At 65.4% G+C, this 112,436-nt stretch carries 103 protein-coding genes, 1 tRNA gene, 1 other RNA gene and 1 pseudogene (2 of these 106 running past the window's edge); 60 read left to right on the forward strand and 46 right to left on the reverse strand.

The genetic code is table 11. The features are described 5' to 3' along the window. Positions 1-310, forward strand: the 3' portion of a protein-coding gene (locus AC3FNH_RS05520) for an Hpt domain-containing protein (RefSeq protein WP_488719325.1). The gene continues 5,567 nt to the left of window position 1, outside the view; 310 of the gene's 5,877 nt are visible here — the last part of the coding sequence; the start codon falls outside the window, past its left edge; it ends in the stop codon at positions 308-310. A 130-nt stretch (positions 311-440) separates the two neighbouring features. On the opposite strand, the gene AC3FNH_RS05525 is transcribed toward AC3FNH_RS05520, so the two are convergent. From AC3FNH_RS05525 to AC3FNH_RS05545, 5 genes are all read right to left on the reverse strand, one after another. After that, positions 441-941 (reverse strand): hypothetical protein, encoded by a 501-nt coding sequence (locus tag AC3FNH_RS05525; RefSeq protein ID WP_276099719.1) that lies wholly within the window; start codon positions 939-941, stop codon positions 441-443. Between the two features lie 402 nt (positions 942-1,343). Continuing rightward, positions 1,344-2,654, reverse strand: a complete 1,311-nt coding sequence (locus tag AC3FNH_RS05530; RefSeq protein ID WP_276099720.1) for an MFS transporter — start codon at positions 2,652-2,654, stop codon at positions 1,344-1,346. 89 nt (positions 2,655-2,743) lie between these two features. Next, positions 2,744-3,502 carry an SDR family oxidoreductase gene (locus AC3FNH_RS05535; protein WP_488719326.1) on the reverse strand — a complete coding sequence of 253 codons (759 nt, stop codon included), beginning with the start codon at positions 3,500-3,502 and terminating at the stop codon, positions 2,744-2,746. Between the two features lie 46 nt (positions 3,503-3,548). After that, a complete protein-coding gene (locus AC3FNH_RS05540; RefSeq protein ID WP_276099722.1) occupies positions 3,549-3,791 on the reverse strand; it encodes a hypothetical protein in 243 nt (80 codons plus the stop codon). Then, on the reverse strand, positions 3,784-5,220 hold the full coding sequence (locus AC3FNH_RS05545) for an aldehyde dehydrogenase family protein (RefSeq protein WP_276099723.1): 1,437 nt from the start codon (positions 5,218-5,220) through the stop codon (positions 3,784-3,786). The genes AC3FNH_RS05540 and AC3FNH_RS05545 overlap by 8 nt, the downstream gene beginning before the upstream one ends. Before the next feature lie 193 nt (positions 5,221-5,413). Between AC3FNH_RS05545 and ppa the strand changes: the two genes are divergently transcribed. Together ppa and AC3FNH_RS05555 are read left to right on the forward strand one after the other, a co-directional pair. Next, positions 5,414-5,941, forward strand: a complete 528-nt coding sequence (gene ppa / locus AC3FNH_RS05550; protein WP_276099724.1) for an inorganic diphosphatase — start codon at positions 5,414-5,416, stop codon at positions 5,939-5,941. Positions 5,942-6,139: 198 nt separating this feature from the next. Continuing rightward, the gene (locus AC3FNH_RS05555; RefSeq protein WP_488719415.1) at positions 6,140-6,685 is read left to right on the forward strand and encodes a cytochrome b; all 546 of its coding nucleotides are present in this window, start codon (positions 6,140-6,142) and stop codon (positions 6,683-6,685) included. Between the two features lie 4 nt (positions 6,686-6,689). Here the strand turns inward: AC3FNH_RS05555 and AC3FNH_RS05560 are convergent, their stop codons facing one another. Further along, positions 6,690-7,955, reverse strand: coding sequence for a GNAT family N-acetyltransferase (locus AC3FNH_RS05560; RefSeq protein WP_488719327.1), 1,266 nt, complete (start codon positions 7,953-7,955; stop codon positions 6,690-6,692). A 202-nt stretch (positions 7,956-8,157) separates the two neighbouring features. Here AC3FNH_RS05560 and AC3FNH_RS05565 point away from each other — a divergent pair, with 202 nt between their 5' ends. Then, a complete protein-coding gene (locus AC3FNH_RS05565) occupies positions 8,158-10,206 on the forward strand; it encodes an NAD(+) synthase (protein WP_488719328.1) in 2,049 nt (682 codons plus the stop codon). A gap of 12 nt (positions 10,207-10,218) precedes the next feature. On the opposite strand, the gene AC3FNH_RS05570 is transcribed toward AC3FNH_RS05565, so the two are convergent. Genes AC3FNH_RS05570 through AC3FNH_RS05580 form a run of 3 tightly spaced genes read right to left on the reverse strand, consistent with a single transcriptional unit; the run spans position 10,219 to position 11,846 of the window. After that, a complete protein-coding gene (locus AC3FNH_RS05570) occupies positions 10,219-10,476 on the reverse strand; it encodes a hypothetical protein (protein ID WP_488719329.1) in 258 nt (85 codons plus the stop codon). A gap of 18 nt (positions 10,477-10,494) precedes the next feature. Next, positions 10,495-10,821, reverse strand: coding sequence for a DMT family transporter (locus AC3FNH_RS05575; protein ID WP_488719330.1), 327 nt, complete (start codon positions 10,819-10,821; stop codon positions 10,495-10,497). A gap of 35 nt (positions 10,822-10,856) precedes the next feature. Beyond that, positions 10,857-11,846 (reverse strand): SLAC1 anion channel family protein, encoded by a 990-nt coding sequence (locus AC3FNH_RS05580; protein WP_488719331.1) that lies wholly within the window; start codon positions 11,844-11,846, stop codon positions 10,857-10,859. Positions 11,847-12,092: 246 nt separating this feature from the next. Here AC3FNH_RS05580 and AC3FNH_RS05585 point away from each other — a divergent pair, with 246 nt between their 5' ends. The 3 genes from AC3FNH_RS05585 to glnK all read left to right on the forward strand — a co-directional run bounded on the left by AC3FNH_RS05585 (position 12,093) and on the right by glnK (position 14,151). Further along, entirely contained in the window at positions 12,093-12,569 is a 477-nt protein-coding gene (locus tag AC3FNH_RS05585) for a hypothetical protein (protein WP_488719332.1), read from the forward strand. 5 nt (positions 12,570-12,574) lie between these two features. After that, positions 12,575-13,534 carry a GlxA family transcriptional regulator gene (locus AC3FNH_RS05590; RefSeq protein ID WP_488719333.1) on the forward strand — a complete coding sequence of 320 codons (960 nt, stop codon included), beginning with the start codon at positions 12,575-12,577 and terminating at the stop codon, positions 13,532-13,534. Positions 13,535-13,812: 278 nt separating this feature from the next. Next, positions 13,813-14,151 (forward strand): P-II family nitrogen regulator, encoded by a 339-nt coding sequence (gene glnK / locus AC3FNH_RS05595; protein WP_039011353.1) that lies wholly within the window; start codon positions 13,813-13,815, stop codon positions 14,149-14,151. A gap of 28 nt (positions 14,152-14,179) precedes the next feature. Here glnK and AC3FNH_RS05600 read toward each other — a convergent pair whose 3' ends face one another. The 3 genes from AC3FNH_RS05600 to trxB form a co-directional block, all read right to left on the reverse strand. Continuing rightward, on the reverse strand, positions 14,180-14,821 hold the full coding sequence (locus tag AC3FNH_RS05600; RefSeq protein WP_488719334.1) for a trimeric intracellular cation channel family protein: 642 nt from the start codon (positions 14,819-14,821) through the stop codon (positions 14,180-14,182). Then, positions 14,821-15,495, reverse strand: a complete 675-nt coding sequence (locus tag AC3FNH_RS05605; protein ID WP_488719335.1) for a Smr/MutS family protein — start codon at positions 15,493-15,495, stop codon at positions 14,821-14,823. The genes AC3FNH_RS05600 and AC3FNH_RS05605 overlap by 1 nt, the downstream gene beginning before the upstream one ends. A gap of 77 nt (positions 15,496-15,572) precedes the next feature. Next, on the reverse strand, positions 15,573-16,538 hold the full coding sequence (gene trxB, locus AC3FNH_RS05610) for a thioredoxin-disulfide reductase (protein ID WP_488719336.1): 966 nt from the start codon (positions 16,536-16,538) through the stop codon (positions 15,573-15,575). 166 nt (positions 16,539-16,704) lie between these two features. On the opposite strand from trxB, the gene AC3FNH_RS05615 reads away from it, so the two are divergent. The 4 genes from AC3FNH_RS05615 (at position 16,705) to AC3FNH_RS05630 (ending at position 20,640) form a co-directional block, all read left to right on the forward strand. After that, positions 16,705-19,029 carry a DNA translocase FtsK gene (locus AC3FNH_RS05615; RefSeq protein ID WP_488719337.1) on the forward strand — a complete coding sequence of 775 codons (2,325 nt, stop codon included), beginning with the start codon at positions 16,705-16,707 and terminating at the stop codon, positions 19,027-19,029. A 141-nt stretch (positions 19,030-19,170) separates the two neighbouring features. Then, the gene (gene lolA / locus AC3FNH_RS05620; RefSeq protein WP_276099731.1) at positions 19,171-19,809 is read left to right on the forward strand and encodes an outer membrane lipoprotein chaperone LolA; all 639 of its coding nucleotides are present in this window, start codon (positions 19,171-19,173) and stop codon (positions 19,807-19,809) included. Between the two features lie 8 nt (positions 19,810-19,817). Continuing rightward, entirely contained in the window at positions 19,818-20,207 is a 390-nt protein-coding gene (locus AC3FNH_RS05625; protein ID WP_488719338.1) for a hypothetical protein, read from the forward strand. A 40-nt stretch (positions 20,208-20,247) separates the two neighbouring features. Further along, positions 20,248-20,640 (forward strand): hypothetical protein, encoded by a 393-nt coding sequence (locus tag AC3FNH_RS05630; protein ID WP_488719339.1) that lies wholly within the window; start codon positions 20,248-20,250, stop codon positions 20,638-20,640. A 34-nt stretch (positions 20,641-20,674) separates the two neighbouring features. On the opposite strand, the gene AC3FNH_RS05635 is transcribed toward AC3FNH_RS05630, so the two are convergent. Beyond that, a complete protein-coding gene (locus AC3FNH_RS05635; protein ID WP_488719340.1) occupies positions 20,675-21,319 on the reverse strand; it encodes a hypothetical protein in 645 nt (214 codons plus the stop codon). Between the two features lie 368 nt (positions 21,320-21,687). Between AC3FNH_RS05635 and AC3FNH_RS05640 the strand changes: the two genes are divergently transcribed. The 5 genes and pseudogenes from AC3FNH_RS05640 to AC3FNH_RS05660 all read left to right on the forward strand — a co-directional run. Next, positions 21,688-23,028, forward strand: a complete 1,341-nt coding sequence (locus AC3FNH_RS05640; protein WP_488719341.1) for a replication-associated recombination protein A — start codon at positions 21,688-21,690, stop codon at positions 23,026-23,028. A gap of 101 nt (positions 23,029-23,129) precedes the next feature. Further along, the gene (gene serS, locus AC3FNH_RS05645; RefSeq protein WP_488719342.1) at positions 23,130-24,446 is read left to right on the forward strand and encodes a serine--tRNA ligase; all 1,317 of its coding nucleotides are present in this window, start codon (positions 23,130-23,132) and stop codon (positions 24,444-24,446) included. Positions 24,447-24,527: 81 nt separating this feature from the next. Beyond that, positions 24,528-24,617: transfer RNA gene (locus AC3FNH_RS05650), tRNA-Ser, on the forward strand. A gap of 140 nt (positions 24,618-24,757) precedes the next feature. Beyond that, positions 24,758-25,630 carry a DUF1653 domain-containing protein gene (locus tag AC3FNH_RS05655; RefSeq protein WP_488719343.1) on the forward strand — a complete coding sequence of 291 codons (873 nt, stop codon included), beginning with the start codon at positions 24,758-24,760 and terminating at the stop codon, positions 25,628-25,630. 418 nt (positions 25,631-26,048) lie between these two features. Then, a pseudogene (locus AC3FNH_RS05660) lies at positions 26,049-26,462 on the forward strand (phosphatase PAP2 family protein); the annotation flags it as partial. A gap of 163 nt (positions 26,463-26,625) precedes the next feature. Here the strand turns inward: AC3FNH_RS05660 and paeA are convergent. Beyond that, positions 26,626-27,957, reverse strand: a complete 1,332-nt coding sequence (paeA, locus tag AC3FNH_RS05665; protein WP_488719344.1) for a polyamine export protein PaeA — start codon at positions 27,955-27,957, stop codon at positions 26,626-26,628. Between the two features lie 61 nt (positions 27,958-28,018). Then, positions 28,019-28,993 carry a LysR family transcriptional regulator gene (locus AC3FNH_RS05670; protein ID WP_488719345.1) on the reverse strand — a complete coding sequence of 325 codons (975 nt, stop codon included), beginning with the start codon at positions 28,991-28,993 and terminating at the stop codon, positions 28,019-28,021. A gap of 124 nt (positions 28,994-29,117) precedes the next feature. Here AC3FNH_RS05670 and AC3FNH_RS05675 point away from each other — a divergent pair, with 124 nt between their 5' ends. From AC3FNH_RS05675 to AC3FNH_RS05690, 4 genes are all read left to right on the forward strand, one after another. Continuing rightward, positions 29,118-30,398, forward strand: coding sequence for a D-amino acid dehydrogenase (locus AC3FNH_RS05675; RefSeq protein ID WP_488719346.1), 1,281 nt, complete (start codon positions 29,118-29,120; stop codon positions 30,396-30,398). Between the two features lie 80 nt (positions 30,399-30,478). Continuing rightward, positions 30,479-31,405: a glutamate/aspartate ABC transporter substrate-binding protein gene (locus AC3FNH_RS05680; protein ID WP_488719347.1), complete on the forward strand. Its 927-nt coding sequence runs from the start codon at positions 30,479-30,481 to the stop codon at positions 31,403-31,405. A gap of 157 nt (positions 31,406-31,562) precedes the next feature. Further along, complete coding sequence (locus AC3FNH_RS05685; RefSeq protein WP_488719348.1) at positions 31,563-32,375, forward strand: transporter substrate-binding domain-containing protein; 813 nt, start codon at positions 31,563-31,565, stop codon at positions 32,373-32,375. A gap of 107 nt (positions 32,376-32,482) precedes the next feature. Next, positions 32,483-33,142: an amino acid ABC transporter permease gene (locus tag AC3FNH_RS05690; protein WP_276099742.1), complete on the forward strand. Its 660-nt coding sequence runs from the start codon at positions 32,483-32,485 to the stop codon at positions 33,140-33,142. A gap of 71 nt (positions 33,143-33,213) precedes the next feature. On the opposite strand, the gene cphA (AC3FNH_RS05695) is transcribed toward AC3FNH_RS05690, so the two are convergent. Both cphA (AC3FNH_RS05695) and cphA (AC3FNH_RS05700) read right to left on the reverse strand, forming a co-directional pair. After that, positions 33,214-35,784: a cyanophycin synthetase gene (gene cphA / locus AC3FNH_RS05695; protein ID WP_488719349.1), complete on the reverse strand. Its 2,571-nt coding sequence runs from the start codon at positions 35,782-35,784 to the stop codon at positions 33,214-33,216. Positions 35,785-35,813: 29 nt separating this feature from the next. After that, positions 35,814-38,450: a cyanophycin synthetase gene (cphA, locus tag AC3FNH_RS05700; RefSeq protein ID WP_488719350.1), complete on the reverse strand. Its 2,637-nt coding sequence runs from the start codon at positions 38,448-38,450 to the stop codon at positions 35,814-35,816. Positions 38,451-38,690: 240 nt separating this feature from the next. Here cphA (AC3FNH_RS05700) and AC3FNH_RS05705 point away from each other — a divergent pair, with 240 nt between their 5' ends. Next, positions 38,691-40,985: a cyanophycin metabolism-associated ABC transporter gene (locus AC3FNH_RS05705; protein ID WP_276099745.1), complete on the forward strand. Its 2,295-nt coding sequence runs from the start codon at positions 38,691-38,693 to the stop codon at positions 40,983-40,985. After that, positions 40,978-41,481, forward strand: coding sequence for a cyanophycin metabolism-associated DUF1854 family protein (locus tag AC3FNH_RS05710; protein WP_488719351.1), 504 nt, complete (start codon positions 40,978-40,980; stop codon positions 41,479-41,481). The genes AC3FNH_RS05705 and AC3FNH_RS05710 overlap by 8 nt, the downstream gene beginning before the upstream one ends. Before the next feature lie 25 nt (positions 41,482-41,506). On the opposite strand, the gene AC3FNH_RS05715 is transcribed toward AC3FNH_RS05710, so the two are convergent. The 5 genes from AC3FNH_RS05715 to ompA form a co-directional block, all read right to left on the reverse strand. Beyond that, positions 41,507-41,908: a hypothetical protein gene (locus tag AC3FNH_RS05715; RefSeq protein ID WP_276099747.1), complete on the reverse strand. Its 402-nt coding sequence runs from the start codon at positions 41,906-41,908 to the stop codon at positions 41,507-41,509. Positions 41,909-42,051: 143 nt separating this feature from the next. Beyond that, positions 42,052-42,411, reverse strand: a transfer-messenger RNA (tmRNA) gene (gene ssrA, locus AC3FNH_RS05720). 79 nt (positions 42,412-42,490) lie between these two features. Continuing rightward, a complete protein-coding gene (gene gph, locus AC3FNH_RS05725; RefSeq protein WP_276099748.1) occupies positions 42,491-43,156 on the reverse strand; it encodes a phosphoglycolate phosphatase in 666 nt (221 codons plus the stop codon). Further along, positions 43,153-43,902, reverse strand: a complete 750-nt coding sequence (gene ubiG, locus AC3FNH_RS05730) for a bifunctional 2-polyprenyl-6-hydroxyphenol methylase/3-demethylubiquinol 3-O-methyltransferase UbiG (RefSeq protein ID WP_488719352.1) — start codon at positions 43,900-43,902, stop codon at positions 43,153-43,155. The genes gph and ubiG overlap by 4 nt, the downstream gene beginning before the upstream one ends. A 121-nt stretch (positions 43,903-44,023) precedes the next feature. Beyond that, positions 44,024-44,680: an outer membrane protein OmpA gene (gene ompA / locus AC3FNH_RS05735; RefSeq protein ID WP_211947270.1), complete on the reverse strand. Its 657-nt coding sequence runs from the start codon at positions 44,678-44,680 to the stop codon at positions 44,024-44,026. A gap of 437 nt (positions 44,681-45,117) precedes the next feature. Between ompA and gyrA the strand changes: the two genes are divergently transcribed. The 7 genes from gyrA to aroA all read left to right on the forward strand — a co-directional run bounded on the left by gyrA (position 45,118) and on the right by aroA (position 54,409). Then, positions 45,118-47,775 (forward strand): DNA gyrase subunit A, encoded by a 2,658-nt coding sequence (gyrA, locus tag AC3FNH_RS05740; RefSeq protein ID WP_276099750.1) that lies wholly within the window; start codon positions 45,118-45,120, stop codon positions 47,773-47,775. Positions 47,776-47,858: 83 nt separating this feature from the next. After that, positions 47,859-48,422 (forward strand): DUF2059 domain-containing protein, encoded by a 564-nt coding sequence (locus tag AC3FNH_RS05745; RefSeq protein ID WP_276099751.1) that lies wholly within the window; start codon positions 47,859-47,861, stop codon positions 48,420-48,422. A gap of 116 nt (positions 48,423-48,538) precedes the next feature. Then, the gene (gene serC, locus AC3FNH_RS05750; RefSeq protein ID WP_488719353.1) at positions 48,539-49,690 is read left to right on the forward strand and encodes a 3-phosphoserine/phosphohydroxythreonine transaminase; all 1,152 of its coding nucleotides are present in this window, start codon (positions 48,539-48,541) and stop codon (positions 49,688-49,690) included. A gap of 93 nt (positions 49,691-49,783) precedes the next feature. Further along, complete coding sequence (gene pheA / locus AC3FNH_RS05755) at positions 49,784-50,932, forward strand: prephenate dehydratase (protein WP_276099753.1); 1,149 nt, start codon at positions 49,784-49,786, stop codon at positions 50,930-50,932. Positions 50,933-50,971: 39 nt separating this feature from the next. Then, positions 50,972-52,102, forward strand: coding sequence for a histidinol-phosphate transaminase (gene hisC, locus AC3FNH_RS05760; protein ID WP_488719354.1), 1,131 nt, complete (start codon positions 50,972-50,974; stop codon positions 52,100-52,102). A 67-nt stretch (positions 52,103-52,169) separates the two neighbouring features. Further along, a complete protein-coding gene (locus AC3FNH_RS05765; RefSeq protein ID WP_488719355.1) occupies positions 52,170-53,066 on the forward strand; it encodes a prephenate dehydrogenase in 897 nt (298 codons plus the stop codon). Positions 53,067-53,104: 38 nt separating this feature from the next. Beyond that, positions 53,105-54,409, forward strand: coding sequence for a 3-phosphoshikimate 1-carboxyvinyltransferase (aroA, locus tag AC3FNH_RS05770; protein ID WP_488719356.1), 1,305 nt, complete (start codon positions 53,105-53,107; stop codon positions 54,407-54,409). On the opposite strand, the gene AC3FNH_RS05775 is transcribed toward aroA, so the two are convergent. Further along, positions 54,399-54,611: a DUF2061 domain-containing protein gene (locus tag AC3FNH_RS05775; protein ID WP_276099757.1), complete on the reverse strand. Its 213-nt coding sequence runs from the start codon at positions 54,609-54,611 to the stop codon at positions 54,399-54,401. The two genes, aroA and AC3FNH_RS05775, sit on opposite strands and share 11 nt — an antisense overlap. 132 nt (positions 54,612-54,743) lie before the next feature. Between AC3FNH_RS05775 and cmk the strand changes: the two genes are divergently transcribed. From cmk to cysM, 11 genes are all read left to right on the forward strand, one after another. Beyond that, positions 54,744-55,409, forward strand: coding sequence for a (d)CMP kinase (gene cmk / locus AC3FNH_RS05780; protein ID WP_488719357.1), 666 nt, complete (start codon positions 54,744-54,746; stop codon positions 55,407-55,409). A gap of 157 nt (positions 55,410-55,566) precedes the next feature. Beyond that, positions 55,567-57,261, forward strand: coding sequence for a 30S ribosomal protein S1 (gene rpsA, locus AC3FNH_RS05785; protein WP_224077984.1), 1,695 nt, complete (start codon positions 55,567-55,569; stop codon positions 57,259-57,261). A gap of 30 nt (positions 57,262-57,291) precedes the next feature. Further along, positions 57,292-57,705: an integration host factor subunit beta gene (locus AC3FNH_RS05790; RefSeq protein ID WP_276099759.1), complete on the forward strand. Its 414-nt coding sequence runs from the start codon at positions 57,292-57,294 to the stop codon at positions 57,703-57,705. Positions 57,706-57,899: 194 nt separating this feature from the next. Further along, positions 57,900-58,220, forward strand: a complete 321-nt coding sequence (locus tag AC3FNH_RS05795) for a lipopolysaccharide assembly protein LapA domain-containing protein (RefSeq protein WP_276099760.1) — start codon at positions 57,900-57,902, stop codon at positions 58,218-58,220. Between the two features lie 3 nt (positions 58,221-58,223). After that, on the forward strand, positions 58,224-59,450 hold the full coding sequence (lapB, locus tag AC3FNH_RS05800) for a lipopolysaccharide assembly protein LapB (RefSeq protein ID WP_488719358.1): 1,227 nt from the start codon (positions 58,224-58,226) through the stop codon (positions 59,448-59,450). A gap of 36 nt (positions 59,451-59,486) precedes the next feature. Further along, positions 59,487-60,860 (forward strand): UDP-glucose dehydrogenase family protein, encoded by a 1,374-nt coding sequence (locus AC3FNH_RS05805; RefSeq protein WP_276099762.1) that lies wholly within the window; start codon positions 59,487-59,489, stop codon positions 60,858-60,860. Positions 60,861-60,911: 51 nt separating this feature from the next. Further along, positions 60,912-61,859 carry a D-glycero-beta-D-manno-heptose-7-phosphate kinase gene (rfaE1, locus tag AC3FNH_RS05810; RefSeq protein ID WP_276099763.1) on the forward strand — a complete coding sequence of 316 codons (948 nt, stop codon included), beginning with the start codon at positions 60,912-60,914 and terminating at the stop codon, positions 61,857-61,859. Positions 61,860-61,907: 48 nt separating this feature from the next. Next, positions 61,908-62,903, forward strand: coding sequence for an ADP-glyceromanno-heptose 6-epimerase (gene rfaD, locus AC3FNH_RS05815; RefSeq protein ID WP_488719359.1), 996 nt, complete (start codon positions 61,908-61,910; stop codon positions 62,901-62,903). A gap of 152 nt (positions 62,904-63,055) precedes the next feature. Next, positions 63,056-63,391: a ComEA family DNA-binding protein gene (locus AC3FNH_RS05820; RefSeq protein ID WP_488719360.1), complete on the forward strand. Its 336-nt coding sequence runs from the start codon at positions 63,056-63,058 to the stop codon at positions 63,389-63,391. A 272-nt stretch (positions 63,392-63,663) separates the two neighbouring features. Next, positions 63,664-64,962 (forward strand): solute carrier family 23 protein, encoded by a 1,299-nt coding sequence (locus AC3FNH_RS05825; RefSeq protein WP_488719416.1) that lies wholly within the window; start codon positions 63,664-63,666, stop codon positions 64,960-64,962. A gap of 96 nt (positions 64,963-65,058) precedes the next feature. Then, positions 65,059-65,961: a cysteine synthase CysM gene (cysM, locus tag AC3FNH_RS05830; protein WP_276099767.1), complete on the forward strand. Its 903-nt coding sequence runs from the start codon at positions 65,059-65,061 to the stop codon at positions 65,959-65,961. 84 nt (positions 65,962-66,045) lie between these two features. Here cysM and AC3FNH_RS05835 read toward each other — a convergent pair whose 3' ends face one another. From AC3FNH_RS05835 to mltB, 4 genes are all read right to left on the reverse strand, one after another. Then, the gene (locus tag AC3FNH_RS05835; RefSeq protein ID WP_488719361.1) at positions 66,046-67,077 is read right to left on the reverse strand and encodes a glycosyltransferase family 9 protein; all 1,032 of its coding nucleotides are present in this window, start codon (positions 67,075-67,077) and stop codon (positions 66,046-66,048) included. A 44-nt stretch (positions 67,078-67,121) separates the two neighbouring features. After that, positions 67,122-68,117 carry a glycosyltransferase family 8 protein gene (locus AC3FNH_RS05840; RefSeq protein WP_276099769.1) on the reverse strand — a complete coding sequence of 332 codons (996 nt, stop codon included), beginning with the start codon at positions 68,115-68,117 and terminating at the stop codon, positions 67,122-67,124. Continuing rightward, positions 68,114-69,223 carry a glycosyltransferase family 9 protein gene (locus AC3FNH_RS05845; protein WP_488719362.1) on the reverse strand — a complete coding sequence of 370 codons (1,110 nt, stop codon included), beginning with the start codon at positions 69,221-69,223 and terminating at the stop codon, positions 68,114-68,116. Before AC3FNH_RS05845 ends, AC3FNH_RS05840 begins: the two co-directional genes overlap by 4 nt. Before the next feature lie 164 nt (positions 69,224-69,387). Next, the gene (mltB, locus tag AC3FNH_RS05850) at positions 69,388-70,494 is read right to left on the reverse strand and encodes a lytic murein transglycosylase B (RefSeq protein ID WP_276099771.1); all 1,107 of its coding nucleotides are present in this window, start codon (positions 70,492-70,494) and stop codon (positions 69,388-69,390) included. 147 nt (positions 70,495-70,641) lie between these two features. Here mltB and AC3FNH_RS05855 point away from each other — a divergent pair, with 147 nt between their 5' ends. The 8 genes from AC3FNH_RS05855 (at position 70,642) to AC3FNH_RS05890 (ending at position 78,907) form a co-directional block, all read left to right on the forward strand. Then, complete coding sequence (locus AC3FNH_RS05855) at positions 70,642-71,565, forward strand: histone deacetylase family protein (RefSeq protein ID WP_488719363.1); 924 nt, start codon at positions 70,642-70,644, stop codon at positions 71,563-71,565. A 14-nt stretch (positions 71,566-71,579) separates the two neighbouring features. Further along, complete coding sequence (locus tag AC3FNH_RS05860; protein ID WP_488719364.1) at positions 71,580-72,383, forward strand: enoyl-CoA hydratase; 804 nt, start codon at positions 71,580-71,582, stop codon at positions 72,381-72,383. A gap of 165 nt (positions 72,384-72,548) precedes the next feature. Further along, positions 72,549-73,583, forward strand: coding sequence for a methionine ABC transporter ATP-binding protein (locus AC3FNH_RS05865; RefSeq protein WP_276099774.1), 1,035 nt, complete (start codon positions 72,549-72,551; stop codon positions 73,581-73,583). Continuing rightward, positions 73,573-74,226 carry a methionine ABC transporter permease gene (locus AC3FNH_RS05870; protein WP_276099775.1) on the forward strand — a complete coding sequence of 218 codons (654 nt, stop codon included), beginning with the start codon at positions 73,573-73,575 and terminating at the stop codon, positions 74,224-74,226. Before AC3FNH_RS05865 ends, AC3FNH_RS05870 begins: the two co-directional genes overlap by 11 nt. Before the next feature lie 84 nt (positions 74,227-74,310). Continuing rightward, a complete protein-coding gene (locus AC3FNH_RS05875; RefSeq protein ID WP_276099776.1) occupies positions 74,311-75,108 on the forward strand; it encodes a MetQ/NlpA family ABC transporter substrate-binding protein in 798 nt (265 codons plus the stop codon). A gap of 208 nt (positions 75,109-75,316) precedes the next feature. Next, positions 75,317-76,066: an electron transfer flavoprotein subunit beta/FixA family protein gene (locus AC3FNH_RS05880; protein WP_488719365.1), complete on the forward strand. Its 750-nt coding sequence runs from the start codon at positions 75,317-75,319 to the stop codon at positions 76,064-76,066. An 18-nt stretch (positions 76,067-76,084) separates the two neighbouring features. Next, a complete protein-coding gene (locus AC3FNH_RS05885) occupies positions 76,085-77,020 on the forward strand; it encodes an electron transfer flavoprotein subunit alpha/FixB family protein (protein ID WP_276099777.1) in 936 nt (311 codons plus the stop codon). A 102-nt stretch (positions 77,021-77,122) separates the two neighbouring features. Continuing rightward, complete coding sequence (locus AC3FNH_RS05890; RefSeq protein WP_488719366.1) at positions 77,123-78,907, forward strand: acyl-CoA dehydrogenase; 1,785 nt, start codon at positions 77,123-77,125, stop codon at positions 78,905-78,907. A 76-nt stretch (positions 78,908-78,983) separates the two neighbouring features. On the opposite strand, the gene AC3FNH_RS05895 is transcribed toward AC3FNH_RS05890, so the two are convergent. Next, on the reverse strand, positions 78,984-80,288 hold the full coding sequence (locus AC3FNH_RS05895; RefSeq protein WP_276099778.1) for a D-amino acid dehydrogenase: 1,305 nt from the start codon (positions 80,286-80,288) through the stop codon (positions 78,984-78,986). A 110-nt stretch (positions 80,289-80,398) separates the two neighbouring features. Here AC3FNH_RS05895 and AC3FNH_RS05900 point away from each other — a divergent pair, with 110 nt between their 5' ends. Beyond that, on the forward strand, positions 80,399-80,902 hold the full coding sequence (locus AC3FNH_RS05900; protein WP_276099779.1) for an Lrp/AsnC ligand binding domain-containing protein: 504 nt from the start codon (positions 80,399-80,401) through the stop codon (positions 80,900-80,902). Between the two features lie 2 nt (positions 80,903-80,904). Further along, positions 80,905-82,167, forward strand: coding sequence for a PA0069 family radical SAM protein (locus AC3FNH_RS05905; protein WP_276099780.1), 1,263 nt, complete (start codon positions 80,905-80,907; stop codon positions 82,165-82,167). A 338-nt stretch (positions 82,168-82,505) separates the two neighbouring features. Here AC3FNH_RS05905 and AC3FNH_RS05910 read toward each other — a convergent pair whose 3' ends face one another. From AC3FNH_RS05910 to AC3FNH_RS05925, 4 genes are all read right to left on the reverse strand, one after another. Then, the gene (locus AC3FNH_RS05910) at positions 82,506-83,408 is read right to left on the reverse strand and encodes a LysR family transcriptional regulator (protein ID WP_488719367.1); all 903 of its coding nucleotides are present in this window, start codon (positions 83,406-83,408) and stop codon (positions 82,506-82,508) included. Between the two features lie 44 nt (positions 83,409-83,452). Then, positions 83,453-83,947 carry a TM2 domain-containing protein gene (locus tag AC3FNH_RS05915; RefSeq protein ID WP_276099782.1) on the reverse strand — a complete coding sequence of 165 codons (495 nt, stop codon included), beginning with the start codon at positions 83,945-83,947 and terminating at the stop codon, positions 83,453-83,455. Between the two features lie 528 nt (positions 83,948-84,475). Further along, the gene (locus AC3FNH_RS05920; protein WP_488719368.1) at positions 84,476-84,871 is read right to left on the reverse strand and encodes a hypothetical protein; all 396 of its coding nucleotides are present in this window, start codon (positions 84,869-84,871) and stop codon (positions 84,476-84,478) included. Between the two features lie 143 nt (positions 84,872-85,014). Next, positions 85,015-86,139 carry a PQQ-dependent sugar dehydrogenase gene (locus AC3FNH_RS05925; RefSeq protein WP_488719369.1) on the reverse strand — a complete coding sequence of 375 codons (1,125 nt, stop codon included), beginning with the start codon at positions 86,137-86,139 and terminating at the stop codon, positions 85,015-85,017. Between the two features lie 142 nt (positions 86,140-86,281). Between AC3FNH_RS05925 and rpsP the strand changes: the two genes are divergently transcribed. The 5 genes from rpsP (at position 86,282) to AC3FNH_RS05950 (ending at position 89,352) form a co-directional block, all read left to right on the forward strand. Then, positions 86,282-86,536, forward strand: a complete 255-nt coding sequence (rpsP, locus tag AC3FNH_RS05930; protein WP_276099785.1) for a 30S ribosomal protein S16 — start codon at positions 86,282-86,284, stop codon at positions 86,534-86,536. A gap of 48 nt (positions 86,537-86,584) precedes the next feature. Further along, a complete protein-coding gene (gene rimM / locus AC3FNH_RS05935) occupies positions 86,585-87,250 on the forward strand; it encodes a ribosome maturation factor RimM (protein WP_488719370.1) in 666 nt (221 codons plus the stop codon). Between the two features lie 41 nt (positions 87,251-87,291). After that, on the forward strand, positions 87,292-88,074 hold the full coding sequence (gene trmD, locus AC3FNH_RS05940) for a tRNA (guanosine(37)-N1)-methyltransferase TrmD (RefSeq protein ID WP_276099787.1): 783 nt from the start codon (positions 87,292-87,294) through the stop codon (positions 88,072-88,074). A 75-nt stretch (positions 88,075-88,149) separates the two neighbouring features. Beyond that, on the forward strand, positions 88,150-88,533 hold the full coding sequence (rplS, locus tag AC3FNH_RS05945; RefSeq protein ID WP_211947310.1) for a 50S ribosomal protein L19: 384 nt from the start codon (positions 88,150-88,152) through the stop codon (positions 88,531-88,533). 138 nt (positions 88,534-88,671) lie between these two features. Beyond that, the gene (locus AC3FNH_RS05950; RefSeq protein WP_276099788.1) at positions 88,672-89,352 is read left to right on the forward strand and encodes a CoA pyrophosphatase; all 681 of its coding nucleotides are present in this window, start codon (positions 88,672-88,674) and stop codon (positions 89,350-89,352) included. 12 nt (positions 89,353-89,364) lie between these two features. On the opposite strand, the gene AC3FNH_RS05955 is transcribed toward AC3FNH_RS05950, so the two are convergent. After that, positions 89,365-90,213 (reverse strand): sulfurtransferase, encoded by an 849-nt coding sequence (locus tag AC3FNH_RS05955; RefSeq protein WP_488719371.1) that lies wholly within the window; start codon positions 90,211-90,213, stop codon positions 89,365-89,367. 182 nt (positions 90,214-90,395) lie between these two features. Here AC3FNH_RS05955 and dnaE point away from each other — a divergent pair, with 182 nt between their 5' ends. From dnaE to AC3FNH_RS05970, 3 genes are all read left to right on the forward strand, one after another. Continuing rightward, complete coding sequence (gene dnaE, locus AC3FNH_RS05960) at positions 90,396-93,914, forward strand: DNA polymerase III subunit alpha (protein ID WP_488719372.1); 3,519 nt, start codon at positions 90,396-90,398, stop codon at positions 93,912-93,914. Positions 93,915-94,193: 279 nt separating this feature from the next. After that, a complete protein-coding gene (gene msbA, locus AC3FNH_RS05965; RefSeq protein ID WP_276100661.1) occupies positions 94,194-95,903 on the forward strand; it encodes a lipid A export permease/ATP-binding protein MsbA in 1,710 nt (569 codons plus the stop codon). A 72-nt stretch (positions 95,904-95,975) separates the two neighbouring features. Further along, positions 95,976-96,566: a peroxidase-related enzyme gene (locus AC3FNH_RS05970; RefSeq protein ID WP_488719373.1), complete on the forward strand. Its 591-nt coding sequence runs from the start codon at positions 95,976-95,978 to the stop codon at positions 96,564-96,566. A gap of 28 nt (positions 96,567-96,594) precedes the next feature. Here AC3FNH_RS05970 and AC3FNH_RS05975 read toward each other — a convergent pair whose 3' ends face one another. Beyond that, positions 96,595-97,104, reverse strand: coding sequence for a hypothetical protein (locus AC3FNH_RS05975; protein WP_276099792.1), 510 nt, complete (start codon positions 97,102-97,104; stop codon positions 96,595-96,597). Positions 97,105-97,423: 319 nt separating this feature from the next. Here AC3FNH_RS05975 and alr point away from each other — a divergent pair, with 319 nt between their 5' ends. Beyond that, the gene (alr, locus tag AC3FNH_RS05980; protein WP_276099794.1) at positions 97,424-98,524 is read left to right on the forward strand and encodes an alanine racemase; all 1,101 of its coding nucleotides are present in this window, start codon (positions 97,424-97,426) and stop codon (positions 98,522-98,524) included. Positions 98,525-98,568: 44 nt separating this feature from the next. Here the strand turns inward: alr and rng are convergent, their stop codons facing one another. The 8 genes from rng to AC3FNH_RS06020 all read right to left on the reverse strand — a co-directional run bounded on the left by rng (position 98,569) and on the right by AC3FNH_RS06020 (position 105,985). Then, entirely contained in the window at positions 98,569-100,029 is a 1,461-nt protein-coding gene (gene rng, locus AC3FNH_RS05985; RefSeq protein WP_276099795.1) for a ribonuclease G, read from the reverse strand. Between the two features lie 74 nt (positions 100,030-100,103). Beyond that, positions 100,104-100,706 carry a Maf family protein gene (locus AC3FNH_RS05990; protein WP_488719374.1) on the reverse strand — a complete coding sequence of 201 codons (603 nt, stop codon included), beginning with the start codon at positions 100,704-100,706 and terminating at the stop codon, positions 100,104-100,106. Between the two features lie 83 nt (positions 100,707-100,789). Then, positions 100,790-101,269, reverse strand: a complete 480-nt coding sequence (rlmH, locus tag AC3FNH_RS05995; protein ID WP_011298676.1) for a 23S rRNA (pseudouridine(1915)-N(3))-methyltransferase RlmH — start codon at positions 101,267-101,269, stop codon at positions 100,790-100,792. 45 nt (positions 101,270-101,314) lie between these two features. Beyond that, positions 101,315-102,040 carry a ribosome silencing factor gene (gene rsfS, locus AC3FNH_RS06000; protein WP_488719375.1) on the reverse strand — a complete coding sequence of 242 codons (726 nt, stop codon included), beginning with the start codon at positions 102,038-102,040 and terminating at the stop codon, positions 101,315-101,317. Positions 102,041-102,083: 43 nt separating this feature from the next. Next, complete coding sequence (locus tag AC3FNH_RS06005; protein ID WP_276099798.1) at positions 102,084-102,803, reverse strand: nicotinate-nucleotide adenylyltransferase; 720 nt, start codon at positions 102,801-102,803, stop codon at positions 102,084-102,086. 10 nt (positions 102,804-102,813) lie between these two features. Next, positions 102,814-103,725 carry an oxygen-dependent coproporphyrinogen oxidase gene (gene hemF, locus AC3FNH_RS06010; RefSeq protein WP_488719376.1) on the reverse strand — a complete coding sequence of 304 codons (912 nt, stop codon included), beginning with the start codon at positions 103,723-103,725 and terminating at the stop codon, positions 102,814-102,816. 186 nt (positions 103,726-103,911) lie between these two features. Next, complete coding sequence (purD, locus tag AC3FNH_RS06015; protein ID WP_488719377.1) at positions 103,912-105,180, reverse strand: phosphoribosylamine--glycine ligase; 1,269 nt, start codon at positions 105,178-105,180, stop codon at positions 103,912-103,914. Between the two features lie 79 nt (positions 105,181-105,259). After that, positions 105,260-105,985: a YebC/PmpR family DNA-binding transcriptional regulator gene (locus AC3FNH_RS06020; protein ID WP_276099801.1), complete on the reverse strand. Its 726-nt coding sequence runs from the start codon at positions 105,983-105,985 to the stop codon at positions 105,260-105,262. A 220-nt stretch (positions 105,986-106,205) separates the two neighbouring features. Between AC3FNH_RS06020 and AC3FNH_RS06025 the strand changes: the two genes are divergently transcribed. Further along, on the forward strand, positions 106,206-107,732 hold the full coding sequence (locus tag AC3FNH_RS06025; RefSeq protein WP_488719378.1) for a helicase HerA-like C-terminal domain-containing protein: 1,527 nt from the start codon (positions 106,206-106,208) through the stop codon (positions 107,730-107,732). A gap of 7 nt (positions 107,733-107,739) precedes the next feature. Here AC3FNH_RS06025 and AC3FNH_RS06030 read toward each other — a convergent pair whose 3' ends face one another. From AC3FNH_RS06030 to AC3FNH_RS06045, 4 genes are all read right to left on the reverse strand, one after another. Continuing rightward, positions 107,740-107,922, reverse strand: coding sequence for a DUF3149 domain-containing protein (locus AC3FNH_RS06030; protein WP_488719379.1), 183 nt, complete (start codon positions 107,920-107,922; stop codon positions 107,740-107,742). 148 nt (positions 107,923-108,070) lie between these two features. Next, complete coding sequence (gene upp / locus AC3FNH_RS06035; RefSeq protein WP_276099804.1) at positions 108,071-108,721, reverse strand: uracil phosphoribosyltransferase; 651 nt, start codon at positions 108,719-108,721, stop codon at positions 108,071-108,073. A 169-nt stretch (positions 108,722-108,890) separates the two neighbouring features. Continuing rightward, on the reverse strand, positions 108,891-110,291 hold the full coding sequence (locus AC3FNH_RS06040; RefSeq protein WP_488719380.1) for an MFS transporter: 1,401 nt from the start codon (positions 110,289-110,291) through the stop codon (positions 108,891-108,893). A gap of 562 nt (positions 110,292-110,853) precedes the next feature. Further along, positions 110,854-112,436 carry the 3' portion of a cytochrome c gene (locus tag AC3FNH_RS06045; protein ID WP_488719381.1) on the reverse strand. 1,354 nt of this gene lie beyond the right edge of the window, so 1,583 of the gene's 2,937 nt are visible here — the last part of the coding sequence; its start codon lies beyond the right edge, outside the window; the stop codon is at positions 110,854-110,856.

Consider the following 112,436-nt stretch of genomic DNA (forward strand, 5'->3'; position numbering starts at 1 on the left):
CAAGCAGCTCCAGGATGTGATGCCGGACGCCATGCTGGTCGACATCGAGATGCCGCACATGGACGGCTTCGACCTGACCCGGAACGTACGTTCCGACAGCCGCACGACCCACATGCCACTGGTGATGATCACGTCGCGCACGGCGGAGAAGCATCGCCGTTACGCGCAGGAGATCGGCGTGGACGTGTACCTCGGCAAGCCCTACAACGAGGACGAACTGCTCGGCACGTTGCAGCGGCTGATTGGCGCACGGGCCGCCCGGGCGGCGGGTTCCGTCGCGCAGATGCTCGGGGATCAACCGGCGCCCTGACGCGGTTTGCGAAGGACCGGGAAAGCAGAGTGGGCCGCCATGGGGCGGCCCACCTTCTTTCCGAACATCGTTGAGCGAACTGGCGTGGTGACGCGCGATCACGCGCGATCACGCGCGGCCACGTGGTCAGTTACCAGCGCATCTGCGCATTGTGCGTACCCGTGCTGACCACCTGCGTCTTGGTCCGGCCCTCATACGTGGCCCGCACGTTGTAGCTGCCTGCCGGTGCGCGCAGCAGGCACTTCGGGCCGTCCGCCACGAAGTTCGCGACTTCGCGACCATTGCGCGTCAGCGTCACGTTGACGTCGGACAGGTATTCGCCGCGCGGGCCCTGGGTGAAGAGCAGCCCCATGTTGTAGTCGCCGGACTGCGCGGACAGTGCGCGCTGTTCATCCGTAGCAACGCCGCCGCAGATGTAGGTCACCGACCCGGACTTGCGCTGCACCATCGCATCGCGCGGTGGCGGTGGCGGAGGTACGGCCAGCGGCGGGGAGGGCGCCGCCAGCGGGGGCGACGGTGCTGCCGGAGCCGTGTTAATCGGCGCCGGTGTCGGCGCAGGCGCCGCAGCCGGCGGTGCCGCCGTGGTGGGCGGCAGCGGCGGCGTGCCAGGCGCCGGCGGAGTGGGTGTCATGGGCGCGGCCGCGGCATCCGCCGGGGCCGTGTAAGTCTGGGCTTGTCCCGCAGCAGGCACGAACGCAAGCATTGCCACTGCGCATGCGCCCGTGAAAAGGGCCAGTCGCAGTGCCCTTGCGCGCCGTCCTCGCGTGTCTTGCAGGTGGATGGGGCGCGAGCTTTGCAAAGATAGTTGCCGCATCTTGGCCTCCTTGACGAAAGAGGGAAGGACAGTGCCGCCAGCGCCCCTTACGGGCCAGGCGGATGTCGCTTCCATGCTAAGGGAGCAATGCCTGGGCGCACTGCCGGTCAGGCTCCTACATGCTTGTCGGAGGAGGGCGCCTTGCGGGAGGCGGGTGGCGCGCGGGCCACCCGGGATGTGCACGCCGCGGCAGTCCGGGGCGTGCGAAGGACGGAAGGATTACGTCTTGCGGCTGACCAGCCTGGCCGGGACCGACAACGTCAGTGCAGCACCCACCACCAGGCAGGCGGCGAGCAGGTACATGCCGGAATCGGTGCTGTGGGTCAGGTCCTTGAGCCAGCCGACCGCATACGGGCTCAGGAAGCCAGCGAGGTTGCCGAGCGAGTTGATCAGCGCGATGCCGGCAGCCGCGCCGGTGCCGGCCAGGAAGGCCGTGGGCAGGCTCCAGAACAGCGGCAGCGTGGTCAGGATGCCGATGGTGGCCAGCGTGAGCGCCACCATGGCCAGCGCAGTGCTGTCATGCCATTGCACCGAGAGCACCAGGCCCAGTGCGCCGAGCGCGGCCGGGATCGCAATGTGCCAGCGGCGCTCGCCCGAACGGTCCGCGCTGAACGCGACCAGCACCATGCCGATCACGGCGCAGCCATACGGAATCGCAGTCAGCAGGCCGATGTCGAGCGCGCCCTTGACGCCGGTCTGCTTGATGATGGTCGGCAGCCAGAAGCTCACGCCATACAGGCCCATCACGAAGCAGAAGTAGATCGCGCTCATCAACCATACGCGCGGGCTTGAAAACACGGTGCGGATGGGCGGGTCTTCCTTGTGCGCGTCCTCGCTGGCGATATTGCGCTCGAGCAGCGCCTTCTCTTCGGCGGTGAGCCACCTGGCGTGCGCGATGCGGTCGTCGAGGTAGGCCAGCACCATCAGGCCGACCAGGATCGACGGGATGCCTTCAAGCAGGAACATCCACTGCCAGCCGGACCAGCCGTTGTGGCCGTCGAAGGCCTGCATCGCCCAGCCCGACAGCGGGCCGCCGATGACGCCCGACAGCGCGATGGCGGTCATGAAGAACGTGGTGGTGCGTCCGCGCCGGTTGGCCGGGTACCAGTAGGTCAGGTACAGGATGATGCCGGGGAAGAAGCCGGCCTCCGCGATGCCGAGCAGGAAGCGCAGCACGTAGAACATGGTCGGCGTGGTGACGAACATCATCGCCGCGGAAATGGCGCCCCACGTGATCATGATGCGGGCGATCCAGATGCGTGCGCCGACCTTGTGCAGGATCACGTTGCTCGGCACTTCGAACAGGAAGTAGCCGATGAAGAAGATGCCCGCGCCGAGGCCGTAGATGGTCTCGCTGAATTTCAGGTCGCTGAGCATCTGCAGCTTGGCAAAGCCCACGTTGACGCGGTCCAGGTAGGCCACTACGTAGCACAGCAGCAGGAAAGGCACCAGGCGCCAGCTCACCTTGCGGTAAGTGGCGTCTTCAAACTCGGCGTCGCCGACGCCGGGGTTCACTGCAGTCGTTGTCATGCTGTCTCCTCGGGATGTTTGCGCTTCTCTGACGCTTCTATGACGCTTCGGTGTTGCAGCTACGGCTATTGCGGGAACGGAGGGCGCGACTATACGCAGCGGCCGCCGTCCACTTCGATGCAGGTGCCCGTGATGAACGCGGCTTCGTCGCTGGCCAGGTACAGGCAGGCATTGGCGACATCGGGCGGGGTCGACATGCGTCCCATCGGGATGGTGGCGAGGAACTTCGCGCGGTTCTCGGGCGTGTCGGGCATGCCCATGAACTCTTCGAGCAGGCCGGTGGCCCCGATCACGGGATTCACGCAGTTGACGCGGATATTGTCCTGACCGAGCTCCGCCGCCATGGCCTTGCTCGCGGTGATGACGGCGCCCTTGCTGCCGTTGTACCAGACCAGGCCCGGGCGCGGCCGGATGCCGGCGGTCGATGCGATGTTGACGAACACGCCGCCGCCACGCTGGCGGAAATGCGGGATGAAGGCGCGCGCCGACCAGAAGATGCTCTTGACGTTGACCGCATAGACGCGGTCGAACTCGTCCTCGGTGATCTCCAGGATCGGCTTGTTGCGGTGGGTGGTGCCGGCGTTGTTGACGACGATGTGCACGTCGCCGAAGGCGGCCAGCGCGGCATCGCGCATGGCCTGCGTGTCGCTTTCGCGCGAGACGTCGGCGCGCACCGCACGCGCCTGGCCGCCGGCTGCGCGGATCGCGGCGGCCACGCGCTCGGCGGCGTCTTCGCGCAGGTCGGCCACCATGACACGGGCGCCTTCGCGCGCGAACGTATGCGCGATGCCTTCGCCAAAGCCGGACCCGCCGCCGGTTACCACCGCTACCTTGTCTGCCAGTCTCATCGCTTGTCTCCTTGGGTTTGTTATGTCGTGCGAGGCGTCCGGCCGCTCAGTGCGCGAATGGCCCGCGCCCGCGCAAGGCGTTGGCCACCATCATCACGGCCAGCAGGAACGGCAGCGCCACATAGAGGCACCAGTGCACGCGGTCGCCCACGGTGTCGCCCCACTTGCGCTTGAAGACCTGCAGGCGCGGCATGCCGGACGGATTGGTCGCGCGTTTGTTCTTCACATGCCAGGCCATCCAGAAAAAGAAGATGGCAAAGGCAATCGACAGAAAATTGATGTTACCCATGTTGAATGGCAATGGTTTTCAGGGTGGTAAAGGCGTAGAGGGCCTCGAAGCCCTTCTCGCGGCCGTAGCCGGACTGGCCGGTGCCGCCGAAGGGCAGCTCCACGCCGCCGCCGGCACCGTAGTTGTTGATAAAGACCTGGCCGGCGCGCAGCTTGCGCGCGAGGCGAAGCTGCCGGCCGCCGTCACGCGTCCACAATCCCGCCACCAGTCCGTAAGGCGTACCGTTGGCCAGCGCCACGGCTTCGGCTTCGGTGTCGAACGGCATCGCGGCCAGCAGCGGGCCGAAAACCTCCTCCTGCGCGAGCCGGTGCGCGGGCGGAACGTCGCGGAACAGCATCGGCACCTGGTAATAGCCGGACTCCGGCGCATCCGCGACGATCTGGCCCTGCGCCATGACCGCGATGCCGGCGTGCTGTGCGTCGGAGACGAAGTCCCACACGCGCTGCTGCTGCTTGCGGCTGATCAGAGGGCCGCATTCCAGGTCCAGTTCGGAGGGGCCGACACGCAGCGACTCGAATACCGAGGCGAGCCGGTCCAGCAGCGCATTGTAAAGCTGGCGTTCCACCAGCACGCGGCTGCCCGCCGAGCAGGTCTGGCCGGCGTTCTGCACGATGCCGTTGACGATCACGGGCACGAGCGCGTCCACATCGGCATCGGCAAAGACGACCTGCGGAGACTTGCCGCCCAGTTCCAGCGTGACCGGCACGTGGTTCTCGGCGGCGAGCTGGGCCACCTGCTTGCCGGTCTGCGGCGAGCCGGTGAACGAGATGTGATTGATGCCCGGGTGGCGGGCCAGCGCGGCGCCGGCCTCATGGCCATAGCCGGTGACGATATTGAGCGCACCTTCGGGCAGGCCGGCTTCGGCGGCGATCTCGGCCACGCGCAGCAGCGACAGGCAGGCGTCCTCGGCCGGCTTGACCACGCAGGCGTTGCCGGTTGCCAGCGCCGCGCCGACGCTGCGGCCGAAGATCTGCAGCGGGTAGTTCCACGGGATGATGTGGCCGGTGACGCCGTGCGGCTCGCGCAGCGTGAGCACCGTGTAGCCCGGGTTGTATGGAATGGTCTGGCCGTGCAGCTTGTCGACGGCACCGGCATAGAACTCGAAATAGCGGGCCACGGCGCGGGCATCGGCGCGGGCCTGGCGCGCCGGCTTGCCGGTGTCGCGCGCCTCGAGCGCCGCCAGCTCTTCTTCGTGGGCGATCAGCGCCAGTGCCACGCGGTTGAGCAGCCGAACGCGCTCGGCCGGCGCCATGGCGCCCCAGGCGCCGTCGGCGGCTTGCCGCGCGGCGTGCACGGCAACGTTGATATCGGTGGCGTTGCCGCGCGCGATCTCGGCAAACGGTTCGCCATTGGACGGGTCGAACACTTTGATGCGCAGGCCGTTGTCGGGCGCGATCAGGCGGTTGGCAACGAAATGCTGGGCGTGCATGAGGGTCTCCGGGAGGCTCCGCGGGGTTCTTGTTTCGGAGGCGTGGCTCGGAATTCAGCGTTGGCTGAAGAATGCGCCATTATCGCGCAGCCCGGGCGGCGTGCAAGGCACGGTCTTTGTCAGCCTCGGGTCAGGGGCGAGCCGTTATAATGCCCGCCATCCATAAACACACCGCAGGCATCTGGAGAATCGCATGAGTTTCAATCTCGTCTCCCCGGGCAAGGACATTCCCAACGATTTCAACGTCATCATCGAGATTTCCGCCCAGAGCGATCCGGTGAAGTACGAGGCTGACAAGGAAACCGGCCTGCTGTTCGTGGACCGCTTTATCGGCACCGGCATGCGCTATCCGGCCAATTACGGCTTCATTCCGCAGACGCTGTCGGGCGACGGCGACCCGGTGGATGTGCTGGTGCTCAGCCCGTTCCCGATCCTGGCCGGCGCGGTCGTGCGCTGCCGTGCACTCGGCATGCTGAAGATGACGGACGAGTCGGGCGTGGATGCGAAGCTGGTCGCCGTGCCGGTGGACAAGCTTTCGCCGGCCACCGCCTTCATGAAGGGCCTGTCGGACGTGCCGCAGAACCTGCTCGACCAGATCAAGCACTTCTTTGAGAACTACAAGGCACTGGAAGCCGGCAAGTGGGTCAAGGTGGAAGGCTGGGCCGGCATCGAGGAAGCCCACAAGGAAATCACCGACGGCGTCGCGAACTACAAGAAGTAATTGCGGTCGCCTGGCAATTTATGTGCCGTTCTCGTGCAAAGCTGAACGGCTGCTGAACGAACCCCGCCACGGCGGGGTTTTTTGTTGCGTAAAACATGACCATCGGCAAGCCACCCGCGAGCGCGCCGGGTTACGCTATCGGTGTCCCCTACCACTACAGGAGTTCCTGTGAACCGCCTTCAGAGCGTGTCAGGTGCCATGCCGTTTCCCGGCACTGCGCGCCGTTACGATGGCCTGGCCATCTTCTTCCACTGGACAGTGTTCCTGCTGATCGCCGTGGCCTATGCGGCCATCGAACTGAAGGGCTTTGCCGGCAAGGGCACGCCGGCCCGCTCGCTGGCCATGGCCGCGCATGAGTGGGCCGGAGCGTTGGTCCTGGTGCTGGCCGTGCCGCGCCTGCTGCGGCGCCTGGTGCGCGGCGCGCCGCCGGCCGAGCCGGGCCCGCGCTGGATGCAGCACGCGGGCGAGGCGATGCACTGGGTGCTGTACCTGTTCATCCTGGCCCAGCCGATCCTGGGCCTGCTCGCGCTCAATGCCGGCGGCCATGTGATGGCGCTGCCCACGCTCGGACTCGAGATTCCGGCGCTGGTCGGGCCGGACGAGGCGCTGAAGAACCAGGTCAAGGAGATCCATGAAACGCTGGGCACGGCGTTCTACCTCGTGATCGGCCTGCACGCGATCGCGGCGCTGTTCCACCACTACATGCTGGGCGACAACACCTTGCGCCGCATGTGGCGGCGCTGAGCCGTCAGTCCCGCTGGGCGAACGGCGTACGCTCGTTCAGTTCGTCCAGGTAGGCATCGATGCCTTCGCGTTCGCGTGCGAGGAAGCGCTCCACCGCGTCCGCGAAGGCCGGGTGCGCCAGCCAGTGCGCCGAGCGCGTCGGCACGGGCAGGAAGCCGCGGGCCATCTTGTGCTCGCCCTGCGCGCCGCCTTCGAAGGTGCCGATGCCGTGGCGGATGCAGAATTCCAGCGGCTGGTAGTAGGCAGTCTCGAAGTGCAGGCACGGGTGGTACTCGAGCGCGCCCCAGTAGCGTCCGTACAGCGTGCTGATCCCCGGCGTGTCGTCGTAGACGAGCAGCGAACTGGCGATCGGCGCTCCCGCGCGTTCGGCAATCACCAGCAGCAGGTGCTGAGGCATGGCCGCACCGATGCGCCGGAAGAAGTCCAGGTTCAGGTAGGGCGTGGAGTGGTGCTCGCGGTAGGTCTGGCGGTAGCAACGGTTGAAGAAGCGCCAGGCGTCGTCGTCGATCTGCGCGCCGCGCAGGTGGCGGAACGTGATGCCGGCTTCGGCCACGCGGCGCCGCTCGGCGCGGATGTTCTTGCGTTTCTTCTGCGATAGCGTGGCAAGGAAATCGTCGAAGCCGGCGTAGCCCGCATTGGTCCAGTGGAACTGCACGCCATGCCGCATCATCATGCCGGCCTGTTCCATCAGGTCAGCCTCGGCATCGTTGGGGAACAGGATGTGCAGCGACGACATGCCGCTTTCCGCGGCCAGTGCCAGGGCAAGCTGCAGCAGCAGACGGCGCGCGTCGGTGCTTTCGGCCAGCAGCCTTGCGCCGCGCACGGGCGAGAACGGGATCGCCGAGAGCCACTTGGGGTAGTACTCCAGGCCGTGGCGGGCATAGGCATCGGCCCAGGCCCAGTCGAACACGTACTCGCCATAGGAATGGGCTTTCGCGTACAGCGGCATGGCGCCGGCGAGCCGTTCCGGCCGTCCGTTGGCGGCGGGTGCCCACAGGGTGAGGTAGCGCGGGCTCCAGCCGGTGTCGGGGCAAGCGCTGCCGCTGGCGTGCAGCGCATCCAGGAAGGCGTGGCGCAGGAACGGGGTGGCGTCGGGGTCGCTGGCGACCAGGGCATCCCAGGTATCGGCCGCGATTTCCGCAAGGTCCGAGACGATCTCCGTCCGGTAGTCCTGCACGCCACCGGCTTCGAGCGGTTCCGCCGCTTGCCGTGGGTCGGGCCTGTCGAACGGATTGCCCGGATTGCCCGGATTGCAAGATTCCGACTGCATGGCACCTGGTTCCGTATCTCCTACGATCGGGCCGAGTCTACCGGAAACCACCGATGGCCGCTCCCGCCTCAGCGACAGCGTGCGCCGCGTCGTAAAATGGCGCGTGGCCGTCACGAGTGCGGCCGCCAGAACCTCCTATGCCGCCGGCTGCAGGCCTGCCGCGCTGCAGACCGGCAACCAAGGCCGGCAACCAAGGCCCGATATGAAGAATCCGTTTTTCAACCTGTATTCCCACGGCTTTGCGCGCGTGGCGGTGGGCGTGCCGGTCTGCCGCGTGGCCGACCCGGCCTTCAACGCCGCCGAGACCATCGCCCTGGCCACGCAGGCGGCCAGGCAGGGCGCCGTGCTGGTGGCGTTTCCGGAGCTCGGCATCTCGGCCTATACCTGCGATGACCTGTTCCACCAGCGGGCCCTGCTGGATGCCTGCGAAGCGGCGCTGGGCACGATCGTCGAGGCCTCGCGCAAGCTGTCGGCGGCGCTGATCGTGGGCATGCCACTGCGCGTGGAGCACCAGCTTTTCAACTGCGCGGTGGTGGTGGCGCGGGGTCGCGTGCTTGGGGTGGTGCCCAAGTCCTACCTGCCGAACTACTGGGAGTTCTACGAGGCGCGCCAGTTCAGCGAAGCCGATAACGCGGCCACGGACTCCGTCCGCCTGCTCGGCCAGGACGTGCCGTTCGGCGCCGGGCTGCTGTTCGAGGTCGAGGACATTCCGTACTTCCGCTTCCATGCGGAGATCTGCGAAGACGTGTGGGTGCCGATCCCGCCGTCGTCGTTTGCCGCGCTGGCCGGTGCTACGGTGCTGGTCAACCTGTCGGCGTCGAATATCGTGATCGGCAAGGCGGGCTACCGGCACCAACTCGTGTCGCAGCAATCGGCGCGTTGCCTGGCCGCTTATCTCTATACCTCCGCCGGCAAGGGCGAGTCGTCCACCGATCTCGCCTGGGATGGCCAGGCGCTGATCTGCGAGAACGGCGAACTGCTGGCCGAATCGGAGCGCTTTGCCGACACCTCGCACCTGCTGTTCGCCGACGTGGACGTCGAGCGCCTGTCGCGCGAGCGCATGCACCAGGTGACCTTCGGCCACTCCGTGCGCCGGCACAAAGCCGAGGTGGACAAATTCCGCGTGGTCCGCTTCCCGCTCGACGTGCCGCTGGACAAGGCGCTGCCGCTCGAGCGCAAGGTCGCGCGTTTCCCGTACGTGCCGGCCGATCCGCGCCAGCGCGACGAGCGCTGCCACGAGGTCTACAACATCCAGGTGCAGGCGCTGGTGCAGCGGCTGTCGGCGAGCAAGATCTCGAAGGTGGTCATCGGCGTGTCGGGCGGGCTCGATTCCACCCACGCGCTGCTGGTGTGCGCCAAGGCGATGGACCGCCTGGGTCTGCCGCGCTCGAACATCCTGGCCTACACCATGCCGGGCTTTGCCACCAGCGACCGCACGCTGCGCCAGGCGCGCCAGCTCATGGAGCTGGTGGGGTGCACGGCGCGCGAGATCGATATCCGCCCGAGCTGCCTGGCAATGCTGAAGGACCTGGACCATCCGTATGCACGCGGCGAGAAGGTCTATGACGTGACCTTCGAGAACGTGCAGGCTGGCGAGCGCACCAACCACCTGTTCCGGCTGGCCAACCACAACGGCGCGATCGTGATCGGCACCGGCGACCTCAGCGAACTGGCGCTCGGCTGGTGTACGTACGGCGTGGGCGACCATATGTCGCACTACAACGTGAACGCCAGCGTGCCCAAGACGCTGATCTCGCACCTGGTGCGCTGGGTGGCGGAAACCGGGCAGGTCGGTGAAGGCGGCTCGGACGTGCTGATCAACGTGCTGGATACGGACATCAGCCCCGAACTGGTGCCCGGCGATTCGAACCACGGACCCGAGCAGAAGACCGAGAGCACCATCGGCCCGTACGAGTTGCAGGACTTCAACCTCTACTACACGCTGCGCTTCGGCTTTACCCCGTCGAAGATCGCCTTCCTGGCGCTGCATGCCTGGGGCGACCGCGAGCACGGCACCTGGCCCAACGGGCCACACGTGGCGCGCAACCAGTACGGCCTGCCGGAGATCAAGCGCAACCTGGCGATCTTCCTGGACCGGTTCTTCCGCACGAGCCAGTTCAAGCGCTCCTGCATCCCGAACGCGCCCAAGGTGGGCTCGGGCGGCTCGCTATCGCCGCGCGGCGACTGGCGCGCGCCGAGCGACTCGGAATCGGTGGTGTGGCTGAAGGACCTGGAGAAGGTGCCTGACTGAGGCACCTGTCGGCTAGGCGGCCGACGGTGTTTCGAAGCTGCCAGCGAGCAGGTCCTTGCGGAAAGCCATGAGCCAGTCGGCGGTTTCATCGAGCGGGTAGGCCTGCTGCCTGCCGCTGGCGAGGCAGTCGACCACGGCATATCCGTAGATGCCGGCCGGGTCGGCCGGCTGCCGTTCGCGGCCAGTCAGGCGGAAGTCCGCGGTGGTCCCCTCATGGCTGCGCACCAGGGCCTGGAACAGCACGCGTTCAGCGGTTTCGATCAGTGGCATGGGACGTTGTTGGCTGTGTCACGATGCGTCCGCCGAAGCCAGCTTCAGCCCGATCACGCCGCACAGGATCAGCGCGACGCAGCCGATGCGGGCCGGCGATGCCGGCTCCCCCAGCAACGCCATCCCAAGTACGGCGGTTCCCGCCGCGCCGATACCGGTCCAGACCGCGTAGGCCGTCCCCACCGGCAAGGCCCGCAGGGCGAGCGTGAGCAGCATGATGCTGCTGAGCCCGGTGAGCACGGCAAACAGGCTCGGCCACAGCCGGCTGAAGCCGGCGGACCATTTCATGCCAAAGGCAAAGGCAATTTCCAGCACGCCGGCGCAGGCCAGCAGGATCCAGGACATCTTGGCAAAGGCTCGGGTTTGAAGAGATGCCACCGTCAGCCGACCAGCAGGCGGTGCGTGAACAGGCGATGCAGCGTGCGGACAAACAGCACGGCAATGGCAATGGTCAGCAGCGCAAGGATTACCGCCGCGACGACGTGGAGCGCGCCGGTATCCGCATGGTGCGCATACTTCAGCGCGGCGTTGGACAGCGCGGCCATCGGGAAGCTGATGGCCCACCACGAAGCGGCGAACGGCACCGAGCGGCGGAACACCTTGGCCGCAAGCACCACGAACAGGAACAGGCCGAAGTAGAACAGCATGGCAGCGAACATGTCGACGTGCTGCGTAATGTTCACGTAGGCCAGGAAGCCGACCTCGAACGGCGCGATCAGGATGATCAGCGAAGGCACCATGCCGGCCGGCAGCGGATCATGGTGGACCAGGCGCGAGAAGATCATCGCGAAGAACACCAGCGCCATCACGGCACCGACCGCCACCGCGAACAGGTTCAGCTCGGGCGCCCAGGACATCGGCATGGTGCCGCCGGCCACGGCGATATCGAGCGTCGCCACGCCGGGAATCAGCCAGGCCGGTCCGACATGCGCCGGGTCGCCCTTGCCGCGGAACAGGCGGCTCGCGATCACGTAGGTCAGTGCGATGGTAAGCACCGAACCGATGGTCCACACGACCTGGCCGAGCGTCTCGCTGTAGACGCCGACGATCGACGACAGCAGCAGGATGGCGATGGTGATAGTGCCGAAGAAGTTGCCGGCGATCGGATGGTTGAACTCGGCCTTGACGGCGGCCGGGTACAGGCGCCATTTGGCAAGGTACCCGATCGCCAGCGCCACGAATGTGATCATGGCCACCACGCCGACGATTTCGGCAATGGCCGGGCTCGTGCCAAATACCTTGCTCGCGCCACGCCATGCCAGCGACAGGCCCGACAGGCCCATGACGGCGCCGAACAGGTTGACCGGGAGATGCTGGACCGAACTGCGCTGGAGGGGCGCCGCGGCGGCGGGATTGGCTGCAATAGTCATGGTGCTTCGTCTGCCTCTTTGGGTTGCCGAGCACGTCGCATCGGCGGTGGAACGGCCCCGGACCGCGTTCCGGGATGGAGCAGGGCCCTGGTGGAATGCATTATGGGAAAACCTTGGGTTGGCTTGAAGCAGACTATTACGTCAATTTACGCCAATCCGTGCCCGCTCTCGGCCAATGGCGTTTTCGCGGTCGGCACGACGGCCTAGACTGCGCCCCGTTTCCGTTGAATGTATTCAGGACGCACCATGAAAATCAGGCAATCTAGTGGAGCCGGGATCACCTGGTTGGCGCTGTGCTGTGCGGGCCTTTCCGCGTGCATCCAGGCTCCTATCCAGCGATACGAGGGTAGCCACGCGCTGCGTGACGGCCGGGGCGGCGGGCGGGAAACCGTGGATGGCATCGACATCTGGACGCGCGGCGAACCCGCCGGCGCGTACGAAGTCCTTGCTTACACCACTGTCGAAAGCCCGGAAGGCTGGATTGGCGGCCGCATCTTGCTTTCCCGCGTGGCCGAGCGCGTGCGCGCGGCCGGTGGCGATGCGGCAGTGCTTGGTGCCGAGCGCAGCCGCGTCGACGGCACGCCGCTGGACCGCGGCCGGGCCATGCTGGAGGGGCGGCGCATTGTAGAGATCACGATCGTGCGCTATCGGTCCGGCGTCACCGGCTTACAAGGACGGTGGCCGAAATTGACTAAACTGACGCAAGCCGACACTGCCGCCTGATCGTCATGAAGATTGCCGTACTTGCGTTTCCCGGAGTCCAGATGCTGGATCTCGCCGGTCCCCTCGACGTTTTCCACGAAGGCGCGCGCCAGGCAGGGCAACCCGGAGCCTATGCGTTCGAGATCGTGTCGCCGGTGCCGGGCGTGCTGCGCGCCTCCAATGGCATGACCATTACGCCCGACACGACGCTCGAGACCAGCAGTCCGGATATCGACACCCTGCTGATCGCCGGCAGCCCGCAGGTCAGCCTGTTCGAGAACGATGGCGCCATCGGAGCGTGGTTGAAGCGCTATGCAAAGACGGTACGGCGGCTCGGGTCCGTGTGTTCGGGGGCCATGCTGCTGGCCCATGCCGGCCTGCTGGACGGGCGCAGCGCGACCACGCACTGGAATTCCACCGAGCGCCTGTCCAGGCAGTTTCCGCAAATCAAGGTGCAGCCGGACCGGATCTACGTGAAGGACGGCAGCCTGTACACGTCGGCGGGCGTCACGGCCGGCCTGGACCTGGCACTGGCCATGGTGGAGGAAGATTTCGGGCGCACCGTGGCGCTGAAAGTCGCGCGCGAGTTCGTGATGTTCCTGAAGCGGCCCGGTGGCCAGTCGCAGTTCAGCGCGCACCTTGCCGCGCAGAGCGCGGAAAAGAGCGCGATCCGGGATGTGCAGAACTGGGTGGTGGAGAATCTCGCGGAGCGCCTCGCGGTCGAGAACCTGGCCGAACGGGCCGGCATGAGCACGCGCAACTTCGCACGGATCTTCAAGCAGGAGTGCCAGGTCACGCCGGCGGACTTCGTCGAAGGCGCGCGTATCGATGCCGCCAGGCGCCTGCTCGAAGAGACCCGCAATCCGCTCAAGCGCGTCGCGGCGCTGACCGGGTTCAACGACCCGAACAGCCTGCGGCGCGCGTTTATCCGGCGGCTGGGCGTGTCACCAGCCGACTACCGGCGCCGCTTTCGCGCCACCGCATAGCTGCAGTTTTCCACAGGCAGTCCACAGTCGATCCACAGGTGATCCACAGCTTTTGCCACGGGTTCATCACAAGGTTGCCCACAAGGTTATCCACAAGCATGGGGCGTATAAGGCAGCCGCGTCATGCGCGCGCCAGCGCACCCTGCGCATGAATTGAACGGCGCGCGCCGTCGATAGACCGCGTCAATGGCTGGTAAAATGCCAAGCGAACCACGCCCTCTGCGCGCCCGCTGCGCGCCGATGGCGCGCTACCCAACGACTAAAACAAGGGGCCAGTCATGAAGCAGATTACCGCCATCATCAAACCGTTCAAACTCGACGAAGTGCGCGAATCGCTCGCGGATGTCGGCGTGACGGGGCTGACGGTGACCGAAGTGAAGGGATTTGGCCGTCAGAAGGGGCACACCGAGCTGTATCGCGGTGCCGAGTATGTGGTCGATTTCCTGCCGAAGATCAAGATCGAGGTCGTCGTCGCCGAGAACCAGCTCGATACCGTGCTGGACGCCATCGTCAAGGCCGCGCACACCGGCAAGATCGGCGACGGCAAGATCTTCGTGACGGAGATCGAGCGCGTGATCCGCATCCGTACCGGCGAGCAGGACGAAGCCGCGGTCTGATGCGTGCGCCGGGCGGCGCCGCCAGGCGTCAGCTCGGCAGTTTCCAGCCGTAGCGCACGGACACCAGCCGCATCGCGATGATGCTCAGTGCGCCGGCAAGCAGCGCGGCTTCCTGATCCACCTGCAGCCAGGTCAGTCCCATATAGACCCAGCAGCCCACGAACGAACACGTCGCGTAGGGCGAGCGGTCGCGCAGGATCATCGGGACTTCGTTGCATAGCACGTCCCGCACCACCCCGCCGAACACGGCCGAGATGATGCCCATCATGACCGCCACGGTCGGTGTCATCTGCGCCACCAGCGCCAGCGAGGCGCCCGTCACCGAGAACAGCCCCAGGCCGATCGCATCCGCCACGATCATGGCGCGCTCCGACGCCACGCGGCTGACCACGCGCAGGACGAGCGACGCACCGATCGACATCGCGAAGATCAGCAGCACATAGCCTTCGTGCTCGACCCAGTAAAAGGGCCGGCGGTCCAGCAGCACGTCGCGCACGGTGCCGCCGCCGAACGCGGTGGCGAACGCGACCACGAAGGTGCCCACCACGTCCAGGCGCTGCTTGCGCGCGTCGACCACACCCGATACGGCAAAGGAAAGCATGCCGATCACCTCCATGACATGGAGGATCAGGGGCAGGCGCCCCATCAGCAATTCCAGTGGCAGGTGCATCAGGCGCGGGGCTGGCGCAACAGGACCATCACCGCGCCGGCGCCGCCCAGCGCCTCGCGGGCCTGGACAAAGGCGATCACTTCCTCTTTCTGCACCAGCCAGCTGCGGACCTTGCCTTTGAGTACCGGGACCTTGTCGGGCGAGCCGATGCCCTTGCCGTGGATCACGCGCACGCAGCGCACGCCGTTGCGCACCGAGCGGCGCAGGAATTCCGACAGCGCTTCGCGTGCTTCTTCGGTGCGCAGGCCGTGCAGGTCGACCTTGTCCTGCGGCACCCATTCGCCGCGGCGCAGCTTGCGAATCACGTCCATGCCGATGCCGGGCCGGCGGAAGGACAAGGTCTCGTCCGTTTCCAACAGCATATCGACGTCGTATTCGTCGGACAGCGAAGCTTCCAGCACGGCCTTGTCATTGCGCTGCGTCTGCACCGGAATCGGGGCGGGGCGGGGATTCGGGAGGGCGGCGTGGTTGCGCTCGCGCAACTGGCTGACCTGGCCCACGCTGCTGCGAAAGACGTCGGCCTCTTCGCGCGCGCGTTGCGCGGCCTGCTCGGCGGCGAGCCGTTCGGCTTCGCGGCGCTCGGTGTCGGCCTTGAGGGTGTCGCGCAGTCCGGCCAGGTCATTCAGGCCGAAGCGCTTGGTCGGACGGTCGGGTTTGCTGGCACCGTGCGTCATGGAAAATTCTCCGGGGGCTCGGCGCAATTATATCGATCGGGGACGGGCCCGGCCGGTCGGCCGGGCCGCAGGGGGGCTTACTTCAGGGCTTCGACGAAGCGCTGGGCGTCCAGCGCGGCCATGCAGCCCGTGCCGGCGCTGGTGATGGCCTGGCGGTAGACGTGGTCCTGCACGTCGCCGGCGGCGAACACGCCCGGAATGCTGGTGGCGGTGGCATCGCCGGCCAGGCCGGACTTGGTCACAAGGTAGCCGTTCTGCATGGCCAGCTGGCCGACGAACAGGTCGGTATTGGGCTTGTGGCCGATCGCGATGAACACGCCGGCCAGCTTGATGTCTTCAGCCTGGCCCGACTTGGTGCCGCGGATGCGGATGCCGGTCACGCCCGAATCATCGCCCAGGACTTCGTCCAGCACGCTGTCGTAGCGGATTTCGACGCGGCCTTCCTTCACACGCTGCAGCAGGCGGTCGACCAGGATCGGCTCCGCGCGGAAGCCGTCGCGGCGGTGGATCACGGTGACCTTGCTGGCGATATGGGACAGGTAGAGCGCCTCTTCCACGGCGGTATTGCCGCCGCCGACCACGGCCACTTCCTGGTTCTTGTAGAAGAAGCCGTCGCAGGTGGCGCAGGCGGACACGCCGCGGCCCATGAACGATTCCTCGGACGGCAGGCCCAGGTATTGCGCCGAGGCGCCGGTGGCGATGATCAGCGCATCGCAGGTGTACTCGCCGGCGTCTCCGATCAGGCGGAACGGACGGGCCGGGTTGCCGTTTTCGTCGACGAGCTTGGCGGTGTGGATGTGATCGAAGATGATTTCGGTCTTGAATTCTTCCGCATGGGCCAGCAGGCGCTGCATCAGCTCCGGACCCTGCACGCCCTTGGCATCGCCGGGCCAGTTCTCGACATCCGTGGTGGTCATCAGCTGGCCGCCTTGCGCCAGGCCGGTGATCAGCACCGGCTCCAGGTTGGCGCGAGCCGCGTAGACAGCGGCGGTGTAGCCGGCGGGACCGGATCCGAGAATCAGCACTTTTGCGTGTTTTGCCATGATGCGTTCCTGTGGCGGTGCGCCTTGCTGCGCACCGGCATTGCTCGAAACCGACATTATAAGAGGAGCGGCATTTGCCCACTGTTGCAAATTCCAATGGCGGCGATAGGGCCCGGCCACGCTAAAATGGCCGCCACCATCACCTGCAAGTGAACCAGACCAAGGCATGGCCAGAGCAACCACCACCACCCGGACGGACCCGTCGGCGCTGCCTTCGCGCATCGGCAAACTGCTTGGCGAAGTACGCTGGTTCCTGTTGCTGGCCGTCACGCTGGGCTTCCTGTGCGTGCTGGCCAGCTACAGCAAGACCGACCCCGGCTGGTCGCACGCCAACCAGGTGGCAGACATCCACAACCTCGGCGGCCGCGTGGGCGCCTGGGTCTCGGACGTGCTGTTCTTCATCTTCGGCTTCTCGGCCTACTGGTGGGCGGTGCTGCTGGTGCGCCGCTGCTGGCGCGGCTGGCGCACGCTGACCGCGGAACTGCCCGAGCGCGAGGAGCATCGCCAGGGCGTGACGGTGAGCTGGATCGGCTTCGCGCTGACGCTGTTTTCCAGCATGGGCCTGGAGGCCATCCGCATGTATCCGCTGCGGGCCGCGCTGCCGCGCGCGCCGGGCGGCGTGCTGGGCGACCTGCTCGGCGGCTGGATGCAGACTGCGCTGGGCTTCACCGGCGCCACGCTGCTGTTGCTGCTGATGTTGGCGATCGGCCTGTCGCTGTTTTTCCATTTCTCGTGGCTGTCGGTGGCCGAGCATATCGGCGGCTTTGTCGAGAACCTGTTCCTTGGCTTCAAGGCCCGGCGCGAGAGCAAGCAGGACCGCATCATCGGCGAAGCCGCCAAGGTCGAGCGCACCGAAACCGTGGAAGTGCAGCGCGTGCGCATCGAGGAGGCGACGCCGGTGCAGATCGTGCGCCCGCAGGCGGTGCCAAAGCACGAGCGCGTCGAACGCGAGAAGCAGCAGCCGCTGTTTGCGGATATCCAGGATTCGGACCTGCCGCCGCTGTCGCTGCTCGACCCGATCCCGCCGCATCAGGAAACCGTCAGCGCCGAAACTTTGGAATTCACCTCGCGCCTGATCGAGAAGAAGCTCAAGGACTTCGGCGTCGAGGTCAAAGTGGTGGCGGCCTACCCGGGCCCCGTGATCACGCGCTACGAGATCGAGCCCGCCACCGGCGTGAAGGGCAGCCAGGTGGTCAACCTGGCGCGCGACCTCGCGCGTTCGCTGTCGCTGGTGTCGATCCGCGTGGTCGAGACCATCCCGGGCAAGAACTACATGGGGCTGGAGCTGCCGAACCCGAAGCGCCAGACCGTGCGGCTGTCGGAAATCCTGGGTTCGCAGGTCTACAACGAAAGCGCTTCCAGCCTGACCATGGCGCTCGGCAAGGACATCGCCGGCAAGCCGATGGTGGCCGACCTGGCCAAGATGCCGCACTGCATGGTGGCCGGCACCACGGGCTCGGGCAAGTCGGTCGGGATCAACGCCATGATCCTGTCGCTGCTCTACAAGGCCAAGCCGGACAGCGTGCGCCTGATCCTGATCGACCCGAAGATGCTTGAAATGAGCGTCTACGAAGGCATTCCGCACCTGCTGTGCCCGGTCGTGACCGATATGCGCCAGGCCGGCAACGCGCTGAACTGGGCGGTCGGCGAGATGGAGCGGCGCTACAAGCTGATGAGCAAGCTCGGCGTGCGCAACCTGGCCGGCTACAACAAGAAGATCGACGAAGCCGCGGCGAAGGAAGAAAAGATCCCGAACCCGTTCAGCCTGACGCCGGACGCGCCCGAGCCGCTCGAGAAGCTGCCGACCATCGTGATCGTCATCGACGAGCTGGCCGACCTGATGATGGTGGTGGGCAAGAAGGTCGAGGAGCTGATCGCGCGGATCGCGCAGAAGGCGCGCGCCGCCGGGCTGCACCTGGTGCTGGCCACGCAGCGTCCGTCGGTCGACGTGATCACGGGCCTGATCAAGGCCAACGTGCCGACGCGTATCGCCTTCCAGGTCAGCAGCAAGATCGACTCGCGTACCATCCTTGACCAGCAGGGCGCGGAAGCGCTGCTCGGCATGGGTGACATGCTCTACCTGGCCCCGGGCACCGGCCTGCCGGTGCGCGTTCACGGGGCCTTTGTCTCCGATGACGAAGTGCACCGTGTGGTCGAAAAGCTCAAGGAAGGCGGCGAGGCCAACTATATCGAGGGCATCCTCGAAGGCGGCCTGACGGAAGGCGACAGCGGTACCGATGGCTTTGGCGGCGGTGCCGGCATCGGTGGTGGCGGTGGCGAAGCCGATCCGCTCTATGACCAGGCCGTGGAAGTCGTGCTGAAGAACCGGCGCGCATCGATCTCACTGGTGCAGCGCCACCTGCGCATCGGCTACAACCGCGCCGCGCGTCTGCTCGAGGATATGGAAAAGGCCGGGCTGGTATCGGCCATGTCCGGCAATGGCAACCGGGACATCCTGGCGCAACCCGGCGCGGCCCGGGAAGATGACTGAGCGCCGCATCGGTAACATGTGGTTACCCGGCAGGTGGCGCCGGAAGGAATCCGGGGCCGCTCACACGCTCTAACCATCAGGTTGCACCGCCGCGCCATGCAGACTGGCGTGGCGCCTTTTCCCTCAGCAAGGATCTGATACATGCGAAAACGCGTTCTCGTGTCGGCCTGTGCCGCGTTGGCCGTCTTTGCCGCGCACATGCCCGCGGCCCTGGCCGCCGCCACCGACCAGCTCCAAAGCTTCGTTACCGGCGTGAAGAGCGCCAAGGGCGAATTCACGCAGCGCCAGGTCAGGGGGCAGGGCGACAGCCTCAAGGTCACCGGCACGTCGAGCGGCAGTTTTGTGTTCGCACGCCCCGGGAAATTCACGTGGCGTTACGCCAAGCCCTATGAGCAGTTGCTGCAGGCCGACGGCCAGACGCTCTACATCTACGACAAGGACCTGAACCAGGTTACCGAGCGCAAGCTCGACGGCGCGCTGGGTTCCAGCCCGGCGGCCATCCTGTTCGGCAGCAACGACTTCGAGAAGAACTTCACGGTGAAGAACGGTCCCACGCGGGACGGCGTGGAGTGGCTGGAGATGACGCCGAAGTCGAAGGACACGCAGTTCGAGCGCATCGGCATCGGCTTCAAGGGCGGTAATCTCGAGGCAATGGAATTGCGCGACGCCTTTGGCAATACCACGCTGCTGACATTCTCCGCGATGCAGAAGAACCCGCCATTGCCGGCGGATGCGTTCCGGTTCACGGTGCCCAAGGGCGCCGACGTGATGAAGCAATGAGGCGCGCCATGTCTGCACTGAAACCAGTGTTTTGCGCCCTGGCGGTCGTACTCGGCCTGTCCGCCTGCGCAACGGCGGGAGGCGGCAAGTTCGATGTCGATTCCTTCCTGCGCGGATCCGACACGGCGCTGCCGGAAGTGCTCGGCAACCCGGCCTTCCTGTCCGCGACGCGCATTCCCGCGAACGAGTGCGCGGTCATGCTGCAATCGGCCAGCACCGGCGTGCTGGAAGACCTGCCGCCCAGCAGCAGTGCGCGCGGTCCGGCCTGGGTGCTGCATCGCGCCGATTCGCTGGCGCAGGTCTGGCTCGTCACCAGCGAAGCCGGCGGCGAACGGACCTGTCATGGCCCGTTGCCCGCCGACGCCATGAAGACCCTGGTCGACCGGGCCAAGGGCTGATCAGAGCGGCGCGAAGCTTCACTGGACCAAGGAACAGAACATGCTCTCCATGCTTCGTCGACATGCACTGCACACACTAGCCTTTGCAGCGGCGCTTGGCGCCGGGTGCGCGGCGCCGTCCGCGCCACCCGCCGGAGCTACCGGCTCCACCAGCTCCACCAGCCCGACTCAGGGGCCCGCCCAGGGTCCCACCCGGAGCCCGACCGGCCCGCAGGGCGCACTTGGCACGCCGGAGGGTTGCCAGGCCGACAAGCTCGGAGACGACAGCCTGGTCGGCAAGACCGAGGCCGAGGCCACTGCGATGCTGCAAGGCTGCGCCTGGCGGCTGGGTGAGCGCGATGGCCAGCAGTATCCGGGCACCATGGACTACAACCCGCAACGCCGTACCCTGGGCATTACGTCCGGCAAGGTGGCGTGGGTGCGCCGCGGCTAGTTGTCGGGCGGGAAGCTGCCGGGCCGCGCGGGCTTCAGAGCAGGAAGCGCTTGTTGCCGGTCACCGCGGTCGGCTCGACCTTGCGGAAGGTTAGCTTCACGCTGCTGTCGAGCCGCCGACCGGCCTGTTTGCGTCGCAATGCACGCAGCACCAGGCCTTTGTGCCCGACCGTGCCTTCAGCGTAGGGCTGGCCATTGCCGATGTCCAAGGCCCCGGCGGCCAGCGCGGCATTGCGTACGGCCGCGCTCTTTTCCAGCAGCTTGTCGAGTGCCATGCGCGCGCGTACCTGCGTCATCAGTGCCGCGTCGGACGGATTGGCGCGGGCGCGATCGGCGTCCCGAGGCAATTGCACCTTGCCGGCCAGCCGCCGCAGGGCGGCGCGCAGCTCGGCGCCATCCATCTTGTTGTCCTGGACGATCCAGACCGCGTCATGACGGATCAGCGGTTCCGTGTCGGCCATCCTGCGCAGCAGCGCGGCCGGCAGGCCCGGGGCGCCCAGCTGGTGCGAGCGGCGGATGGCGTTGACCGTGATGCGCCGGATCTGCGGGTTGTCATGATCGGCCAGATCGACGAGCACACGCTGCGCGGCGTCGGCAGAGTCGATCATTTCGGCCAGTTGGCCGGCCAGGGAAACCTCTTCCACGCTGCTGAGCCTGCCCTTGCCGACAAGCCGTTTCATCTTGAAGACCAGAAAGTGATACTTCAGCATAATTCCCCAGGCGATCTTGTAGCCGCGTGGCGGATGGCTACATCCGGCCGGCCTTGCCCGCAGCTTTGTCTGTTGTCTCCGCTCGATGAATGCATCCCGTGGCGACGCGAGGTGATCACTGCCATGAAATGAATCCGGAGCCGGCCCAGGCCCGGATATCGGCAGCCAACGGCCTGGACTTGAGGGAAATCAGGGTTCGGCCCCCTGGCGGATGGTTGGCAACAGCCACCGCCGCGCGGCGCTGACGAGACAATGGTCTACACTGTCACGTTCCCCGGCGCCGCTGGCGCCAACCACGCCGATGCCTTGCAGCTGGCGATTTCCGAGGCCTGAATACCGTGGCGGACACGCTGTTTTCCGATTCTTCCGACCGTTCCCGGCAACCGCTCGCCGAGCGCCTGCGTCCACGCAATATCGACGAGGTGATCGGCCAGCAGCACCTGCTCGGGCCGGGCAAGCCGCTACGCGTCGCGTTCGCGTCCGGCGAACCGCATTCGATGATCCTGTGGGGGCCGCCCGGTGTGGGCAAGACCACGCTCGCGCGGCTGATGGCCGATGCCTTCGACGCGGAGTTCATTGCTTTGTCGGCCGTGCTGTCCGGCGTGAAGGACATCCGCGAGGCAGTGGAGCGCGCCGAGCAGTTCCGCGCGCACGGGCGCCGCACGCTGGTGTTCGTCGATGAGGTACACCGCTTCAACAAGAGCCAGCAGGATGCGTTCCTGCCGCACGTGGAAAGCGGGCTGTTCACGTTCATCGGCGCGACTACGGAGAATCCGTCGTTCGAGGTCAATGGCGCGTTGCTGTCGCGCGCGGCCGTGTATGTGCTCAAGAGCCTCGACGATGCCGAGCTGACACAGCTCGCGCAGCGCGCCAGCGAAGAACTGGGCGGCATCACCTGGCAGGATGAGGCCCTGAAGCTCATCGTGGCCTCCGCCGACGGCGATGGCCGCAAGCTGCTGAACAATATCGAGATCGTGGTCAGGGCGGCCCGCAATGCCGGCACAACGGAGATCGATACCACGCTGCTCGGCAGCGCGCTGTCGGAGAACCTGCGCCGCTTCGACAAGGGCGGCGATGCGTTCTATGACCAGATCAGCGCGCTGCACAAGTCGGTGCGCGGCTCGGACCCCGACGCCGCTCTGTACTGGTTCTGCCGCATGATCGACGGCGGCGCCGATCCGCGCTACCTGGCGCGGCGTATCGTGCGCATGGCGTGGGAGGATATCGGCCTGGCCGATCCGCGCGCCGCACGCATCACCCTGGATGCCGCCGAAACGTATGAGCGCCTGGGTTCGCCCGAAGGCGAGCTGGCGCTCGGCCAGGCGCTGATCTACCTGGCCGTGGCGCCCAAGTCGAACGCCGGCTACAACGCTTACAACGCGGCACGTGCGTTCGTGTCCAAGGACAAGTCGCGCCCGGTGCCCGTGCACCTGCGCAACGCGCCCACGCGGCTGATGAAGGAACTGGGCTACGGCCACGCCTACCGTTATGCGCACGACGAACCCGAAGCCTATGCGGCGGGCGAGCACTATTTCCCCGACGACCTGAAGGCGCAGGGCTGGTACCAGCCTGTGCCGCGCGGCCTGGAAGGCAAGATTGCGGAGAAGCTGCGCCACCTGCGCGAACTCGACGACGCCTGGCACCGCGAGCACCGCGGCAAGGGCAAAAACGGGGAATGAGGCGGCAAGCGCGCACAGTTCCGAGGCGGCGGAGCGCGCGGGTGAAGTAAAATGGCGGGTCCGCCGGCATGTCGCCGGCCCCGCACTTCCCACACCGCAACATGCTCGACATCCAGCTGTTCCGCAAAGACATCGACGCCGTGGCGCAACGCCTTGCCACGCGCGGCTTCCAACTCGACGTAGCGGCCTTCCAGGCGCTCGAAAGCGAGCGCAAGCAACTGCAGACCCAGACCGAGGAACTGCAGGCCCGCCGCAACAGCCTGTCCAAGCAGATCGGCATGCTCAAGGGCAAGGGCGAAGACGCCTCGGCCGTGATGGCGGAAGTGGGCGGCATCGGCGACACGCTCAAGGCCTCCGCCGCGCGCCTCGAGGAAATCCAGGCCCAGCTGTCGGACCTCATGCTGTCGATTCCGAACCTGCCGCATGAAAGCGTGCCGGTCGGCAAGGACGAGACCCAGAACGTCGAGGTGCGCCGCGTCGGCGAGCCGCGCCGGTTCGATTTCGAGGTGCGCGATCACGTCGACGTCGGCGAGAAGCTCGGCCTCGATTTCGATACCGCGGCCAAGGTGACGGGCTCGCGCTTCTCGATGCTGCGCGGCGGCGTGGCGCGCATGCACCGCGCGCTGGTGCAGCTGATGCTGGACACGCACACGCAGGAACACGGCTACACCGAGATGTACGTGCCGTACATCGTCAATGCCGCGTCGATGCGCGGCACCGGCCAGTTGCCCAAGTTCGAGGAAGACCTGTTCAAGGTGCCGCGCCATGTCGGCAGCGCGGGTGACGACAACCCGGGCGAGCGCACCGAGAATTTCTACCTGATCCCGACCGCCGAAGTGCCGCTGACCAACATCGTGCGCGATGCCATCGTCGCGGGCGACAAGCTGCCGCTGCGCTTCGTCGCGCATACGCCTTGCTTCCGCTCGGAAGCGGGCTCATACGGAAAGGACACGCGCGGCATGATCCGCCAGCACCAGTTCGACAAGGTCGAGCTCGTGCACATGGTGCCGGCCGAGCAGTCGTTCGATGCGCTGGAGCAGCTGGTCGGCCACGCCGAGGCGATCCTGAAGAAGCTCGAACTGCCATTCCGCACCATCGTGCTGTGCACGGGCGACATGGGCTTCGGCAGCACCAAGACCTATGACCTCGAAGTGTGGATCCCGGCGCAGAACACATACCGCGAGATCAGTTCGTGCTCGAACATGGGCGACTTCCAGGCCCGCCGCATGCAGGCGCGCTATCGCGTGGGGCAGGGCAAGCCGGAACTGGTGCACACGCTGAACGGCTCGGGCCTGGCCGTTGGCCGCACGCTGGTCGCCATCCTCGAGAACTATCAGAACGCCGATGGCTCCGTCACCGTCCCGGCCGCGCTGCAGCCGTACATGGGTGGCACCACGCGACTGGAACCTGAACTGTAAAAAAACTGCACGCCAGCCTCTTGCGCTGGCTGGCTGAACCTGTCTATAATGTTGGTTTCGCTGCACGGCGACCAAGTTACCGGAGAGGTGGCAGAGTGGTCGAATGTACCTGACTCGAAATCAGGCGTACCGGCGACGGTACCGTGGGTTCGAATCCCACCCTCTCCGCCAATACAAGAAGCTGCCGACTGTTTCGACCACCGGCAGACAAGAAGACTGTAGTAAAACTCAGACCGACTCTTGCGCAAGCAAGCGTCGGTTTTGTTTTTTGTGCGCCGGTTTGTTACGTGCCGGACTTCCGAGGGCAGCCGATGACATCCACTCCCGCCGAACCGCCGCGCTTCCAGGGCGATCCCGACGAACTGCCTCGCGATGCCGGCCTGGTTCCCGGCATGCCGTACCGGCACTACAAGGGTGGCGCCTATGCCGTGGTCGGCGTGGGCCGGTTCGAGGCCGACCTGTCGCCGGTGGTGGTCTATCAAGCGATGCGTGATCGTTCCCTGCTGTGGGTGCGTACCGCGGAGGTCTTCACCGAGCCCGTGGCCACCACGCAAGGCACGGTACCGCGCTTTGCGCCGGACTGGCCGGCTGCGCTGGCCTGCCTCGATTTCCTGCCGCGCAAGGCAGTCCTCGAAGTGCTGGCGCAGTATGACGCGCCATACCGGCACTATCACGATCGCCGCCATGTGCTCGAGATGTTCGAACAGGCACAGGTGCGGGGCGTGGCGCTGAATCCTGCCCAGGCGCTGGCGGTGCTGTTCCATGACGCCGTGTATGTCCCCGGCTGCGAACACAACGAGGCCGCGTCCGCCGCGCTGATCCCGACCATGGCGCCGGGCGTCGATGCCGCCACCATCGCGCTTGCCGCGCAGATCGTGCTGGATACGCGCACGCACGAGGCCACGGTCGCTGACTCGGCGCTGGTGCTCGATCTGGACCTTTATCGGCTCGCCGTGCCAGCGGCAGACTTCGACGCATACAGCCTTGCCGTCTTCGAAGAGAACCGTGCGTTGCTGGCGGCGCAAACCGGGCTTGCGGACGAGCCGCTGATGCAGGCCTTCCGCGAACGCCGCGCTACCTTCCTGTCCACGCTCGCGCAGCGTCCGCGGCTATTCGGCACCGACGCCTTCGCCGACTGCGAGGCACCGGCGCGCGCCAACATTGCGCGCGTTGCCGGCGGCTGAATACATGCACGAGGCAAGTGCGGCCATGGTGATGCCCGCCAACGCGCTGGGCGTGCTGGCGCTGTTCGCGCTGGCGGCCGTGCTTCTGTTCTGGCTGATTCCGCTGTTGCTCATCATCCTTCGGCCGTTGGTGAGCCGGCTCGATGCGTGGCGTGCCGCAGGCGTGGCGGCATTGTCCAGGCGCACCGCCGACGCGGGTGGCCGCCCGTCGCGGCTGGGTGCCATGACGCTGCGCATGCTGGAGCGCGATGCAGCCGAGTTGCTGCTCGTTGCCGCCGCAGGCGCGATCCTGCTGGCCTGCGGCGGCGCGCTGCTCTGGCTGGTCGATGGGATTGCAGAAGGGCACGGTATCGTCGCGCTGGACCATGCGGTATTCGGCCAGCTGCGCGCGGCGCGGCAAGACTGGCTCGATGTCGCCATGATTGCCGTCACCGAGCTGGGCGGCGCTCGAATCTCGGTAGCGGTGGGCGTCGTGGTCTTCGCCTGGCTGGCGTGGCGGCGCGCGTGGGCCGCCGCGGCGTACTGGGCCATCGCTCTGCTCGGTGCGCGCGCCTGCGTGATGGCGCTCAAGTTCGGCTTGCAGCGCCATCGTCCGGCCAGCATCTACAGCGGACTGGAGTCCTACTCGTTCCCGAGCGGCCATGCCACCAGCAGCATGGTTACCTATGGCTTTCTCGCCTTGCTGGTCTGCCTGCGCCAGCCATGGCGCGTGCGCGTGCCGGTGCTCGCGCTGACAACCGTTGCGGTGACGGCGATCGGCCTGTCGCGACTGTACCTGGGCATGCACTGGTTCTCCGACGTGGCGGCCGGATTTGCACTGGGTCTTGCGTGGATCACCTTGCTCGGTACGGCCTATGTCATGCTGCACGTTCCCGCGCGGCTACCGGCGTGGCAGCTGGGCGCGATCGCCGCGGCTACGGTCGTGGCGGCTGCCGGTTATCTGATTGCATTTCGACTGCCGGACAGGATCGGGCAGTACCGGCGGGCGGGCGCGCTCAGCGACCCGGTTGCGGCGCCTGTTCCTCCGGCGCTTCCGTTGTCCCGACCGGCAGGCGCGACACCAGAAGCTGATCGATCTTGTGATGGTCGATGTCCAGCACCTCAAAGCGGAAGCCCGCCACGGTGATCGATTCCGACTTCTTCGGAATGCGCTTGAGCGCGTAGATCACCAGCCCGGCCACCGTATCGACGTAGTCTTCACCGGGCAGCGAGTCGATCTCCAGCGCCTTCTTCAGGTCGACCAGCGGCGTGAGTCCATCCACCAGCCACGAGCTGTCGTCGCGCCGCACGATCTGCTCGTCTTCGCTCGAATAGAGGATGTCCCCCATCAGGGCGCCGACGATATCGTCGAGCGTGACGATGCCGACCACGATGCCGTACTCGTTCATCACCACGGCAAAGTTCTCGTGCATTTCGCGAAAGCGCGTCAGCGCTTCGGACAATGTCAGCGTGTCGGGAATCACCAGCACGTTCTTGTCGTGGTGCTTGCCGATATTGCCGATCACCGTCGCGCTCTCGTCGGCCAGCAGCAATTGCAGGATGTCCTTGGAGGCGATGTAGCCCTGCACGTCGTCGAGATCGTGGCCGCATACCGGATACTGCGCGTGCGGCTGGTTGACGAGCTTGCGCCGCACGCTGTCGGCGGTCTCGTCCAGGCTCAGGTAGACCACGTCGTCGCGCGGCGTCATGATCGCCGTGACGTTCTTGGAGTCCAGTTCGAACACGTTCTCGATCAGGTGGATCTCATGCTTGAGCAGCACGCCGGCTTCGGCGCCGGCGTCGACCATGGCGGCGATATCCTCGGTGGTGATCTGCTCGACGGTCTTGGTCGGCAGGCCAAACAGCCGCAGGGTCGCATCGGCCGCGGCGTTGAACACGAAGACCAGCGGCTTGAGCACGCGCAGCAACGTCAGGATGGGATCGATCACCGCGAGCGCGCATGCCTCGGGAAAGGACATGGCGATGCGCTTGGGGATCAGGTCGGCAAACTGGATGAACAGCAGTGTGACGATCAGGAACGAGCCGATGTTCGCGACGCGCTGCGCGATGCCGGCGTCCATATAGGGTGACAGCCCCGCGAATACCAGGTCCGAGACATGTTTTTCACCGAGGATACCGGCCAGGATCGCGACACTGTTCACGCCGATCTGCACGATCGTGAAGAAGTTTCCGGGCTCTTCCTTGAGCAGCAGCACCTTGGTGGCGCGGCGGTCGCCGCGTTCGGACAGGGTCTGCAGCTTGGTGCGGCGGGCGGCGGTCAGCGCGATCTCGGAAATCGAGAAGAAGGCACTGATCAGGATCAGGAGGAGCAGGGTCAGTACGAACATGGCTGGATGCAGGCGCCGTTCGGGCGCCTTGATGATGGTGCAGGCCGCGCGAGGCTGTCAATCAATCGCGCCCCCGGGCGGTGGCAGCCATAGTGGCGTCGAAGCTGGCAACGGGAGTTTCGAGCCGCTCGGGCAGGGTGGCGGCGAGAGCCGCGGCGGCCTGCGCGAACTGCGCGCGCATGTCGTCCACCAGGCTTGACGCGGCGCGGTGGCTCGCGCGCAGCAACTGTATTTCGAACGGCAGGGCAGGCTGCACGGCATGAAGCGAGACGCGGCCGGGGCTGGTGCTAAGCGCCGTGTACTGGTCCAGCAGGGCCATGCCCAGGCCGGCTTCCACCAGCGACAGTGCCAGCGAGTAGGTCTGGACTTCCAGCGTGGAGCGCGGCTCCAGCGCATGCCGCGCCAGCGTCTGGCGCACCAGCAGGCCGAGCGAACTGTTGTCGTCATAGCCGATGAAGGGCCGCTCCATCAGCTTGCGCATGGGCACCACCTGGCGCCGGCCGCCGGCGGGCAAGGGCTGGCCGCGCGGTACCGCAAGCAGCATATGCCCGGCAGCCACCGGCTCGGAGGTGATGGCTTCATGGCGCGGCGGCGAAAAAGCGAAACCCAGGTCGATCTGGTTGGCGAGCAGCGCGTCGACGATCTCGTCGGTATGGTGGGTCAGCACCTGCACCTGGGTGTCGGGGTAGCGCGCGCAGAAGCCGCGCACCGCCGGCACCAGCAGCGGGCCGGCCAGGCTTGGCGTGGCGGCCACGCGCAGGCGCCCGGCGCCCTTGTGACGCAGGCTTTCCGATACGCGCCGCACGCGCTCGATCTCGCCATATAGCCTTTCGACATCGCCGTACAGCGCGGTGGCCTCGGGCGTGGCCTGCAGGCGGCCGCGCACGCGTTCGAACAGCCGGAAGCCGAGCGAGGCCTCGGCATGCTGCAGCACGCGCGTGACCACGGGCTGCGAGACGTGGAGCAGGCGCGCGGCCTCGCTGACCGTACCGGTCAGCATGATGGCGCGGAAGACTTCGATCTGGCGCAATCGCATGGTGGCAATGCTGGTGCGTGGCGGCCTATAGCCTGAAGACATATTCTGGCACGTATTGGCATTGGGCAAGCCGCGTGCGCTCGATTACGCTGCTGCCATCGGATCGGAAGCGAGAAGGATGGCAATGCGGGTAGTGATCGTGGGCGCCGGTGTGGTCGGTATGACCAGCGCCTGGCGCCTGGCACGGGATGGCCACGAAGTGACCGTGCTCGAGCGGCATGACGGCCCCGGCGAGGAAACCAGCTTCGCCAACGGCGGCCAGCTCAGCTACAGCTACGTGGCGCCGCTGGCCGGGCCGGGCGTGATGGGCAAGGTGCCGGGCTGGCTCCTGCGCCACGATTCGCCCATGCGCTTCCGGCCCGTGGCGGACCCGGCGCAGTGGCGCTGGCTGGCCGCGTTCATGCGCGCATGCAACGCCGCCACCAGCGAGGCCACCACGCGCAAGCTGCTGCGCCTGGCGTTCTACTCGCGCGACCTGATGCAGGCGTTCGTGGCCAGCGAAGGCGGCAAGGCCGGAGCGGGGACGGACTTCGATTTTGCGCGGCGCGGCAAACTGATTGTGCACCGCGATGGCGCCGCGTTCGAGTCGGCGCGGCGCCTGCTTGACTATCAGGCCAGCCTGGGCTGCGAGCAGCAGGCGCTGGACCGGGAGGCTTGCGTGGCGCTGGAGCCCGCGCTGCAGGGCATCCGCAACGAGATTGCCGGCGCGATCTATACGCCGAGCGAGGAAGTGGGCGACTGCCACCGCTTCTGCCTGTCGCTGGCACGGTTGCTGCAGCAGCGGCCCGGCGTGTCGATGCGCTTCGGTACCATCGTGCAGGGATTGGTGCGGGAAGGGGATCGCATTGCCGGTGTGCAAACGGCTTCCGGAGTGGTGCCGGCCGATGCCGTGGTGGTGGCCGGCGGCATCGGCAGCGTGCCGCTGCTGCGCCCGCTGGACGTGCGTCCGATGCTGTGGCCGCTGAAGGGATATAGCATTACCGTGCCGCTGTCGGGCAGCGCGCGCGCACCGCATATCAGCATCACGGATTTCGCCAACAAGATCGTCTATGCGCGCATCGGCAATACGCTGCGCGTTGCCGGCATGGCCGACCTGGTGCGCGGAGGCGCGCGTATCGATCCGGAGCGCGTCGGCACGCTGGTGTCGCAGACGCGTGCACTGTTTGACGGTATCGTGCCCGATATCCCGCTGGCGCAGCTGCAGCCCTGGGCGGGACTGCGGCCTGCCACGCCGGACGGCTTGCCGATGGTCGGTCCATCGCGGGTGCGCGGCCTGTGGCTCAATCTCGGGCATGGCGCGCTGGGCTTCACGCTTGCCATGGGCAGCGCGGGCCTGCTGGCCGACCGGCTCGCCGGCCGCACGCCAGCCGTCAACGCAGAGGAATTTTCCGCCGCGCGCGCATAGCCGCACGGCAGCGTCTTGCAGTACGTGGTTCCGACGAAATGCCTCGATCAACAAGCACCCTCAACAGAAGGAGCGCCAACATGAAGCAATCGCACACTTGCCGCAACCGGGTTCCCTTGCACCTGCTCGCAGCCGTCGCCCTCAGCCTGGTCAGCACATTCGCCGCGACGTCGGCCTGTGCCGCCGATGGCGATACGCTGCGCAAGATCAAGGAGAGCGGGGTGATCTCGCTCGGCTACCGCGAGTCGTCGATCCCGTTCTCGTACACCGACGGCAAGGAGGTGATGGGCTACTCGCACGAGATCCTGCTGCAGATCGTCGACAAGGTGAAGAGCGATCTCAAGATGCCGAACCTGCAGGTCAGGCTCACGCCGATTACCTCGCAGAACCGCATTCCGCTGGTACAGAACGGCACCATCGACATCGAGTGCGGCAGCACCACCAACAACCTTGAACGGCAGAAGCAGGTGGCGTTCTCGAACAGCCTGTTCGTGTACGGCATCAAGATGCTGACGAAGAAGGATTCGGGCGTGAAGGAGTTCAGCGACCTCAAGGACCGCAATGTGGTTACCACTGCCGGCACCACCGGCGAGCGTCTGCTGGTCAAGATGAACGGCGAGAAGGCCATGAACATGAACCTGATCAGCACCAAGGATCACGGCCAGTCGTTCCTGATCCTGGAAAGCGGCCGTGCCGCGGCCTTTGTCATGGACGAGCCGCTGCTGTACGGCGAACGCACCAAGGCCAAGAGCGCGGGAGACTGGGTCGTGGTGGGCGCGCCATTGCAGACCGAGAACTACGCCTGCATGTTCCGCAAGGACGACCCGTCGTTCAAGAAACTGGCCGACGGCGTGGTGGCCGACCTGATGACCAGCGGCCGGGCCGAGAAGCTGTACAACAAGTGGTTCATGTCGCCGATCCCGCCGCGCGGCATCAACATGAATTACCCGCTGTCCGCCGACATGAAGGCGCTGTTTGCCGCGCCGAACGACAAGGCATTCCAGTAAGAGGTGCGCTGGCGGTTATATAGCCATGATGAATCGTTATTTCTAAATCGATAGTGTTTGCGGTAGTGTTGAGGCCGATATAGGCTCATAGCAGCACAAGCGGCCGGCAGGTCTTCATGAGAGACCGCCGGCCATTCCGCATCCCACTGGAGAACATATGCGCTCGATTCGTCATGGCTGGCTCAAATCCCTGCTGGCTGCCTCGCTGATTGCCGGCGCTGCCGGCCTGACTGGCACCGCGGCCAGCGCCGCGGACCTGCTCGATAGCGTCAAGCAGGCCGGCGTGCTGAAGGTTGGCCTGGAAGGCACCTATCCGCCGTTCGGCTTCCGCGGTCCCAAGAACGAGCTCGATGGCTTTGACGTGGATGTGGCGCGTGCCGTCGCCGCCAAGCTCGGGGTGAAGCCGGAATTTGTCACGACCGAATGGAGCGGCATCATTGCCGGCCTGCAGGCGGGCAAGTTCGATGTGATCGTCAACCAGGTCTCGGTGACGCCGCAGCGCAAGCAGGTGCTGGACTTCTCCACGCCCTACGTCTATTCCGCCGCCCAGCTCATCCAGCGCAAGGATGACAAGCGCGAGTTCAAGTCGCTGGAAGAACTGAAGGGCCACAAGCTTGGCGTGAGCCTGGGCAGCAACTACAACGATCTGGCCAAGTCGGTGCCGGGCATCGACGTCAAGACCTATCCCGGCGCGCCCGAGTATCTGCGCGACCTGGCCGCGCAGCGCGTCGATGCCGCGCTCAATGACCGGCTGATGGTGAACTACCTGATCAAGACCGCCAACCTGCCGCTGCGCCCCGGCGCGGTGGTGCCGGGCGCCAATGCCGAAGTTGCCATTCCGTTCCGCAAGGACAACCCGAAGTTCGCCCAGGCCATCGACCATGCGCTGGACGACCTGCGCAAGGACGGCACGCTGACCAAGCTGTCGGTGAAGTGGTTTGGCTCGGACGTGACCAAGCCCGGCAAGTAAGCAGCTTCTGCCTGTAACCCGTACCCCGCCCGGCCGAAGGCCGCGCGGGGTTTGCGCACATCCCGGCAGGCCGCTACGATGCGTGCATTTCCTTCTGCCTCCCCCAAATGTCCGCTCTCCAGCTCGTATCCGATTCCTTGCCCGTGCTGCTGCAGGGCACGCTGCTGACCATCAAGTTCGCACTGTGGTCGATGGCCTTCGGGCTGGTGCTGGGCACGGTGGTGGCGCTGATGGGCATCAGCCACAGCGCCTTCCTCAAGGGCATCGCGCGTGGGTACGTCAGCATCATGCGCGGTACGCCGCTGCTGGTGCAGATCTTTGTCGTCTACTACGGCTTGCCGGGCGTCGGCATCGCGCTGGAGCCGACGCCCGCCGGCGTGCTGACGCTTAGCCTCAATGTGGGGGCTTATCTTTCGGAGAGCATGCGCGGCGCGATTCTCGGCATCTCGCGTGGCCAGTGGCTGGCCGCGTACAGCCTTGGCCTGACGCCCGGGCAGACGCTGCGCTATGTGGTGGGACCGCAGGCGCTGCGCCTGGCGGTGCCGAGTCTTTCCAACAGCCTGATCAGCCTGATCAAGGACACCTCGCTGGTGTCGGTCATTACCGTGACGGAGTTGCTGCGCACGGCGCAGGAGGTCATCGCGGCCACATACCAGCCATTGCCGCTATACCTTTCGGTGGCGGCGATCTACTGGGTGCTCAGCACCGGGCTTTCGGGGCTGCAGCATATGCTGGAGCGCCGCTTGTCGTTGCCGGGGCGACACTGAGCACCGATTCGGCAAACAAAAAGGGCCAGCCCATTCGGGCTGGCCCTTCTTCGCATGACTGAGCCGCCTGCTTAACCCTGCGCGACGCGGCTGGCAATGTGCGCCAGCGCTTCATCGACCTGATCCACCAGGATCAGGCACAGTTCACCAGCCTGCAGCCGCGACAGCGAGGTGTCGATGGCCAGGAACTCGCCACGGATCTCGTCGATCTTGCTGGCGCGCGTGGCGCCTTGCAGGCCCTCGCGCAGCAGGGCGAGCACTTCGCCGTCCGCGCGGCCACGCTGGCACTGGTCCTGGTACAGGATGACCTCGTCGAAGACCCCGCCAAGGATCTGGGTCTGCTTGCGGATATCGTCGTCGCGGCGATCGCCGGCGCCGCTGATCACCACCATGCGGCGCGTGGCCGGCATGGTCTGCACGGCATTGCATAGCGCCTGGATGGCGTCCGGGTTGTGGCCGTAGTCGGCAATCAGCGTGGCGCCCTTGTAGTCGAACACGTTGAAGCGGCCCGGGGCCGTCTGCGCATCGTTGACGAAGGTCGCCAGGCCGCGGCGAACGATGCTCCAGTCGATGCCGAGCGCCCAAGCCGCGGCGATCGACGACATGGCGTTCTCCACCTGGAAGCCGATCGTGCCGTTGCGCGTCAGCGGGATCTCGGCCAGCGCGAAGCGCACCTCGGTGTCGCCTTCGGAGGCAACGATGTGGTCGCCGTCGACGAATACCACGCGCTTGCCCTGCGCACGGTGCGTGGCCATGGCCGGCTGGCCCGGATCATGCGCGAAGAACGTCACCGAGCCCGGGCAGGCGTCGGCCATGGGAACCACCATCGGGTCCGCGGCGTTGAGTACGGCCATGCCGTGCGGCGCCACGTTCTGCACGATTACGCTCTTGAGCACGGCCAGGTCTTCCACCGTGCTGATGTAGGACAGGCCCAGGTGGTCGCCTTCGCCGACGTTGGTCACCACGGCCACATCGCAGCGGTCGAAGGCCAGGCCTTCACGCAGCAGGCCGCCGCGCGCAGTCTCGAACACGGCAGCGTCCACGTCCGGGTGCAGCAGCACGTTGCGCGCGCTGCGCGGGCCGCTGCAGTCGCCGGTGTCGATGCGTTCGCCACGGATATACACGCCGTCGGTGCCGGTCATGCCCATGCGCAGGCCGCTGGTGGCCATGATGTGGGTGATCAGGCGGACCGTGGTGGTCTTGCCGTTGGTGCCCGACACCGCCACCACCGGAATGCGGCCATCGTCGCCGTCGGCGAACATGGTCGATACGATGGCTTCGCCAACCGCGCGGCCCTTGCCGTACGAAGGCTGCAGGTGCATGCGCAGGCCCGGCGCGGCGTTGACTTCGACGATGCCGCCAGCCTGTTCCTCGAACGGCTTGAGCACGGTCTCGCACACGGCATCCACGCCGGCGATGTCCAGGCCGACCATCTGCGCGGCGGCCACGGCGCGCGCGGCGATGTCCGGATGGACGTCGTCGGTCACGTCGGTCGCGCTGCCGCCGGTCGACAGGTTGGCGTTGTTGCGCAGGACCACGCGCGTGCCCTTGGGCGGCACGGACTCCGCCGTCAGGCCCTGCTTGGCCAGCACGGCCAGGGCAATGTCGTCAAAGCGGATCTTGGTCAGCGAGGTCGCATGGCCTTCGCCGCGGCGCGGGTCGCGGTTCACTTCCTCGACCAGCTGGCGCACGGTATGCGAGCCATCGCCGATGACTTGCGGCGGATCGCGGCGTGCCGCCGCGACCAGATGCTTGCCGACCACCAGCAGGCGGAAGTCGTGACCCGGAATATAGCGCTCGACGATCACGTCCGAGCTGATGTCCGAAGCGACTTCATAGGCCGTCATCACTTCTTCGCGCGTGCGGATGCGCACGGCCACGCCCTTGCCCTGGTTGCCGTCGCGCGGCTTCACCACCACGGGGGCGTCGATCTCCTGCGCGGCTTCCCAGGCTTGCTCGGCGCTGCGCACCGAGCGGCCGAGCGGTACCGGCACGCCGGCGGCATGGAGCAGGCTCTTGGTCAGTTCCTTGTCCTGCGCGATCGATTCGGCCACGGCGCTGGTGGCGCTGGTTTCGGCGGCCTGGATGCGGCGCTGCTTGCTGCCCCAGCCAAACTGCACCATCGAACCCTGCGTCAGGCGGCGGTACGGAATGCCGCGCGCCACGGCGGCGTAGACGATGGAGCCCGTGCTCGGCCCGAGGCGCACGTCTTCATCGAGTTCGCGCAGGCTGTGCAGCGCGTCGTCCAGGTCGAACGGCGCGTCGTCGCGTGCGGCCAGGCACAGCGCCTGCGCCAGCTCGAACGCCAGGCGGCCGACTTCTTCCTCGCTGTACTGCACGATCACCTGGTAGGTGCCGGGCTCGACGGTCTGCGCCGTGCGGCTGAACGTGACCGGGCAGCCGGCCGCGGCCTGCAGGCGCAGCGTGGCGCCTTCCAGCACGTGCGCGAGCGACAGCTCGCCAGCTTCCTCGTCCGGATGCAGCGGCCCAATATCGGGAAAGCGCGCGCGCAGGCGGTCTTCAAAGCCGGGCAAGGCGGCAACCATGTCCGATGGTTCCGGGCAGGCCACGATCGCCTCGATGGCGGTGTGGCGGCACCACAGGTTCGGGCCGCGCAGGGCCCGGATGCGAGAGACTTCCATAGATCTGGTATCCGTTCTTCTTCGGGCCGTCAGGCGCGGCGCGGGGGCTGGCCCATCCACTGGTGCACGCGGTCGACGGTGGCGGCGGTGGCGCTTTCGTCGCACTGCAGGACCAGCAGGTCGCCGGCCACCAACTGGCCGAGCGCGGTCTCGATGGCGTCGCGGCGCGTGCCTTCGTCGATGATCTTGGTGACGCGGCGTCCCTCGTAGAGCCCTTGCTTGAGCAGGGCGCGGGCTTCTGCGTCGGGCAGCGCGCGCTTGACGCTCCGGTCTTCGCACAGGAACACGCGGTCGAAGGTGGCGCCCAGGACCTTGCCTTGGCGGACCATGTCTTCGTCGCGGCGCTGCACGCCAGCGCCGTAGACGATCATGCGGCGTTCGGCCGGGAAGCGGTCCAGCGCGGCGGCCAGGGCCTCCAGCGCAGGGGCGTTGTGCGCATCGTCCACGACCACGATGGCGCCGTTGCGCTCGAACAGCGTGAAGCGGCCCGGCACGTCGACCTGGCCCACGTCGAAGGTCACGATGCCGGCGCGGATCAGGTCATTGGAGATACCCAGCGCCCAACCCGTGGCGACGGCCGCCAGCACGTTTTCCACCTGGAACGAGACGCGGCCGGCATAGGTCAGCGGAATGGCAGCCACATCGGCCAGCGGCGTTTCGCTGTTGCCGGTGGCCAGAACCACCTTGCCGTCGCGCACGAACACGGCGCGCTTGCCGTTGGCACGATGCGCGACGATGGCCGGCAGTTCGGCCGTCAGGCCGAAGAAGATCACGTCGCCGTCCGACAGCTCGGCCATTTCCACCACGCGTTCGTCGCGCGCGTTGAGCACGGCGGCGCCGTTCTTGAGCACCACGTCCACCTGGGTGCGCAGTACGTTGAACATGCGGTCCTCGTCTTCGACGTAGTAGTCGCCCATGTGGTCGGGCGCATCGAAGTTGGTGACCACGCCGACCTGGCAGCGGTCATAGACCAGGCCTTCGGAGAGGATGGAGCCGCTGTCGTTCTCGAACACGGCGGCTTCCACCGCGCGGTTCATCAGGATGCGATGGCCCGCGTCCCAGTTGGCGCGGTCGCCGGCCTGCACCAGGCGGCGGTCCAGGAACAGGCCGTCGCTGCAGGCGAGACCGGTGTGCTTGCCCGACAGCTGCAGCAGGCGGGCGACCAGCTTGGCCACCACGGTCTTGCCGTTGGTGCCGGTAATGCCGACCACCGGGATGCGGCCGGGGTTGGTGTCGTCGGCCTCGGGGAAGAGGTGGTCGACGATGGCGCGGCCCACGGGGCGCGGCGTGCCTTCCGCCGGCTTGAGGTGCATGAGCAGGCCAGGGCCTGCATTGACTTCCACGATGGCACCGCGTTGCTCGGACAGCGGGCGCGAGATGTCCTCGGCCACCAGGTCCACGCCTGCGATATCCAGGCCGACCACGCGCGCGGCCAGCGCTGCATGCGCGGCCACGCTGGGGTGCACGCGGTCCGTGACATCGAATGCCACGTTGCCGGTGCGCTGGATCAGCACGGTCCTGCCTTCGGCGGGTACCGAGGTGCCATCCATGCCCTGGCGCTTGAGCTCCAGGCGCGCGGCGGAGTCCAGCCGGACGCGGTTCAGCGGATGGTCTTCGGTGGTGCCGCGGCGCGGATCCGAATTGATCTGCAGCTCGATCAGTTCCTCGATGGTGGACTTGCCGTCGCCGACCACGCTGGCGGTCTCGCCCATCGCGGCGGCGACCATGCGGCCGCCCACGACCAGCAGGCGGTGCTCGTTGCCGGGGATGAAGCGCTCGACGATCACGCCGTTGCCTTCCTCGATGGCCACCGCGTAGGCGGTCTCGACTTCCTCGCGCGTCACCAGGTTGGTGAAGACGCCGCGGCCATGGTTGCCGTCGTACGGCTTGACCACCACCGGCACGCCGATGTCCTCGGCGGCTTCCCAGGCATCTTCCGGCGACTCGACCATGCGGCCTTCCGGCACCGGCACGCCGCACGATTCCAGCAGGCTCTTGGTCAGGTCCTTGTCGCGCGAGATGCTTTCGGCGATGGCGCTGGTGCGGTCGGTCTCGGCCGTCCAGATGCGGCGCTGGCGCGCACCGTAGCCAAGCTGCACCAGGTTGCCGTCGGACAGGCGGATGGATGGGATGTCGCGGTCGTCGGCGGCATCGACGATGCAGGCCGTGCTCGGGCCCAGGCAGTGCTCATCGACCAGGCGGCGCAGGTTGTCGACGGCGGCGGGCACGTCGAAGGGGCGGTCCTCGATCGCGGCCATGACCAGGTCGCGTGCGCTGAACAGGGCGGCGCGCGTGACTTCTTCGTGCCAGGCGCGCACGATCACCTTGTAGACGCCGCGGATCGGGGTCTCGCGGGCCTTGCCAAATCCGCCGGGCATGCCAGCCAGGTTCTGCAGCTCAAGCGTCACGTGTTCCAGGATGTGGCCCGGCCAAGTGCCTTCCTTGAGGCGCTGCAGGAAGCCGCCGCGCTCGCCAATGCTGCAGCGATGCTCGATCAGCGTGGGCAGCCATGCCGACAGGCGTTCGTAAAACCCCGGAATCGTGTTGGAGGGAAAATCCTCCAGCTCCCCGATATCGACCCACGCCTCCAGCACGGGCCGATATGTCCACATATTCGGGCCGCGCAGCGACATGACATCGAAAATCTCAATGTCCTTCTTTTTCATTGATTTAGCTTGAGGCAATGGGCGGAACCGCCCGAGAAATGAAGCCTAACCTTTCAATAACGTTACAGCATACGTCAGGTTGACTTCTTTAGCTGACATCCGATTGTGCAATGCATCAGGGCACCCGCTGGTTTGCGTTATGTATACTTGCGGGCAAAATCGCGGGCCGCCAGTGTGCGGCCATTCTAAATTGTTTCAAGTTATGTCCGTTTCCGCTGGACGCTGCAAGGCGCGCCGACAATGACCCAATCCTCCCTGCCCGTCTCTCAAAGCCGCGTCCCGGACGAGCCCTGGCGGGCTGCAGCCGGTGCGGTGCTCCGCCCCGGCGAGACCATCCTGGCCGGGCTGGAACTCGACCTCGACGCGAGGCTGCATTTTACCCAAGGGTGGCTGGTTGTGACGGACCAGCGGCTTCTGGCCAGTGCTCCCGGTGAAAAAAGTGTGCGGGAATGGGCCATCGAGCCTGGCCTGCGCCTGTCGCACACCGACCATGCGGGCGTCGGGACGCTCGAACTAGGCAGTGCCACGGCGCGCCTGGCGAGCTGGCACTACACGCTTGGTTACAATCCTGCTGCGCTGCGGCTCGTCGATCAGTTCGAGGCGCGTCGCGATGCGCCTGTTGCCGGTGCACCACAGGGTGCCGGCGAAGTGCTGTGCCCCATCTGCAAGGCCCCGCTGCCGCCCGGCGAGGAGCAGTGCCCGCAATGCAGCCGCGAGGTGGAGACCCCGCCGTCGACGTGGGCGCTGCTGCGCCTGTGGCGCTTTGCGCGCCCGTACCGCTGGGAACTGCTGGCAGGCTTCCTCCTGACGCTGCTGTCCACGGCGGCTACGCTGGTGCCGCCGTACCTGACCATGCCGCTGATGGACAAGGTGCTGATCCCGTTCCAGAACGGGGTGCCGATCGACTATGGCCTCGTGCGCCTGTACCTGGCGGGACTGCTGGGCGCGGCGCTGGTGGCGTGGAGCCTGGGCTGGGCGCGCACCTACCTGCTGGCGCGCGTGTCCGAGCGCATCGGCGCGGACCTGCGCACCACCACCTACGAACACCTGCTGAAGCTGTCGCTGGAATATTTCGGCGGCAAGCGCACGGGCGACCTGATGGCGCGCATCGGCTCGGAGAGCGATCGCATCTGCGTCTTCCTGTCGCTGCACTTGCTGGACTTTGCCACCGACGTGCTGATGATCGTGATGACGGCGGTGATCCTGGTGTCGATCAACCCCTGGCTCGCGCTCGTGACGCTGGTGCCACTGCCGTTCATAGCATGGATGATCCACCTGGTGCGCGACCGGTTGCGCCACGGCTTCGAGAAGATCGACCGGATCTGGTCGGAGATCACCAATGTGCTGGCCGACACCATTCCCGGTATCCGCGTGGTCAAGGCCTTCGCGCAGGAAAAGCGTGAAGTGGCCCGTTTCCGCGAAGCCAACAAGCACAACCTCGCGATCAACGATCGCGTGAATGCGGTGTGGTCGCTGTTCACGCCGACCGTGACGCTGCTCACGGAAATCGGCCTGCTGGTGGTGTGGGTGTTCGGTATCTGGCAGGTGTCGCACAGCGCCATCACGGTCGGTGTGCTGGTGGCCTTCCTGACCTATATCAGCCGCTTCTATACGCGGCTCGATTCGATGAGCCGGATTGTGTCGGTCACGCAGAAGGCGGCGGCCGGCGCCAAGCGCATCTTCGATATTCTCGACCACGTCTCGAGCGTGCCCGAGCCTGTGCGCCCGGCGAAGCTGGAGAAGGTCGAGGGCGCCATCGAGATGCGCGACCTTGGTTTCCGCTATGGCAACCGCGCGGTGATCCGCGGCCTGGACCTGTCGATCGCGCCGGGCGAGATGATCGGGCTGGTCGGGCACAGCGGCTCGGGCAAGAGTACGCTGGTCAACCTGATCTGCCGCTTCTATGACGTGTCCGAAGGTGCGATCCGCGTCGATGGTATCGACATCCGTTCGTTGCCGGTTTCGGAGTACCGCCGCCATATCGGCCTGGTGCTGCAGGAGCCGTTCCTGTTCTTCGGCACCATCGCCGAGAACATCGCATACGGCAAGCCTGGCGCGACGCGCGAGGAGATTGTCGCGGCCGCGCGCGCCGCGCATGCGCACGAATTCATCCTGCGGCTGCCGCACGGCTACGACTCGCTCGTCGGCGAGCGGGGCCAGGCGCTGTCCGGCGGCGAGCGCCAGCGCATCTCGATTGCGCGCGCGCTGCTGATCAATCCGCGCATCCTGATCATGGACGAGGCCACGTCGTCGGTGGATACGCAGACCGAAAAGGAAATCCAGAAGGCGCTCGATAACCTGGTCCAGGGGCGCACCACGATCGCCATCGCGCATCGTCTGTCCACGCTGCGCAAGGCCGATCGCCTGGTGGTGATGGACCGCGGACAGATTGTCGAAGTGGGTGGCCACGACGAGTTGCTCGCGCGCGAAGGGGCCTACTACAAGCTGTACCAGGCACAGGCCCGCAACGTCGATACCGAGGACGAGCCGGCCGACGAGGATGCCCTGCTAGGCACGGAGACCGCCAATGCTTAATGATGCCAACCTTATCGCTGGCGAAATTCCCGATACGGAATTCACGCTGACCCGCAACGCTTTCGGCAAGCTGGTGCTGACGCTTGGCAACGGCACGGCGCACGAGGGCGTGGTACCGGTGCGCGCCTTCCCGATCGGCGCGCCCGATGACGGCATCGGCATGATGAGCACGGACGGCCGCGAGCTGGCCTGGGTTCCGCGGCTCGATGGGCTCTCGGGACCGCAGCGTGCCCTGGTGGAAGAAGAGCTGGCCGCGCGCGAATTCATGCCGGAGATCCAGCGCATCGTCAGCGTCTCCACGTTCGCTACGCCGAGCGAGTGGACCGTGCAGACCGACCGCGGACAGACCACGCTGGTGCTGCGCGGCGAGGAAGATATCCGCCGCCTGGCCGGCAGCACGCTGCTGATTTCAGACAGCCATGGCATCCACTACCTGATCCGCGACCTGATGGCGCTGGATCGTCACAGCCGCAAGATACTCGATCGCTTCCTCTGAGCTTGCGCTGTCAGGAACTGCTGCATCAATGCAGCAGTTCCTCGCCGTCCTCGTCGTCGTACTGGTCGTCGTGCATCAGCGGGGTATCCGCGACCATGTCGAAGACGGTCGAGTGGTAGTGAATGCTGAACCAGTCGCGGAACATTTCCAGCGACAGTTGCGCTGGCCACAGCGACTCGTCGAACCACTCGGCGAGCATGAACTCGAAGAAGCCACGCCAGCGTTTTTCCACCCAATGCCTGGCATTGTCGGTCGTGTCCGCCAGTTCCTCGGGCAGCAGGAAAACGCTTTGGTCTTCCCGTATATGTTCCAGCGTCAGGTTTGGGACAGGCTCCGGATCGACGGCCTGGATCCAGTCCAGAAACGGCTGCTCCGGAACGATCGCCACCAGGGCGCGGTTGATAGTGAAGCGGGGATAGTCGGACATGGCAAGGCTACAGGGCAGACTGCAGGACGGTATTGTAGACGCCGGAATGGGTGGCAGCGGCGACGCCCACGTGGCGTGGGGCGGACGGCCTCCCATAAGGCCAAGAAAAAACCCAGCCGGCAAAGGCTGGGTTTCGGAAATACTGGTGGAGCCGGCGGGAATCGAACCCGCGTCCGCAAGCCCTCCACAGAGAGTTCTACATACTTAGTTCTGTCATTTGATTTAACCGCCGCATCGCGGACGAACACGCTCTACGATGGCGAGTCACTTGGTTTTCGTCCCTGCAGTCGTGACACCGACGGGGCTTATCTGACGTAAATGACCTCGCTGGTTCTTGCGAACCCTAGCCCGTCAGCGAGCCAGTGCGAGGACGGCGGCCCTTAGGCTGCCAGTGCGTAACGTTCGTCGTTAGCAGTTATTACATTCCCATTGATTAACGAGGTGACGGGTCCTCGGTATGCCCTCCACTGCTTCGCAACCCACGTCGAAACCAGGTCGGCCCCAGTGATGAGAAGAACGGATTGTACTCGGTTTGGACGGAAGTTGCCGCGCCGGGTTCCGTTTTTGCTTGCGAACTCCGGATCAGGCCGGGATGAGAAGCGGAATCAACTCGGCCGGATGCCGCACCAGGTAGTCGGCGCCCCAGGTTTCCGGCGGCTCGCCTTCGCCGCAGTACCCGTAGGCAGCGGTGATGGTGAGCATGCCTGCGGCTTTGCCTGCCTGGATGTCGCGTAAGTCGTCGCCCACATACACGCATCGTTGCGGCGCCACGCCGCTCAGTTCGGCGGCATGCAGCAGCGGGGCGGGATGAGGTTTGGCATGGGGCGTCGTGTCACCGCTGACAACGGCGGAGGCCCTTGGCGCGAGCCCGATGGCAGCCACGAGCGGCACCGTGAATCGCGCAATCTTGTTGGTGACGATGCCCCAGCGGATGCCGGCGGCCTCCAGCGATTCCAGCACGTCAGACATGCCGTCGAACAGACGCGTATGCACGGCAATGTCGGCTTCGTAGTAATCGAGAAACAGGTCGCGCAGAGCGGGGAAGTCAGGGTCGTCGGGTTGCTTGCCGAACGCTGCGCCGAGCAGTCCGCGCGCGCCGTGCGATGCAACCGGCCGCAGCTTTTCGTAGGCGACCGGCGAACGTCCATGCTCGACCACCAGGCGATTGGCCGCGGCGGCCAGGTCTGGTGCGGTATCGGCCAGCGTGCCGTCCAGATCGAAAAATACAGCGTCGATCCCCGCCGTCATTCGACCACCCGGCGGAAGGCCATCATGTAGTTCACGTCCGTGTCGCGGCCCAGCGAATAAACCTGGGAGAGCGGGTTGTAGCTCATGCCGCATACCTCGATGAGGTCCAGTCCGGCATTGCGGGCAAAGCGCGCGAGTTCGGAAGGCGTGATGAACTTTTCATAGTCGTGCGTACCGCGCGGCAGCATCTGCAAAATGTACTCGGCGCCGACGATGGCCATCAGGTAGGCCTTCAGGTTGCGATTGATGGTGGACACGAAGACATAGCCGCCGGGACGAACCAGGGTGGCGCAGGCCTGGACGATGGACGCGGGGTCGGGCACATGTTCGAGCATTTCCATGCAAGTCACGACATCAACGCTGCCCGGTTCGCGAGCGGCCAGCGCTTCAGCGGCGATCTCCTCGTAGGTGATCGCAACACCGGATTCCAGACTGTGCAGGTCGGCCACGCGCAAGGCCTTGCTTGACAGGTCAATGCCGCGCACCTGGGCGCCTAGCCGGGCCATGCTCTCGGACAGGATGCCGCCGCCACAGCCGATGTCGACTACTTTCTTGCCGGCCAGCCCGGCAATGCCGTCAATCCAGCCCAGGCGCAACGGGTTCAAGTCATGCAGTGGCTTGAACTCGCTGTTCGGATCCCACCAGCGGTGAGCCAGCTCGCTGAATTTATCGATTTCCTTGGGATCGGCGTTCCGGCCGGCGGAGTTGCCCGCGGAGGGCGGCAAGGCTTGCGTAGGCGACGTCATGGTGTGCGGAGCCGGCGATGGGCAATGTGCCTGAGCCGGCGGATGGGAAGGGGGTCTGGCCAACTGTACCAAAAAAAAAGCCCAGCTTGCGCTGGGCTTTTCTGCATCGGAAAGGATCCGATTAACGTGCGCTGCGGGTGCCGACCACTTCGACTTCCACGCGACGGTTCGGCTGCTGGCAGGCGATCTGTGCCTTGCGGGTGCCCTTGCACGACTTCGCATCGACCTTCAGCTGACGCTTGCCCTTGCCTTCGGTGTACACGCGGTTGGCTTCAACGCCCTTGCTCACCAGGTAAGCCTTGACCGATTCAGCACGACGGATCGACAGGCGATCGTTGTACTTGTCCGAACCGAACGAGTCGGTGTGGCCAACGGCGATGATGACTTCCAGGGTGATGCCTTGCAGCTTCGACACCAGATCGTCCAGCTTCGCCTTGCCTTCCGGCTTCAGGACGGCCTTGTCGAAGTCGAACAGGGTGTCAGCTGCGAAAGTGACCTTCTCGCTGGAGACGACCGGCGGAGCAACCGGTGCCGGTGCCGGTGCCGGAGCAGCGGCCGGGGCCAGGGCGCCGTCGCACAGGGCGTTGGCGGTAGCCGGGGTCCAGGAGCTGTCGCGCCAGCAGAGCTCGTTCGTGCCATTCTTCCACACGTACTCGCTCGTACCGTTGCCCCAGTTGTCATTCACGGCCTTCTTTTCATAGGGGACGGACTGGGCTTGAGCGGATGCAGCCATTACTGCGGTAGCTGCAACGAGCGCGAGCTTGGCAAATTTTTTCATATTTCTCCTCTCAGGATGAGATCACCGCAGGGTTACTGCGAGCAAATGGACGAAAACAAGTCATACATTCTTCGGAGTATAACATTCTCGATGTGGTGTATGCTCCACTTCGAACAATGTCTGGCTCTTCGCTGGGGAATTGTGCCACAAGGCTCGTTTCCTAAGAAGTAAATATATTCGATTCAATCAATGGGTTTTGGGGCCTGTGGTGTTTGTGCAACATGGTCCTTGAATTACCCGCAAAGCCTTGTGGCATCAGGCTTTGCGGGTTTCGATCCAAGCGCGGCGGAGGGCCGAACGGGCCCGGGGGAGGGGGGCGGAGGCGGGTCCGCGCGCATGTTAGAATGGCACGTTGGCCAGCCGCCGGATGCCTCGCGCATAGGGGCGGAAAACCTGGGCCTACTTTCGCTTAAACCCGCCGCATAAACCACGCCGCAATGGATCCATTCGCAAAAGAAACCCTTCCGGTCTCCCTCGAAGAGGAAATGCGCCGCTCGTATCTGGATTACGCAATGAGCGTGATCGTGGGCCGGGCGCTTCCCGATGTACGAGATGGCTTGAAGCCGGTGCACAGGCGCGTGCTCTATGCGATGCATGAGCTCAACAACGACTGGAACCGGGCCTACAAGAAATCGGCCCGTATCGTCGGTGATGTGATTGGTAAGTATCACCCGCACGGCGACACTGCTGTATACGATACGATCGTCCGCATGGCGCAGGATTTCTCGCTGCGCTACATGCTGGTCGACGGCCAGGGGAATTTCGGTTCGGTGGATGGGGATAACGCAGCAGCAATGCGTTATACAGAAATCCGCCTCTCGAAAATCGCCCACGAGATGCTGCACGACATCGACAAGGAAACTGTCGATTTCGATCCGAACTATGACGGTTCGGAAAAAGAGCCCGCTATTCTCCCGGCGCGAATTCCGAATCTGCTTATCAATGGTTCGTCGGGTATTGCGGTCGGCATGGCCACCAATATCCCGCCGCATAACCTGAATGAAATCGTCGACGGCTGTCTTCACCTGCTGCGCAATCCGCAGGCTACGATAGATGAGCTGATTGAATTGATTCCCGCGCCCGATTTCCCGACTGCCGGCATTATCTACGGCATCCAGGGCGTGCGCGAAGGCTACCGTACGGGGCGCGGCCGCGTCGTCATGCGTGCCCGCACGCACTTCGAGGACATCGATCGTGGTCAGCGCCAGGCCATCATCGTCGACGAGCTGCCGTACCAGGTGAATAAGCGCACGCTGCTCGAGCGGATCGCCGAACTGGTCACCGACAAGAAGGTCGAGGGCATTTCGGACATCCGCGACGAGTCGGACAAGTCCGGCATGCGTGTGGTGATCGAACTCAAGCGCAACGAAGTGCCCGAGGTCGTCCTCAACAACCTATATAAGAACACCCAGCTCCAGGACACCTTCGGCATGAACATGGTGGCCCTGGTCGATCGCCAGCCGCGCTTGCTGAACCTGAAGCAGATGCTGGAGTACTTCCTGGCGCACCGCCGGGAAGTGGTCACCCGGCGCACGGTGTTCGAGCTGCGCAAGGCGCGCGAGCGCGGCCATGTGCTGGAAGGTCTTGCGGTCGCCCTGGCCAATATCGACGAGTTCATCGCCATCATCAAGGCGGCGCCGACGCCACCGATTGCGAAACAGGAATTGATGACGAAGTCCTGGGATTCCGGGCTCGTCCGCGAGATGCTGGCGCGTGCAGAAACCGATACTCCGGGTGGCCGGGCATCGTATCGTCCGGACGGCTTGCCGGCCGTGTTCGGCATGCAGGCCGACGGTCTGTACCGGCTCTCGGACTCGCAGGCGCAGGAAATTCTGCAAATGCGGCTGCAACGCCTCACCGGTCTGGAGCAGGACAAGATCGTCCAGGAATACCGCGAAGTGATGGCGATCATCGCTGATCTGCTTGATATCCTGGCGCGCCCGGAACGCATTACCACCATCATCTCCGACGAACTGACTGCCATCCGCGCAGAATTCGGCGATGAGCGCCGCTCACAGATCGAGCTGAACGCGACTGAACTGGATACCGAGGACCTGATCACCCCGCAAGACATGGTGGTCACGCTGTCCCACAGTGGCTATATGAAGAGCCAGCCGATCTCCGAGTATCGCGCGCAGAAGCGCGGCGGACGTGGCAAGCAGGCGACGGCCACCAAGGAAGACGACTGGATCGACACGCTGTTCGTTGCCAATACCCACGACTACATCCTGTGCTTCTCGAACCGGGGCCGTCTGTATTGGCTGAAGGTCTATGAGGTGCCGCAGGGGTCACGCAACTCGCGCGGCCGGCCGATCGTCAATATGTTCCCGCTGTCTGATGGCGAGAAGATCAACGTCATCCTGCCGGTGCGCCAGTTCGATGCAGAGCACTTCATCTTCATGGCCACGGCCCGTGGCACGGTCAAGAAGACAGCGCTGACGGAGTTCTCCAATCCGCGCAAGGCCGGCATCATCGCCGTGGATCTGGATGAGGGTGATTACCTCATCGGTGCGGCGGTCACGGACGGCCAGCACGACGTGATGCTGTTCTCGGACGCCGGCAAGGCCGTGCGTTTCGACGAGAACGATGTGCGCCCGATGGGCCGTCAGGCGCGCGGCGTGCGCGGCATGAACCTCGACGACGGGCAGGCGGTGATCGCCATGCTCGTGGCCCCGGCCGAAACCGCCGAGACCGCCGAGCAGGCCGAAGCGGCTTCGCCTGGCAGCGTGCTGACCGCCACGGAGAACGGCTACGGCAAGCGCACCCCCATCGCCGAGTACACTCGACACGGGCGCGGCACCAAGGGCATGATTGCGATCCAAACGAGCGAGCGCAATGGCCGTGTGGTAGCTGCTGCACTTGTTTCGCCCGAAGATGAAATCATGCTGATCACTACGGGTGGAGTTCTGATCCGTACGCGTGTGGCCGAGATCCGTGAAATGGGGCGTGCCACGCAGGGCGTCACGCTGATCAACGTCGACGAAGGTACCAAGCTCTCGGGCCTGCAGCGCATCGTGGAAAGCGATGCCGATAACGGTTCCGGCTCGGAAGAGGCGGAAGAGGCCGACGACGCTGATACCGATGCCAATTCGTAAGTTGTTGCAACAATAGGACACCGGCCGGAACTCGCCAGGCGGCGGGCCGGACTAAAACGGACATATTTTCCAGGGAGTCATTAATGCTCAAGACCTATCGACGTATCGCTGTTCTGGCTGCTTTCGTTCCGACGTTTATGGTGGCGCAACATGCCCATGCCCAGGACGCGGACAAGACGGCAGCCATCAAGGAACTGCTTTCCGTCATGCAGGCCGACCAGGCTGTGAAGGGCCAGGCCGACAACTGGCAGCAAGGCGCCAAGCAGGAAGCTCCGCTTGTGCTGGAACAGGTACTGGTCGAGAACAAGACGCTGAGCGACAAGCAGAAGCAGGCCGCCGTCGAGAAGCTGAAGAAGAACGGCGCGGTGCAGCGCATGGTGGATGGCGCCGGTACGGCGTTCAACACCGACGGCTTCCGCAAGGACGCCATCCAGGCTCACTATGACGCCTTCGGCAAGTACTACAGCACCCAGGAAATCAAGGACCTGACCACGTTCCTGAAGTCGCCGACCGGCCAGAAGTTCATGGCCAACCAAGGCAAGGCGACCCAGGAGATCTGGGGTTCGATGATGCAGAAGTATGGTCCGCAAGTCGGCAAGTCGATGCGCGATGCCGCCGAAAAGGAAATCTCGGCTGCCGCGAAGTAATCGCTGGGCGGGCAGGGCGCTGGTCCGGCGCCCGCCCCGCATCGCCCAACGGGATGCGGGTTTGAGGGATAATGGCTGCTTGGGTTACACCGGCAGCCATTTTTCTTTTCCAGTCCATGAACGATCCACAGACTCCTGCTCTCGCTGGCATGCAGCGCGCATTGGCCGAACGTGTCTTCAACTTCTCGCCCGGTCCGGCGGCACTGCCTGCCGAAGTGCTGCAACAGGCTGCCGAGGAAATGCTGTCATGGCACGGGAAGGGCATGTCGGTCATGGAAATGAGCCATCGCAGCAAGGAGTTCGAAGGGATTCTGGCGGAAGCCGTGGCGGACCTGCGCGAACTGCTGCACATCCCCAAGAACTTCCGCATCCTGTTCCTGCAAGGCGGCGCCATCGGCGAGAACGCGATCGTGCCGCTGAACTTGATGCGTCTGCGCGATGCAGAGCGCCCGAAGGCGGATTTCGTGGTGACCGGGGCGTGGTCGGTCAAGACCGAACAGGAAACCCGGCGCTATGGCGAAGTCAATATTGCCGCATCGAGCGCTGACAGGAAGTTCACCAATATTCCCCCAGTAGCCGGCTGGAAGCTGTCAGATGACGCGGCTTACGTGCACCTCTGTACCAATGAAACCATCGGTGGCGTGGAGTTTCACGAAATTCCAGACATTGGGCAGGAGCAGGGGCGCATCGTGGTGGCGGACGCATCGAGCCACATCCTCTCGCGCCCGGTCGACTGGTCGCGCGTGCAGGTCATGTATGGCGGCGCGCAGAAGAATATCGGCCCCGCCGGCGTGACCATCGTGATCGTGCGCGAGGACTTGCTTGGCCACGCCCATCCGCTATGCCCGTCGGCATTCAACTGGCGCCTGGTGGCGGAGCATGACTCCATGTACAACACGCCGCCGACCTACGCCATCTACATTGCGGGCCTCGTGTTCAAGTGGCTCAAGCGTCAGGGCGGCGTGCCGGCCATTGAACAGCGCAATATTGCCAAGGCAAAGGCGTTGTACGATTTCCTCGACCAGAGCGATTTTTATCGCAACGAGATCGATCCGCATTGCCGTTCGCGCATGAACGTGCCGTTCTTCCTCGCTGACGAAAGCCGCAACGAGGCATTCCTGCAGCAGGCCCGCGCCAACGGTCTGCTGCAGCTCAAGGGCCACAAGTCCGTGGGCGGCATGCGCGCCAGCATCTACAACGCGATGCCGATCGAAGGCGTATATGCGCTGATCGACTTCATGCGCGAGTTCGAACGCGCCGCTGCCTGACGGCGCCGCGTCGGCCCGCCGCGCGCCAGACGCACGCGGCATCGTTTCATTCTCAGGCCCTCCTGCGCGGAGCGGCCCAACGGGTTCCTGCAAATGACAAGCGAAGACAACAACACCGCGCGCGAGGAGACGCAGCAGAACGGTGCTTCCCCGAGCGAGGCGGAGCGCGCCCTCGGCGCTGAACTGGCCCCCCTGCGCGAGCAGATCGATAAGGTGGACCGCGAACTGCTGGCCATGCTGAACCGGCGCGCGCAGCTTGCACTCGATGTCGGCGAAGTGAAGAAGAAGTACGGTGCCCCGGTGTTTCGCCCGGAGCGCGAGCTGCAGGTGATTCGCAAGGTGCAGGCCGCCAATCCGGGGCCGCTGCTAGGCGAGAGCGTTGCGTCGATCTGGCGTGAGGTGATGTCGGCCTGCCGTGGACTGGAAAAGCCGCTCGAAATTGCTTTCCTCGGTCCGGCTGGCACATTCTCCGAACAGGCCCTCTACGCCCACTTTGGCCATGAAGTGAGCGGGGTGCCATGCCCTAGCATCGACGAGGTGTTCCGTGCCGTGGAGGCGGGAACCGTCGAGTACGGCGTGGTTCCGGTGGAGAACTCGACCGAGGGCGCGGTGTCGCGCACGCTTGACCTGTTCCTGCAGACCTCGCTGAAGATCAGCGGCGAGATTGCGCTGAAGGTGCACCATAACCTGATGGCCTCGTCGCCTGACATGAAGGGCGTCAAGGTGGTGCGCGCGCATGCGCAGGCGCTGGCGCAGTGCCAGCACTGGCTGACCGCGAACTATCCGCACCTGGAGCGGCAGGCCGTATCGAGCAATGCCGAGGCCGCGCGCATGGCGAGCGAAGACCCGACGGTCGCGGCCATTGCCGGTGAATCGGCGGCCAATCGCTATCACCTGCATATCATTCGCCCGCATATCCAGGACGATCCGCACAACCGCACGCGTTTTGCCGTGATCGGCCGGTACGAGACCGAGCCGTCGGGCAGCGACCAGACCTCGATGATCCTGTCGGTGCCAAACAAGGCGGGCGCGGTCTACCAGTTGCTGGCCCCGCTGGCAGAGAACGGCGTGTCGATGTGCCGCTTCGAGTCGCGCCCGGCGCGCAGCGGCGCCTGGGAGTACTACTTCTATGTCGATGTCGAAGGCCACCAGCATGAGCCCGCGGTCGCGCGTGCGATCGAGACGCTGCGGCGCAATGCCGCCTACCTGAAGGTGCTGGGGTCGTACCCGTCCAGCAAGTAAGAGCAAGCGTACGCACGGATACGACGGCAAGGAGACGAGATGGCAGAGCAAGGCAAGCAGGGCGGCAAGGTACTGTTCGGCCCGGATTACGTCAGGGCAATCTCGCCCTACGTGGCGGGCAAGCCGATTTCCGAGGTCGTGCGCGAGTTCGGTCTCGAGGAGGCAAGCATCGTCAAGCTCGCGTCGAACGAGAACCCGCTGGGCATGCCGGAGTCCGCCAGGCACGCGGTGGCCGCGGCGATTGCCGAACTGGGGCGCTATCCCGACTCGAACGGCTTTGAACTGAAGGCGGCGCTTGCGGCAAAGCTCGGTGTACCGCAGGACTGGCTCACGCTGGGCAACGGCAGCAACGACATCCTTGAACTGGCCGCGCATGCGCTGGTCACGCCGGGGCAGTCGGTGGTGTACGCCGAATACTCGTTTGCGGTCTATGCCCTGGCAACCCAGGAAATCGGCGCGCGTGCGATCGAGGTGAAGGCTCGCGACTATGGCCATGACCTCGACGCGATGGCCGCCGCGATCGCGCCCGATACCCGCCTGGTATTCATCGCCAACCCGAACAATCCGACCGGGACTTTCGCGCCCGCGGCGGCACTGGAGGCGTTCCTGGCCAAGGTGCCCGCTCACGTGGCCGTGGTGCTGGACGAGGCGTACAACGAATACCTCGACGACGACCAGCAATATGACTCGGTGGCGTGGGTGCGCCGCTATCCGAACCTGCTGGTGTCGCGCACCTTCTCCAAGGCATACGGGCTGGCAGGCCTGCGCATCGGCTATGCCGTGGCGCAGCCGGAGCTGACCGATCTGCTGAACCGTGTTCGCCAGCCGTTTAATGTCAACAGCGCGGCGCAGGCCGCGGCTGTCGCCGCGCTTGGCGACACGGCGTTCCTGCAGCGCAGTGCCGAGCTGAACCGCGCGGGCAAGGCTCAGCTCATCGACGCCTTCTCACGCCTCGGGCTCGAGTCGGTACCATCGTCCGGCAACTTCGTGCTGGTCCGCGTTGGCGATGACGATGACGCCGGTGCACGCGTCAACCTGGCGCTGCTCAGGCAGGGCGTGATTGTCCGCCCCGTGGGCAACTACGGCTTGCCGCGCTGGCTGCGTGTCACGATCGGCTTGCCCGACGAGAATGCCGCGTTCATCGCGGCACTGGAATGCGCGCTCAAGTGAGCCGCGCGAACACCATGCATCCCTGTTTTCGAATTCCCAGTATTGCCCGCCCCCGAGGGCTGAGATTGTGAGCGCTCTGCATTTTTCCCGTATTGTGATTGTCGGTGTCGGCCTGATTGGCGGTTCGCTCGCGCTCGCGCTCAAGCGCGCGGGCGTAGTCGGCACGGTGGTTGGCGTGGGCCGGTCGCCGGCATCGCTGCAGAAGGCGCTTGACCTTGGTGTCATCGACGAAGCCGCTTCGCTGGAAGACGCCGTGCGCGACGCCAGCCTGGTCGTGCTGTGCGCGCCGGTGGCACAGAATTTCGCGCTGCTGCATGCGCTGGAGCCGCACCTGGGGCCGGGCACCATCGTGACGGATGCCGGCAGCACCAAGTCCGACGTGATCATGGCGGCCAAGACGGCGCTTGGCGACAAGGTGGCCCAGTTCGTTCCGGCCCACCCGATCGCGGGCCGCGAACTCAATGGCGTCGAGGCTGCGCTGGCCGACCTCTATGTCGGCAAGAAGACCGTGCTGTGCCCGCTGCAGGAGAACTCGCGTGCCGACGTGGCCGCGGTGCGCGCGATGTGGGAAAGCGCCGGTGCCGAGTGCCACGTCATGTCCGCCGTGCAGCACGATGCGGTGTTCGCCGCGGTCAGCCATTTGCCGCACGTGCTGTCCTACGCGCTGGTTGCGCAGGTCGGCAACGCCGAGGACGCGGCGCTCAAGCTTGCCTTCGCCGGTGGCGGCTTCCGTGACTTCACGCGCATTGCGGCATCGTCGCCGGAAATGTGGCGCGATATCTGTGTCGCCAACCGCGAGGCGCTGCTGCGCGAACTGAACACCTACCAGTCGGTGCTGGCGCACCTCAGGACGCAGATCGAGAAGAGCGACGGCGCTGCGCTGGAGCGCATTTTTTCGCGTGCGAGCAAGACCCGCCTGCAATGGGGCGCGGACCGAGCGGCCGCGGCCAATACTGAACCCTGAATTGGCGCGGCCGTGAGCCGCGCCCTAGTGTGAATACCATGGAACACCTGACGCTTGCCCCCCTTACCCGCGCCGCGGGCACGGTCCGTCTGCCTGGCTCGAAGAGCATCTCCAACCGCGTGCTGTTGCTGGCCGCGCTGGCCGGCGGCGAGACGCGCGTGCGCGACCTGCTCGACTCCGACGACACCCGCGTCATGCTGCAGGCGCTGAAAACGCTCGGCGTGACGTGGCGCCAGGAAAGTGGCGACTATATCGTCACCGGCTCGGGCGGCAATTTTCCGGTCAAGGCGGCGGAACTGTTCATGGGCAACGCGGGCACCGCGATCCGTCCGCTGACTGCTGCGCTCGCGCTGCAGGGCGGCGACTACAAGCTGTCGGGCGTGCCGCGCATGCATGAGCGGCCCATCGGAGACCTCGTCGATGGCCTGCGCCAGGTCGGCGCGGACATCGGCTACCTCGGTAATGAAGGCTATCCGCCCTTGCATATCCGTCCCGCGCAGATCCGCATCGACGCGCCGATCCGCGTGCGCGGCGACGTGTCGAGCCAGTTCCTGACGGCGTTGCTGATGACCTTGCCCATGGCGCAGGCGGCCAGCGGCAGGATCGAGATCGAAGTGGTCGGCGAGCTGATCTCCAAGCCGTATATCGAGATCACGCTCAACCTGCTCGCGCGCTTTGGCATCGATGTGGAACGGCAAGGTTGGGAGCGGTTCATCGTGCCGGCCGGGGCGGTCTACCGGTCGCCGGGCGAGATCTTTGTCGAGGGCGATGCTTCGTCGGCGTCCTATTTCCTCGCGGCCGGTGCTATCGGCGGTGGTCCGGTGCGCGTGGAGGGCGTGGGCATGGCGAGCATCCAGGGGGATGTGCGCTTTGCCGAGGCGCTCAACCGGATGGGCGCCAATGTGATGGCCGGCGACAACTGGATCGAGGTGCGCGGCACCGAACGCGATGACGGACGGCTGCACGGCATCGAACTCGATTGCAACCATATTCCCGATGCCGCCATGACGCTCGCGGTGGCCGCGCTGTTCGCCGAAGGCACGACGACGCTGACCAATATTGCCAGCTGGCGCGTCAAGGAAACCGACCGTATCTCGGCGATGGCGACCGAGTTGCGCAAGCTCGGTGCGCAGGTGGAGGAGGGGGCGGACTACCTCAAGGTGGCGCCGCCCGCGCAGTGGCAGACGCCGGCCGATGGCATTGGCACCTATGATGACCATCGCATGGCGATGTGTTTCTCTCTGGCCGCGTTCGGTCCGCTGCCGATCCGGATCAATGACCCGGCCTGCGTGGCCAAGACGTTCCCGGACTACTTCACGGTGTTTGGCGGCATTACGAGCTGAGCGCCGCGCCGTCCGCCTGCGCTGGTGCATGCCGGCGCTCCCGTTGGTCCCAGTAGCGATCGAAGAAGTAGTGCGCCACAGTATTGATGGCGGGCTCGATGAATGTGACCGCGCCGCTGACAGCCAGGCTGCCGGTCAGCGCGTAGGTCACGCTGAAGGCGATGCCGAGGTGCAGGATGCCGAACGTCAGGGTCTTGGCCATGGTAGATTGCCTCGCAAACAAATCAGGGAAGTAACGGGAAGGGGCTGGATGCAGCGTCGCAGGTTGATGAATCAAATGATAATGATTCTCAATTGAATTTCAAATCAAAGTTTTCTGTCGGCATCATCAGCAATGACTATCGTTCACGTCATCACTATTGACGGTCCAACCGCCTCCGGTAAAGGCACTGTGGCGCACAAGGTGGCCGATGCGGTCGGCTACCACCTGCTCGACAGCGGTGCGCTATACCGCCTGGTGGCGCTTGCGAGCGACCGCGAGGGCGTGGATATCGCCGATGTCGATGCCCTTGCAAGAACCGCGTCGCGCCTCGATGTGAAGTTCGGCCCGGACCGGGTCTGGATGTCCGGCGAGGAAGTGAGCCTCGCGATCCGCGCCGAAGCCATCGGCAACCGTGCCTCGGCCATCGCCGTGCACCAGCCGGTACGTGATGCGCTGACCAAGCTGCAGCGCGATTTCCGCAAGCTGCCCGGCCTGGTCGCGGACGGCCGCGATATGGGCACGGTGATCTTCCCTGACGCCCAGCTCAAGGTATTCCTGACGGCAAGTGTTGAGGCGCGCGCTCGCAGGCGCTATAAACAATTGATTGATAAGGGAATTTCTGCTAATATTGAAGACCTTTTGCGTGACCTTGAGGCGCGCGACGCGCGGGATCGAAACCGTGCCGCCGCGCCGCTGCGTCCCGCCGAGGATGCGAACCTGCTCGATACCTCCGACATGACGGTGGATCAGGCAGTGGCGCAGGTGCTGGAGTGGTTCGCCGCTGTGCGCAAATACTGACTTCGTCAGGCGTATCGAAGCGGCGGGCGCTGCCCGCACCAAGGTGTCGGCCCGCCCAGAGGCATGGCCGGCAGTGTTTAACCTGACCCCGCTGCACATGGCAGACTGAGCGCGATGGTCGCGCCGGCCGGTGTACCGCGGATGGAACCTTACGTTTATGTCCGACCTGCAAACCAACGAATCCTTTGCCGCACTGTTCGAGGAATCGATCGCCCGCTCCAATATGAAGGCTGGCGAAGTGATCTCCGCTGAAGTCGTGCGCATCGACCACAACTTCGTGGTCGTCAATGCCGGCCTCAAGTCCGAGGCATTTGTGCCGGTGGAGGAGTTCCTGAACGACCAGGGCGAACTCGAAGTGCAGGCCGGCGACTACGTCTCCGTGGCCATCGATGCACTCGAGAACGGCTATGGCGACACCATTCTTTCCCGCGACAAGGCCAAGCGCCTGGCATCGTGGCTGAACCTCGAGAAGGCGCTGGAAGACGGCGAAATCATCTCGGGTACCGTGACCGGCAAGGTCAAGGGCGGCCTGACGGTCATGGTCAACGGCATCCGCGCGTTCCTGCCGGGCTCGCTGGTTGACGTGCGTCCGATCAAGGACACCACCCCGTACGAAGGCAAGACCCTGGAATTCAAGGTCATCAAGCTGGACCGCAAGCGCAACAACGTTGTGCTGTCGCGCCGCGCCGTGGTCGAAGCCACGCTGGGCGAAGAGCGCCAGAAGCTGATGGAAACCCTGAAGGAAGGCGCCATCGTCAACGGTATCGTCAAGAACATCACCGACTACGGTGCGTTCGTTGACCTGGGCGGCATCGACGGCCTGCTGCACATCACCGACCTGGCCTGGCGCCGTGTCCGCCACCCGAGCGAAGTGCTGTCGGTTGGCCAGGAAATCACCGCCAAGATCCTCAAGTTCGACCAAGAGAAGAACCGCGTCTCGCTGGGCGTGAAGCAGCTGGGCGAAGATCCGTGGGTCGGCATCTCGCGCCGCTACCCGCAAGGCACCCGCCTGTTCGGCAAGGTGACCAACCTGACCGACTACGGCGCGTTCGTCGAGATCGAAGCCGGCATCGAAGGCCTGGTGCACGTGTCCGAAATGGACTGGACGAACAAGAACGTGGCTCCGTCGAAGGTTGTTCAGCTGGGCGACGAAGTGGAAGTCATGGTCCTGGATATCGACGAAGACAAGCGTCGTATCAGCCTGGGCATGAAGCAGTGCAAGGCCAATCCGTGGGACGATTTCTCGCGCAACCACAAGAAGGGCGACAAGCTGAGCGGCCAGATCAAGTCGATCACCGACTTCGGCGTGTTCATCGGCCTGCCTGGCGGCATCGACGGCCTGGTGCACCTGTCCGACCTGTCGTGGCAAGAGACCGGCGAAGAAGCCGTGCGCAAGTACAAGAAGGGCGACGAAGTCGAAGCCGTGGTCCTGGGCATCGACGTCGACAAGGAGCGCATCTCGCTGGGCATCAAGCAGCTGTCGGGCGATCCGTTCAACAACTTCATCTCGGCCAACGACAAGGGCTCGATCGTTACCGGCACCATCAAGGCCGTTGACGCCAAGGGCGCCGTGGTCCAGCTGGCCGACGACGTGGAAGGCTACCTGCGTGCATCGGAAATCTCCGCTGACCGCGTGGAAGATGCCCGCAACGTGCTGAAGGAAGGCGAGCAGATCACCGCCCTGGTGGTGAACGTCGACCGCAAGTCGCGCAACATCAACCTGTCGATCAAGGCCAAGGACAGCGCCGAGCAGCAGGAAGCGATGCAGAAGTTCCAGGCCGACACCAGCACCGCTGGCACGACCAACCTGGGCGCTCTGCTGAAGGCCAAGCTCGGCCAGGACAACCAGTAATCGCAGGCCCTGACGCCCGCGCGAACGCCCATGACCAAGTCGGAGCTCGTCGAAAAACTGGCTGCCCGCTTTCCGCAGTTGCTGCTGCGGGACGCGGACATCTCGGTGAAAACGATACTCGACGCGATGTCCGATGCGCTGGCCGATGGCCATCGCATCGAAATTCGCGGATTCGGCAGTTTTGGTCTGAACCGGCGTCCGCCGCGCGTTGGGCGCAACCCCAAGTCCGGCGAGCGAGTGCTGGTGCCCGAGAAACGGGTGCCGCACTTCAAGGCGGGCAAGGAGTTGCGCGAACGGGTGGACCGGAGCCTGACGCCGCCTCCGGGCGCTGGAGGTAACGGACACCTGACCGGTACGCCGTCCGGCAAAGGCCCCCAGGGCGCTGCGCCGGGCAGTTCGACGGTGCTGCATGAGGGAAGCGGGCTGAATCTCGCCCGCTCCTGATGCCGACCGGCAGCCGGCACTGTGTTGTCGTGAATGGAAAAAGGCGCTCCGCTCGGGGCGCTTTTTTCATTTGGGGTATTGGTGCGGGCTTGCCGTTTTCGTTTGCTGGAAGTGATTCCGCTACAATGCCGGGGTCTGCCGCACGCCAGCGATGCGCATGTGCGCTCCCGCAACGCCACGCCTGCCCTTACCGCATGAAACTCGTCGCCTGGATTATCCGCATCGTCCTGTTTGCGCTGCTGTTCGTGCTGGCGCTGCGCAATACCGCGGACGCTTCGCTGCAGCTTTTCTTTGACGCCGTCTGGCGCGCACCACTGATCCTGATCCTCTTCGTGGCCTTTGTCCTGGGCGCAATTGCGGCCCTGGCTGCGATTGCACCAGGCCTGATGCGCCAGCGCATGGAGGTGGCACGGCTGCGCCGTGCGCTCGGCGATGCCGGCCGCCAGCCGACATCTGCCGACACGGAACGTGACGGCAAGAGCGCTCCTTACAACGTAGTTGGCCCGAAAGTCTGATCCATGATGTTTGAAACCTGGTGGCTGCTGGCGCTGCCACTTGTCTTTGGCCTCGGATGGATGGCGGCGCGCATGGATGTGCGCCAGCTCATCAGCGAGCAGGGCGCCTTGCCGCGCTCGTATTTCAAGGGCCTCAATTTCCTGCTCAATGAACAGCCGGACCAGGCCATCGATGCGTTCGTCGAAGTGGCCAGGCTGGATCCCGAGACGACCGAGCTCCACTTCGCGCTGGGCGCGCTGTTCCGACGCCGCGGCGAAACCGAGCGTGCCATTCGCGTACACCAGAACCTGGCCACGCGCCCGGACCTGCCGGAGCCCGAGCGCGAGCATGCGCTGTATGAGCTGGGGCAGGACTTCCTGCGCGCCGGCCTGCTCGACCGGGCCGAAGAATCGTTGCGCCGGCTGATGTCCGGCCCGTACGCGGCCTCGGCCAAGCGCGTGCTGCTCGAGCTTTACGAGGTGGAGAAGGAGTGGCAGAAGGCCATCGATGCCGCACGCGAACTGCAGGCGCTCGACAAGACGGACCATCGTCTGCAGATTGCCCAGTTCTGTTGCGAACTCGCGCAGGATGCGCTGCAACGCAAGCGCCCGGAAGATGCCGTCAAGTGGTTGCGCCAGGCCATGGAAGAGAATCCCGCCAATGTTCGCGCACCGATCCTCCTCGGCGACGTGGCCGCCGCCGCTGGCGATGCCCGTGCCGCGCTTGGCCACTGGCTGGCCATCGAGCGACAGGATGCCTCCTTTCTTCCGCTGGTGGCCGAGCGCGTGGTGAAAGCCTATGCCGGGCTCGGTGAGCAAGGTGCCGCGCTCGACTGGCTGCGCGGCCTGCTGAAGGGCAGTCTCGCGCCCGAGCTGCTCGATGTCGCATTCAAGACCGAGCTGGAGCAGAACGGACCTGAAGCAGCGACACGGCTCATGCGCGAGCAACTGCGCCGCCAGCCGACGCTGCTTGCGCTGACCAAGTATTTCGAGGCCCAGGCTGCCGACATGGCGCCTGCCGCCGCAGTCGCCGGCAACGGCGGCGAAGGCCTGGCCGTCGACGAGTCCGCTGACAGCGACAAGGCAAAGGAAATTACAGCGATCCGTGATCTGCTGCAGTTGCGTACGCGCAACCTGGCCCGCTACACCTGCCGCGAATGCGGCTTTCGCGCGCGGCTTTTCTACTGGCAGTGTCCCGGCTGCAACCGCTGGGAGACCTATGCGCCCCGGCGCTCGGAAGCGCTAGGCTGACCGGGCCACCGTGCGAATCTATTTCATGTACATGCTATGAAAGTCACCATTATTGGCAGTGGCTATGTTGGCCTTGTCACCGGCGCGTGCCTGGCCGAGCTCGGCAACGATGTGTTCTGCCTCGACGTCGACGAAAAGAAGATTGCCTTGCTCAACGCCGGCGGCGTGCCGATCTACGAGCCAGGCTTGCAGGAGATCATCCAGCGCAATCGCGCGGCCGGACGTCTGACGTTCTCGACCGACGTGGCGGCCAGCATCGAGCACGCGGATGTGCAGTTCATCGCAGTAGGAACGCCGCCCGATGAAGACGGCTCCGCCGACCTGAAATATGTGCTCGCCGCGGCACGCAGCATTGGCCGCTACATGACCGGCTTCAAGGTCGTGGTGGACAAGTCCACCGTGCCGGTGGGCACGGGCGATCGCGTCACGGCAGTGATTCGCGAGGAACTTGCCGCGCGCGGCCTGGAGGACCTGCAGTATTCCGTGGTGTCGAACCCGGAGTTCCTGAAGGAAGGCGCCGCGGTGGAAGATTTCATGCGCCCTGACCGCATCGTACTGGGTTGCAGCGCGGACGCTGCCGGGCGCCATGCCCAGGCCACCATGCGCCAGCTCTATGCGCCGTTCAACCGCAACCATGAGCGCACCTTCTACATGGATGTGCGCTCGGCCGAGTTCACCAAGTACGCGGCCAACTCCATGCTGGCCACGCGCATCTCGTTTATGAACGAGCTGGCCAATCTCGCCGACGAGGTCGGTGCCGATATCGAGCTGGTACGCATGGGCATCGGATCGGATCCGCGCATCGGCTACAGCTTCCTGTATGCGGGTGCCGGCTATGGCGGGTCCTGTTTCCCGAAAGACGTGCAGGCACTCATGCGCACGGCGGAGGAGTATGGCAAGCCGATGCGCGTGCTGGAGGCCGTCGAAGCCGTCAACGGGGCCCAGAAGCAGGTGCTGGGCGACAAGGTGGTACGCCGTTTCGGCGATGACCTCAGCGGGCGCACCTTTGCGCTCTGGGGCCTGGCCTTCAAGCCCAATACCGACGACATGCGCGAAGCGCCTTCACGCGTGCTCGCGCGTGAACTGATTTCGCGCGGCGCGACGCTGCGCACGCATGACCCGGTGTCCATGGACGAGGCCAGGCGCGCGCTGGAGGCGGATCTCGCAGACATCCCTGGCGGTATCGACAGGATCAGCTTCCACACGGGCCAGATGGAAACGCTGGATGGTGCCGACGCGCTCGTGATCGTGACGGAGTGGAAGGTCTTCCGCAGCCCGGATTTCGAGCAGATCAAGCGGCGCCTGAAGACGCCGGTGATCTTCGATGGCCGGAATCTGTACGAGCCGGAGGCCATGGCGCAGACCGGTATCGAATACCATGCGATCGGGCGTTCGGGCGCGAAGCGCTGAACGCGTCGGCAGGCGGCCGTGTCCCAGTAGGATCGGTATGCCGGAGGAACTATGGCTATGAATCAAATTTCGCAGGATCAGATCCGCCAGGCGCGCATCCTGGTGGTCGGCGACATGATGCTGGACCGCTACTGGTTTGGTGACGTCGAGCGTATTTCGCCGGAGGCACCGGTTCCGGTCGTCCAGATCAAACGCAGCGATGAACGCCTGGGCGGCGCAGCCAACGTGGCCCGCAACTCGGCCGCGCTGGGTGCGCAGGTCGGCATGCTTGGCGTTGTAGGCGAAGACGAGCCAGGCCGCACCATCGAATCGTTGCTGTCAGCATGCAAGGTCCAGCCGTACCTGCACCGCGATGCCAGCGTCAACACGACGATCAAGCTGCGCGTGCTGGCCCACCAGCAGCAGCTGTTGCGCGTGGACTTCGAGAATCCGCCCACACATGAAGTGCTGCTGGGCGTGCTCGATGGTTTCCAGGAGCTCCTGAACCAGTACGAGGTGCTGGTGCTGTCCGACTATGGCAAGGGTGGCCTGACGCACGTCGGCCGCATGGTCGAGGCCGGCCGCGCGGCGGGCCGGATGGTCCTGGTCGATCCCAAGGGTGACGACTATTCGCGCTACCGTGGTGCCACGCTGATCACGCCTAACCGTGCCGAGATCCGCCGCGTCGTCGGGGCCTGGAAAAGCGAACAGGACCTCACCGCGCGTGCCCAGAACCTGCGTCGCGACCTGCAGCTCGAGGCCTTGCTCCTGACCCGTTCGGAAGAGGGCATGACCCTGTACACGGAAGCCGAGGTCCTGCATGTCTCGGCACAAGCGCGCGAAGTCTATGATGTATCAGGTGCCGGCGATACCGTGATCGCCACGCTGGCGACCATGCTGGCGGCGGGGGTGTCGCTGAAGCAGGCCGTGCAGTTCGCCAACCGCGCGGGCGGCATCGTGGTGGGCAAGCTGGGTACCGCTGTCGTCAGCTATCCGGAGCTGTTCGGCTCGGCTGGCTGAAAGCGTACGATTTCCGGTGCCCCTGTTGAACTCTCTGTCGGACCGATCATGACCATCATCGTCACCGGCGCTGCGGGATTCATCGGCAGCAACCTTGTCAAGGGACTGAACGCGCGTGGCGAGGACCAGGTTGTCGCGGTCGACAATCTCCAGCGCCCTGACAAATTCCACAACCTGGTGGATTGCGAGATTCGCGACTACCTCGACAAGGACGACTTCCTGTCCCGCTTCGAGCGCGGGGAGTTCGGCAGGGTCCGCGCGGTGTTTCATCTCGGGGCCTGCACCGACACGATGGAGCAGGACGGGCGCTACCTGATGGCGAACAACTACCGCTACAGCAAGGTGCTGATGGAGTCCTGCCTGGCGCAGGACTCGCAGTTCATCTATGCATCGTCGGCGGCAGTCTACGGGGAGTCACAGGCCTTTCGCGAAGCGCGTGAATGCGAGCGGCCGCTGAGCATCTACGGCTACTCGAAGTTCCTGTTCGACCAGGTCGTGCGCGAGCGGCTGGAGGGCGCCCTGTCGCAGGTGGTCGGCCTGCGCTATTTCAACGTGTATGGCCCGGGCGAGGCGCACAAGAATCGCATGGCCTCGATCATCTGGCAGCAATTCGAACAATTCCGTGCCGAGGGTACAGTGAAGCTGTTCGGCGAACATGCTGGCCATGGAGCGGGTTGCCAGAGCCACGATTTTGTCGCGATCGAGGATGTCGTCAGGATCAACCTGTTCTTCCTCGACCATCCGCGCCGATCCGGCATCTTCAACGTGGGTACGGGCCAAGCGCGTTCGTTTAACGATGTGGCCTGCGTCGTGGTCAATACGCTGCGTGAGGCGGAGGGCAAGCCACCGCTGGCGATCGACGAACTGGTGCAGGAAGGGCTGCTGGAGTACATCCGCTTCCCCGACGCACTGCGTGGCCGGTATCAGAGCTTCACGCAATCGGATCTGTCGCGCCTGCGCGCCGCGGGCTATGCCACGCCCTTTGTTTCCATGGAAGAAGGTGTGGCGCGCTACTGCCAGTGGTTGCTCGAGCGCTGTCATTGAAGGCGCCCGGCGGCGTCGTCGCGTTCGGAAACATCCTCGTGCAAGGCACGTGAACGTTTGTTTCGGCGTGCGCCGGCGCACGCGGCCGGTCCTATCCTGAGCGCACCTTGCCAATTCCGGCAAGGCAACGCAAACGGAAAAGGAACTCACCAATGTTCAAGACAATGCTCAGGCGCGGCTGCCTGGCTGCAGTGGCCTGGATGTCGTTCACCGGGGCCGCGATGGCCACGGTCGATGTCAACACGGCCGACGCATCGGCCCTGACTTCGGTGAAGGGCATCGGACCTGCAACCGCCAAGAACATCATTGACGAGCGCACCAAGCACGGGCCCTACAAGAGTGCGACGGATCTGGCCGAGCGCGTCAGCGGCGTCGGAACCAAATCGGTGGCGCGCATGCAGGAGGCTGGCTTGACGATCGGTGCCAAGGCTGCGCCGGCGGCAGCTCCGGCCGGCGCTGCCGCTGCCACTCGACCCGCCAAGCGCTGATATGGCATGGCGCCGCCGGTGCAGGGGGGGCACCGCGGCGCCATGGTCCTGCTCCATTCAGTCCAGGCAACCAGGTTCCATGTTGTGCCACTGGTATGGCTCGTGCTTGTCAGGCGCACGGTTCTTCGCTTGCCGACAGCGGCGGAGTATCATGCGGCAGCCCGCAACAGCCACGGTCATTCCGTCGGCCGCGCACGATCTTAAAAACCAGGCCAGGCCTCGCCCTTTCCCGGGGGCAAGGAGAGTCAGGCAGAACAACAGGGAGCATAACAATGACGAATGGCGAGGACACAGGGTTCCTGCCGAAGTGGCGATTGAAGACGGAAGGGGTCATCGGTCCGGATGAGCGCCTGCCTGCGGGGCAGACGCTGCTCGCCGGCATTCAGCACGTGGTGGCGATGTTCGGTTCCACGGCGATCGCGCCGATCCTGATGGGCTTCAATCCGAATATCGCCATCCTCTTCTCCGGCATCGGCACGCTGATCTTCTTCCTGTGCGTGCGCGGCCGGGTGCCCAGCTATCTCGGTTCCAGCTTCGCGTTCATCGCTGTCGTGATCGCGGCCACGGGGTACGCCGGAAGCGGGCCCAATGCCAATATCCCGGTAGCCTTGGGCGGCATCATTGCCGCGGGTGCGCTGTACACGGTGATTGGCCTTGTGGTGCAAGCGGTCGGCTATGGCTGGGTCGAACGGCTGATGCCGCCAGTGGTCACCGGTGCGATCGTCGCGGCCATCGGTCTGAACCTCGCCCCGGTGGCGGTAAAGGCCGTGAGTAGCTCGTCGTTTGACACCTGGCTAGGCCTTTTGACCGTGCTGGCAGTCGGGCTGGTGGCAGTCCGCGCGCCAGGAATGGTCGGGCGCCTTCCGGTGCTGATTGGTGGCCTGTTCGGCTACCTGATCTACTATGCCGGCGCGAATCAGATGGGTCTCGGCAAGCCGATCGATTTTTCTGGCGTGGCGGCGGCGAGCTGGTTTGGCCTGCCGTCGTTCACTTCGCCGGTATTCGAGGCCAGCGCCATGCTGCTGATCGCGCCGGTGGCAATTGTGCTGGTGGCAGAGAACCTGGGGCACATCAAGGCCATTGGGGTGATGACGGGGCGCAACCTTGACCCATACATCGGCCGCGCCTTTATTGGCGACGGCGTCGCGACCATGCTGTCGGCCAGCGGCGGCGGCACCGGCGTCACCACGTATGCCGAGAACATGGGGGTGATGGCCGTTACCAGGATCTATTCGACGCTGATCTTTGTTGTCGCGGCCGCGGTGGCCATCTTGCTCGGATTCTCACCAAAGTTCGGTGCGCTGATCTTGACCATCCCGGGCCCGGTCATCGGCGGACTGACCATTGTGGTGTTCGGCCTGATTGCCGCCACGGCTGGCCGTATCTGGGTCCAGAATCACGTGGACTTCTCCAGTTCGCGCAACCTCATCACGGTGGGCGCCACCTTGACTGTCGCCGCGGGCGACCTGACGCTGAAGCTTGGTGGCATGACGCTGGGTGGCATCGGGACTGCAACGTTTGGCTGCATCCTGCTTTACCACCTGCTGGGCGGGGGCAACAAGGAGGCGTAAGCCAGCGCGGCCACACCGGGAGTGGGCCTGACCGGCCGCCTCCGGCGCGCGGCGGGGGCCTGATTTACAATGTGCGGGACATTTCCACTCCGCACCATGGCCTACAAGACAATTGAAGATACCATCGGCAATACGCCGCTGGTCAGACTGCAGCGCATTCCCGGTGCCGCCAACGACGCACGCGGCAACGTCATTCTAGGCAAGCTTGAGGGCAACAACCCGGCCGGGTCGGTCAAGGACCGCCCGGCGGTGTCAATGATCGCCCGCGCGGAGTCGCGCGGCCGCATCAAGCCCGGCGACACGCTGATCGAAGCCACTTCCGGTAACACCGGTATCGCGCTTGCCATGGCTGCGGCAATCCGCGGCTACAAGATGGTGCTGATCATGCCGGAAGACCTCAGCCTGGAGCGTCGCCAGAGCATGGCCGCCTATGGCGCCGAGATTATCCTGACTCCGGTGAAGGGGGGCATGGAGTACGCGCGCGACCTGGCGGATGCCATGGAACGTGACGGTAAGGGCGTTATCCTGGACCAGTTCGCCAATCCGGACAATCCACTGGCCCACTACGAAACGACCGGGCCGGAGATCTGGCGCGATACCGAAGGCCGGATCACACATTTCGTTTCGGCCATGGGCACGACCGGTACCATTACCGGTGTCTCGCGTTACCTGAAAGAGCAGAACCCTGCCATCGAGATCATCGGTGCGCAACCGGCGGAAGGCTCGCGGATTCCCGGCATCCGCAAATGGCCGGAAGCCTACCTGCCGAAGATCTACGACCCGAAGTATGTGGACCGTACCGAGCCTGTCAGCCAGGCCGATGCGGAACACATGGCGCGCCGCATGGCGAGCGAGGAGGGCATTTTTTCAGGTATCTCGGCCGCCGGCGCCCTGTGCGTGGCCATGCGCGTTGCCGAGGAAGTGGAAAACGCGACGATCGTTTTCATCGTCTGCGACCGGGGGGACCGGTATCTGTCCACCGGGGTATTTCCCGCCTGACGGGCGGCATCATCACGCTTCCGCGCGTCGAGGCATGCAGCCGACTGGCTTGCCAGTCGCTGCATATCAAGGCAAGGCGTGAGCCTAGGTCGCCGATTTGTCCCGGATCCAGCCCTGGACAATGTCAAAGACGGACTGCGGGCTGAGTTGAACCATGCAGTCGCAGGTTATGGTTTCGAGCTTTTCGCAATCCGTGCAGCTCTTCTCCCGCACCAGATTCTGAGCCCTGTTCCCAAGCGCCGCCCACCGGCCCGGGTGCATCGGACGCGTGGGCGGAAACAGCCCCAGCGTACGTTGCCCGATCGCGGCCGACAGGTGCAGTGGGCCTGTGCCGCTCGCAATCAGGCCATCCGCTTGACGGATGAATGCCGTTAGCTGGTCCAGCGTCTGCGTGCCACAAAGGTTCGTAACATTTGGCTGTTCCAGCAGTGCGCTGCCATTGGCCTTCAGCCACTCTCCTTCCTTTGCACTGCCTGTCAGCCAGAGATGGACGTCCTCTCTGCCTGACAGCATCCTGGCGAGCGTTGCGTAATGCTCGATCGGCCATTCCCGGCCATGGCCGTTGGACTTGGTGTGGAGAACGAGATTGAACGTATAGCGGCCCTGCATCTCCGCAATTGCCCTGTCCACCGGGATATCAAAGTGGTACAGGCCGGGAATTTGCTCGAGAGAGGGGATGTCGCGGCTGCCATACGGGCTCAGAAAGCGGAAATTGATCTGCGCCTCGTGTTCTTGCGTGGTGCTCTTGCTGAAGCGCACTCGCCGATTGCAGTAGAACAGCAGGTAGAGCTTCTGGCGCGCATTGCCGATTCGGTGCCTGATCCCGGCGCGAAAGGCCGCCAGTGCCAGCTTGCGGTCAGGCTGGGCCAGGATGACGGTATCGATGCCCGACTTCTTCAGGTAGCCGACGGGGTCATTGGCGATGTCTTCCAATTCGACGACTTCATTGATGTCGGTGCAGAGGCGAACCAGCGGCGCCGCATAGGCGCGACACAGGAAGCTGATCTTTGCAGTCGGATTCAGTTGCCTCAGTCGAGCGACCATAGGCAAAGTCAGTACTATGTCGCCGATATTGTCGGTGCGGCTGACCAGTATGTGTTTGCTTCGAATTGCCATTTATCTTCGATGTGAGAGCAGGGTGGTGTCATGCCATCCGGGCATTACCGTCGCGCCCGCTTGCGCAAATACCGCAAATACCACTTCAGGCTTTCCACCGGCTTGCCCTGGCGGAACATGAAGCGCGAATGCATGCGCATTTCCTTGGTGTTCCTCGGCTCCGGATCGAGCGGCATGTCGTGCCACGGTGACAATGCCAGATACTTGCGGAACATTGCCCGGGCCTCATGCCCGCTCCAGTCGGCCCATGGTTTGACCGAGCCCGCGAAATGGATGAAGACGGCCTTGCCGACCGGACGCATCGCGAAGCTGTTGACGTTCAGGTCGTGGATCAGGTCGTACAGGTAATTCCAGCGAGGCGATATGTACCGCGCGCGGCCATTGAGCACTTTATTTAGCGCGTCCTGGTCGTTGAAGCGCATGTCGGTGCTGGTATCGAGCAGGGCTTCCAGGGTTTGCGGCGTGATATTCTCGGCCAGCCACTTCTCGATATTCATGAACAGCACACCGCCGTTGAAGTACTCCGCGCGCGCCAGGCCCAGTGCGGCAACGCGGCGGCGCAGCGTGACTGGGGCGTCAGGCACGACGACGGCGATATCGTTGCTGATGTCCATGTCGACCAGCTCATCGAGGCGGCCGACACACAGGATGTCCGCGTCCAGGTACAGCACGCGCTCCGTCTGGCCGCGCAGCACTTCCGGAATCACCAGCCGCGTGAAAATCGATAGTGAATAGTGCGAGTGCCCGAGGAAATGCGAGAACTGCGTGAACGACGACAGGTCGAGCAAATGCAGCTGCGTGCTGACCGGGTACATCGCCTCCAGTTGCTTCAGGCGACGCTGATTCTCTTCCAATGCCGAGAACGTCAGTACATGGAAAGTGAAGTGCTGCCCCGGGTTGTTGTCGATGATCGAAGCGATGGTCGCGCCCATCGGTCGGAAGTAGTTGTCATCGACGCAAAAGGCGATGTGGAACGACGGCTTGCCGTTGGTGCCCGTCAACGGAGCGGGCGCGGGGCTGGTGGGCGAGGTCAGGTTCATGGCATGGCCTTCATGACTTGTTCGACGGTGACGGCCTTGACCCAGTCACGTCGGTTTGCGGCGGTGATGACCGTGCTGTGGTCGCGGTCGATCGGCACCCATTCCGGGTTCTTCTGGCGCATCAGCGCAATGACCGGGACATGCACCGCATTGGCCAGGTGCATCACGGCCGTTTCCACCGAAATGATCAGATCGCATTGCGCCAGGACGGCCGGCAACTGGAAGAAATTGTCTTCGGCGCTGAACAGCTCGGTGCGCGCCAGACCGTATCCGCTGATGACCTCCCGGGCATGCGCCAGTTCCTGCGGCACGGCATTGACAATGAAGCAGCTGTCGCGCCAGCGTGGCAGCTGCTGCATGCCCTGGATCAGCGCGGCGACCTGATCCAGCGTCCAGCAGCGCTTCTTGGTTTTGGCGTACGGATTGATGAAGACGAGCTTTCCCTGGCGCGGAACGAATCCCCAGGCCGCCAGCGTGTCCTGCGCATACTGCTGCCATGGCGCGGGAATATCGACAAACGGAAAGCGTTCCGCAGCGCTGACTTCCAGTCCGCTGAGCTGTCGGAACCAGTGGGCGTACACGTCGCTGATATGCTGCGGCGCGGCCCGGTCAACCTTGTACGGCGGTATCGATGCATCGAGCTTGCGGTAGGCAAGCAGGTGGTGCGGCTGATAGAAACGGACCTGCCGCGTCATGCCGACCACGAATCCGTCGGGGCTGATCGTGCGCGCGAGGTTCGCGTACTGGTGCGGGCGCAGTGTCGCGAGCGACACCACGATCGGGTAGTGCTCCTGCTGCGCTTCGCGAATGGATGCTTCGTAGAGTTCCGGGCTGTAGGTGCGCGTATAGACCTTGCTGAAGAACGGGCACGCTGCGACCCAGTCGTAGAGCGAGTACTTGCGCAGATATTCCCAGGCCTTGGCGTCGCTGGTGCGGCGCACTTCATCGACCCACAGATGGATCTCCAGGTGCGGGTTTGCCTGCGCGAAGGCTTTGAAGAAGTTTTGCAGATAGGTGAAGTCGCCCAGAGCGAGGTGGGCGATAAACAGTATTTTCTTTGACTGCTTCAGCAAATCTGCGGGAATCAGGGTCTGGGGTTGGGTCACGAATGGCTCGCGGGAAGTCGCGTGGCGTCAGGCCGCTATTGTAAGGGAGGGCACCGGTTGGTCCGGAAATTGCCGTGGCTTTTGGCGCACAATTCGCGCGCCTAATAAATTGGCCTGCCAGCAAGAGGCTGGCAGGCCGCAATTTGCGTCGTGATGGCTGGGCCTCAGCCCATTGCTGCCTTGACGGCCTCGCCCAGCTGGTACACCGCCAGCGCGTAGAAAAAGCTGCGGTTGTAGCGGGTCAGCACATAGAAATTGCGCAGGCCGATCATGTACTCGGTAGGCTGGTCGGGCGTAGGCAGGTCGACCACGAGGACACCGGTCTCGCCTTCACGCGCCAGGTCGACGGGCTCATCGAGCCTGAGGCCGGCCTTGGTCAGCTGGTTCAGTGTCCGCGTCGGCCACGGTTCGCCGTCCGCGGCCGCGGCTGCGATGCCGCGGCTGCCTTCATCCGCGGCCAGCCGCCAGACCACGGGCCGGTTGGCCTCCCAGCCGTGCAACTGGAGAAAGCGGCCAACGCTGCCGATGGCGTCGGCGGGGCTGTTGCGCAGGTCGATGCGCCCGTTGCCGTCGTAGTCGATCGCATATTCGCGCAGGCTGGTCGGCATGAACTGCGGGATGCCGATGGCGCCGGCGTAGGACCCCAGCACGGAAAAGACGTCGGTGTGGGTGTCGCGGCACCACAGCAGATAGTCCGCAAGCTGGTTGCGGAAGAGCGTTGTCCTGGCGTCGCGGTTGGGCGTGGTCGGGTAGTCGAAGGCCAGTGTCGAGAGCGAGTCGATCACGCGGAACGTGCCCATGTCACGCCCATAGATCGTCTCGACGCCGATGATGCCGACGATGACGGAGGCGGGCACGCCGAACTCGGCCTCGGCGCGGCGCAGCGTATCGCGGTTCTCCTGCCAGAAGCGCACGCCAGCATTGATGCGGATCGGCTCGATGAAGCGCGAGCGGTAGGCGCGCCAGCTTTTGCGGCCTGGCGTGGCCGGCGGCAGGATCAGTCGCGCCACGGTGGCGGAATAGACGGCCTGCCCGAACCAGCCTTCCAGCGTGCCGCGGTCGAAGCCGTGGCGGCTCACCATTTCGTCGATGAAGGCTCGCGTCTGAGCGTTGTCGCGATAGCGCCCGGGTTCGATTTCTTCTTCCCGTACGCTCACGCGGCGCTTGCCGGCGGCGAGAAGGCTCGGGGAGAGGCCGCAGAGTCCCAGTGCGGCAGCGGATAGCGCGGCGCCCAGCAACGGGCGGCGCAATGAACGCTGGGTGTCGGTCATGGTGTCCTTAGCAAGTCGCAGCGAGTATAGCGGATGGCACTCCGCCATTCCGCTGCGAATGCGGCGCTGCGACAGGCCTGGCGCGGCGCTGGGCAGCCTTGTCCTGTGCTAACGTAACGTTTGGAGACAAAAAAGCGAAGATAAGACATGCCGACGGGCTATTACACGCATCCGGAGTTCCTGCTGCATGAGATGGGTCATTTCCATCCCGAGTGCCCGGAACGGCTGCAGGCGATCGAGGATCACCTGATTTCCCACGGCATGGACGGCCTGCTCGAACGCCGCGAGGCGACTCCCGCGACCCGCGAGCAGATCGAGCGCGTGCACGGGGCCGACTATGTCGATTCGCTCGAGCGCGCCAGCCCGGCCAGCGGCTACTATCCGATTGACCCCGACACGTCGATGAACCCGCATACGCTGGCTGCCGCGAAGCTGGCGGCGGGCGCGGCGGTGGCGGCCACCGACGCCGTCATGGCCGGCGAGGTGGAAAACGCATTCTGCTGCGTGCGTCCGCCCGGACACCATGCCGAACCCGACCGCGCCATGGGCTTCTGCTTCTTCAACAACGTAGCCGTCGCGGCGCGCCATGCGCTGGAGGCCCATGGCCTGGAGCGCGTGGCCATCGTCGATTTCGACGTCCACCACGGCAACGGCACCGAGGCGGCGTTCCGCGGCGACGAGCGCGTGCTGATGTGCAGCTTCTTCCAGCACCCGTTCTATCCGTACAGCGGCACCGAACACATCGCCACCAATATGGCGAACATCCCGCTGCCGGCCTACACCAACGGACTGGCCGTGCGCGAGGTGGTCGAGACCATCTGGATGCCGCGCCTGAACGAATTCCGTCCGCAGATGCTGTTCATCTCGGCCGGCTTCGACGCACACCGCGAGGATGACCTCGGCCAGATGGGCCTGGTCGAGCAGGACTATGCCTGGATCACCGGCCAGCTCGTCGATCTGGCGCGCGCCCATGCGAACGGACGCATCGTCAGCTGCCTGGAGGGCGGCTACAACCTGAGCGCGCTGGGGCGCAGCGTGCTGGCGCACCTGAAAGTGTTGCTGGAACGATAAGGAGGGATGCGGGCATGGCCGACACCGATCCGCGCACGAGCGCGCCGCTGCTGACCGAATCGCGCGACGCCGCCGGCGTGGCGCGCCTGACCATGAATCGCCCGGAGGCGTTCAACGCGCTGTCCGAACGCCTGCTGGACGAACTGGCCGCCGCCTTCTCCCGGTTGGCCGCGGACGACAGTGTGCGAGTGGTGGTGCTGGCCGGCGCGGGCAAGGCCTTCTGCTCCGGCCACGATCTGCGCGAAATGCGCGCCGAACCGTCGCACGACTACTACCGGCGCCTGTTCGACCGCTGCACGCGCATGATGATGGCCATCCAGAAGATGCCGCAGCCGGTCATTGCGCGGGTGCATGGCATCGCGACCGCGGCGGGTTGCCAGTTGGTGGCCATGTGCGACCTGGCAGTGGCCGCCGACGATGCGCGCTTTGCCGTCTCGGGCGTCAATCTCGGCTTGTTCTGTTCCACACCGGGCGTGGCCCTGTCGCGCAACCTGTCGCGCAAGCAGGCCATGGAGATGCTGCTGACTGGCGACATGATCGACGCTGCCACCGCTTGCGCCCGAGGCCTGATCAATCGTGTGGTGCCCCTGGCGCAGCTGGATGAGGAAGTGGCACGCCTGGCCGCCAGCATCAGTGCCAAGCCGGCGGCGGCCGTGGCGGCGGGCAAGGGGCTGTTCTACCGGCAGCTCGAAATGGGCATTGAGGCGGCCTACCAGCTGGCTGGACAGACCATGGCCTGCAACATGATGGAGGATTCGGCGCTGGAAGGCGTTCAGGCCTTCATTGAAAAGCGCTCACCCAGCCGGCGTGCTCCATGAGGCATATTTCGGTGCCCTATATGCCGGGATCGCATAAGGGAATCGATAAAAATTCGTTAAAGGTATGAAGCGGATCGCTTAAAATGCCCGCTTCATAAAAAATAACGTGCGGCAACAGCGCTGGAGACTTTCTCGCCTGTTGCCGTTTTCTTTTGGTCACTTTTCATGATCGAACTGCAAGGACTCTCGCAGCGTTTCCCCGGCGGGTCGGGTGAAGTGCATGCTTTGCGGGACGTCAGCCTGTCCATCGGGGCGGGCGAGGTCTTCGGCATCATCGGCCGCAGCGGCGCCGGCAAGAGCACGCTGGTGCGCGCCATCAACCTGCTCAACCGGCCCAGCAGCGGCCGCGTGATCGTCGCCGGGCAGGACCTGACCGCGCTGGACAATGGCGCGCTGCGCCTGGCGCGCCGCGACATCGGCATGATCTTCCAGCACTTCAACCTGCTGTCGTCGCGCACCGTGTATGACAACGTGGCGTTGCCGCTGGAGCTGGCAGGCAAGTCGAAGTCGGAAATCGAGGACACCGTGCTGCCGCTGCTGGACCTGGTCGGGCTGTCGGCGTTGAAGGACCGCTATCCGGCGCAGATCTCCGGCGGCCAGAAGCAGCGCGTGGGCATTGCGCGCGCGCTCGCCAGCAAGCCCAAGGTGCTGCTGTCGGACGAGGCGACCTCCGCGCTGGACCCGGAGACCACGCGCTCGATCCTTGACCTGCTCAAGCAGATCAACCGTGAACTGGGCCTGACCATCGTGATGATCACGCACCAGATGGAGGTGATCAAACAGGTCTGCGATCGCGTCGCCGTGCTCGAAGCCGGCCGCGTGGTGGAAGCAGGGCGCGTGATCGACGTGTTCCTGCGTCCGCAGCATGAAGTCACGCGCGCCATGATCGGCGACGTGATCGCGCAGGAGCTGCCCGAGAGCGTGCTCAAGCGCGTGGAAAGCCGCCTTGGCAACGGGCGCGACCACGTCTACCGCCTTGCCTTTACCGGCGAGGGCGTGGACCAGCCGGTGCTGGCCCAGGCGATTCGCCGCCATGGGCTCGATTTCAACATCCTGCATGGCCATATCGATGAGATCCAGGGCCAGGCCTTCGGCTCGCTGGCGATCATGGCGACTGGCGAACTGGCCGACGTGAAGGCGGCAATGGAATACCTGCAGCAACAAGGCGTGGTGGTGGAGGAGATCGAACATGTGGTCTGAAATGTTTGACCTGTTCCTCACATCGTTCAATGAAACGCTGCTGATGGTGGCGATCTCGGGCGTGGTCGGCTCGCTGCTGGGCGTGCCGCTGGGCGTGCTGCTGCACCTGACCAATCGTGGCGGCGTGCTGTCGCACCCGCTGTTCAACCGCACCATCGGCGTGGTCGTCAATGCGGTGCGTTCGATTCCGTTCATCATCCTGCTGGTGGTGGTGATTCCGTTCACGCGCGTCATCGTGGGTTCGTCGATCGGCACCACGGCGGCCATCGTGCCACTGACCATTGCGGCGATCCCGTTCATCGCGCGCCTGGTGGAAAGCGCGCTGCGCGAGGTCGACAAAGGCCTGGTCGAGGCGGCGCAGTCGATGGGCGCCACCACCGGCCAGATCGTCTGGAAGGTGCTGCTGCCCGAGGCGATGCCTGGCATCGTGGCCGGCCTGACCATCACCTTCGTGAGCCTGGTGGGCTATTCGGCCATGGCGGGCGCGATCGGCGGTGGCGGCCTGGGCGACCTGGGCATCCGCTATGGCTATCAGCGCTACATCACCGAGGTGATGGTGGCGGTGGTGGTGATCCTGATCATCTTCGTGCAGGCCGTGCAGAGCTTTGGCGACTGGCTGGTCCGGCGCATCAGCCACCGCTGATCCTGACGGAATTCGGTTCACCGGCAACTAACGAGGCTGTGCCGCACACGCGGCCAGCCGGCTACCAGAAAAGGAAGACAAGACATGCAACGTCGCAACCTGCTGCAATGGATTCTCGGCGCCGCGCTCGGCGCCACGCTGGCCACCGGCGCAATGGCCCAGGAAAAGCCGATCAAGATCGGCGTCACCGGCGGCCCGCACGCGCAGATCATGGAGCAGGTCAAGAAGGTCGCGGCCAAGGAGGGCCTGAACATCCAGGTGGTGGAGTTCAGCGACTACGTGCAGCCCAACGCCGCGCTGGCCGCCGGCGACCTGGACGCCAACAGCTACCAGCACTTGCCGTACCTGGAAGCCCAGATGAAGGACCGAGGCTACAAGTTCACGCATATCGCCTTCACGGTGACGTTCCCGATGGGCGTGTATTCCAAGAAGATCAAGTCGCTCGATCAGCTCAAGCCGGGCGCGCGCGTCGGCGTGCCGAACGATCCGACCAATGGCGGACGCGGTTTGCTGCTGCTGCAAAGCAAGGGCGTGATCAAGCTCAAGCCGAATGCCGGCCTGAAGGCGACGCCGCTGGATATCGTCGAGAATCCGAAGAAGATCCGCATCGTCGAGCTGGACGCCGCGCAGCTGCCGCGCTCGCTCGATGACCTGGACGCCGCGGCGATCAACGGCAACTACGCCGAGTCGGCGGGTTTGTCGCCCACACGTGACGCAATCGCCATGGAAGGCCCCAAGGGCCCCTACGCGAACCTGATCGCGATCCGCGAAGCCGACAGGAACAAGCCTTGGGTCGCCAAGCTGGTCAAGGCCTATCAGTCGCCGGAAATCAAGCAATACATCACTTCTACCTTCAAGGATTCGGTGATCACGGCCTGGTAAGTCGAGGATCTCATCCAATTCGACGATGTGCGTGCCGCCCGCGTGGCGGCACAATCACCAGGGTGCAAGAAAGCCTGCCGGGCTATGCCCGGCAAAATTTTGCCTATAAAATAGTACGATCGTTCGAAAAATATGAGAGCCGCCAACCCGGTGGTTATAATGACGAGCGGACAAATTTCTGACTATCAGCTATCAGTGGAGTGAGCGCATGAAAGTACTCGTCGCAGTCAAGCGGGTGGTGGATTACAACGTCAAGGTGCGGGTCAAGGCCGACGGCACCGGCGTGGATCTGGCCAACGTCAAGATGAGCATGAACCCGTTCGACGAAATCGCCGTCGAAGAGGCCGTCCGCCTGAAGGAAGCGGGTGTGGTCACCGAAGTCATCGCCGTGTCGTGCGGCGTGACGCAGTGCCAGGAAACCCTGCGCACGGCCATGGCCATCGGTGCCGACCGCGGCATCCTGGTGGAATCGAACGAGGACCTGCAGCCGCTGGCCGTGGCCAAGCTGCTCAAGGCCCTGATCGACAAGGAGCAGCCGCAACTGGTGATCCTGGGCAAGCAGGCGATCGACGACGACTCGAACCAGACCGGCCAGATGGTGGCCGCGCTGGCCGGCCTGCCGCAGGCGACCTTCGCCTCGAAGGTGGTCGTGGCCGACGGCAAGGCATCGGTGACCCGTGAAGTCGACGGCGGCCTGGAAACCCTGTCGCTGAAGCTGCCGGCCGTGGTGACGACCGACCTGCGCCTGAACGAGCCGCGCTACGTCACGCTGCCGAACATCATGAAGGCCAAGAAGAAGCCGCTCGATACCGTCAAGCCGGAAGACCTGGGCGTTGACGTCAAGCCGCGCCTGTCGACCGTGAAGGTGGTCGAGCCTGCCAAGCGCAGCGCAGGTGTGATGGTGCCGGACGTCGCGACGCTGGTGCAGAAGCTGAAGAACGAAGCCAAGGTTATCTGAGCGCGGGGGAGATAGAACATGACTGCACTCGTCATTGCTGAACACGACAATCAATCGATCAAGGCCGCCACGCTGAATACCGTGACGGCAGCTGCCCAATGCGGCGGCGATGTCCATGTGCTGGTGGCTGGCGCCAACGCCGCCGCCGCTGCCGCTGCCGCCGCGAAGATCGCCGGCGTGTCGAAGGTGCTGCTGGCTGATGCCGCCTACTTCGGCGACGGCCTGGCCGAGAACGTGGCCGAGCAGGCGCTGGCCATTGCCAACGACTACAGCCACATCCTGGCTCCGGCCACCCCGTACGGCAAGAACATCCTGCCGCGCGTGGCCGCCAAGCTGGACGTGGCGCAGATCTCGGAAATCTCCAAGGTCGACGCCCCGGACACGTTCGAGCGTCCGATCTACGCCGGCAACGCCATCGCGACCGTGAAGTCCTCGGACAAGATCAAGGTCATCACCGTGCGCGGCACCGCGTTCGACGCCGCTGCCGCCGAAGGTGGCTCGGCTGCCGTCGAAAACCTGCCGGCCGTGGCCGACGCAGGCGTGTCGCAGTTCGTTTCGCGCGAAGTTGCCAAGAGCGACCGTCCGGAACTGACCGCCGCCAAGATCATCGTCTCGGGTGGCCGTGGCGTGGGTTCGGGCGAGAACTACACCAAGGTGCTGACGCCGCTGGCCGACAAGCTGGGCGCCGCGCTTGGTGCCTCGCGCGCCGCCGTGGACGCCGGCTTCGTGCCGAACGACTATCAGGTCGGCCAGACCGGCAAGATCGTCGCGCCGCAGCTGTATATCGCCGTCGGTATCTCGGGCGCGATCCAGCACCTGGCCGGCATGAAGGATTCCAAGGTGATCGTCGCGATCAACAAGGACGCCGAAGCCCCGATCTTCTCGGTGGCCGACTACGGCCTGGTTGGTGACCTGAACACCGTGGTGCCGGAGCTGGTTGCCGCACTGGGCTGATGCATCGCCGGCCGCGCGTGCGGCCGGTCCTGTAGAGATGCTGCACAAGCCGTTCCGGGCACGTCCCGCGAACGGCTTTTTCATACACGTTTGGAGACATCGATGACCTACCGCGCACCGCTCAAGGACATGCTGTTCGTGATGAACGAGCTGGCCGGGCTGGAAGCCGTGAGCCAGTTGCCGGGCCTGGAGGAAGCCACGCCGGAAACGGCCCAGGCCGTGCTCGAGGAGGCAGCCAAGTTCAATGAACAGGTGGTGGCGCCGCTCAACCGTACGGGCGACCTCGATCCGAGCAGCTGGAAGGACGGCGTGGTCACTACCACGCCGGGTTTCAAGGACGCTTTCCGCCAGTTCGGCGAGGGCGGCTGGCAGGGCGTGGTCCACCCGCAGGACTTCGGCGGCCAGGGCTTGCCCAAGCTGATTGCCACTGCCTGCAACGAGATGCTGCAGAGTGCGAACCTGTCATTCGCCCTGTGCCCGCTGCTGACCGACGGCGCCATCGAGGCACTGTTGACCGCCGGCTCCGACGAGCAGAAGTCTGTCATCCTGCCGCGCCTGATCTCCGGCGAATGGACCGGCACGATGAACCTGACCGAGCCGCAGGCCGGTTCGGACCTGGCCGCGGTGCGCACGCGTGCCGAGCCTCAGGGCGACGGCACTTACAAGATCTTCGGCACCAAGATCTTCATCACCTACGGCGAGCACGACATGGCGGACAACATCGTCCACCTTGTGCTGGCCCGCACGCCCAACGCGCCGGAAGGCGTGAAGGGCATCTCGCTCTTCGTCGTGCCGAAGTTCCTCGTCAATGCCGATGGCAGCCTGGGCGAGCGCAACGACGTGCATTGCGTGTCGATCGAACACAAGCTCGGTATCAAGGCCAGCCCGACGGCCGTGCTGCAGTTCGGGGACCATGGCGGTGCCATTGGCACGCTGGTCGGCGAGGAGAATCGCGGCCTGGAGTACATGTTCATCATGATGAACTCCGCCCGGTTCGCTGTCGGCATGCAAGGGGTATCCGTGTCCGAGCGTGCCTACCAGCAGGCGGTGTCCTACGCGCGCGAGCGCGTGCAGAGCCGCCCCGTCGATGGTTCGGCCAGGCAGGCCGTGACCATCATCCACCACCCGGACGTCAAGCGCATGCTGCTGACCATGCGCGCGCTGACCGAAGGCGCTCGCGCCGTGGCCTACGTGGCCGCCAGTCACAGCGACATGGCCCACTTCCACCCGGACGAAGCCGTGCGCGCGCAGAACCAGGAGATCTACGAGTTCCTCGTGCCGATCGTCAAGGGCTGGAGCACGGAGCTGTCGATCGATGTCACCAGCCTTGGCGTGCAGGTGCACGGCGGCATGGGCTTCATCGAGGAAACCGGTGCGGCCCAACACTATCGCGATGCACGCATCCTGCCGATCTACGAAGGCACCACCGCCATCCAGGCGAACGACCTCGTCGGCCGGAAAACCTTGCGCGACGGTGGCGCGGTGGCGCGTGCGATCTGCGCCCGCATCGCGGAAACGGAAGCCGCGCTGGGCAAGCATGGCGGTGCCGCATTCACGGCCGCGCAGGCGCAACTGGCCAAAGGCCGTGCCGCGCTGGAGGCCGTGGTTGCGTTCGTCGTTGCCAATGCGAAGTCGGACCCGAACGCGGTGTTCGCCGGCAGCGTGCCTTACCTGAAGCTGTGCGGCATCGTGTTCTCGGGCTGGCAGCTCGGCCGTGCGATGCTGGCCGCGGATGCGAAGCGTGCCGAGGATCCTGGCTTCCATGACGCCAAGATCGCGACGGCGCATTTCTTCGCGGAGCATGTACTGTCGCAGGCGTCGGCGCTGCGCGATGCCATCGTCGCGGGTTCCGCTCCGGTGAATGCAGTCTCGCCTGACCAGTTCTGAGCTGGCGGTTTCGGCAAACAGAAAGGGCGGCCCGTCGGGTCGCCCTTTTTGCTAAGTCGGCCGTTGCGGCCGGCTGTCAGGCCGTTGCGGGGCGGGGCACGCCGTGCGGGCGCTGCGGCTTCAGGTAGCGCGCGACCGACAGGTCGTCGGCGCGGATCGCTGGCGATTTGCCCGACACCAGGTCGGACAGCAGCTTGCCGGAGCCGCAGGCCATGGTCCACCCGAGCGTGCCGTGGCCGGTGTTCAGCCAAAGACCGCGCACCTGGGTCGGACCGACGATAGGAGTGCCGTCCGGCGTCATCGGGCGCAGGCCGGTCCAGAACGTAGCCTGGCTGACATCGCCGGCACCGGGGAACAGATCCGTCACCACGTGTTCCAGCGTGCGGCGCTTGGCCGGGTCGAGCGAGCGGTCATAGCCGACGATCTGCGCCATGCCGCCGACGCGGATGCGGTCTTCGAAACGCGTGATCGCGACCTTGTAGGTTTCGTCCAATACGGTCGACACCGGGCTGCGCGAGGCATCGGTCATCGGGACCGTGATCGAGAAGCCTTTGAGCGGATAGACCGGCAGGTTGGACATGCCATGCAGGAACGGCTTGACCAGCTGGGTCGACCAGCTGCCCAGCGCTACCACGACGAGGTCCGCCTTCATCGCCTCGCCATCCACCACGGCGCCGGTCACGGCGTCGCCCTGGGTCATCAGGCTGTTGATGGAGCGGTTGTACAGGAATTTCACGCCCAACATCTCGGCCATGGCTGCCAGCCGTCCGGTAAACAGCTGGCAGTCGCCGGTTTCATCGTTGGGGAGGCGCAGGCCGCCGCTCAGCTTGTGGCTGACGGCGGCCAGCGCCGGTTCGCTCGCGGCGAGTTCCTCGCGCGAAAGCAACTGGTAGGGCACGCCGGCCTCCTCGAGCACGGCGATGTCCTTGACGGCGCCGTCGAGCTGGTCCTGCGTGCGGAAGACTTGCAGCGTGCCTTGCTGGCGGCCTTCATAGGCAATGCCGGTCTGGGCGCGCAGGTCGCGGATGCAATCGCGGCTGTATTCGGCCAGCCGCACCATGCGTTCCTTGTTGACGGCGTAGCGCTCGGCGCTGCAGTTCTGCAGCATCTGCCACATCCACTGCAGCTGGAACAGCGTGCCGTCCGGGCGAATACTCAGCGGCGCATGTTCCTGGAACATCCACTTGATGGCTTTGAGCGGCACGCCCGGAGCCGCCCATGGCGACGCGTAGCCGGGCGAGATCTGCCCGGCGTTGGCAAAGCTGGTGCCAAGCGCGGGTCCAGCCTCGCGGTCGACAACGGTCACTTCGTGACCGGCTTTGGCCAGATACCACGCACTGGTGACGCCGATGACGCCACTGCCAAGTACGAGAACGCGCATGTTTCGGGGGCTCCTAACCAGGATGTCAGGGTAATGAAGGATTTGTCTCTATACTATTTAAACTAATCCAGTCATAGTTATCGAATTTCTCGGGAAAACAGGAATAAATCATGAGAACGAGTCGCCAGCCCGTGCGCGCCCTTGACCGGCTCGACCGCAAGATCCTGATGCTGCTGCAGGCGGACGGCAGGATGTCGATGAAGGACCTGGCCGAGGCGGTCGGGTTGACCATCACGCCATGCATCGAGCGGGTCAAGCGCCTGGAGCGCGATGGTGTCATCATGGGCTACTACGCGCGGCTCAATCCGGGCCTGCTCGGCAGCGCGCTGCTGGTGTTCGTGGAAATCTCGCTGGGGAACAAGTCGGGCAATATGTTCGAGCAGTTCCGCCGTGAAGTCCTGCGGATTCCAGAGGTGCTGGAGTGCCACCTGGTCTCCGGCGATTTCGACTACCTGATCAAGGCGCGCATCCGAGAGATCGGCGAATACCGGCGTCTGCTCGGCGACATCCTGCTGCAGTTGCCGGGTGCGGCGCAGTCGAAGAGCTATGTGGTAATGGAAGAGATCAAGGAGACACTGGCCATCTCCGTGGAGGAGAAGGCGCAGCCAGCCTGACGATGAGACGTTCGCCGGATTCCGCCCCCGATCCGCACGGCGCGTTACACCGCGAACGCGACGCCGAAGACGCTGGCGCCGCGGTCGGCGTTCGCGCGCCGGTGGCGCGCAAGGGGCGCGGCGCGGTCAGCAATATCCAGGGCCGCTACGAACGGGACCAGCGCGAGCCGTTTGATGACGGCTGGGCGGCGCCAGGCACCGACGAGATCGCCGGCGCCGATGATGTCGAAGATGCTGGCGACACGGCGGCGAGCCGCAAACTGATTCCGATTGTCCCAGTCGACCCGGAGCCGCTCGCGCCGCTGCGCACCGAGGTCACCATCGAGCGTGCGCGCTCCATCCTCACGCGCAATGCGTCGCCGGATATTCCGTTCGATGTTTCGCTGAATCCATACCGGGGCTGTGAACACGGCTGCATCTATTGCTTTGCAAGGCCCACGCACGCCTACCTGGACCTGTCGCCCGGACTGGATTTCGAAACCCGCCTGTATGCCAAGACCAATGCCGCCGAACGGCTGCGCGAGGCGCTGAGCCGTCCGTCGTACCGTTGCGAGACGATCGCGCTCGGTGTCAACACCGACGCCTACCAGCCGATTGAGCGCGAGTATCGCGTGACGCGCGCCATCCTGGAGGTACTGGGGGCTTGCGACCATCCCGTGGCGCTGATCACGAAGTCCTCGTTGATCGAGCGTGATATTGACGTGCTCGCACCCATGGCGGCAAAGGGACTGGCCGTGGCGGCCGTAACGCTCACCACGCTCGACGCCGCCATTGCCCGCACGCTGGAGCCGCGGGCGGCCACGCCTTCGCGCCGCCTGCGCACGATCCGCACCTTGTCGGAGGCAGGTATTCCGGTTGGCGTGAGTATTGCACCGGTCATTCCGTTCATCACCGAGCCTGACCTGGAGCGCGTGCTGGAAGCTGCGCGCGAAGCTGGTGCCGTTTATGCCAACTACATCGTGCTGAGGTTGCCATGGGAAGTCCGCCCGCTGTTCGAGGAGTGGCTGCAGGCCCATTTCCCGGACCGTGCCGAGCGGGTGATGAACCGCGTGCGCGAAATGCGCGCGGGGAAGGCCTATGACGCCAGCTTCGCCACGCGCATGCGCGGAACGGGGGTGTGGGCCGATCTGATGCGCCAGCGCTTCTACAAGGCGGCAGACCGGCTGGGATACCGCTACAACCGATTCGAGCTCGATACTTCGCGATTCCGTGTGCCGCCCAGTTGGACAGCTGGCGCCGACGGCGCGCAGGGAACCTTGTTCTGAGTGCTGGCGGCCGCTTCCTGGTCGCCAATCATGCTGCTTGCCAACTCCAGCGCGGCCCTGGCGCGGGCCGCAGGTAGCCCTGAAGACAGCGCGAGCCTGACTGCGATGGCCGCCAGGCGTCCTTCTTCATACGTAGGCATGTCAGTCTTGCTCCTTTGTACGGTCGGTGCGAGAGCCGGCCGGACGGATTGATTGCCGCCGGAGGCCGGCGGTTTTTCCAGTATGGGCGATTTGCGCAGAAGGGAAACCTGTCATCGGGCCGGCATTGCATACGGTCAAGTCGGGCGCAGGTCGTCCCGGACCGGCGCCGGTGCCGCTTGCATTTCAGGGGCGGGGTTTCAGGCGTGATCCCAGTACGGCGGGTTGCCGAAGCGCGCGGCGAAGAATTCGACAAAGGCGCGCGTCTTGGCAGGAATCAGGTGGCGGCTCGGGTACACCGCCCAGATGGAGACCGCCGGCAGGACCGGGTACTCATCCAGCAGGGTCACCAGTTCGCCACTGCGCAGCAATGCGCCGACATCCCAGGTGGACTTGAGCGCGATGCCCATGCCCGCCACCAGCGCATCGCGAATGACTTCGCCGTTGTCCACGCGCAGATTGCCTTGCACGGTGACCGCGGACTCTCCGAGTGGCGTGTCAAAGCGCCAGGCGGACTGGTCGCCAAGCACCAGGCAGTTGTGGGCACGCAGGTCCTCCGGGTGCCTGGGCGTGCCATGCGCGGCAAGATATGCAGGGGCGGCGCAGATCACGCGCCGGCTCGGGGCCAGCGCGCGGGCCACCAGCGATGAATCCGGCAGCGCTCCCATGCGCAAGGCCACGTCGATGCCGGCGTCGACCAGCGGTACAAGCTGGTCGCTCAGGCGCAGGTCGAGGCGGATTTGCGGATAGGCGTCGAGGAAAGCCGGGATCGCTGGGGAGACATGCTGTCGTCCGAATGACGCCGGCACCGTCGCGCGCAACAAGCCGTATGGCTGTTGCGCGCCCTTGCCAACTGACTGCTCGGCGGCTTCGGCCGTGGCGAGCAGGTGCTGCGCATGTTCGAGAAAGCGTTCGCCGTCGGCGGTCAGGGATAACCGGCGCGTGGTCCGGTGCAGCAGGCGGGTGCCAAGGGTCTGTTCCAGCCGTGCCAGGCGCGCACTGGCGGTGGAGGTGGAGAGCTGCAGGTCGCGTGCGGCGGCAGAGACGTTGCCCAGCAGTGCCGCGCGCGCAAAGACGGCGACATCGAGCAGGTCGAAATACATGGCTGTCCGCCGCCGGATATCGGATTACTGCGGATTGCTGCGGCTTACTGCGACAGCGCGCGTGCCGCTTCCACCTGCGACTCGAAAAAGGTCTGGAAGCTGATGGCAAGTCCGGCCATCAGCAGCCCGGTGCCGATCAGCAGCGAGAGGATCACCAGGATCACCACGGGCCACCCCGAGCGTGTGGGCGTGCCCGCTGGATTGAAACGGGCGTCCCATTTGTCATCGGGGCGCAGACCATAGACGATTGCGGCCAGGAAGGCGCTGATGACGGATGCGCCGCCGGCCACGGCGAATGTCCAGTTCAGCGCAGGCGATCCTGCCTCGGTCACCATGGAGGCAACACCCACGGCACCTCCCAGCGTAGCGAGCAAGTGCAGCCAGCCATACGGGTCGCGCAGTCCTCCCAGGTAGAACCGGTGCGCGCCAACACTGCCGAGCAGGAAGGCAAGCGCCACCGTCAGCAGCTTCGATCTGGACCGCGTGGACGACACGGCGGTGGGTCGGGATGCTTGTGACGCTTGGCTGGCTGCAGGCATGGGGGGCAACGTGGCGAAGGGGTGCCGGCGGCATGCCACCGGCAGCGGTCAAGGGACTCGGCGGCAGCGGGTGCCAGCCGGGACACATTGTACGACGCCACCCCGGCAGCCTGGGCACGGGAGTGCGATGGCAGGAGCAGCTAACGCCTGGCAGAAGGGAGGACGCTATGGAAAAGGGCGCTTGCGTGCTCGCCGATATGGGTGCCGATATGGGCCTCGCCAACCAGCACAAGCGTCAATAGCATCAAGAAAAGTATCGGCAGCAACAATTTCCGGCGTGCTCAGCCAGGTCGCTCCGCAAGCGGATCATGACAGGCCCCGGCAGTTTGCCGGTCTTTGCCGTGGAGGCTGCGCCCGGCTGGTTTCCCGGCCTTGCAGGAGGTGCCGGGCAGAGGCAAGTCAGTTTGGTATGCCGTCTGCGCAGGCGGTACGCTGCGCAGACCGGGGCAGTATCGGGCGACAGCCTGTGCGCGCGTTGGGCGCGCACTCAAATAAGGACAGCAGCCAGGCCGATGAGTTCCAACGAGATTAACGACCGCCGTCGCGGCCGCGAGCCTGCCAGCCAGGGCCGACGCCGGGCGGGCGGTTGTCGTTGCGATTGGCGTCGCTCTGGCTGGTGCGCTCCGGGTGGCGCGGACGGTTGTCGTCGCGACCATTCGCGGCATTCGGCCGGCCGCTCAGGCGGTCATCGGCGCGGGCGCGCGCTTCCATGCGATCGATCTGTGCTTGCACATGGTCGCGGCTCTCGGCCCGTACGCTGGCCATTTGCCAGCCCCCCGCCGCCTGGGCGCGCGGTGTGCGCGCATCGGCGTGCGGGCGAGGCCAGAACGTGACTTGTGCATGGCTTGCGGCGACGGCGCCGACCAAGCCCGCAGCTGCGAGGATGCCAGCCACCAAGTCGCGCAGGAGTGAGCGGGTGAACATGCGGAATCCCAGGATCCTGACGCGCAGCGTTGTGGTTTCAAAGTTGGGTTCATGGTACGCATGGGGCATCGGCCCGCCTATGCCAATCGCGTTACCGGTGTAACGGATTGTTTCGGGGTACTTTGACGGTCCGATGGCGGGCTTTAGGGGGCGTAGCGGATGCGGTAGATCGCGCCCGCGTCGTCGTCACTGACCAGCAGCGAGCCGTCCGGCGCGGCCAGCACGTCCACGGGGCGGCCCCAGAATTTGCCATGCTGCAGCCAGCCTTGCGCGAAGATCTCCTGGCGTACTGCCTTGCCCTGCGCGTCCACGATCACGCGCACGATCCGGTAGCCGACCCGTTCGCTGCGGTTCCAGCTGCCGTGCTCGGCAATGAAGATGTTGTTGCGGTACTCGGCGGGAAACTGCGTGCCGGTGTAGAAGCGCATGCCCAGCGCCGCGACGTGCGCGCCGAGCTTGGCGACAGGCGGTACGAACTCGGAGCAGGCGCGCTGCTTGCCGAACTCGGGATCGGGGATGTTGCCCGCGTGGCAGAACGGATAGCCGAAATGCTGCCCGGCCTGTGTCACGCGGTTCAGCTCGTCGTCGGGCTGGTCGTCGCCAAGGTAGTCGCGGCCGTTGTCGGTGAACCACAGTTCGTGCGTCGCGGGATGCCAGTCGAATCCGACTGAATTGCGCACGCCGCGCGCCACCACCTGCAGGTCCGAGCCGTCGGGCTTCATCTTCATGATGTTGGCGTAGCGGTTCTCGTCCGGCGCGCAGATATTGCAGGGGGCGCCAACTGGAACGTAGAGATAGCCGTCCGGGCCGAAGGCGATGAACTTCCAGCCGTGCGTCGTTTCCTTTGAAAACCGGTCGGTGACGACTACCGGCGTCGGCGGGTGGTCCAGCCGGGCTTCGATGTTGTCGAGGCGGACGATGCGGGAAGTCGACGACGCGTACAGGCTGCCATCGCGGAACGCTACGCCCACTGGCCTGGCCAGGCCGCTTGCCACGACGCGAACAACCGGTTTGCCGCCTAGCGCTGAGGGCAGTGCATAGACCTTGCCTTCTTGTGTGCCAACGAACAATGTGCCGGATGGCGTGAGCGCCATGCCCCGGGCGTTGGGGACTTCATCGCTCAGGACTTCGATGCGGAATCCTGGCGGCAATTGGATCTGCGCCAGGGGCAAGGCCGCAGATGTGGCGGCCGGAGCGCTAAGCAGAGTGAGACAGGCCAGTGATGCCAGACGTGCGGTGCGATCAACGAAGTGCCGGACGATTCCCATGGCGCGCCTCCCGTCGCGGATTCCGCCACGATGCCTCCGCTCACGCACAGCGTCAACTGCCTAAGTGTTTGTTTGACCACGGATATTGGGCTATACTCTTGCGTTTCGTGTTCGAACACCAAGTTTTCTGAGGAATCATCTCATGGTCGTTATTCGTCTGGCTCGCGGCGGCAGCAAGAAGCGCCCCTTCTTCAACATCGTCGCTACCGATTCGCGCAACCGCCGCGATGGCCGCTTCATCGAGCGCGTTGGCTTCTACAATCCGCTGGCTTCGGAAGGCGAAGAAGGTCTGCGCGTGGTGCAGGACCGCCTGGCCTACTGGCAAGGCGTTGGCGCCCAGCTGTCGCCGACCGTTGCTCGCCTGGTCAAGCAGAACGCCGCCAAGGCCGCTGCCTGATAGCAGTTTGCAGCGCGTTCCCGATCGGGGCGCGTTTTCATTGCACACGTGACTGAACGAAAGCAGGGCGCCGCTGCGCCGAGGCCCTTGAATCGGCCTCAGGGCGAGTCGTCAAAGGCGGTCAAGCTGCCGGCGACGCTTCTGTCTGCCGATCCGCTGCCGGACGATCTGGTGGAGGTCGGCTATGTCGGTGCCGCCTATGGCATCCGCGGCTGGATCAAGGTCCAGCCACATGCCGACGACGCATCCGCGTTGCTGCATGCGCGCCGCTGGTGGCTGCTGGTGCCCCCGCAGGCTGGCCTGGTGGCCGCGGCGGAGGTTTCGTATGCCCAGGCGGTCTGCGTCAGGATCGAGCAATCGCGCGAGCACAGCGGAACCGTCGTGGCGCAGGCAACTGGCGTTTCGGACCGCAACCTGGCGGAAGCGCTCAGGGGGCGGCGCGTGTGGATCCGGCGTGAGGATTTTCCGGCGCCGGACGAGAATGAGTTTTACTGGGTGGATCTGATCGGCTGCACCGTGAGCAACGAGCAAGGCGAGTTGCTGGGCGAGGTGTCCGGTCTGATTGATAACGGGGCTCACCAGATCCTGCAGGTGGCTTACGCATTGCCCGACGGTAAGGCCGGTGAGCGGCTCGTACCGTTTGTCGATGCGTTCCTGCGTACGGTCGACACCGCGGGCAAGCGCATCGTGGTGGACTGGGGGCTCGACTACTGAATTTGTGCCGACGCCGGTGCGGGTTCGGAGGGGGAGGGCGGATGCAGTTCGATGTAATCACGCTGTTTCCCGACATGTTTCGCGCGCTGACCGACTGGGGCATCACCAGCCGGGCAGCCAAGCAGCAACGGTACGCCCTGCGTACGTGGAATCCGCGCGATTTCACCACGGACAACTACCGGACCATCGATGATCGGCCGTATGGTGGTGGTCCCGGCATGGTCATGCTGGCGAGGCCGCTGGAAGATGCGATCGATGCTGCCTCGGCGGCACAGTCGCGGGCCGGCGTGGAAGCGCCGCACGTGGTGCTGATGTCGCCCCAGGGTGCGCCGCTGACCCACGAGAAGGTCATGTCGCTCGCGCAGCGACCCGGACTGGTGTTGTTGTGCGGCCGCTACGAGGCGATCGACCAGCGCCTGATCGATCGCCGCGTGCATGAGGAAATCAGCCTTGGCGATTTCGTGCTGTCCGGCGGCGAGCTGCCCGCGATGGCATTGATCGATGCCGTGGTGCGGCACCTGCCCGGTGTACTGGGCGATGCGCAGTCGGCGGTGCAGGACAGCTTTGTCAACGGCTTGCTCGATTGCCCGCATTACACGCGGCCGGAAGAGTATGAGGGTGTGCGGGTACCCGAGATCCTGCTCGGCGGCCATCATGCCGAGATTGAAAAATGGCGGCGCCAGCAGGCGCTGGCCAATACCGCGAGAAAGCGTCCCGACCTGATCGAGACCGCTCGCGCGCAAGGTTTGCTAACCCGTTCCGACGAGAAGTTCCTGTCGGAATGGTTGGTGAAAGAAGGGCGGGAGAATTCTCCCGCCAGGTAAAACCCCATCCTCTGCCGGGGCCCGGGCAATGCCTGGGGCATCCAACGCCGGCACGATGGTTACGGAGAAAGAACGATGAACATCATCGAGCAGATCGAGAAGGAAGAGATCGCGCGTCTGACCGCGAACAAGACCATCCCCGCATTCGCACCCGGCGACACCGTGATCGTCAGCGTGAACGTGGTGGAAGGCAACCGCAAGCGCGTGCAGGCTTACGAAGGCGTGGTGATTGCCAAGCGTAACCGTGGCCTGAATTCGTCCTTCATCGTGCGCAAGATCTCGTCGGGTGAAGGCGTGGAGCGTACGTTCCAGCTGTACTCGCCGCTGATCGCCGGCATCGAAGTGAAGCGTCGCGGCGACGTGCGTCGCGCGAAGCTGTACTACCTGCGCGAGCGCTCGGGCAAGTCCGCACGTATCAAGGAAAAGCTGGTTTCGAAGGCAGCCAAGGCTGCCCAGTAAGCCGGACATGCCGGCCGGGCCTACCGGCCGGATGTTTCCTCAGGAAGGGCACCGCAAGGTGCCCTTTTTGCGTTTTTGGCAACTGTGCCGGATTGCTGCGCTGCCGAAAGGCGAGCATCTGTCATACTTGAACCTGCTATGCGCCCCGTCTTTGACCCAGAGTCCCTTCCCATCATCGATGTCGACAAGCGCCGTCCGGCACTGAGCGCACCGCGCCTGCAGGCGGACTTCATCCGCCACCGCTTGCAGGCACCGCCCGCCTGGGCGCCCGAGCTGACCGATGAATCACGTGTCTACGACCGCAGCCGCAGCCTGCGCCAGGCTGCCGTACTGGTGCCGATTGTCGAGCGCCGCGACGGTCTGACGGTGTTGCTCACCGAGCGTAATGCCAACCTGAGTGCGCATGCGGGACAGATCAGTTTTCCTGGCGGCAGCCAGGAAGACCATGACACCAGCCGCATTGATACCGCCCTTCGGGAAACCGAAGAAGAGGTCGGCCTGGTGCGCGACTATGTGGAGGTGCTGGGGGCGCTGCCCGATTACATCACCGGCACCGGCTTCCATGTCAGCCCGGTGGTGGGCCTGGTGCGCGACGGCTTTACGTTGCGGCCCGACGCCTCGGAAGTGGCAGATGTGTTCGAGGTGCCGCTGGCCTTCCTGATGGATCCTTCGCACCATGAGCGGCGCCTGTTCCGCTGGGTCGATGGCGAACGGATGTTCTACGCCATGCCGTTCCCGCGCGAAGGCGGTGGTCACCGCTTCATCTGGGGCGCGACGGCGGGCATGCTGCGCAACCTCTACCACCTGCTCGCCGCCTGACTCGCAGCCAGATCAGGCGGCAGCCTGACCGCGCTGCCCGATGCAATGCGGGCAACTCTTGCCGACGACGTAGTGCGGGCTTTGCTGTTCTTCCGGCGTCACCACGGCACGGCAGGCGAAGCACTGTTTCGGGCCGGCGGGCTCCAGGTTCGGATTGAGCGCGGTGCGGTAATCGAAGACGAAGCAGTCGCCGCGATAGTGGCTGCCGCCGACTTCCTCGAAATACTTGAGGATGCCGCCTTCAAGCTGGTAGACGTGGTCGATGCCGACTTCCTGCATGTGGATCGCGGCCTTCTCGCAGCGGATGCCGCCGGTGCAGAACGACACCACGGTCTTGCCTTCGAAATCCGCCTTGTGGGCTTCCACCGCTTCGGGGAATTCGCTGAACTTGGCGAGGTTGTATTCCACCACCGTATCGAACGTCCCGACCGCCACTTCGAAGTCGTTGCGCGTATCGAGCATCACCACCGGACGGCCGTCGTCGTCATGGCCCTGGTCCAGCCAGCGCTTGAGGTCGACCGGCCGCACCGACGGCGCGCGCCCTTCCTCGGGACGGATCAGCGGGCGCTTCATGGTGATGATTTCCTTCTTGGCGCGCACCAGCATGCGCTTGAAGGGCTGGTTCTCCGACAGGCTTTCCTTGGGCGCAATGTCCGCGAAGCGCGCGTCGGCATGCAGCCAGGCCATGAAGCCATCAATGGCTTCGCGCGGGCCGGCCAGGAACATGTTGATGCCTTCGGGCGCGAGCAGGATGGTGCCCTTCAGGCCAAGATCCTCGCAGCGCGAGCGCATTTCCGGCCGCAACGTCTCGATGTCGTTGAGCGAGACGAACTTGTAAGCGGAGATGTTGACGATCTGCATGATGGGCTGCGCTGCGCCACGCGCGCAAACGCGCGCGATAACTGCCTGATTGGAAAGGCGAAATTATAGCGCGCCGGGCCGGCGCCGGCCGGCATTTCCCAGCGTCGTCCTCGGCTATCGGGGGCGGGTGCGATGTTCCAGGCCCGGGCCGCTGCCCATGCCAAGCCGGTACAATGTCGCCCATGTCTGCCCCCCGTTTCGTACACCTTCGCGTCCATTCCGAGTATTCCGTCGTCGACGGCATCGTCCGCCTGGATGATGCCGTCAAGGCCGCGGCCGGCGATGGCATGGGCGCGCTCGCTCTCACCGACCTCGCCAATGCCTTCGGCCTGATCCGCTTCTACAAGGAAGCGCGCGGCGGCGGCGTCAAGCCCGTGGTCGGCGCCGATGTCTGGCTGTCCAATGCGGACGACCGCGACAAGCCCGCGCGGCTGCTGCTGCTGGTGCAGGACCGCATCGGCTACCTGAACCTGTGCATGCTGCTGTCGCGCGCGTGGCTGTCGAACCAGCACCGCGGCCGTGCCGAGATCGAGCCCGGCTGGTTCGGCGAGCCCGGTGAAGAGGGCCAGCCGCTGGCGACAGGGCTGATCGCGCTGTCGGGCGCAATGGGCGGCGATGTCGGCATGGCGCTGGTCAACGGCAACGTCGATGGCGCCCGCCGTGCCGCGGCGCATTGGGCCTCCGTCTTCCCGCAGCGTTTCTACATCGAGCTGCAGCGCGCCGGTCATCCCGGCACGGATGCCTACGTGCAGCAGGCCGTGCACCTGGCCGCCGAGATGCAGCTGCCCGTGGTGGCCACGCACCCGGTGCAGTTCATGACGCCGGACGACTTCACCGCGCACGAGGCGCGCGTCTGTATCGCCGAAGGCGAACTGCTGGCCAATCCGCGCCGTACGCGCCGTTTCACCACGGACCAGTACTTCAAGACGCAGGACGAGATGTGCGCGCTGTTCGCCGACATTCCGTCCGCGCTCGAGAACGCCGTGGAGATCGCGCGGCGCTGCAACCTGACGCTGGAGCTGGGCAAGCCGCGCCTGCCGCTGTTCCCCACGCCCGACGGCATGTCGCTCGACGACTACCTGGTCTTCATGGCCAAGGACGGCCTGGAGAAGCGCCTGGCCGTGCTGTTCCCGGACGAGGCACAGCGCGAGGCCAAGCGGCCCGAGTACTACGCACGCCTGGAGTTCGAGACCGGCACCATCATCAAGATGGGTTTCCCGGGCTACTTCCTGATCGTGGCGGACTTTATCAACTGGGCCAAGAACAATGGCGTGCCGGTGGGGCCGGGCCGGGGCTCGGGCGCCGGTTCGCTGGTGGCCTATGCGCTGGGCATTACCGACCTGGATCCGCTCAAGTACGCGCTGCTGTTCGAGCGTTTCCTGAACCCGGAGCGGGTGTCCATGCCCGACTTCGATATCGACTTCTGCCAGCACGGCCGTGACCGCGTGATCACGTACGTGAAGGAAAAGTACGGCAAGGATGCGGTATCGCAGATCGCTACCTTCGGCACCATGGCGGCCAAGGCCGCGGTGCGCGACGTGGGCCGCGTGCTCGACCTGGGCTACGGCTTCGTCGACGGCATCGCCAAGCTGATTCCGTTCAAGCCCGGCAAGCTCGTCACGATCGAAGAGGCCAAGAAGGAAGAGCCGCTGCTCACCGAGCGCGAGAACAACGAGGAAGAAGTGCGCCAGCTGCTGGAGCTGGCGCAGCGCGTCGAAGGCATGACCCGCAACGTCGGTATGCACGCCGGCGGCGTGCTGATCGCGCCGGGCCGGCTGACCGATTTCTGCCCGCTCTATACGCAGGGCGCGCAGAACGACGGCATGAGCGGCGTCGTCAGCCAGTACGACAAGGACGACGTGGAAGCGGCCGGCCTGGTCAAGTTCGACTTTCTGGGCCTGACCACGCTGACCATCCTCGACTGGGCCGAGCGCTATATCCGCCGGCTGGATCCCAGCAAGGCGGACTGGAACTGCAGCCAGATCCCGCTCGATGACGGCCCTGCCTTCGACATCCTCAAGACCGCCAACACGGTCGCGGTGTTCCAGCTGGAAAGCCGCGGCATGCAGGGCATGCTGAAGGACGCCAAGCCTGACCGCTTCGAGGACATCATCGCGCTGGTGGCACTGTACCGCCCGGGCCCGATGGACCTGATCCCCAGCTTCTGCGCGCGCAAGCACGGCCGCGAGAAGGTGGAGTACCCGGACCCGCGCGTCGAGCCCGTGCTCAAGGAGACCTACGGCATCATGGTCTACCAGGAGCAGGTGATGCAGATGGCGCAGATCATCGGCGGCTACTCGCTCGGCGGCGCCGACCTGCTGCGCCGCGCCATGGGCAAGAAAAAGCCCGAGGAGATGGCGCAGCACCGCGTGATGTTCCGCGAAGGCGCCGACAAGAACGGTCTCTCCGCCGAGCAGGCCGACGACATCTTCGACCTGATGGAGAAGTTCGCGGGCTACGGCTTCAACAAGTCGCACGCGGCCGCGTACGCGCTGCTGGCGTACTACACCGCGTGGCTCAAGGCGCATCATCCGGCCGAATTCATGGCAGCCAACATGTCGCTGGCCATGGACGACACCGACAAGGTCAAGATCCTTTACGAGGACTGCAAGCTCAACAAGCTCGCGGTGCTGCCGCCCGACGTCAACGCCAGCGAGTACCGCTTCGCGCCGACCGATGCCAGGACCATTCGCTACGGCCTCGGCGGCATCAAGGGCTCCGGGCAGGGCGCCATCGAAGACATCCTGCGTGCGCGCGCGGAGCGGCCCTTCACGGACCTGTTCGACTTCTGCGAGCGCGTCGACCGCCGCCAGGTGAACCGCCGCACCATCGAGGCGCTGATCCGTGCCGGCGCGTTCGACAGCCTCAACGACAACCGCGCGCAATTGCTGGCCTCGGTCTCGATCGCGATGGAGGCGGCCGACCAGAAGGCCGAGTCGGCCAACCAGGTCTCGCTGTTCGACTTGATGGGAGATGCCGGCGATGCGCACCGGCCGGAACTGATCGATGAACCGCGCTGGACGCCCAAGCGCACCTTGCAGGAGGAGAAGCAAGCGCTCGGCTACTACTTCTCCGGGCACCTGTTCGATGCCTGCCGCGACGAGGTGCGCCGCTTCGTCAAGAGCACGCTGGCCGGCCTGGAAAAGGAAGTGCAGGGCAACGGCGGCGGTTTCGGCCGCGACGTGCGCGGCAAGACCATCGCCGGCGTGATCGCCGGGGTGCGCACGCAGATGACGCAGCGCGGCAAGATGATCATCGTGCAGCTCGACGACGGCACCGGGGTGGTGGAGATGACCGTCTTCAACGAGGTGTTCGATGCCAACCGGCATATGTTCCGCGAGGACGAGCTGCTGATCGCGACGGGCAACGCACGCCACGACACCTTCACCGGCGGCGTGCGCTTCACGGCCGAGTCGGTCATGGACCTGGCGACGGCGCGCAGCGCCTATGCCAGTGCGCTCAGCATCGCGCTCGCACCGGAAGACTCGACCATGGAACGTTTGCGCACGGTGCTGACCCAATACCGTGCCAAGCCGCGCGATGCGGGCCCGGCGGGCCTCGGCCTGCTGGTGCGGTACCGCAATCCGAGTGCCGCGTGCGAGATCCATCTCGGACCGAACTGGCGCGTGGAGCCGGACGAAGCCCTGCTCGGTGAACTGCGGCAGTGGCTTGGCAACGACGCGGTGGAGCTGATGTATTGAAGTTCGGGGCAGGGCGCGCAAGGCATGGCGCCATGCCCTTTTGCGCACCTTCCGGCGCCTCTGCCGCGCCGGGGAATGCGGTTACAATGGCTGCGTTTTTTGCGCCTCTATGTGGCGTTTTCGCCATGCCGGGCAACATGTTCCGGTAATTCCCCGGCGTTTCCCGTGCCACCCGGTCAGACGGGTGCGCGTCGCATCTTTCAAATAAGGGCGGTAGTGAGCAATCCAGCGAAGTCCGAACAATCGGCCGGACAAGACGTACAGGTAGGCAAGCGCCTGATGGGCTATCTGCGCCCCGAGCTGCGCATCTTCATTGCCGCCATCGTGGCCATGGCCGTGGTCGCGGCCAGCGAGGGCGTGATCCCGAAGGTCGTCAACGACTTGCTCGACAAGGGCTTTGGCGGCCAATACGCCGGCAAGCTGTGGCATGTCCCCGCCATCCTGACCGGCGTGGCGCTGATCCGCGGCGTGGCCCAGTTCGCGTCCGGTTACCTGTTGAGCCTGATCTCGAACCGCGTGCTGCTGAAGATGCGCATGCAGATGTTCGACCGCATGCTGCACGCGCCGGCCCAGTTCTATCACCGCAATACCGCGGCGTCGCTGATCAACGCGGTGATCTTCGAGGTCAACCAGGTGCTGTCGATCCTGACCAGCGTGTTCATCACGCTGGTGCGGGACTCGCTGACCGTAGTGGCGCTGCTGATCTACCTGTTCTACACGAACTGGCGCCTGACGCTGATCGTGGCCGTGATCCTGCCCGTGATCGGCTACCTGATGTCGAAGATCAACCGGCGCCTGCGCCGCCTGAACCGCGACCACCAGACCCTGACCAACAGCGCTGCCTATGTGGTCGAAGAGGCCGCAGGCGGCTTCAAGGTCGTGAAGCTGCACGGCGGCGAGGCTTACGAGATGAACCGCTTCCGCGCCATGGCGGAGCGGCTCAAGAACTACTCGATGCGCATGGCCGTGGCCGGCGGCCTGAACCAGCCCGTGACGGCTTTCCTGGCCGCGCTGGCGCTGTCGGTCATCATCACCATCGCCATGATCCAGGCGCAGGGCAACCAGACCACGATCGGCGGTTTCACCGGTTTCGTGATGGCCATGCTGCTGCTGATCTCGCCGCTCAAGCACCTGACGGACATCAACCAGCCGCTCACGCGCGGCCTGACCGCGGCCGAACTGATCTTCCGCCTGATCGACGAGCCGGTGGAGCCGCAGGACGGCGGTGTGCGCATCGAACGTGCCAGGGGCGACCTGGTGTTCGAGCGCGTCGGCTTCCGTTATGGCGAAGGCATGCGTGCGGCGCTGGAGGGCATCGATATCCGCGTGCCCGCCGGCGAGGTGGTGGCGCTGGTCGGTCCGTCGGGCAGCGGCAAGACCACGCTGGTCAACCTGGTGCCGCGCTTCTTCGACCCGAGCGACGGCCGCATCCTGCTGGATGGTCACGCCATCGGCGATATCGCGCTGCGCGAGTTGCGCAACCAGATCGCCTTCGTGAGCCAGGATGTGGTGCTCTTCAACGACACGGTTGCCGCCAACGTGGCGTATGGGGTCGGCCCGGAAGACAAGATCGATATGGCGCGTGTCGAACGTGCGCTGCAGGCCGCCTACCTGACCGATGTGGTGAAGAACCTGCCCGAAGGCGTCAACACGAACATTGGCGACAACGGCATGAAGCTCTCTGGTGGCCAACGCCAGCGCCTGGCCATCGCTCGTGCGATCTACAAGGATGCGCCGATCCTGATCCTGGATGAAGCCACCTCGGCGCTCGATTCGGAATCCGAGCGCCAGGTGCAGGCCGCGCTCGAAGCGCTGATGGTCGGCCGCACGACGCTGGTGATCGCGCACCGCCTTTCCACCATCGAGAACGCCGACCGCATCGTCGTGCTCGACCATGGCCGCGTGGCGGAGCAGGGCACGCACGAGGAGCTGCTGGGCGCCAACGGCCTGTACGCCGGGCTGCACCGGATCCAGTTCGCTACACACTGATCCTGGCTGCCGGCTCGCGGTTTGCGCCTTCGCTACAATGGGCCGACAACAACGACCGCGAGAGAGACAGCCATGACCCGCCCGGCCCTTCCCATCAGCCGTTACCCGGTACCCGAACTGAAGGCGCTGCCCGACGACATCCGGCAGCGCATCCTCGAAGTCCAGGAAAAGGCCGGCTTCGTGCCCAACGTCTTCCTGACGCTGGCCCACCGGCCCGACGAGTTCCGCGCCTTCTTCGCCTATCACGACGCGCTGATGCTGAAGGACGGCGGCCTGACCAAGGGCGAGCGCGAGATGATCGTGGTGGCCACGTCGGCGGCCAACCAGTGCCTGTACTGCGTGGTCGCGCACGGCGCCATCCTGCGCATCTACGAGAAGAAGCCGCTGGTGGCCGACCAGGTCGCGGTGAACTACCTGAAAGCCGATATCCCGCCGCGCCAGCGAGCCATGCTCGATTTCGCGCTGAAGGTGTGCCAGGCCTCGCACGAGATCGGCGACGCCGACTTTGCGGCGCTGCGCGAGCATGGCTTCAGCGACGAAGACGCGTGGGACATCGCCGCCATTACCGCGTTTTTCGGCTTGTCGAACCGCATGGCCAACACCATCAGCATGCGCCCGAACGACGAGTTCTTCCTGATGGGCCGCGTGCCCAAGAGCAAGTAAGTGTGTGCTTGTGCGCTGGGCCGCATGATCAGCGAATCTCGGCGCACTCCCCGTTGCTTGGATTGAACAGCACCGGCCATGCCTGCTCATAGATGCCGGGTGTGCAGCGCTGCTGGCAATTGGCGTGCGCGAGCGTGACGCGCCGCGGGTCCTGCCAGATCAGCAGCCTGCATTGGGTGCCATCGGTGGCCTCCAGCACGATATGCGGCGTCTTCTGGACTTGCTTGAAATCCGCCAGGTCGAACTGGCAGGTTCCGCGCTTGGATACCCACAGCTTCCACTTCAGGGACTTCACGTCATTGGCGACCACGCGCATCACCGCGTCTTCGCGGAAACCGTCGTCTTCCGTCCGGCGGCAGGTGCCGGCCAGGCTGATGTCGTGCGCCGCGATCGGCGTGGCGCGTGGTTTTTCGGGGGCGGGGGCTGCGGCCACGGGCGCTGGAGGAGGCGGAGGTGCCCGACGGGCGATGGGCAACTGCTCGCAGGCAGTGCACAAGATCATGGCCAGAAAGCATGGGGCCAAATGCGCGGCTTTCATCCGGGTACCTCACTACTGAACGCCTTGGACCTGCGGGCTGCCGCCCGCGCTTGTCGATGGGATGGCGTTAACTGAGTTATAGCGGATCGCCACGAACGCGCATGGTCATGAGGATCACTTGCGCGTAGGTAGAAACACCACCCCCTTTCGCTGGCGAACCGTCGATCGCTTTGTCGCTTGCCCGGATTTGGGAGCCGTTACTGAAAAGTGCGTGAATTTCAGTAACAAAGCCTGCTTCAACGTCGATACGATAGTCGGTGCTCTGGGATCAGAGCGGATCACCAGTCATTCCTGCGGCAACCCGGATAGCGACAACGATATGCCCCGCCCCATCTCCGTGACCATCCACCGGTCCGCGCTCGCCAACAACCTGGCCATCGCGCGGCGCCTCGCACCCGCATCGAAAGTCTGGGCCGTGGTAAAGGCCAATGCCTATGGCCACGGCATCGCCCGGGTCTACCAGGCGCTTGCGTCGGCCGACGGCTTCGCGCTCCTGGACCTGCACGAAGCGGCCCAATTGCGCGACCTGGGCTGGGCCGGGCCGATCCTGCTGCTGGAGGGGTTCTTCGACGACAGCGATATCGCGCTGCTCGCCTCGCTGCGCCTGACCACGGCAGTGCACGGGGAAGAGCAGTTGCGGATGCTGGAGCTGGCATCGCGCGATGGCCGGCTGGCGCCGCGATCGCTCGACGTCTGCCTGAAACTGAATTCCGGCATGAACCGTCTCGGCTTCAGTCCGCAAGAGTACGGCGCGGCCTGGCGGCGCCTGAGTGATATTGCCGCGGTGAGGTCGGTGACCCATATGAGCCATTTTTCGGATGCGGATACCGACAAAGGCGTCACGGAACAGGCGGCAACTTTTTACGCTGCCACGCGCGGCCTGCCGGGGCAGGTCTGCATCGCGAACTCGGCGGCGACCATGCGTCATGCCGATTGCCACGCGGACTGGGTGCGGGCAGGGATCATGCTGTACGGCGCCGCGCCGTCGGGCTGCGCCAGGGATCTGGCCGGCACAGGACTGCAGGCTGCACAGACGCTTGCCAGCCGGATACTGGGCGTGCAGGAGCTGCAACCCGGCCAGTCGGTTGGCTATGGCTCGCACTATGTCGCGACGCGACGCCAGCGTATCGGCATCGTCGCTTGCGGCTATGCCGATGGCTATCCGCGCACAAGCTCTTCGCACACGGAGCATTTCGCGCCGGTTCGCGTCGGCAACCGGAACACACGCACGGTCGGACGCATATCGATGGACATGCTGGCAGTCGATCTCAGCGAGTGTCCCGAGGCCAATGTCGGCACGCCGGTCGAACTCTGGGGCCGGCACGTTCCGATCGACGACGTTGCCGCGGCGGCGGGCACGATCGGCTATGAGCTGATGTGCGCGGTGGCACCGCGCGTCCCGGTTGTCGTGGCGGACTGACGGATAGCGATCACCGGCCGCGTGTAGCGGGGGGGGGCGCCTGGCTACATCAGGATGATGTCGTACTGCTCCTGGTGGAACGTCGATTCCACCTGCAGCGAGATCGGCTTGCCGATGAAGTCGCCCAGCATCGCCAGGTGCTGGCTTTCCTCTTCCAGGAACAGGTCGATGACTTCCTGCGACGCCAGGATGCGGAACTCGCGCGGGTTGAACTGGCGCGATTCACGCATGATCTCGCGCAGGATGTCGTAGCACACCGTGCGCGGCGTCTTGACCTGGCCCTTGCCCGTGCACACCGGGCACTGCTCGCACAGCACGTGCGCGAGCGATTCACGCGTGCGCTTGCGTGTCATCTCGACCAGGCCGAGCTGCGAGAAGTTGTTGACGGTGATGCGCGTGCGGTCGCGCGACAGCGCGCGCTTGAGTTCCGACAGCACCGCCTCGCGGTGCTCGACATTCTCCATGTCGATGAAGTCGATGATGATGATCCCGCCCAGGTTGCGCAGGCGCAGCTGGCGCGCAATGGTGTGCGCGGCTTCGAGGTTGGTCTTGAAGATCGTGTCGTCGAAGTTGCGCGCGCCGACGTAGCCCCCGGTGTTGACGTCGATCGTCGTCATCGCCTCGGTCTGGTCGATCATCAGGTAGCCGCCGGACTTCAGGTCCACGCGCCGCGACAGCGCCTTCTCGATCTCGGCGTCGATATTGAACAGGTCGAAGATCGGCCGCTCGCCGGCGTAGTGCGACAGGCGCGGCAGCACCGCCGGCGTGTATTCCTGCGCGAACTCCACCAGCCGCTGGTAGTTCTCGCGCGAGTCGATCTGGATCACGCCGGTGGCGTCGTTGATGAAGTCGCGCAGCACGCGCTGGGCCAGGTCGAGGTCCTGATAGAGCAGGCTCGGCGCCGGCTGCGTGGTGGCGTTCTGGCGGATCACGGCCCAGATCTTGCGCAGGTAGGCGATGTCATTGCCCAGTTCTTCGTCGCTGGCTTCCTCGGCGATGGTGCGCACGATGAAGCCGCCGCGCTCGTCGGCCGGCACCAGGCCCTGCACGCGGCTGCGCAGCGCCTCGCGGTCAACCTCGCCTTCGATGCGCTGCGAAATGCCGATGTGCGGGTCCTGCGGCAGGTACACGAGCGTGCGCCCGGCAATGCTGACCTGCGTGGACAGGCGCGCGCCCTTGGTGCCGATCGGATCCTTGATGACCTGCACCATCAGCGCTTGGCCTTCGAACAGGGTCTTCTCGATGGCGAGCTGGGTGCCGTTCTTGTCTGGATCGCGCGGGTGCCAGATGTCGGCGACGTGCAGGAAGGCGGCGCGTTCCAGGCCGATGTCGATGAAGGCCGACTGCATGCCCGGCAGCACGCGCACGACCTTGCCCAGGTAGATGTTCCCGACCAGTCCGCGCGTCAGGGTGCGCTCGACATGCAGTTCCTGGACGGCGGCCTGCTGCACGATGGCAACGCGCGTCTCTTGGGGCGTGATGTTGACGAGGATGTCTTCAGTCATGGCGGATGAAACGCGTTGCCGGTGTACCGGCGATGTATTGTCTGCCCGGACTGGCAGGCTTTGGCAGGTGCCGTTCAGAACCGCAGGCGGGCCTGCCTGAGTAACGCAGCCGTCTCAAACAGGGGCAGTCCCATGATACCTGAATAGCTGCCTTCGATCCGCTCGACGAACTCCGCCGCGCGCCCCTGGATGCCGTAGGCGCCGGCCTTGCCGAGCGGCTCGCCGCTGGCGACGTAGCCTTCGATCTCGGGCGTGGTCATCGCGCGGAATGTGACGCGCGAGATCGACAGGGCATGATGCATGCCCAGCGTCGAGACCACGGTTACGGCGGTCAGCACGCGGTGCGTCGTGCCGGACAGCGCGGCCAGCATGGCCGCGGCGTCGGCGCCGTCGGCCGGCTTGCCGAGGATGTCACCGCCGAGGCACACGGTGGTATCGGACGTAAGCACGGGGGCGTCGCGCAGCGCGCGCCGTTCGCGGCGCCGCAGCGCGGCTTCGGCCTTGAGCGCGCAGACGCGCTGGACATAGTCGTCGGGGGTCTCGCCGGGCTGTACGACTTCCAGCGACTCCGCGTCTTCGTCATCATCGGCGAGCAGCAGTTCATAGCGCACGCCGAGCTGCGTCAGCAGTTCGCGGCGGCGCGGGCTCTGGGAGGCGAGATAAAGGTAGTCGTGCATCACGGCGGGCGGGAGCGGAAGATTCGGGAACAGGCGGGCCCGGGGCGGCCGCCCAAGGCCCGCATTGTACTGCCGGTGCCGGCTCAGGCCCGGTGATAGGGGTGGTTCTGCGTGACCGACCAGGCGCGGTAGAGCTGCTCCGCCAGCAGCACGCGCACCATGCCGTGTGGCAGCGTAAGGCTGGACAGCCGCAGCAGCGTTTGCGCCCGCGCCTTCAGCGCGGGATCGAGGCCGTCGGCCCCGCCGATCAGGAACGCGACATCGCCGCCTTCGCGCTGCCAGTCGGTGAGCTGGCCGGCGAGCTGCACGGTAGTGAAATCGCGCCCGCGCTCATCCAGTGCCACGATGCGGCACTGCCGCGACAGCGATCCCAGCACCGCGTCGATGCGCGCGGCTTCGCGCTGCATCACGGTGGCGGCGTTATTGGAGGAGGAGCGGGTTTCGGGCTTGACCTCGCGCAGTTCGATGCGCAGCTCTGGCGGCATGCGCTTGGCATACTCGTTGAAGCCAGTTTCGATCCAGCCAGGCATCTTGTGGCCGACCGCGACGATGACCAGTTGCATGGGGTGTATTGCCGCGCGGCCGCAGCCGCGCGCGCAAGTTCAGACTCAGGCCGAGCGCGTGGTGCGCTTGCGGGCTGCCGGCTTGGCGGCGCCGGTCTTGGCAGCACCGGTCTTGGCCGCGCCAGTCTTGGCCGCGGTGGTACGCGTGGCGGTCTTGCGCGCCGGGGTGCCGGCGGCCGCCTTGCGCGGCGCGGCGGCGCGCGTGGCGGGAGTCTTGGCGGCAGCGGTCTTGCGGGCCGGCTTGCGGATGGTGGCGATGGCGTCCGGATCGGTGTCCTCGTGGCCCATCGGAGGCGAGGGCTCCTTCATGCCTTCGGGCAGGCGGGCCAGCGCCGGGCGCAGGTTGCTGGCACGGCGCGCGCGCGGTGCCGGCGCTTCGTCTTCGTCATCGTCCATCGGCTCGCTGGCCTTGGCCAGGCCCTTGGCGGCGGCGAGCTTCATGCGCACCGGCTTGTCGCCCCAGATCTCTTCGAGGTTGTAGTACAGGCGCAACTGCGGCTGCAGGATGTGCACCACCGCGTCGCCGCAGTCGACCAGAACCCATTCGCCGGTTTCCAGGCCTTCCACCGCAACGATATGGCCGCCGGCTTCCTTCACCGTGTCGCGCACCGACGCCGCCAGCGCCTTGGTCTGGCGGTTGGATGTCCCGCTGGCAATCACCACCCGGTCGAACAGCTCGGTCAGGTGGGTGGTGTCATACACCTTGATGTCCTGCGCTTTGACATCCTCGAGGCCGTCGACGATGGCGCGTTGCAGTTTGCGAATATCCATGGTGCGTTCTTGTTCAGCTGAAATCATTGGGGGGGCGGCCGGTTCAGGGCTGTCCTGAGGCGGGGCGGTAGAGCCCGCGGCTCGCGATGTAGTGTGCCACGCCGGCTGGCAATTGGTCATCCGCCGGGAGGCCGGATGCCAGGCGCTGGCGCAGGCCGGTGGAAGACAGGTCGACGGCGAGCGTCTGGTCGATCCACATCCGGCCGGAGGGCGTGCATTGTATCAGGTGCGTGTCGGCCTGGCGCGCGACCAGTGCTTCGCGCACCGGTCCTTCGAGTTCAGACAGATCGAAGCCAGGGCGCGTGGCGGTACAGAAGTGCACATGCGCGAACAATTCCTGCCAGCCGTGCCAGGTATGCAGGCGCAGGAGCTGGTCGGCGCCCATCAGCCAGCACAGCGACGCCTCGGGGCCGTATTCATCGCGCAGCTGGCGCACGGTGTCGATGGTGTAGCTCGGGCCCTCGCGGTCGACTTCCATCCGGCTCACGCGGATCTTTGCGGAAGTGCCGGTCAGGGCGGCGGCCGCCAGCTCGGTCATGGCGAACCGGTCCGCGGCCGGGGTCACGTCGGCACCTTTCTGCCACGACTGGCCGGTCGGGATCCATACCAGTTCATCGAGCGCCAGGTGGTCGATACAAAGGCTGGCCAGTGCCACATGGCCGATATGGGGTGGGTCGAAAGTGCCGCCGAGGATGCCCAGGCGGTACGGGCGGGCGTCTTTGCCGGCATTGGCCGGCACGTCGTCTTGGTCGGGATGTGCCATACGGTTGCCGTCAGGCCCAGTCGCGCGCCGGCAGGAAGTCGGTGTACAGCGCGCTTTCGGCGCTACCCGGCTCCGGCTGCCAGTCGTAGCGCCATGTCACCTGCGGCGGCATCGACATCAGGATCGATTCGGCGCGCCCGCCGGACTGCAGCCCGAACAGCGTGCCGCGGTCGAACACCAGGTTGAATTCGACATAGCGGCCGCGGCGGTAGGACTGGAAATCGCGCTCGCGCTCGCCGTACGGGGTGTCCTTGCGGCGCTCCAGGATGGGCTGGTAGGCGTCCAGGAAGGCATCGCCGACGCTGCGCATCATCTCGAAGCTGCGCTCGAAGCCCAGGGCCGAGAAGTCGTCGAAAAAGATCCCGCCAATGCCGCGCGCCTCGCCGCGGTGCTTGAGGAAGAAATAATCGTCGCACCACTGCTTGAAGCGCGGGTACAACTCGTCGCCAAACGGGGCCAGCGATGCCTTGCAGGTGCGGTGGAAATGCGCGCAGTCGTCGGCGTTGCCGTAGTAAGGCGTCAGGTCCATGCCGCCACCGAACCACCAGACCGGATCGGCATCGGGCCTGGTGGCGATGAAGCAGCGCACGTTCATGTGCACGGTGGGCACGTACGGGTTGCGCGGATGGAACACCAGCGACACGCCCATGGCTTCGAAGCCGCGCCCGGCAAGCTCGGGCCGGTTGGCGCTCGCCGACGGCGGCAAGGTGTCGCCGGTGACGTGCGAAAAGCCCACGCCGGCACGCTCCATCACGGCGCCGCCCTCCAGGATGCGGGTGCGGCCACTGCCGCGCAGGCGCTCGGTGGGCGGCTTTTCCCAGGCGTCGGTCAGGAACGGCTGTCCGTCGATGGCGGCGACGGCGTCGGTGATGCGGTCTTGCAGACCGAGCAGGTAGGCACGGACTGCCTGGGAATCGATCATGGCGTGTAGGGGCGGGGGCCCCGGATGCAAGGGCGGCCGTGCCGGCGTCTGGCCGGCACGGCCGTCATGGGAGTGTCACGATTGTAACGGCTGGCGCGGCACTTGCCGGCGCGCGCCGTCCGCACGTGACGGGCCGCCAGGGGCCGGTCGGGCCCGGTGGCGGCGTCACACCGGTCACACCGGCGCTCAGCGCTTGATGGCGCGGTAGCCGATGTCGGTACGGTATTGCATGCCATCGAAATGGATCTGCTCCACGGCGGCGTAGGCGGCGCGCTGCGCTGCCTTGACGGTATCGGCCAGGCCCACCACGCAGAGCACGCGGCCGCCCGTGGTCAGCAGCGTGCCGTCCTTGAGCGTGGTGCCGGCGTGGAACGTCACGCTGTCGTCGGTTTCGGCCGGGATGCCGGTGATGGCGTCGCCCTTGCGCGGCGCGTCGGGATAGCCGTAGGCCGCAATCACCACGCCCAGCGCGGTGCGGCGGTCCCAGTCCAGTTCGACTTCGTCGAGCTTGCCCGACACGGCCGCGTCCATCACGTCGACCAGGTCGGTCTTCAGGCGCGCCATGATCGGCTGGGTTTCCGGGTCGCCCATGCGGCAGTTGAATTCCAGCGTCTTCGGGTTGCCGTCCTTGTCGATCATCAGGCCGGCGTACAGGAAGCCCGTGTACGGAATGCCGTCCTTTTCCATGCCGCGCACGGTCGGCAGGATGATCTCGCGCAGCGCGCGCGCATGCAGCGCGGGCGTGACCACCGGCGCGGGCGAATAGGCGCCCATGCCGCCGGTGTTGGGGCCGGCGTCGGCGTCCAGCAGGCGCTTGTGGTCCTGGCTGGTGGCCAGCGCCAGCACGTTCTTGCCGTCGACCATCACGATGAAGCTGGCCTCCTCGCCGTCCAGGAATTCCTCGACCACCACGCGCGCGCCGGCGTCGCCGAGCTTGTTGTCGGCCAGCATCATGTCGACCGCGGCATGGGCCTCTTCCAGGCTCATGGCGACGACCACGCCCTTGCCGGCCGCCAGGCCGTCAGCCTTGATCACGATCGGCGCGCCCTGCGCGTCGATGTAGGCGTGGGCCTGGGCGGCATCGGAGAAGGTCTGGTAAGCCGCCGTCGGAATACCGTGGCGGTGCATGAAGGCCTTGGCGAAGTCCTTCGACGACTCGAGCTGCGCGGCGGCCTGGGTCGGGCCGAAGATGCGCAGGCCCTTGGCGCGGAACACGTCCACGATGCCGGCGGCCAGCGGCGCCTCGGGGCCGACAACGGTGAAAGCCACGCCTTCGCGTTCGGCAAAGGCAGCCAGCACTTCCGGATCCGTCAGCGGAACATTCTGCAGGCGCTTGTCGAGCGCGGTCCCGCCATTGCCCGGTGCCACGTATACCACCTGCAACTTGGGGGATTGGGCCAATTTCCAGGCCAACGCGTGTTCACGTCCACCCGAGCCGACAACCAATACTTTCATGATCCACTGCCAGAAAAGAAACGCATGCAAAAAGGCGGCAGCCTGTTCGTGCTGCCGCCGGAGGGGCTATTCAGTCTAGTTACTCTTCGATGACTGCGTTGGTGAAGACTTCCTGCACGTCGTCCAGGTTTTCCAGGGCGTCCAGCAGCTTCTGCATCTTCACCGCGTCGTCGCCCGAGAAATCGACTTCGTTCTGCGGCTTCATCACCACGTCGGCCACTTCGGCCTTGAAGCCGGCGGCTTCCAGGGCCGCCTTGACCGCGGAAAAATCGTTCGGCGGGCAGGTGACTTCGATCGAGCCGTCTTCATTGGTGACGACGTCGTCGGCGCCGGCTTCCAGCGCGGCGTCCATCAGCTTGTCTTCCGGCGTGCCCGGCGCGAACAGGAACTGGCCGCAATGCGTGAACATGAAGGCCACCGAGCCTTCGGTGCCCATGTTGCCGCCGTGCTTGGAGAACGCGTGGCGCACTTCGGCCACGGTGCGGGTGCGGTTGTCGGTCAGGCAGTCGACGATGATCGCGGCGCCGCTCAGGCCGTAGCCTTCGTAGCGGATTTCCTCGTAGTTCACGCCTTCCAGGCCACCCACGCCGCGCTGGATCGCGCGCTGGATGTTGTCCTTGGGCATGTTGGCGTCCATCGCCTTGTCCATGGACAGGCGCAGGCGCGGGTTGGAGTCGGGATCGCCGCCGCCGAGCTTGGCGGCAACGGTGATTTCCTTGATCAGGCGGGTCCAGATCTTGCCGCGCTTGGCGTCAGCGGCGGCTTTCTTATGTTTGATATTGGCCCATTTCGAGTGACCGGCCATGATTCTCTCCGAAGCGGAAAACGTGAGGTTGTGCGGGAAGGCTGCAGCTTGCGCGCGCCGGGTACTGCCGGGTCATCGCCGGGTACTGCCGGGTATGAAACGGGCGCGCCGGGTGACGGGTAGGCCCGGCTGCTGGCTATAATCAGCCGATGATTTTATCACGCGGCCCCGCCTGCGCCGCGCCTGTGGCCAGCCGCCACGCTTCCCGATCCTAGACACCATGGCCGAACCTATCCTGATCGCCAAGAACGCCGAGCACGAACTGGCCCTGCTGCCGCAAATGGGCAACCGGCACGGACTGATTACCGGCGCCACCGGCACCGGCAAGACCGTGACGCTCCAGACGCTGGCGCAAGGCTTTTCCCGGCTCGGCGTGCCGGTCTTCATGGCTGACGTCAAAGGTGACCTGACCGGCATTTCCCAGCCTGGCCAGCCTACGGAGAAGCTCAAGGCCCGCCTGGCGGAACTGAGCCTGCCCGAGCCGGCATGGGGCGGCTGCCCGACCACGCTTTGGGACGTGTTCGGCGAGAAGGGCCATCCGGTGCGTGCCACCATCTCGCACATGGGCCCGCTGCTGCTGTCGCGCATGCTGGAGCTGAACGACACCCAGCAGGGCGTGCTCAACCTGGTGTTCCGCATTGCCGACGCCAATGGCCTGCTGCTGCTCGACGCCAAGGACCTGCGCGCGATGCTCCAGTACGTGGGCGACAACGCGGCCCGGTTCACCACCGAATACGGCAATATCTCCGCCGCCTCGATCGGCGCGATCCAGCGCGGCCTGGTGGCGCTGGAATCGCAGGGCGCGGACCTGTTCTTCGGCGAGCCCATGCTGAACCTGGAAGACTTCATCCAGACCGACAAGGGCCAGGGCGTGGTCAACATTCTGGCGGCGGACAAGCTGATGAACTCGCCCAAGCTCTACGCCACATTCCTGCTGTGGATGCTGTCCGAGCTGTTCGAGAAGCTGCCCGAGGCCGGCGACCTCGACAAGCCCAAGCTGGTCTTCTTCTTCGACGAGGCGCACCTGCTGTTCAACGACGCGCCCAAGGCGCTGCTCGACAAGATCGAGCAGGTCGTGCGGCTGGTGCGCTCGAAGGGCGTCGGTGTGTACTTCGTCACGCAGAATCCGGTCGATATCCCCGATACCGTACTGGGCCAGCTCGGCAACCGTGTGCAGCACGCGCTGCGCGCGTTCACGCCGCGCGACCAGAAGGCGGTCAAGGTGGCGGCTACGACCATGCGCGCGAACCCGAAGCTCGACCTGGAAACCGTCATTGGCGAACTGGGCGTGGGCGAGGCGCTGGTGTCGCTGCTCGACGCCAAGGGCACGCCGGGCGTGACCGAGCGCGCATGGGTGCTGGCGCCGGGCAGCCGGATCGGCCCGATTACCGACGACGAGCGCAAGCAGTTGATTGCGACATCGCTGGTGGCGGGTACGTATGAAAAGGCGATCGACCGCGAATCGGCCTACGAGAAGCTGCGCGGCAGCGTGGCGCCGGCGGCGAACGGAGGCGGCGCCACGGCGCAGAAGCCGTCGGCCGGCGCGCCAGCCGAAGCAGGCGGATGGCTGGGCACCGCCGGCGAGATCTTCGGCACGCTGACCAAGGGTACCGGCAAGAGCGGCCGCGGCGACTCGATTTTGGAGTCGATGGCCAAGTCGGCCGCGCGTACCGTCGGCTCCCAGGTCGGCCGCGAACTGATCCGCGGCGTGCTGGGCAGCCTGCTGGGCGGCGGCAAGAAGAAGTAAGCGCCGCTCAGTCCCAGCCGTTCTGCGACGCGGGCCGGCTTCCCGCGGCGGCCTTGGCGGCTGCCGCGTCTTCGCGCATCTTGCGGCTGAACATCCGCGCGAAGAACCACGCCATGCCGATGATAAAGACGATGACCGCGAGGCTCATCAGCCCGGTGCCGGTCGTGAACAGGATCTTGAAGGCTTCCATGCGGATCTCCCAGTGAGATATCGACGTGTTGCAGCACAAGCTGTGCGACGTCGAGTGTAGGGAGGCGCGCTTGCGGGGTCGTTGAGTAGGATCAAGCCCTCGCCAGCCAAGAAAGTCGGGGGCCAGCCCACGCCGGCCCGCCGCGGCGTCAGTTCTTGGTGCCGAACAGGCGGTCGCCCGCGTCGCCGAGGCCCGGCACGATGTACGCGTGGTCGTCCAGATGGCTGTCGAGCGACGCCACGTACAGCTTCACGTTCGGGTGGGCCTTGTGGAACACCTCAACGCCCTCGGGCGCCGCCACCAGCGCGACGAAAGTGATGGCTTCGTCCTTCACGCCGCGGCGCTTCAGCACATCCACGGCATGCGCCGCCGAGTAACCGGTGGCAACCATCGGATCGCACAGGATGAAACTGCGGTCTTCCACGTCCGGCAGGCGCACCAGGTATTCCACCGGACGGTGCTGCTCGTCGCGGTACACGCCGATATGCCCGATCCGCGCCGACGGGATCAGCTCCACCAGCCCATCGCTCATGCCGACACCGGCGCGCAGCACCGGCACGATGGTCAGCTTCTTGCCCGCGATCACCGGCGCGTCCAGCGGCACCAGCGGCGTTTCGATATGCCGCGTGGTGAGCGGCAGGTGGCGCGTGATCTCGTAGCCCATCAGCAGCGTGATCTCGCGCAGCAGTTCGCGGAAGGTGCGCGTGGACGTGTCCCGGTCGCGCATATGCGAGAGCTTGTGCTGGATCAGCGGGTGGTCGAGGATGTACAGGCTGGGGAAACGCGGATCTTGTTTCATGGCGGCGGCGAAGGCTCGGCGGGAGAGGGTGAAGCGGGCGGCCCCGGTCTTGTGGATCGGGGCGCCGCGCCGTTGTAGCGGGATTGTAATGGAAGCGGGCCGCCGCGCGGCTGCGGCGGATCCTGCCTGTCGCTACGTTTCCGGACCTGCCGTGCCGGCAGGCCGCGCGTCAGTCGAGCGCCCGGTTCTTCGACTCGATATCGACCATGTAGATCGCCAGCGCCGCCACGGCCAGGAACGATGAGAGCAGCACCAGGGCCAGCGTGAAATGCGTGGCCATGACCGGGGCAACGATGGCCGGCGCGAACAGGCCGCCGAAGCGGGCCATGGCGCCCGCCGTACCCATCCCGCTCGCGCGCAGGTCGGTCGGATACACCTCCGGCGTGAAGGCGTAGAGCGCGCCCCAGGTGCCGAGCAGCGAGAAGCTCATCAGCAGGGTGGAGCCGACCACCAGCGCGGGAGACTGGCCCAGGCTGTAGAGCATGCAGCCCGCGGCGCTGAGCAGCAAGAAGCCGATCAGTGTCGGCTTGCGGCCCCAGCGCTCGACGCCATGCGCGGCAAGCGCGAAGCCCGGCAGCTGCACCAGCGCGAGCAGGATCAGGAAGACCTGGCCGCGCATGAAGCCGAAGCCCTGGCCGGCCAGCTTCACCGGCAGGTAGACGAAGACGCCGTAGTAGGCGATCGAGATCAGCGCCCACGCCACCAGCAGGCTGATGCTGCGGCGACGGAAGCCAGTCGCGAACAGCGCGAGCACCGACTTGCGCTCCATCTTCTGCGGCTCGAGCGCGCCGATTTCAACCGAAACGCGATTGGCGGCCGCTACACGCTGCAGCACCGCGCGTGCCTCGGCCGAGCGTCCCGACTTGTTCAGGTAAAGCGGCGACTCGGGCACGAAGAAGCGGCAGACCACGCCGACCAGCGCAGGGATGCCGGTGACCAGGAAGATCAGGCGCCAGGCTGCATCGCCGTGCGAAACGGCGATCAGCGCCAGCACCGCCAGCAGGATCGTGCCGACGGCCCAGAACGATTCCAGCAGGACCAGCCAGCGGCCGCGACGGTCCGAGGGCAGGAACTCGGCCATCATGGTGTAGTCGACGGGCAGGGTGCCGCCGACGCCGATGCCGGTCAGGAAACGCAGCACCAGCAGCCACTGGAAATCCGGCGCGAACGACGACGCGACACCGCAGATGGCGTCGATGACCACCGCCATCATCAGCACGGGCCGGCGGCCGATCCGGTCGGCCAGGCGGCCGAACGCGAACGCGCCGATCAGCATCCCGACAAAGAACATGGTTCCGGTCTGCAGCGCCGTGGGCACGGGAATGCCGAAAGTCTTGGCAATCGAGGGCGCGGTGAAGCCGATCGACAGCACCTGCATCGCGTCGGCGAGCCAGACCAGGCCGAAGATCACGAACAGCCGGTACTGGAAGCGGCCGACGCCGGCGGCGCGGATGCCTTCCTCGATCGTGATGGCCCGGGACGTTGTTGCCCTCGGGTTCGACGGCGGGGCCGAGCTTACCGACGCGTCAGCGATGGTCGTGGGGGGCATGGATGAAATGGATGACGACATTTTGTCTACCTGTCTACCTGTCTGTGTTAGAGGGCTGTTTCCTGAGCCCGGATGCACACGTCTGTCGAAGCAGGGGGCCGGACCAGTGCGCGGGTCCAGACTGACGCGTGATGTTGTCGCGCCGCCGATTGCAACGTAACGTTGGGGGGCTTCAATCGGGCGAAGCGAGAACTATGCCGGGAGCACTCTGGCCATGCATGGGTGATGTGGATACGTCATCGTGACTCCTTATTGTCTACCCTTGGTGGTTTTCTGGTCTTGTATTCATCGTGGCACGCAATCGCGGTGCGCGCTCCTTGTCCTGGAATGCACCGCTGCATGCCCTGCTCGCACTCATGTAGTGCGTGCTACATGATCGTTCAGCGTAAGCTACATGAAAGGGGCCGGCAAGGCCGATCTGCGGTTTTCTCCTCGGGGTTTTCCCGCGCGCCGCCATGCGTGCGCAGGCAGGGTCTCCTGTGCGGCGGAACACCGCCGTCAGTGGTTCCGCCGGACACGGCATGTCCTCGTCCGGCAGGTGGAAATGGTGCGCGGCGATCGTGCCGCGCAGGTCTCCATCAGCTCAGTGCGCGGGTGCCGCGCGCAGGCGCGCGACGGTGGCCTCCACGTCCTGCCACGCGGGTTTGTCGGGCGCGAAGCGCGCGCGCAGATATTGCGTGAGCGCGGTGACCTGCTTGTCGTCGAGGCTGTCGGCGTAAGACGGCATGGCGCCGAGCGTGCTGTTCGGCGGCGCCGGCATGCCTTGCAGCAGCACCTGGATCACATTGTCGGGCCGGTCGCTGTGCAGGTTCGTGTTCAGTGCCAGCGAAGGCTTCACGCCGAACTGGCGCATGCCCTGCTCTGACTGGTGGCACACGGCGCACGCGCTCTGGTACAGGCGCGCCGCGGGGCCGCCCAGCGATCTGGCTGCCTCGGCGCTGCGCCGCTCGTACTGCGCGGCCTGCGCGGTGATTTGCGCGGGCGCGGGCGGCGGGGCGCTGAACGACGCGACGTAGTGCGCAATGGCGCGCACATCCGATTCCGGCAGTTGCGCCAGCTCTTCCACGACGGGAGCCATCGGCCCCGCGGCAGCGCCGTGGTGCGCGGCATAGCCACCGCGCAGGTAGGTGAACAGGGCGTCTTCGGTCCACGGTACCGGCGCGCGCGACAGCGCGGTCAGCGCGGGCGCATCCCAGCCTTCGGCGGTGCCGCCTGTCAGGTAGTGGCGCCCGCCTTTCTCGCCGCCGAGTGCATTGCGCGGCGAATGGCAGGCGCTGCAATGACCCAGGCCCTCGGCCAGGTAAGCGCCGCGGTTCCATTGCGCCGATCGCGTGGCATCCGGCTGGAATGGCGCGTTACGGTGGAACAGCAGGTTCCAGCCGGCAAGCAGCGGACGCAGGTTGAACGGGAAGGCTAGTTCGGTGCGCGGCACGCTGGTCTTCACGGGCTCGGCCGACATCAGGTAGGCATACAGCGACTGCATGTCGGCATCACTGATCTTCGCAAAGGCCGTGTAGGGAAACGCCGGGTACAGCCGGCGGCCGTCGCGATGGATGCCTTCGCGCATGGCGCGCTCGAATGCGGCGAATGACCACGTGCCGATGCCAGTCTCGGCGTCGGGCGTGATGTTGGTGCTGTAGACCGTGCCGAACGGCGTTTCCAGCGCCAGGCCGCCGGCATTCTTCACGCCGCCCGGTGCGGTATGGCAGACCGCGCAGTCGCCGGCGGCCGCTACCAGCCGTCCGCGTTCGAGCGTCGCGGCCGAATAGAAGCCGGGTTCCGGCGGCGCCACGGGCGCGATGGGCGCGCGCCAGGGCAGCACCGACGCGCACAGGCCCGCAGCGGCGGCCGCCGCTGCGGCCAGCCAGCCGCGCTTGCTGCGGCGCTTCTCAGGCGGTTGCGTGTCCAGTGCCAGGCGGATGCGCTCGGCGCTGAACGGCGGTTCGCGCAGGCGTACGCCGGTGGCATCGAAGATCGCGTTGGCGACGGCCGCCGCCGCAGGCAGTGTCGCGGCGGGGCCGGCGGCCAGGGTATTGCGCGTAGCCAGGGTGCCGGCCATGCGGATTTCCGGCACGTTGGTGCAGGTCACCGTGGGCAGTGTGTCTGATGCCTCCGGCTGCCCGGCGGGCCATGCATCAAAGCCGGACGCTGGCGCGGTCAGCTGCC

It is taken from the genome of Cupriavidus sp. 22TCCZM01-5 (genome assembly GCF_057798915.1).

What these genes read in the sequence shown, in the direction of transcription:
- AC3FNH_RS05525 (WP_276099719.1), bottom strand. Translation starts at nt 941, where the DNA reads ATGACACCCACTCCGCCGGCGCCTGGCACGCCGCCGCTGCCGCCCACC.
- AC3FNH_RS05530 (WP_276099720.1), bottom strand. Translation starts at nt 2,654, where the DNA reads ATGACAACGACTGCAGTGAACCCCGGCGTCGGCGACGCCGAGTTTGAA.
- AC3FNH_RS05535 (WP_488719326.1), bottom strand. Translation starts at nt 3,502, where the DNA reads ATGAGACTGGCAGACAAGGTAGCGGTGGTAACCGGCGGCGGGTCCGGC.
- AC3FNH_RS05540 (WP_276099722.1), bottom strand. Translation starts at nt 3,791, where the DNA reads ATGGGTAACATCAATTTTCTGTCGATTGCCTTTGCCATCTTCTTTTTC.
- AC3FNH_RS05545 (WP_276099723.1), bottom strand. Translation starts at nt 5,220, where the DNA reads ATGCACGCCCAGCATTTCGTTGCCAACCGCCTGATCGCGCCCGACAAC.
- ppa (WP_276099724.1), top strand. Translation starts at nt 5,414, where the DNA reads ATGAGTTTCAATCTCGTCTCCCCGGGCAAGGACATTCCCAACGATTTC.
- AC3FNH_RS05555 (WP_488719415.1), top strand. Translation starts at nt 6,140, where the DNA reads ATGCCGTTTCCCGGCACTGCGCGCCGTTACGATGGCCTGGCCATCTTC.
- AC3FNH_RS05560 (WP_488719327.1), bottom strand. Translation starts at nt 7,955, where the DNA reads ATGCAGTCGGAATCTTGCAATCCGGGCAATCCGGGCAATCCGTTCGAC.
- AC3FNH_RS05565 (WP_488719328.1), top strand. Translation starts at nt 8,158, where the DNA reads ATGAAGAATCCGTTTTTCAACCTGTATTCCCACGGCTTTGCGCGCGTG.
- AC3FNH_RS05570 (WP_488719329.1), bottom strand. Translation starts at nt 10,476, where the DNA reads ATGCCACTGATCGAAACCGCTGAACGCGTGCTGTTCCAGGCCCTGGTG.
- AC3FNH_RS05575 (WP_488719330.1), bottom strand. Translation starts at nt 10,821, where the DNA reads ATGTCCTGGATCCTGCTGGCCTGCGCCGGCGTGCTGGAAATTGCCTTT.
- AC3FNH_RS05580 (WP_488719331.1), bottom strand. Translation starts at nt 11,846, where the DNA reads ATGACTATTGCAGCCAATCCCGCCGCCGCGGCGCCCCTCCAGCGCAGT.
- AC3FNH_RS05585 (WP_488719332.1), top strand. Translation starts at nt 12,093, where the DNA reads ATGAAAATCAGGCAATCTAGTGGAGCCGGGATCACCTGGTTGGCGCTG.
- AC3FNH_RS05590 (WP_488719333.1), top strand. Translation starts at nt 12,575, where the DNA reads ATGAAGATTGCCGTACTTGCGTTTCCCGGAGTCCAGATGCTGGATCTC.
- glnK (WP_039011353.1), top strand. Translation starts at nt 13,813, where the DNA reads ATGAAGCAGATTACCGCCATCATCAAACCGTTCAAACTCGACGAAGTG.
- AC3FNH_RS05600 (WP_488719334.1), bottom strand. Translation starts at nt 14,821, where the DNA reads ATGCACCTGCCACTGGAATTGCTGATGGGGCGCCTGCCCCTGATCCTC.
- AC3FNH_RS05605 (WP_488719335.1), bottom strand. Translation starts at nt 15,495, where the DNA reads ATGACGCACGGTGCCAGCAAACCCGACCGTCCGACCAAGCGCTTCGGC.
- trxB (WP_488719336.1), bottom strand. Translation starts at nt 16,538, where the DNA reads ATGGCAAAACACGCAAAAGTGCTGATTCTCGGATCCGGTCCCGCCGGC.
- AC3FNH_RS05615 (WP_488719337.1), top strand. Translation starts at nt 16,705, where the DNA reads ATGGCCAGAGCAACCACCACCACCCGGACGGACCCGTCGGCGCTGCCT.
- lolA (WP_276099731.1), top strand. Translation starts at nt 19,171, where the DNA reads ATGCGAAAACGCGTTCTCGTGTCGGCCTGTGCCGCGTTGGCCGTCTTT.
- AC3FNH_RS05625 (WP_488719338.1), top strand. Translation starts at nt 19,818, where the DNA reads ATGTCTGCACTGAAACCAGTGTTTTGCGCCCTGGCGGTCGTACTCGGC.
- AC3FNH_RS05630 (WP_488719339.1), top strand. Translation starts at nt 20,248, where the DNA reads ATGCTCTCCATGCTTCGTCGACATGCACTGCACACACTAGCCTTTGCA.
- AC3FNH_RS05635 (WP_488719340.1), bottom strand. Translation starts at nt 21,319, where the DNA reads ATGAAACGGCTTGTCGGCAAGGGCAGGCTCAGCAGCGTGGAAGAGGTT.
- serS (WP_488719342.1), top strand. Translation starts at nt 23,130, where the DNA reads ATGCTCGACATCCAGCTGTTCCGCAAAGACATCGACGCCGTGGCGCAA.
- AC3FNH_RS05655 (WP_488719343.1), top strand. Translation starts at nt 24,758, where the DNA reads ATGACATCCACTCCCGCCGAACCGCCGCGCTTCCAGGGCGATCCCGAC.
- paeA (WP_488719344.1), bottom strand. Translation starts at nt 27,957, where the DNA reads ATGTTCGTACTGACCCTGCTCCTCCTGATCCTGATCAGTGCCTTCTTC.
- AC3FNH_RS05670 (WP_488719345.1), bottom strand. Translation starts at nt 28,993, where the DNA reads ATGCGATTGCGCCAGATCGAAGTCTTCCGCGCCATCATGCTGACCGGT.
- AC3FNH_RS05675 (WP_488719346.1), top strand. Translation starts at nt 29,118, where the DNA reads ATGCGGGTAGTGATCGTGGGCGCCGGTGTGGTCGGTATGACCAGCGCC.
- AC3FNH_RS05680 (WP_488719347.1), top strand. Translation starts at nt 30,479, where the DNA reads ATGAAGCAATCGCACACTTGCCGCAACCGGGTTCCCTTGCACCTGCTC.
- AC3FNH_RS05685 (WP_488719348.1), top strand. Translation starts at nt 31,563, where the DNA reads ATGCGCTCGATTCGTCATGGCTGGCTCAAATCCCTGCTGGCTGCCTCG.
- AC3FNH_RS05690 (WP_276099742.1), top strand. Translation starts at nt 32,483, where the DNA reads ATGTCCGCTCTCCAGCTCGTATCCGATTCCTTGCCCGTGCTGCTGCAG.
- cphA (WP_488719349.1), bottom strand. Translation starts at nt 35,784, where the DNA reads ATGGAAGTCTCTCGCATCCGGGCCCTGCGCGGCCCGAACCTGTGGTGC.
- cphA (WP_488719350.1), bottom strand. Translation starts at nt 38,450, where the DNA reads ATGAAAAAGAAGGACATTGAGATTTTCGATGTCATGTCGCTGCGCGGC.
- AC3FNH_RS05705 (WP_276099745.1), top strand. Translation starts at nt 38,691, where the DNA reads ATGACCCAATCCTCCCTGCCCGTCTCTCAAAGCCGCGTCCCGGACGAG.
- AC3FNH_RS05710 (WP_488719351.1), top strand. Translation starts at nt 40,978, where the DNA reads ATGCTTAATGATGCCAACCTTATCGCTGGCGAAATTCCCGATACGGAA.
- AC3FNH_RS05715 (WP_276099747.1), bottom strand. Translation starts at nt 41,908, where the DNA reads ATGTCCGACTATCCCCGCTTCACTATCAACCGCGCCCTGGTGGCGATC.
- gph (WP_276099748.1), bottom strand. Translation starts at nt 43,156, where the DNA reads ATGACGGCGGGGATCGACGCTGTATTTTTCGATCTGGACGGCACGCTG.
- ubiG (WP_488719352.1), bottom strand. Translation starts at nt 43,902, where the DNA reads ATGACGTCGCCTACGCAAGCCTTGCCGCCCTCCGCGGGCAACTCCGCC.
- ompA (WP_211947270.1), bottom strand. Translation starts at nt 44,680, where the DNA reads ATGAAAAAATTTGCCAAGCTCGCGCTCGTTGCAGCTACCGCAGTAATG.
- gyrA (WP_276099750.1), top strand. Translation starts at nt 45,118, where the DNA reads ATGGATCCATTCGCAAAAGAAACCCTTCCGGTCTCCCTCGAAGAGGAA.
- AC3FNH_RS05745 (WP_276099751.1), top strand. Translation starts at nt 47,859, where the DNA reads ATGCTCAAGACCTATCGACGTATCGCTGTTCTGGCTGCTTTCGTTCCG.
- serC (WP_488719353.1), top strand. Translation starts at nt 48,539, where the DNA reads ATGAACGATCCACAGACTCCTGCTCTCGCTGGCATGCAGCGCGCATTG.
- pheA (WP_276099753.1), top strand. Translation starts at nt 49,784, where the DNA reads ATGACAAGCGAAGACAACAACACCGCGCGCGAGGAGACGCAGCAGAAC.
- hisC (WP_488719354.1), top strand. Translation starts at nt 50,972, where the DNA reads ATGGCAGAGCAAGGCAAGCAGGGCGGCAAGGTACTGTTCGGCCCGGAT.
- aroA (WP_488719356.1), top strand. Translation starts at nt 53,105, where the DNA reads ATGGAACACCTGACGCTTGCCCCCCTTACCCGCGCCGCGGGCACGGTC.
- AC3FNH_RS05775 (WP_276099757.1), bottom strand. Translation starts at nt 54,611, where the DNA reads ATGGCCAAGACCCTGACGTTCGGCATCCTGCACCTCGGCATCGCCTTC.
- cmk (WP_488719357.1), top strand. Translation starts at nt 54,744, where the DNA reads ATGACTATCGTTCACGTCATCACTATTGACGGTCCAACCGCCTCCGGT.
- rpsA (WP_224077984.1), top strand. Translation starts at nt 55,567, where the DNA reads ATGTCCGACCTGCAAACCAACGAATCCTTTGCCGCACTGTTCGAGGAA.
- AC3FNH_RS05790 (WP_276099759.1), top strand. Translation starts at nt 57,292, where the DNA reads ATGACCAAGTCGGAGCTCGTCGAAAAACTGGCTGCCCGCTTTCCGCAG.
- AC3FNH_RS05795 (WP_276099760.1), top strand. Translation starts at nt 57,900, where the DNA reads ATGAAACTCGTCGCCTGGATTATCCGCATCGTCCTGTTTGCGCTGCTG.
- lapB (WP_488719358.1), top strand. Translation starts at nt 58,224, where the DNA reads ATGATGTTTGAAACCTGGTGGCTGCTGGCGCTGCCACTTGTCTTTGGC.
- AC3FNH_RS05805 (WP_276099762.1), top strand. Translation starts at nt 59,487, where the DNA reads ATGAAAGTCACCATTATTGGCAGTGGCTATGTTGGCCTTGTCACCGGC.
- rfaE1 (WP_276099763.1), top strand. Translation starts at nt 60,912, where the DNA reads ATGGCTATGAATCAAATTTCGCAGGATCAGATCCGCCAGGCGCGCATC.
- rfaD (WP_488719359.1), top strand. Translation starts at nt 61,908, where the DNA reads ATGACCATCATCGTCACCGGCGCTGCGGGATTCATCGGCAGCAACCTT.
- AC3FNH_RS05820 (WP_488719360.1), top strand. Translation starts at nt 63,056, where the DNA reads ATGTTCAAGACAATGCTCAGGCGCGGCTGCCTGGCTGCAGTGGCCTGG.
- AC3FNH_RS05825 (WP_488719416.1), top strand. Translation starts at nt 63,664, where the DNA reads ATGACGAATGGCGAGGACACAGGGTTCCTGCCGAAGTGGCGATTGAAG.
- cysM (WP_276099767.1), top strand. Translation starts at nt 65,059, where the DNA reads ATGGCCTACAAGACAATTGAAGATACCATCGGCAATACGCCGCTGGTC.
- AC3FNH_RS05835 (WP_488719361.1), bottom strand. Translation starts at nt 67,077, where the DNA reads ATGGCAATTCGAAGCAAACACATACTGGTCAGCCGCACCGACAATATC.
- AC3FNH_RS05840 (WP_276099769.1), bottom strand. Translation starts at nt 68,117, where the DNA reads ATGAACCTGACCTCGCCCACCAGCCCCGCGCCCGCTCCGTTGACGGGC.
- mltB (WP_276099771.1), bottom strand. Translation starts at nt 70,494, where the DNA reads ATGACCGACACCCAGCGTTCATTGCGCCGCCCGTTGCTGGGCGCCGCG.
- AC3FNH_RS05855 (WP_488719363.1), top strand. Translation starts at nt 70,642, where the DNA reads ATGCCGACGGGCTATTACACGCATCCGGAGTTCCTGCTGCATGAGATG.
- AC3FNH_RS05860 (WP_488719364.1), top strand. Translation starts at nt 71,580, where the DNA reads ATGGCCGACACCGATCCGCGCACGAGCGCGCCGCTGCTGACCGAATCG.
- AC3FNH_RS05865 (WP_276099774.1), top strand. Translation starts at nt 72,549, where the DNA reads ATGATCGAACTGCAAGGACTCTCGCAGCGTTTCCCCGGCGGGTCGGGT.
- AC3FNH_RS05870 (WP_276099775.1), top strand. Translation starts at nt 73,573, where the DNA reads ATGTGGTCTGAAATGTTTGACCTGTTCCTCACATCGTTCAATGAAACG.
- AC3FNH_RS05875 (WP_276099776.1), top strand. Translation starts at nt 74,311, where the DNA reads ATGCAACGTCGCAACCTGCTGCAATGGATTCTCGGCGCCGCGCTCGGC.
- AC3FNH_RS05880 (WP_488719365.1), top strand. Translation starts at nt 75,317, where the DNA reads ATGAAAGTACTCGTCGCAGTCAAGCGGGTGGTGGATTACAACGTCAAG.
- AC3FNH_RS05885 (WP_276099777.1), top strand. Translation starts at nt 76,085, where the DNA reads ATGACTGCACTCGTCATTGCTGAACACGACAATCAATCGATCAAGGCC.
- AC3FNH_RS05890 (WP_488719366.1), top strand. Translation starts at nt 77,123, where the DNA reads ATGACCTACCGCGCACCGCTCAAGGACATGCTGTTCGTGATGAACGAG.
- AC3FNH_RS05895 (WP_276099778.1), bottom strand. Translation starts at nt 80,288, where the DNA reads ATGCGCGTTCTCGTACTTGGCAGTGGCGTCATCGGCGTCACCAGTGCG.
- AC3FNH_RS05900 (WP_276099779.1), top strand. Translation starts at nt 80,399, where the DNA reads ATGAGAACGAGTCGCCAGCCCGTGCGCGCCCTTGACCGGCTCGACCGC.
- AC3FNH_RS05905 (WP_276099780.1), top strand. Translation starts at nt 80,905, where the DNA reads ATGAGACGTTCGCCGGATTCCGCCCCCGATCCGCACGGCGCGTTACAC.
- AC3FNH_RS05910 (WP_488719367.1), bottom strand. Translation starts at nt 83,408, where the DNA reads ATGTATTTCGACCTGCTCGATGTCGCCGTCTTTGCGCGCGCGGCACTG.
- AC3FNH_RS05915 (WP_276099782.1), bottom strand. Translation starts at nt 83,947, where the DNA reads ATGCCTGCAGCCAGCCAAGCGTCACAAGCATCCCGACCCACCGCCGTG.
- AC3FNH_RS05920 (WP_488719368.1), bottom strand. Translation starts at nt 84,871, where the DNA reads ATGTTCACCCGCTCACTCCTGCGCGACTTGGTGGCTGGCATCCTCGCA.
- AC3FNH_RS05925 (WP_488719369.1), bottom strand. Translation starts at nt 86,139, where the DNA reads ATGGGAATCGTCCGGCACTTCGTTGATCGCACCGCACGTCTGGCATCA.
- rpsP (WP_276099785.1), top strand. Translation starts at nt 86,282, where the DNA reads ATGGTCGTTATTCGTCTGGCTCGCGGCGGCAGCAAGAAGCGCCCCTTC.
- trmD (WP_276099787.1), top strand. Translation starts at nt 87,292, where the DNA reads ATGCAGTTCGATGTAATCACGCTGTTTCCCGACATGTTTCGCGCGCTG.
- rplS (WP_211947310.1), top strand. Translation starts at nt 88,150, where the DNA reads ATGAACATCATCGAGCAGATCGAGAAGGAAGAGATCGCGCGTCTGACC.
- AC3FNH_RS05950 (WP_276099788.1), top strand. Translation starts at nt 88,672, where the DNA reads ATGCGCCCCGTCTTTGACCCAGAGTCCCTTCCCATCATCGATGTCGAC.
- AC3FNH_RS05955 (WP_488719371.1), bottom strand. Translation starts at nt 90,213, where the DNA reads ATGCAGATCGTCAACATCTCCGCTTACAAGTTCGTCTCGCTCAACGAC.
- dnaE (WP_488719372.1), top strand. Translation starts at nt 90,396, where the DNA reads ATGTCTGCCCCCCGTTTCGTACACCTTCGCGTCCATTCCGAGTATTCC.
- msbA (WP_276100661.1), top strand. Translation starts at nt 94,194, where the DNA reads ATGGGCTATCTGCGCCCCGAGCTGCGCATCTTCATTGCCGCCATCGTG.
- AC3FNH_RS05970 (WP_488719373.1), top strand. Translation starts at nt 95,976, where the DNA reads ATGACCCGCCCGGCCCTTCCCATCAGCCGTTACCCGGTACCCGAACTG.
- AC3FNH_RS05975 (WP_276099792.1), bottom strand. Translation starts at nt 97,104, where the DNA reads ATGAAAGCCGCGCATTTGGCCCCATGCTTTCTGGCCATGATCTTGTGC.
- alr (WP_276099794.1), top strand. Translation starts at nt 97,424, where the DNA reads ATGCCCCGCCCCATCTCCGTGACCATCCACCGGTCCGCGCTCGCCAAC.
- rng (WP_276099795.1), bottom strand. Translation starts at nt 100,029, where the DNA reads ATGACTGAAGACATCCTCGTCAACATCACGCCCCAAGAGACGCGCGTT.
- AC3FNH_RS05990 (WP_488719374.1), bottom strand. Translation starts at nt 100,706, where the DNA reads ATGCACGACTACCTTTATCTCGCCTCCCAGAGCCCGCGCCGCCGCGAA.
- rlmH (WP_011298676.1), bottom strand. Translation starts at nt 101,269, where the DNA reads ATGCAACTGGTCATCGTCGCGGTCGGCCACAAGATGCCTGGCTGGATC.
- rsfS (WP_488719375.1), bottom strand. Translation starts at nt 102,040, where the DNA reads ATGGATATTCGCAAACTGCAACGCGCCATCGTCGACGGCCTCGAGGAT.
- AC3FNH_RS06005 (WP_276099798.1), bottom strand. Translation starts at nt 102,803, where the DNA reads ATGGCACATCCCGACCAAGACGACGTGCCGGCCAATGCCGGCAAAGAC.
- hemF (WP_488719376.1), bottom strand. Translation starts at nt 103,725, where the DNA reads ATGATCGATTCCCAGGCAGTCCGTGCCTACCTGCTCGGTCTGCAAGAC.
- purD (WP_488719377.1), bottom strand. Translation starts at nt 105,180, where the DNA reads ATGAAAGTATTGGTTGTCGGCTCGGGTGGACGTGAACACGCGTTGGCC.
- AC3FNH_RS06020 (WP_276099801.1), bottom strand. Translation starts at nt 105,985, where the DNA reads ATGGCCGGTCACTCGAAATGGGCCAATATCAAACATAAGAAAGCCGCC.
- AC3FNH_RS06025 (WP_488719378.1), top strand. Translation starts at nt 106,206, where the DNA reads ATGGCCGAACCTATCCTGATCGCCAAGAACGCCGAGCACGAACTGGCC.
- AC3FNH_RS06030 (WP_488719379.1), bottom strand. Translation starts at nt 107,922, where the DNA reads ATGGAAGCCTTCAAGATCCTGTTCACGACCGGCACCGGGCTGATGAGC.
- upp (WP_276099804.1), bottom strand. Translation starts at nt 108,721, where the DNA reads ATGAAACAAGATCCGCGTTTCCCCAGCCTGTACATCCTCGACCACCCG.
- AC3FNH_RS06040 (WP_488719380.1), bottom strand. Translation starts at nt 110,291, where the DNA reads ATGTCGTCATCCATTTCATCCATGCCCCCCACGACCATCGCTGACGCG.